The following is a 113526-nucleotide window of genomic DNA, read 5'->3' as shown; positions in this document are numbered from 1 at the left end:
GGGGCGACCTGGACCTGCTGTATGTGGCGCCGGAACGGCTGGTGACGCCGCGTTTCCTGGAACTGCTGGAACGCTCCCGCATCGCCCTGTTCGCCCTGGACGAGGCGCATTGCGTCAGCCAGTGGGGCCATGATTTCCGCCCGGAATATCTCCAGCTCTCCATCCTGCACGAGAAGTTTCCAGACGTGCCGCGTGTGGCGCTGACGGCCACGGCGGATGCGCAGACCCGGACGGATATCGCGGCGCGCCTGGGCCTGACCGATGCGCGGCTGTTCCTGGCCAGTTTCGACCGGCCCAACATCGCCTATCGCATCGTGCCCAAGGATCAGGAGCGCCGGCAGCTGGTGGATTTCCTGCGCCGCCGGCCGGAGGATGCGGGCGTGGTCTATTGCCTGTCTCGCGGCAAGGTCGATGCCATCGCCCAGCATCTGGCCGAACAGGGGATCGATGCGCTGCCCTATCATGCCGGGCTGGATGTAGCCACGCGTCAGGCCAACCAGGACCGGTTCATCAAGGGCGAAGGCGTGGTGATGGTGGCCACCGTCGCCTTCGGCATGGGCATCGACAAGCCCAATGTGCGCTTCGTGGTGCATATGGACCCGCCACGGTCCCTGGAAGCCTATTACCAGGAGACGGGGCGCGCGGGACGCGATGGGCTGCCGGCTGAGGCGCTGATGCTGTACGGCTTCGCCGATGTCGTGCAGATGCGGATGATGGTGGAGAATTCCGACAGTCCGGCGGCCTTCAAGCGCACCGAACGGCAGAAGTTGGAGGCGTTGCTGGGCTTCTGCGAGACGGCGCGCTGCCGCCGGCAGACCCTGCTGAATTATTTCGGGGAGGAATACCCCAAGCCGTGCGGCAAGTGCGACACCTGTTTCCAGCCGGTGGAAACCTATGACGGCACGGTGGTGGCGCAGAAGGCGCTGTCGGCCGTCTATCGCACGGGCCAGCGGTTCGGCGTCGGCCATCTGGTCGATGTGCTGCGCGGGGTGTCCACCGACAAGGTGACGGAGAAGGGCCACGACAAGCTGAAAACCTTCGGCTGCGGCACCGAACTGGGCAAGCAGGAATGGCACAGCGTGTTCCGCCAGCTGGTGGCTAACGGCTTTCTGTGTGCCGATCCGGAGGGCCATGGCGGCCTGATCCTCACCGAAACCGCGCCGCCTGTCCTGAAGGGGCAGGAGGTCGTGCGCCTGCGCCGCGATCCGGCGGCGGAAGCCAAGGGGCGGGGCAAGTCTTCGCCCGGATCGGGGGGTGGGGCGGCCAAGCCGCGCACCTCGACCGCCGACCTGTCGCCGGCCGACGATACGCTGTGGCACGCGCTGAAGGCGCTGCGCCTGGAACTGGCGCGCGAACAGGGCGTGCCGCCCTATGTCATCTTTCATGATGCGACGCTGATGGAGATGGTGAAGGAACGGCCCACCGACCTGGACGAGCTGGGCACCTTGCCGGGCGTGGGGTCACGCAAGCTGGAGCGCTACGGGGAATATTTCCTGGATGTGGTGCTGACACACTCGTAGACGAGGCACGGTACATCGCTGCGTCTCTTTCGCCGGGAAGGCGAGAGAGAACGGATGTGTAAGAAAGGCGGTATCACCCCGCCTTCTTCTGCGCCTCCAGCTCGTCCAGCAGCGCCTTGCGCGACAGTTTGCCGATCATGGTCTTGGGCAGTTCGTCGCGGAATTCGTACAGCTTGGGCTGTTCGATGGTCGACAGCTTGTCCTCCAGGAATTCCTTCATGTCCTGCTTGGTCAGCGCGCAGCCCTCGCGCGTCTTGATATAGGCCTTCACGGTCTGGCCGCGATAGGGGTCGGGCACGCCCAGGACGATGCATTCGGCGACGCCCGGATGCTGATAGATCGCCTCTTCCACATTGCGCGGATAGACATTGTAGCCGCCGGCCAGGATCATGTCCTTGATGCGATCGACGATGAAGATATAGCCGTCCGCGTCGAAATAGCCGACATCGCCGGTATGCAGCATGTCGCCGTCCAGCGTGTCGCGCGTCGCCTCTTCCTTGTTCCAATAGCCCTTCATCACCTGCGGTCCGATGATGCAGATCTCGCCCCGCTCGCCCTGCGGCATCTCGGTCTTGCGGTCCTCCAGGCTGATGATCTTGATGATCGTGCCGGGGACCGGCAGCCCGATGGAGCCGCCGCGGCTGGCGTGCGGCGGGTTGATGGTGGCGATGGGGGAGCTTTCCGACAGGCCGTAGCCTTCCACCAGCTTGCAGCCCGACAGTTTCTCGAACTGTGCCTTGACCTCCACCGGCAGCGGTGCGCCGCCGGAATTGCACAGCTTGATGGAGGACAGGTCGTACCTGGCCACGTCCTTGTGATTATTGATGGCGGTGTAGATGGTGGGGACGGCGGGGAACTGCGTCGGCTTCTTCTTGTCGATGACATCCATGACCTGGTCCAGCTCGAACCGGGGCAGCAGGATCATCTCCCCGCCCTTCATCAGGGTCAGGTTCATCACGCAGGTCATGGCGAAGACATGGAAGAAGGGCAGAACGCCCAGCATGCGCTCCTTCCCATCCTCCGCCTCGTAGAACCAGGCGGTGGCCTGGCGGGTGTTGGCGGTGATGTTGAAATGGGTCAGCATCGCGCCCTTGGGTACGCCGGTGGTGCCACCGGTGTACTGGAGCACGGCGATGTCGTTGGCGGCGTCGATGGCCACCGGTGCCGGCCGCCCGTCATTGGCGGTCAGCGTCTTGAACCGGACATGGCGGTCGTCATGGGGGATGTCGGCCACATCCTTGCGCTTGGCGATGGGGAACAGCCAGTTCTTGGGAAACGGCAGGATGTCGGCCATGGGCACGACCAGGATTTTCTTCAGCCGGGTCTGGCCGAACATCTTGGCCAGCTTGTCATAGGTGACCTTCAGATCGAGACTGACCATCCAGTCGGTCTCGCTGTCATTGATCATGTGGGCGATTTCACGTTCCGCATAGAGCGGATTGAAATTCACCACCGTGCCGCCGGCCTTCAAGATGCCGAAGAAGCAGATCACCGAATAGGGCGTGTTGGGCAGGAACAGGCCGACCTTCTGCCCCTTCTTCAGGCCCAGCTTCTGCAGGCCGGCCGCGAACCGGTCGACCAGCGATCCGACCTGGGCATAGCTGTATTTCTTGTCCAGGAAGTCAATGCACGGATTGTTGGGGAACCGGGCGATGGACGCGTCCAGCATGGCGGGCAAGGATTGCGCCGGCAGGTCGATGTCCCAGCTGACACCCGACGGGTAGCTCTTCTCCCAGATGAAGGGGTCGCGCGTGTTCGTCTTGATGGCGGCTTCGGCCATGTTCACCCTCCCGGTATGCTCTTGGACGCGCTCCAGCGTCGCGCCTTTGATTGACCTATATCGGGAGCCAAAACGCAACCTCAAGCGATTAATCCGGGTGACGTAACGGAAGGTCTGCGGATTTTTTGCGATGTGGAAGGCAAGGGGTGCGAAGATCCTCCTCAACCTGGATTGCGCAGCGCGTGCGTGGTCGCCAGTGAGGCCGTGATCCCCAGATTGCCCAGCCCGTGCACGGCGACAATGGCCATGGCGGTGCGCAGATGACCCAGGCGGGGCATCAACCAGACGAATAAGGCGGCCTGGGTTGCAAACCACGTGAAGTACCAGGCGATCATGACGGGCAGGCCGCGCCGGTGCAGCAACACCGCCCCCGCGCCGGTGAGCATGATGAAGGCGGCGTCGGCGACCCTTTGGGCCGGGATCGCCCGGGTCAATGCATAGGCCCCGCCGACCATCATCGTCTCAATGATGGGGCCGAACAGCAGGATCTTGGGCAGCCAGACAGCGATGCTGGGATCGGCCAGGGCGCGTTCCAGCGGATGGCCCTTGAAGCCCATCAGGAAATGCACCGACGATTGTCCCGCCCAGGGCAGCAGCAAGGACAGCACCTGGATAATCGCCAGCCGGGAGAAGGACAGGCGCCGTTCTGGCCAGAGCGTGCCCGTCCCGATCCTGAGCACCAGATATCCGCCATAGATGATGACCAGACCCAGAAGCAGGAGCAGGCTCGCGATCTGCATCAGTCCCTCAACCTCTCCCCCCGATCATCCTTCGTCCCCCGCAACTCGTCCCTGACCGTGCCGGACCAGAGCCTTTCGCGGCTGGCATGGATGGCGCGGCCGATCATGTGGGCGGATACCGGCGTGGTCAGAACCAGGAACAGGATGGCGGCCAGGACGCGGGCCAGCACATCCACCTGCGGGAAGAACAGGGCGACGGCGGCCAGGATCAGGCCGCAGCCCAGCGTGCCGGCCTTGCTGCTGGCATGCATGCGGGTCAGCGCGTCGGGCAGGCGGGCCACGCCGATGGCGGCGATGGTGCAGAACAGGGCGCCCAGGACCGCCAGGATGCCGACCAGGGCCTGCCAGGCTTCAGTCATGGCCGGTCTCCTTTCGTGCTGTTGCGGGCGGCCTTGTCCTCCACGAAGCGGGCATAGGCGACGGTGCCGAAGAAGGCGACCAGTGCCAGGGCGATGGCGGCATCCAGGTATACCGCCCGGTCCATCCAGATGGCGAACAAAGCGATCACCGCCACGGCCAGCACCCCGAACAGGTCGATGGCCACGATCCGGTCGCCGCGTGTCGGCCCGCGCAGCACCCGGAACACCGACAGGCCGAGCGACAGGACCAGCAAAGCCAGGGCGATGGTGATGCAGATGGTCAGGAAGGGCGTCATCGCAGCACCTCCAGGATGCGGCGTTCCATGGTTGCCTTGGTCTCCGCCCGCACGGCGTCGGGATCGGCGGCGAACATGGCGTGGATGTAAAGCGTCTTGCGGTCGGGAGCCACGTCCAGGGTCAGGGTGCCGGGCGTCAGGGTGATGGAGCAGGCGAACAGGGTGATCTCAAAATCCGTTCGCACGTCCAGGGGGATGGCGATGATGGCGGGCCGGATGGGCTCCCCCATCCCCAGCACCGCCTTGGCCACCTTCCAGGAGGAGACGAAAATCTCCTTCACCAGCCAAAGCGCGTAACCGGTGCCACCCCAGGTGCGGCGGAAAAAGCGCTGGCCGGGATAGAGCGGGCGGGCCAGCCACAGGATCACGTGGCCCAGGAGGCCGCCCACAATGAAGCCCGACAGGCTGAAATCGGCGTTGATGCCCATCCAGGCCAGGGCCAGCAGCAGATTGATGGCCAGCAGGATCATGGCGTGTCCTCCCCCTGTGGCGGCAATTCGCCCACCAGGGTCGGCGGGCCCTGTGTCGGCGCGCCGCCCAGCACGGCCTGGACATAGGCGCTGGGATCATAAAGGCTGTCGCCCACCCGGCCGGCGGCGGCCAGCAGCCGTTCCGGCTGCATCCCGATGCCGAGGGTGATCAGTGACAGCAAGATCAGGGGCAGGATCAGCGCATAGGAGCGGATGGTGGGGGGCAGGGGGGCTGGCGCCTCGGCCGGTGCCTTCCACACCATTTCCGCCCAGACGCGGCCCACCAGCCAGATGGTCAGCAGGCCGGTGACCAGCAAGGCGGCCACCATGAGGTAATGCTGCGTCTCCAGCCCGGCGCGGACCAGCAGCAGCTTGCCCCAGAAACCTGATAAAGGCGGGAACCCGGCCAGCGATCCCAGCGGTACGAACAGCAGGATGCACAGCCAGGGGGCCGCCTTGAACAGCCCGCCCAGCCGGGCATAGCCGGTGCCCGCCCCACCCGCCAGCCGCCGCACGATGCCGGCGCCTAAGAACAGGTTGGTCTTCACCACGATGTCATGCACCAGATAAAAGGCGGTGGCGGCCAGGGCCAGGGGTGTGCCGATGGCCAGACCCATGACCATGGACCCGATATGGGCCACCACCTGCCAGGACCAGGCACGGTTCAGGTCGCGCACCGCCAGCGATCCCAGCGCACCCAGGATCATGGTGATCCCGGCCAGCCAGAGCAGGATGGAATGGGTCCAGGCGGTATCGCCCACGAAGATCAGGGTGAAGACCCGCAGCAGGGCATAGATTCCGACCTTGGTCAAAAGCCCCGCGAAGATGGCCTGCACGGCGGCTGCCGGCGTGTGATAGGCGGCGGGCAGCCAGAAGAAGAAGGGGAACAGGGCCGCCTTCATCCCGAACGCGATGATGAACAGCACGGCGATAGCGCTGACCAGCCCCTGGTTGGCGACCTGCGGCAGGCGCTGCGACAGGTCGGCCATGTTCAGGGTGCCGGTGACGCCATAGAGCAGGGCCACGGCCAGCAGCAGGCAGGCGGTGGCCACCAGATTGATGGCGACATATTTCACCGCCCCGTCGATCTGCCGCCGCTCCCCGCCCAGTGACAGCAGGACGAAGCTGCTGATCAGCATCACTTCGAACCAGACATAGAGGTTGAACAGGTCGCCCGTGACGAAGGCGCCGCAGACGCCGGTCATCAGCACCTGGAACACGGGATGGAACCCGCCGCCCTCGCGCACCGGATCGATATCGCCCAGCGCATAGAGGGCGCAGCAGAAACCCATGATCGACGCCACCAGCACCATCATGGCGGCCAGCGGATCGGCCACCAGGGTGATGCCGAAGGGGGCGGCCCAGGCGCCCATCTGCGCCACCTGCACCCCGTCCTCCGTCACGGCGGACACCAGCAGGCCGGCCAGGACCATCAGGGCGAAGCTGCCGGCCAGCGACAGGGCGCGCTGGGCGACCGGGTGCTTCCACGCCAGCATGCACAGGGCGGCGGTGGCCAGCGGCGTCAGGATGGGGGCGGCTGTCAGCCAGGCGTTCACGACCCCTCCTCCGGCTCTGCCGCGCGCATGGCGCCGCTATCCAGGGTTCCCAACTCCTGATAGGCCCGCCAGCCCAGGGCCAGTGCGAAGGACAGCAGCCCGAAGCCGATGACGATGGCGGTCAGGATCAGGGCCTGGGGCAGAGGGTTGGACACGCCCGGGGCCAGCAATTCGGTCCCCGGCGCGATCAAGGGCGGCTGGCCCGGGGTCAGGCGGCCCACGGTCAGGATGGCGACATTGACGGCGTTGGACAGCAGCACGGTGCCGAACATCACGCGCAGGAACTGCCGCGACAAGAACAGATAGACGGCCCCCGCCACCATGCCGCCCACCGCCAGGGCCATCACCGTTTCCATCAGCCCGCCCCTTCTTCCATCAGGGCGCGGACCATGGCCAGGATGCCGCCCACCACCACCAGATAGACGCCGATATCGAACAGAACCGGCGTGCCCAGCGCGTCCAGCCATTGCGCGGTCATATAGGGCCCCCCCGTCCGTGCCCCGATGAAGCCGGAAACGACACCCAGCGCCAGGCCTGCCCCCAGGATGGAACGCGGGTCGGCGCGCAGCAATTTCACCATCGCATCCACGCCGAAGGCCAGCGCATGCAGGGCGAATCCGACGGCGCAGATCAGCCCGCCCACGAAACCGCCGCCGGGTTCATTATGCCCGCGCCACAGGATGAAGATGCTGAACAGCATCATCAGCGGCAGGAGAAAGCGCACGCCGGTGCGCAGGATCAGGCTGTCCATCAGGTCTGTCCCTTCCTGCTGCCCAGGCGCGCCTTCATCAGGGCGAAGACGCCCAGGCCCGCCGTGGCGACCACGGTGATTTCCCCCAGCGTGTCGAAGCCGCGGAAATCCACCAGGATGACATTGACCACGTTGCGGCCATGCGCCTCCAGCAGCGAGGTGTCGCCGAAGAAGCGCGTCAGATCGAGCGGCAGGGGCTGTTGCAGGATGGAGAGCAGGATCAGGCTGACCACCAGGCCCAGGCCGATGGCGATCACCGCATGCACTGTCCTGGTCATCGCCGGCCGGTCGCTGCCTGGCGGCAGCAGGGGCAGGCGGGCCAGGACCAGCACCAGGATGATGGCGGTCAGCGTCTCCACCATCAATTGGGTGATGCCGACATCGGGCGCGCCATAGAGCAAGAAGAACAGGGCCACCGACATGCCGTTGACCGACAGCGACAGGATGGCCGCCAGCCGCGAGCCGGCCCGGATGGCCCCCACGGTGCCGGCCAGCATCAGCAGGGCCAGCGCCACGCCCAGCGCGTCGCCATCGCCAAGACCGAAGGTTGGGCGGGGCAGGGTGCCGCGCCCGATCAGCGTGGCGCCCAGCAGCGCCAGCATGCCGGCGAAGATGATGGTGAGATAGCGCGACAACATGCCGTTCTGCAGCAGGCCGGTGACGGCGCGCGCCAGCCCGTCCAGCAGCGATAGCAGGCGGTCCCAGGCGCGGTCATGGTCGATCCGGCTCAAACGCTGTATCCAGGCCAGCAGCGCCTTGACTGGAGCCAGAGCCAGGAAGATGCCCCCGCCCAGCGCGATGGTCAGGCCAGACAGGCCCAGTGCGGGCGTGACCCCATGCCAGAGATGCAGGTCCAACCCCAGGGGGACGCCCTTCACGGCATCGGCCGTGGCCGCCAGCAGCCCCTGCGGCAGGCCGGCCCACAGGCCGAACAGCAGCGACAGCAAGGCGAGCACAGCGGGGCCGGCCAGCAGGCCGATACTGCCCTCATGCGCATGGGACGTGGCCTTGGTGGGGGCACCCAGGAAGGGCTTCACGAAGACCAGCCCGGCGGCCGCCACCATGGCGGCATTGGCCAGGACCAGCACGGCCACAATGCCGGCGCTGCCCATCACGCCATCATAGACCAGTTCCTTGGCGATGAAGCCCAGGAAAGGCGGCAGGCCCGCCATGGACAGGGCAGCCAGCGCCACGCACAGGCCGGTCACCGGCATTTTCGACCAGAGCCCGCCCAGGTCCCCGACCTCACGCGTGCCGGTGCCATGGTCCACGGACCCGGCGGCCATGAACAGCGCCCCCTTGTACAGCGCGTGGGCCAGCAGGAAGCCGGCAAAAGCCTTGATCGCCCCGTCCGTGCCGATGCCGATCAGCAGCACCAGCACGCCCAGCGCCATCAGGGTCGTATAGGCCAATATCTTCTTCAGGTCGGTGGAACGCAGGGCCATGGCGCTGCCCCACAGGGCGGTGACCCCGCCAGCGATGGTCAGCGCCCAGAACCAGCCCTCGGTTCCACCCAGCGTCGGGTTCAGGCGGGCCAGCAGATAGATGCCGGCCTTCACCATGGTGGCGGAATGCAGATAGGCACTCACCGGGGTGGGCGCGTCCATGGCGTTGGGCAGCCAGAAATGGAACGGCACCTGTGCCGACTTGGTGAAGGCAGCCAGCAGCAGCAGGACCAGCAAGGCGGGATAGAGCGCATGGGCGCGCAGATCGATGCCGGACTGGGCAATGCCCGACAGGGTCCAGTGCCCTGTGACCAGCCCCATCAGCACCAGCCCGGCCAGCAAGGCCATGCCGCCACCGCCGGTGACCATCAGCGCCTGCAGCGCCGACCGGCGCGAGCGCGCATCCTCATGGTTGAAGCCGATCAGCATGAAGCTGGTGATGCTGGTCAATTCCCAGAACACGAACAGGCTGATGATGTCATCGGCCGTGACCAGCCCCAGCATCGCCGCCATGAAGGCCAGGATGAACAGCAGGAAGCGTCCCTCACGCGGATGGCCGCGCAGGTAGGCGCCGGAATAAAGCGTGATGAAGGCGCCGATGCCGCAGATCAGCAGGGCGAACAGCAGCGACAGCCCGTCCAGCCGGAAGGACAGCGCCACGCCCAGCGACGGCGCCCAGTTGGTGGCCTCCGTCACGGCGTCCCCCGCCACCACGCCCGGCACCTGCGTCGCGAACCAGAGGGTCGCCGCCAGCGGCACCAACGCCAGCAGCCCGTGCGACAGGGCGGGAAGCAGGCGGTTCAGGGTGGGGGCGATGAGGGCCGCCAGCAGGATGGCGAGAATGGCCGTGAGGATCACGCGGTCTTCCGCCTTTCCATTCCAATAGACGGGGGCAGTATAGGGATTGAGGGGGTGGCTTCAACCATAACCGGTACCGGCCGGGACGGAATCGCCTCCGGCCCTCACAGCGCCAGCAGCTGTTCGCGCGTGATCCAGAACACCTCGCCGAAGGAATGCTCCGTCTCCAGCCACAGGAATTCAGCGTCCGGATAGGCTTCCTCCAGCGCCGGGCGGCCGGTACCCAGTTCCACCAGCAGGCCGCCGCCGGCATTCAGATATTTGGGCGCGTCCTTCAGGATACGATGGACGATGGCCATGCCGTCATCATCGCCGCCGACCAGGGCCATGCGCGGCTCCGCCTGATATTCGGGCGGCAGATTGTCCATCGCCTCGGCATCAACATAGGGCGGGTTGGAGATGATCAGGTCGTATTTGCGGCCTTTCAGCGGCTTGAACAGGTCGCCATGGAACAGTTGCACCCGCTCCTCCAGCCCATGGTCGGCGACATTGATCTTCGCCACCTCCAGCGCGTCGGGCGACAGATCGACCGCATCCACCTTGGCCAGCGGGAAGATGCCGGCGGCCAGGATGGCCAGGCACCCGGACCCCGTGCACAGGTCCAGCACGCTTTCCACCTCCGTCACGTCATCGACCAGGGTGAAATCCTGATCGCCGCCGAACAGCTCGCCAAACAGCAGCTCCCCGATGAAGGAGCGCGGCACGATGACCCGGTCATCGACATAGAAGGGTACACCCTGGATATAGGTGCGCTTGGTGAGGTAGGCGGCGGGTTTGCGGGTGGTGACCCGCTGGTGGATGATCTCCGCCAGCGCCAGCCGCTCGGCCGGCATCAGCTTGGCATCGAAATAGGGTTCCAGCTGGTCAACCGGCAGCTTCAGCGTTTCCAGCACGATGAACGCCGCCTCGTCATAGGCGGTGACGGCCCCATGTCCATGCACCAGCCCGGCGCGGGTGAAGCGGCTGACGGCATAGCGGATGAAATCGCGTACCGTGGACAATTCCGCCGCCACGGAACTGGTGGCGGGCAGGGACAGGTCGGACATGGGGGCAGTTGCTCCGGGCTGAAAACGGATCGGGCGCGCAGGATGGCAGGGTGGATCGGCGGGGGCAAGCGACGGTCAACCGCGACCGACGCATTGGTCGTCCCCTATCCCCGCAGCCACGTATCGATCAATTCCCGGGAAATGCTGTCAAAGGGCGGCAGGCGGAACGCGTCCGACCCCTGGTTCTGTCGCAGGAAATCCCGGCTGAACCAGCGCGCATCTTCCAGCTCCTCCTGGTCCGGCCGCACGTCGAATGTCGTGGCGCGGGCGAGGAAGCCCAGCATCAGGGAGGATGGGAAGGGCCAGGGCTGGCTGGAATGATAGCGCACGTCGGTGACGCGCACGCCCGCTTCCTCCATGCATTCGCGTATCACCGTTTCCTCCAGGCTTTCGCCCGGTTCGACGAATCCGGCCAGGGTGGAATACATGCCCGGCGGAAAGCGCGACTGCCGGCCCAGCAGGCACCGGTCGCCGCCATCATGGACCAGCATGATCACTGCCGGATCATGGCGGGGGAAATGCTGGGCATTGCATTGCGTGTTGGTGCAGCGCCGGCTGTGCCCGCCTTCGGCCACGGCGGTGGGCGATCCGCAGGTGCCACAGAACCGGTGCTTGCCATGCCAGAGCATCAGGGCGCGTGTATAGGCATAGAGCCCGCCCGCCCGCTGCCCGATGCGCGTGCCCAGTGAGCGCAGTTCCACGAACCGGCCCAGCTTTGCCACCTCGGCATGGGTATCGACATCCTCCAGCGCGGAGAGATCGACGGCGAAATAGGAATGGCCGCCGTCATCGCCCAGGAAGATGGGCGGCATGGCAAGATGCCAGCCCCACCAGTCGGCATCGGCCGGCAGGAAGGCCGGCAGGGGCGCGTCGTCGGACCCGGCGACCAGATGCCGGCCCCGCCACCAGGGAATGATGCGCGCGGCCTGCGGCTGGCGCAGCCGGTCGGCCAACCACGCCTCATCCTTGCGCCGGTGTGCCGCGCGGTCCAGGCCGCTGCCAGCATAGAAGTTCAGTCTCATCATGGTGTGCCGACGGTGACATGGGCCCGATCCGTCCGCCATTGCATTGGCGGCAGACCGGCCCCGGCTTATTTTCCCTTGTCTTTGCGGCGACGCTCGCCGATATAGGCGTCGGGAGGTTGGCAACGGGCGGGTCCCTCGCCAACCCGGTCAGGTCCGGAAGGAAGCAGCCGTAACGAGTTTCGGCTCGGGTCGTTCGTCCAGCCTCCCACCCTTCAATCAAATCCGGTCCTGTGCCTTCGCCGCTTGTCCGCAAGAGGTATCGCGAAATCCATGGCGTCATGGCACCCCCGCCACTAGACTGCCGCGTCCCCGCTTGAGCCCCGAGACGCCCGTGACCGACGAGACGAACAGCCAGCCCGCATCCGGTGCCGCCTATCGCGTGCTGGCGCGCAAGTACCGGCCGCAGAATTTCGATGAGCTGGTGGGGCAGGATGCGCTGGTCCGCACGCTGCGCAATGCCATCCAGTCGCGGCGCATCCATCAGGCCTATATGCTGACCGGTGTGCGCGGGGTGGGCAAGACGACGACGGCGCGGATCATTGCGCGTGCCCTGAACTGCATCGGGCCGGACGGGCAGGGCGGGCCGACCATCAGCCCGTGCGGCGTGTGCGAGATGTGCGTGTCGATCGCGGCCGACCGCAATGTCGATGTCATCGAGATGGACGCGGCCAGCAATACCGGTGTCGACAATGTGCGCGAGATCATCGAGGGGGTGCGCTATGCCCCGTCCTCGGCCCGTTACAAGCTCTATATCATCGACGAAGTGCACATGCTGTCGAAGAGCGCTTTCAACGCGCTGCTGAAGACGCTGGAGGAGCCGCCGCCGCATGTGAAATTCGTGTTCGCGACGACGGAGATTCGCAAGGTGCCGGTGACGGTGCTGTCGCGCTGCCAGCGATTCGACCTGCGCCGCGTCGATCACCAGACCCTGGTGGGCCATTTCACCCGCGTGGCGGGCAAGGAAGGCGTGGGCGTGGAGGCCGACGCCATCGCCCAGATCGCGCGCGCCGCCGACGGGTCGGTGCGTGACGGGCTGTCGCTGCTGGATCAGGCCATCGCGCTGGGCGGGGGCACCGTCACCCTGGCCCAGGTGCGCGACATGCTGGGTCTGGCCGACCGCACCCGCATCATCGACTTGTTCGAAGCGACCATGACGGGCAAGCCGGCCGATGCGCTGGATATCCTCACCGACCTGCATCGTTGCGGGGCCGATCCCATCGTCATCGCCCAGGATTTGCTGGACTTCACCCATTTCCTGACCCGGGCCCGCGTCATCGCCACCACGGCGGACGATGTGTCGATCCCGGAGGATGAGCGCACGCGCGGCGTGGCCCTGGCCCAGAAGCTGGGCATGCCGGCCCTGGCGCGGGCCTGGCAGATCCTGCTGAAGGGGCTTGGCGAGATCCAGCATGCGCCGGTGCCGATGCAGGCGCTGGAAATGGTGCTGATCCGCCTGTCCTATGCATCCGACCTGCCCAGCCCCGGCGACCTGATCCGCAAGATCAATGAGGCCGGTGGCGTGGAAGCGGCGGCGCGTGCCCTGCATGGTGGGTCCGGCGGGGGCGGTGGCTTTGCCGGTGCCGGGCCGGGGCCAATGGTGCATGCGGCACCCACACAGGGTGCGCCCATGGCCATGGTGGCGGGGGGACGGGCGTTTGCCGGTGCCCCGGCGCCGGCGCCGGTAGCAGTACCGGCACCCGTCGGCAAGATCGATACGGTTCCGGAACCAACCAGCTTCCGTGCCGTGGCCGATCTGTTCCTGGACAAGCGCGAGGGGGTGCTGGCCGGCACGCTGCGCGCCTCTGTCCATCTGGTTCGTTTTGAGTCCGGAATGATTGAGCTGCGGCTGCAGCCCTCCTGCCCGCAGAACCTGCCCGGGAAGGTCGGGCAATTCCTGACCGAATGGACGGGCAAGCGCTGGGTCGTGTCGGTTTCCGGTGCGGCGGGCGAGCCCACGCTTGCCGAGCAGGAGCGTGCGGCGGAGCTGCGCCAGCGGGCCGAAGCCGCCGAACATCCCCTGGTCAAGGCCGTGCTGGAGGCGTTCCCCGGAGCGAAGATCGACAAGATCATCGACCAGAGCCAGGTGGCCCTGGCTCCGCCGCCGCCGTCCGATCCCGACATTCCCGAGGCGATGGATGCTTTTGGGGGTGACGAGATGGCCGACAGCCCTTATTTCGATGCACCACCGCCCCTGGATGAGGGCGATTATGAAGGAGACTTCTGAGCCATGAAGAATATCGGCCAGATGATGAAGCAGGCCCAGCAGATGCAGTCCAAGATGGCTGAGATGCAGGCCAAGATGCAGGAACATGAGGCCACGGGCGTGTCCGGTGGCGGCATGGTCAAGCTGACCCTGAACGGCAAGGGCGACCTGCGCGGCCTGAAGATCGACAAGTCCATTGTCGATCCCGAGGATGTCGAGGTGCTGGAAGACCTGATCACCGCCGCCTATAACGACGCCAAGACCAAGATCGAGGCGTTCACGGCGGAGCAGACCAACGCCATGATGGGCGGGCTGAAGCTGCCGCCGGGCTTCAAGATGCCGTTTTGATTGTTCCCTCAGGCGCCGGGCGCCGCCATCCGGCGGCTTGGCTCACGCCGCATGGGCGGCGGGCCGGCGGTCGCCGGCCTCCAGCGGTCATGGATAATGACCGCTGGGTGAGGGACGCACGGCGCCCGGTTATCCCTGAAACAGCCGTGCATTCCGCCGCACCTCATCCGCGATGAATTCCGCCGTCACGCGGATGCGCGACAGGTGGCGGACGTCGGAATGGATGACCAGCCAGAAGCTGCGGATCAGCTTCACCTCGGCGGGGAGCAGCCGGACCAGGTCCCTTTCCCCCGCGGCCATGAAGCAGGGCAGGACGGCGATGCCGCTGCCGGCCTGCACGGCGCGGAACTGCGCCACCAGGCTGGCGCTTTTGAGGTAGGGGCGAATGTCGCGCGACACCAGCGGCACGTAATCCAGCTCCGGCGTATAGAGCAGGTCATCGATATAGGAGATGAACCGGTGCCGGGCCAGATCGCCCACGCCGGTAATGGGCTCCGCATTTTCCAGATAGGAGCAGGCAGCGTAGAGGCCCAGCTCGTAATCCGTCAGCTTTCGGGCGTGCAGGCGCCCGGCCTCCGGCTGGGCCAGGGTCACGGCGATGTCGGCCTCGCGCTTGGACAGGCTGAACAGGCGCGGCATGGCCACCAGCTGCACCTCCAGATCCGGATGCAGGGCCCCCAGCCGGCCGATGCGCGGCGCCAGGAAGAAGCTGCCGAACCCGTCGGGCGTGCCGATGCGCACGGCCCCCGACAGCCGGGCACCGGCGCCGGACAGTTCCTCCATGATGGTCAGGGCCATGCCTTCCATGGCCTCGGCATTCTGCAACAGCGTCTCGCCCGCCTGGGTCAGGCTGTAGCCGGTGGCGTGGCGTTCGAACAGCGTGGTGCCCAGCGCCTGCTCCAGCCCGGTCAGGCGACGGCCCAGGGTTGTATGGTCCACGCCCATGCGCTTGGCGGCCAGGGTCAGGCGACCTGACCGGGCGACGGCCAGAAAGGATTGCAGATCGTCCCAGTCGAAGCGGCTGGCCATCAAGGGACCCCATGGGAAAAAGCGCACAATAACAGCGACGAACTTCGCATGGATGTGCGCAGGCCCGCAATGGTACTGGTTGAGGTGCGGAATTCATCGCGATTGGCGCTATAGAAGGGGCGATAGTTCCCAGGCCATTGCGATCGAAAGGGAGGATGGGTTTTGAGCGAGGACGTGATCTGCACCGTGCGCGGTGCCATCGGCCATATCCTGTTGAACCGGCCCAAGGCGCTGAACGCGCTGACGCTGGGCATGGTGGAGGTGATCGCGCCGGCGCTGGATGCGTGGGCGGCCGATCCCGCCATCAAGGCCGTGGTGATCCGGGGGGCCGGTGACCGGGCCTTCTGCGCCGGGGGCGATGTCCGCGCTGTCTGGGATGCCGGCTTGCAGAAGAAGCGCGGGGAGGGCAGTGGTGCCCTGGCCAGTACCTTTTTCGCCGGCGAATACAGGCTGAACCGCCAGATCAAGCGCTTCCCCAAGCCCTATATCGCGCTGATGGATGGCATCACCATGGGCGGCGGCGTCGGCCTGTCGGTGCATGGCAGCCACCGGGTGGTGACGGAGAAGACCCTGATGGCCATGCCGGAGACGGGCATCGGCCTGTTCCCGGATGTCGGCGGCACCTGGTTTCTGCCACGCATGCCGGGCAAGCTGGGCCTGTATCTGGGCCTGACGGGGGCGCGGGTGCATGCGGCCGACCTGATCCATACGGGTATCGGTACGCACCATGTGCCCTCGGCGGCGCTGGACGCCATCGAGGCGGCACTGGCCGAGGGGCAGGATGTGGATGCGGTGCTGGCGGCCCATGCCGCACCGGTGGGCGAGGCGCCCTTGGCGGCACAGCGTGAGGCCATCGACACGGCGTTCGACGCGCCGGATGTCGAAGGGATCGTGGCGGGCCTGATCTCCCAAGGCACGGCCTGGGCCGACAAGGTGGCGGAGACGATCCTTGCCATGTCGCCCACCAGCCTGAAGGTGACGTTCGAGCAGCTGCGGCGCGGGGCGGAACTGGAGTTCGATGAGTGCATGCGGCTGGAATATCGCATGACCCAGGCGGTGATGGACGGCAACGACTTCTATGAAGGCATCCGCGCCGTGCTGGTTGACAAGGACAAGAGCCCGAAATGGAACCCGGCCAAGCTGGCGGATGTGTCGGCGCAAACGGTGGCGCCGTATTTTGCGGTGCCGGCGGGTGGCGATCTGACGTTTTAAGCAGGTCGACAATAACCAAGGAGGAAACGACCATGGCGACCATTGCGTTCATCGGGCTGGGCAATATGGGGCTGCCCATGGCCAAGAACCTTCTGAAGGGCGGGCATAGTGTGCTGGGCGTCGATCTGGCGCCGGCCAATATCGCGGCCGCCAATGAGGCGGGGATCGATACCTCGAAATCGGCGGGCGATGCCGCAGCCGAGGCGGATGTCGTCGTCTCCATGCTGCCCGCCGGGCCGCATGTCCGCGCCGTCTATGGCAATGAAGGCGGGGTGATCGAGCGGGCCAAGCCCGGCACCCTGTTCATCGATAGTTCCACCATCGACGTGGACAGTGCGCGCGCGGTGATCGCGCAGGCCGAAAAGGCCGGCCACCGGATGGTGGACGCGCCGGTTTCCGGCGGCACCGGCGGGGCGGCGGCGGGGACGCTGACCTTTATGGTCGGCGGGGCCGAGGCGGCGTTTACGGCGGCCAGGCCCTATCTGGAGCTGATGGGCAAGAACATCGTGCATGCCGGGGGCCCTGGCACGGGTCAGGCGGCCAAGATCTGCAACAATATGGTCCTGGGCATCTCCATGATCGCCGTGTCGGAGGCGTTTGCGCTGGCCGACAAGCTGGGGCTGGAGCGGCAGAAGCTGTTCGACATTGCCAGCACCGCGTCGGGCCAGTGCTGGTCGCTCACCTCCTACTGCCCGGTGCCGGGGCCGGTGCCGACCTCGCCCGCCAACCGCGACTATGCGCCGGGCTTCGCGGTGGACATGATGCTGAAGGATCTGAAGCTGGCGCAGCAGGCAGCATCCAGCAGCGGGGCCAGCACCCCCCTTGGCGCGCAGGCCGCGGCGCTGTATCAGCTATTCTCAGCGGCGGGGAATGGCGGTCTCGACTTCTCCGCCATCGTGAGGATGTTGCAGGGGAAGTGACATGGGCGGCTTGGAAAGCGGCAATCTCTATCATCTGTTCGAAAGCCGCTTTCCCGCCGACCGTGAGACGCGGTTCATCACCCTGATGGATGGGCCGCGCCAGGGCATCTGGTACAATTACGGTGACGTCGCCTCCATCTCCGCCCGCTTCGCCCATGCCATGGTGGCGCTGGGGGTTCGCCGTGGCGACCGCGTGGCCGTGCAGGTGGAGAAGAGTGCGGAGTGCCTGTTCCTCTATCTTGCCACCCTGCGTCTGGGCGCCGTCTATCTGCCGCTCAATACCGCCTATCAGAAGGGCGAGATCACGTATTTTCTGGAGGATGCCGCGCCCGCCCTGTTCGTCTGCCGTCCGGAGGATGAGGCGGGCATGACGGAACTGGCGGCGCGCTGCGGCGTGCCGGCGGTGGCGACGCTGGGTGTGGCGGCGGATGGCAGCCTGCCCGACATGGCCATTGATCTCAGTCACGAATTCAACACGGTGGCGCTGGGTGAGGATGAGCTGGCGGCCATCCTCTATACGTCTGGCACGACGGGCCGGTCGAAGGGGGCGATGACCAGCCATGGCAATCTCGCCAGCAACGCCCTGGCCCTGCATCAGCTCTGGGGCTTCGTGCCGGGTGACGTGCTGCTGCATGCCCTGCCGATCTTCCATGTGCATGGGCTGTTCGTGGCCACCAACACCACGTTGCTGAATGGCGGCCATATGCTGTTCCTGTCGAAATTCGATGCGGATCGGGTGGTGGAACTGCTGCCCCAGGCCAGTGTGCTGATGGGGGTGCCCACCTTCTATACCCGCCTGCTGGCCCATCCCGGCTTCACCCGCGATCTGGTGGCGCATATGCGGCTGTTCATCAGCGGGTCAGCGCCGCTGCTGGCCGATACGCATACGGAGTTCTCCGCCCGGACCGGTCACGCCATCCTGGAACGGTACGGCATGACCGAGGCCGGAATGATCACGTCCAACCCGTTGGTGGGTGATCGCGTGGCGGGCACGGTGGGCTTTCCCCTGCCGGGTGTGTCACTGCGCATCGCGGATGAGAAGGGTGCCCTGTTGGGCACCGATGAGATCGGGCAGATTGAGATCAAGGGGCCCAACCTGTTCAAGGGCTATTGGAACAAGCCGGAAAAGACCGCCGAGGATATGCGCGCCGACGGGTTCTTCATCACGGGGGACGTGGGGAAGATCGATGCGCGGGGATATGTCCATATCGTGGGGCGGGCCAAGGATCTGGTGATCTGCGGCGGGTTCAACGTCTATCCCAAGGAAATCGAGACGGTGCTGGATGCCATCGACGGGGTGGTCGAAAGTGCGGTTATCGGCCTGCCGCATCCCGATTTCGGGGAGGCGGTGGCGGCGGTGATCCAGAAGAAACCGGGCCGCGCGGATGTGACCGAGGCGTCGGTGATCGCCCATGTGAAGGGCGAGCTGGCCAATTTCAAGGTGCCCAAGCGGGTCTGGTTCGTGGATGAATTGCCCCGCAACCAGATGGGCAAGGTGCAGAAAGCAGCCCTGCGCGAACAGCACAAGGCGGCGTTCATGTCATAAGCCGCACAGGGAGCGGGGCTGATTGATAAGGTCCCGCCCCGTCGCCCCTTACTTCTTTTTCTTGTCTTCCTTCTTCTTGCGCGCCGGCTTGGACAGGTTGCCCAGCAGCTGCTCGAAGAAGTTCAGGTCATGGCCGACGGTGGGAGTGACGCGGGCCACGGGTTCGACATAGGCGGCGTCGGCCATGCCGTCCAGTTCCTTGATCTCCTGCACCGTCCCGCCTTCATCGAAGCGGACGCGGATGATGCGCTGGGCCGTCACCTCCGGATCCAGGAAGGCTGTCTGTTCGGTACGGCGGCCGATATAGTACCAGGTGGACCCGTCGATCACGCCGGTGGAGGTGGGCGTGCCCAGCACGTATTGCACCTGTTCGCGCGTGGTCTGGCCGGCCTGGATCTGCGTCAGCCTTGTGTCTTCCACCAGATTGCCACGCTGGGCGATGATGGGGCTGCAGCCGGTCAGACCGAAACCCAGAAGGCCGAAGGTCAGCAGGGCGGTTGCATGGGTCTTGCGCATCAACGTGACGTCTCTCAAACCTTGGATGTGACCAACGGCATGGTGCCGGATAGAGCACCCGGACAATGCACGGGGCAGCCCCCCATACACCATCGGCGGTTCGCCGTCATGCCCCCGTTGGCCCGTGCGGGTACCAACCATGGCTTGACGGCGGGGCTGCCGCCCCCTATCTGGCCGGTGACATTGGCACCGGCCTTGGCGCAATGTCAATGTCCGCAGCCTGCCAATCAGAGGGAGAAGGCCTTGTTCAGCCGCCTGTTCCAGCGCCACCGGCGTGAACGCACCATCGCCGCCCTCTATGGCGCCATTGTGGCCCAGTCGCGCCTGCCGGTGTTTTTCACCGATCTGGGCGTGCCCGACACGCTGGAGGGGCGGTTCGAGATGGTGTCCCTGCATGCCTGGCTGGTCATGCGCCGGCTGGCCATGGGCGGCAAGGACGTGGCGGCGTTCAACCAGGCCCTGTTCGACTTCATGTTCGCCGACCTGGATTTCAACCTGCGTGAAATGGGGGCCGGCGACATGAAGGTGGGTGACAGGGTCAAGGATCTGGCCAGCCATTATTATGGCCGCGTCGGCGCCTATGATGCCGGCATCGCCGCGAAGGACGATCCCGGCGTGCTGGAATCGGCCATCGACCGTAATCTCTACGGTTCCACCCTGCCCGACCCGGCGCATGTGCAGGCCATGGCCGACTATCTGCGCCGGCAACTGGCGCATATGGAGGCCTTTCCGATTGAGCACCTGCTGGCCGGTACCGTGGAATTCGCCGCTTAATATATAAGGATGCCATCCATGAGCCCCTCGACCCCTGAACTGTCCCGCATCGTTATCGCCGACAAGGTGACCACCGGCGGCGGGTTCGAGATCGTGACGGCCACAGAGGCGGAATGCGCTGCCCTGGCGGAACGATTCGACCTGGTCTCCCTCTCCGGCCTGAAGGCCAAGCTGCGCCTGCGCCGCGTCCGGTCTGAATTCATCAAGGTGACCGCCGAGCTGGAGGCCGACGTGGTGCAGCGCTGCGTGGTGACGCTGGAGCCCGTGCCCGCCCATGTGAAGGAGGAGTTCAGCGCCCTCTATGCGCCTGATCACCTGATCCCCAAGGAGGATGAGAGCGAGGCCGAGAGCGACCATTTCCAGTTCCTGGGCAATGACGACTTCCCCGAGCCTATGCCGGCTGGGCGTATCGACATCGGGGAACTGGTCGCCCAAAATCTGTCACTGGCGCTGGACCCGTATCCGCGCAAGGATGGGGTGGAATTCACCCCGATTCTAGAGGATGTGGGGCCCGATACGCTGAGTCTGACGGAGGACATGGCCCCCGAGCCGCCCCGCCAGAACCCTTTTGCGGCCCTGTCCCGCTTAAAGAAGCAACCTTGACCGGGTTTCGCTCTTGCCCTGCCGGACCATATCCAGTATTCAAGCGCCTCTGTCCGGGCGGCCCTTGCGGTCGCCTTAAAACATTGTGAGTTACGATCATGGCCGTTCCTAAGAAGAAGACCTCCAAGTCGAAGCGCAACATGCGCCGTTCGCACGATGGCTTGACCGCCGCCGCCTATAACGAGTGCGGCAATTGCGGCGAGCTGAAGCGCCCGCACCATGTCTGCGGTTCCTGCGGTCATTATGACAGCCGCGAAGTGACCGCGACCGCCCCGGCCGCTGCCTGATAGCGCCGGTACCGGTCCAGGTTTTCGCGGGTTATAGGGACGTCGAGCGGAAGTGACAACGCGCCTGCGCATCGCCTTGGACGCCATGGGTGGCGACCATGCTCCTGACATGGTCGTCGCTGGCGCCGACCTTGCCCGTGAGCGTTGCCCCAATGCCGACTTCCTCTTCGTCGGTGACGAAGCGCGCATCAACGCCCTGCTAGAGCGCCATCCGGCCTTGAAGCCCATTTCCACGGTCAAGCATACGCCTGACTTCGTGGCCATGGACGCCAAGCCGTCGGTGGCGCTTCGTGCTGGGCGCAATTCCAGCATGCGGCTGGCCATCGACGCCGTCGCGGCGGGCGATGCGGCCTGCGTGGTCTCCGCCGGGAACACCGGCGCGCTGATGGCCATCGCCAAGTTCGTGCTGAAGACCCTGCCCGGCATCGACCGCCCGGCTATCGCCTCCATCCTGCCCACCCAACGCGGTGAGCTGGTGATGCTGGATCTGGGTGCCAACCTGGAATGCGATGCCGACAATCTGGTGCAATTCGCTGTGATGGGCACGGTGTTCAGCCGCACCGTGCTAGGCCTGCTGAACCCCACCATCGGCCTGTTGAATGTCGGGTCGGAGGAGCAGAAGGGGCATGAGCAGATCCGCGAGGCGGCCGCCGCCTTGCGTAAGACGCCGCTCGCCCCCTATTTTCATGGCTTCATCGAAGGCAATGATCTGGGGCTGGGCACGGTGGACGTGGTGGTCACTGACGGCTTCACGGGCAATGTCGCGCTGAAGACGGCCGAAGGCACGGCGAAGCTTTATGCGGAATTCCTGAAGCGGACGTTCCGCTCTTCGCTTCTGGCCAAGCTGGGCTATGTCCTGGCGTCAGGCGCGTTCAACAAGCTGCGTCAGCGCATGGACCCGCGCCGGTATAATGCCGGGATGTTTCTGGGCCTGCGTGGCATCTGCGTGAAAAGCCATGGCGGCACCGATGCCGTCGGCTTCTCCAACGCCATCGCCGTGGCCGCCAACATGGCCAATCATGGTTTCAACGAAAAGATCCGTGACCAACTGGCGGTGTTGCAGGCGGCATTGACCGCTGCCGCCGACAAGGCCAGGGACGAGAGCGCAACGGGCAGCGAAACGGCGGTGCAGTAATGGCCATCCGGTCGGTGATTGTGGGCTGCGGGTCCTACCTGCCGGCCAAGGTGATGACGAATGCCGATCTGGCCCAGATCGTCGAAACCTCCGATGACTGGATCACGGAACGCACGGGCATCAAATCGCGCCATATCGCGGCCGACGGTGAACTGACCTCCGATCTGGCCTATCATGCCGCCGTCGCTGCCCTGGCCCATGCCGGCATTACGGCAGCGGACCTGGATTTGATCGTCCTGGCCACCGCCACGCCCGACAATACCTTTCCCGCCACCGCCGTGAAGGTGCAGGCCCGCCTGGGCATGACCCGCGGTGCCGCCTTCGACGTGCAGGCCGTCTGCTCCGGCTTCATCTATGCCCTGTCGGTGGCCGATAATTTTATCAAGGCCGGCCAGGCCAGGACCGTGCTGGTCATCGGGGCGGAAACCTTCTCCCGCATCCTGGACTGGACCGACCGTACCACCTGCGTGCTGTTCGGCGATGGGGCCGGGGCCGTGGTGCTGCGCGCCCAGGATGGTGCGGGCACGTCGGAGGACCAGGGCATCCTGTCCACGCATCTGCATTCCGACGGCAACCATCACGACCTGCTCTATGTCGATGGCGGCCCGTCCAGCACCCAGACCGTGGGCCATGTCCGCATGCGCGGGCAGGAAGTGTTCAAGCACGCCGTGGTCAACCTGGCCGATGTGGTCAAGGAGGCGATGGCCGCCAATGGCCTGACGCCTGATGCCATCGACTGGCTGGTCCCCCATCAGGCCAACCGCCGCATCATCGAAGGTACCGGCCGCAAGCTGAAGCTGGCCGCCGAGCGGGTGGTGGTCACCGTTGATCATCACGGCAACACGTCCGCCGCCAGCATCCCGCTGGCCCTGGCCGAGGCCGTGCATGACGGTCGCATCAAGCGCGGCGACCTGCTGCTGCTGGAAGCGATGGGCGGTGGCTTCACCTGGGGCGGGGCGCTGGTCCGGTTCTGACCCCCCACCCCGGCGTTTCTGCCGGATGGGGTCAGCATTACCTGCCAACCATCTGAATTGACGGATTTCTCCGGCCAAAGTACCGTCATCCCCAGATAAATCGGGGAGGACGAACATGACCGAAACAGTCACCCGCGCGCAGTTGAGCGAGGCCGTCTACCAGGAGGTGGGCCTGTCCCGCAATGAATCCGCCGATCTGGTGGAAAGCGTGCTGGACGAGATCGCCGATGCGCTGGCCAATGGCGACATGGTCAAAATCTCCTCCTTCGGCAGCTTCGCCGTCCGCTCGAAGGGAGAGCGCGTTGGCCGCAATCCCAAGACGGGGGAGGAAGTGCCGATTCTGCCGCGCAAGGTGCTGGTCTTCCGCGCCTCCCACGTGCTGAAAAGCCGCATCAATGAGCGGTTCGACGCCGCTGAAGCCGCGAAAGGCTGACCTTGTCGATGATCGAGGAAACCAGCGACGGGGCGCGAGCGAAGGCAGGGGCGTCCAAATCCGCCTCCGCCTTCCGCACCATCAGCGAGGTTTCCGTCGATCTGGAGGTCCCCCAGCATGTGCTGCGCTTCTGGGAAACCAAATTCCCCCAGATCAAGCCGCTGAAGCGCGGCGGTGGCCGGCGTTACTACCGCCCCGACGATGTCGAACTGCTGCGCCGCATCCAGGCCCTGCTTTATCAGGACGGCTACACGATCAAGGGCGTGCAGAAGCTGCTGCGCGAGTCGCGGGGTCTGGCCGGCCTGCCCATGCCCGGCACCCGCATGCCCAGCCTGTTCGACGAGGATGAGGGCGCCGAGGAGACATCCGCCGAGGAACTGGCTCTGCTGGCCGCGGAAGGGGAAGAGGTGGATGAGCCCCCCCCTGAACCACCTGCGCCCAAGCGTCGCAAGCAGCCCTTGTCACCGGAGGTGCGGGAGGTGCTGTCGGAGGTGCTGCTGGAACTGACGGCGCTGCGACGGCTGCTGGATTGAAATTCTACGCCCGCCGCCACACCCGCCAGCCCAGCAGCGCCGCCACGATCCCCAGATAGACCAGCGGCTCCGGCGGCCAGCTTTTCACCAGCATCACATAATGCACCGCACCGGCCAGCACCGCCGCATAGACCAGCCTGTGCAGCCGGTTCCAGGTCCGCCCGCCCAGCCAGCGGATGGCGGCGTTGAAGCTGGTGGCGGCCAGCGGCAGCAGCAGCAGGAAGCCCGCCATGCCGATGGTGATATAGGGCCGCTTGATGATGTCGGCCCAGATGGCGCGCCAGTCCAGCCCCTGGTCCAGCCAGACGTACACAGCCAGATGCAGCACGACATAGAGGAACGCCGTCAGCCCGATGGCCCGGCGGTATTTCAGCAGGCCGATGCCGAATTCCCGCCGCAGCGGGGTGATGGCCAGGCCCAGGATCAGGAACCGCAGGGCCCATTCCCCCATCGCATGTTCCAGCACCTTCAGCGGATCGGCGCCCAGATCGCCATAGATCGCCTGATACAGGTACCAGAGCGCCGGCAACAGCCCCGCCAGATAGACGGGCCAGGTGGGAAAACGCGGCTGGATGCGCAGGTTGGCCAGCGCCATCAATAGAACTTCCGCAGGTCCATGCCGGCATAGAGCCCGGCCACCTGTTCCCCATAGCCGTTGAAGGGCAGGGTGGGGCGGCGCTTGGCGAACAGGCCGCCGCCATCGCCGATGCGCCGTTCCGTCGCCTGGCTCCAGCGCGGATGATCGACCTCAGGGTTCACATTGGAATAGAAGCCATATTCCTGCGGCGCCTGGATGTTCCAGCTGGTGGCCGGCTGCTTGTCGGTGAGCGTGATGCGCACGATCGACTTGATGCCCTTGAACCCGTATTTCCACGGCACCACCAGCCGCAGCGGCGCGCCGTTCTGGTTGGGCAGGTTCTGGCCATAAAGGCCCGTGGCCAGCAGGGTCAGGGGGTTCATCGCCTCATCCAGGCGCAGCCCCTCCACATAGGGCCAGTCCAGGATCTTGAAGAACCCGCCCTGGCCTGACATTTCCGACGGGCGTACCAGCGTTTCGAAGGCCACGAACTTCGCACCCGCCTGCGGCTCCACCCGGTTCAGCAGGGTGGCCAGGGGAAAGCCCGTCCAGGGGATGACCATGGACCAGCCCTCCACACAGCGCATGCGGTAGATGCGTTCCTCCAGCGTCACCGGCTTCAGGATATCGTCCAGGTCGTAATCCCCCGGCTTGCCCACCATGCCGTCGATCTTCACCTTCCATGGCTTCACGGTCAGGCGGCCGGCATTGCGGGCCGGGTCGGATTTGTCGGTGCCGAATTCGTAGAAATTATTGTAGCTGGTGATGTCCTTCAGGCTGGTCGGCGCCTCGTCCGTGGAAAACGGGCTTTTCACCGCGGCCCGCGCCGCGCCGGCGCCCGCCAGCATCAGCCCGCCGAACCCGGCCAGCAGGCGGCGGCGATCCAGATACAGGCCGTGCGGCGTCACATCGCGTTCGTTCAAATCCGGGGCATGGCGCAGCAGCATGGGGACGCTTCCTTGTCGGTACAGGACCTGCACGGAAAGATAAGCCGATTAACCATGCCGGAACAGTATCCCACGTCACAGGGGGTGTCGATTTGGCGTTTCACCGCAAAATTCCGGATCGGTGTCGGTTCGACCCTGGCTTTGCGCCAAGTGAGTAAGGTGATGGCTCAGGTCGGGCATGCCAGTGCCGCCAGTTTGCCCAAGGTGGTCCAGTTGCGCGACGTGCCGGTGACGCCGGCCGCCTTCAGCACCTTCACCGGATCGATGGCTTTCTGCAGGATAGCCCCGGCGAAATCCAGATAGAGTACGTCGCCGGCCGCGTGCAGCCGCGCCGGCCCGTCCCCGATCAGCGCTTTCAGCCGGGCCAGCGCCCCCGCATCGGGCACGCCCGACAGGAAGAATACCAGCAGATGGTTGGGCGCGGTCTCCGCCGCATCCGGGAAGGGATTGCCGGCGATGGCCGCCTCCAGCGCCCCCGCATCGCGCAGCACATGGTCGGCGGAAAAGCCGAATCGTGCCGCGAACGCCGCCGGCAGCCGCTCCGCCAGGCCCTCGCCGCTCTGGGCATCGAAGACGATGTTCCCGGATTGCAGCAGGGTGCGGACGCGGGTGAAGCCCATCTCCTCATAAAGCTGCTTCCACAGCGCCATCTTCACGATCTTGTTGCCGCCGACATTGATGCCGCGCAGCAGGCAGACATGGGTTGGCATCGACATCTCCCCCTTAGGCCAGCCGCAGCGTGGCGATGCCCGCCAGCACAAGCAAGGCCGAACCCGTGCGCCAGCGACCCACGGGTTCCCGCAGCCACAATTTCGCGATCAGCAGGGCGAAGATCACACTGGTCTCCCGCAGGGCGGCGACCAGGGCGATGGGCGCATGGGTCATGGCCCAGATGGCGATGCCATAGCCGGTCAGCGCCATGGCCCCGCCCACCAGATCGCGCCGCCATCCGGCCAGCATGGCTTGCCAAAGGCCCTTCCCGCCACGGCGAGCCCAGGCCAGTGCCACCATGGGCGGGGCGTTCAGGATGAACAGCCAGGCGGTGTAGGAAACGCTATCGCCGCCGACCCGCGCACCCAGCCCGTCCAGGGTCGTATATCCGGCGATGAAGGACGCGGTGGCCAGGGCCATCAGCACGGGCCGGGGATCGGTCCGCAATCCCGCCCCGCCGCGCAGGGCCAATGCTGCGATGCCCGCGGCGATCAGCAGCACGGCCAACCCTTCCCCCGGCCGCAAGGGGTCGGTGCCCAGCACCAGCCCGGTCAGCGCCACCAGCGGCGGTGCTGACCCGCGTGCGATGGGATAGACCTGGGACAGGTCGCCCAGCCGATAGGTGCGCACCAGGAAGACCTGATAGGCGGTATGGAAGGCCAGCGAGGCCGCCAGATAGGGCCAGGCCGCCAGAGGCAGCGGCCCTGTGAAGGGCAGCAGGAACAGCCCCGCCACGGCACACCAGACATTCAGCATGGTGATCCCCACCAGCCGGTCGCCCCCGCCCTTCAGCAGGCTGTTCCAGCCCGCATGCATCAACGCCGCCAGCAACACCAGCGGCACCACCCAATCGTCCATCGCCCGTTCCAACCGGTTCGTCACCGGAACAATACCAGCAGCCATTGAAAATTGCTGCTGGAGGCCGGCGACCGCCGGCCCGCGCCACATGGCGCGCTAGCCAAGGGCGCGGATGCGCCCGCCCGGCGCCTGACGGAGCAGTATGACCGCATTGGTGCCATGCGGGGGCCTGACGATGATAATCGGCTGATGGGGTGAAAATCACTGTTGCCAAGCCGGGAGCCCTTGGCTATAACCCCGCCCACTTCACCGCGGCGCCCCGATAGCTCAGCGGTAGAGCAACCGCTTCGTAAGCGGTAGGCCGTTGGTTCAAATCCGACTCGGGGCACCATCCTCCACCCTTTTCTTCTTGGGTGGCTGCTTGATGAAGCCGGTGACAACTCTGCATCCTTTGCTGAAGCATTTGGCGACCCCCCGGTTTCGACCAGCTTGGTTTTGCCCCTCCTTAAAATAACGCCGCACCTTTGCAACCGCCCGCGTGGCGCGGCTGCATTGCCCGTCTGTCGATTGCTGTTGGCGACATATTAGTATTACTAATTATCGCACACATCCTCCAGGTTCCCTTGCCCAGGGAACGGCTTGTCATGGCGGGTTCGTTAGCGGTAACAATACCGCCGACCGGCCCCGGGCGAACCGGCGGCCAGGAGGAAACATGTCAAGCGGGAGTGTACGATGTCTCTGCATGGGAAACTGCTGATCGGCCGTAGCCGCATCGCCACTGAATCCGGGTTCAAGGCTGTCGATCCGGCCGCCGATGCGCAGATCGAACCCGCCTTCGCCCAGGCCAATCCGGCCCATGTCGATCAGGCCTGCGCCCTGGCCTGGGCCGCCTTCGACGGGTTCCGCGAGACGGCACCGGAGGATCGTGCCCGTTTCCTAGAAAAGATCGCCGACAATATCGTGGCTATCGGCGACGAACTGCTGGAGCGTGCGGGCGCCGAAACCGGCCTGCCCCGCGCCCGGCTGGAAGGCGAGCGCGGCCGTACCGTCGGCCAGCTGCGCCTGTTCGCGTCCGTGCTGCGCAATGGCGACTGGCTGGGGGCCCGCATCGATGGCGCCCTGCCGGAGCGCAAGCCGCTGCCACGTGCCGACCTGCGCCTGCGCAACATTGCCGTGGGCCCGGTGGCGGTGTTCGGCGCATCGAACTTTCCGCTGGCCTTCTCCGTCGCGGGTGGCGACACGGCGTCGGCGCTGGCCGCGGGCTGCCCCGTGGTGGTGAAGGTGCATTCCGCCCATCCCGGCACGTCGGAACTGGTGGGCGAGGCCATTGCTGCGGCCGTGGCGGAGCTGGGCCTGCATGAGGGCGTGTTCTCCCTGCTGTCGGGCACGCAGCGCGAGTTCGGTCAGGCCCTGGTGGCCGACCCGCGCATCAAGGCCGTGGGTTTCACCGGTTCGCGCGGCGGCGGTCAGGCCCTGATCCGCATCGCCCAGTCGCGCCCCGAACCCATCCCCGTCTATGCGGAGATGAGCAGCATCAACCCCGTCATCCTGCTGCCCGCTGCCCTGTCGGCCAGGGCCGAGGCGCTGGGGACGGCGTTTGTCGGCTCCCTGACCATGGGTGCGGGCCAGTTCTGCACCAATCCCGGCCTGATCCTGGCTGTGGATGGTCCGGACCTGGAGCGGTTCACGGCCGCGGCCGCTGCCGCACTCGCCAATGTCGCCCCCATCACCATGCTGACGCCCGGCATCTGCCAGGCCTATCGCACGGGCGTGGCGGCGCTGGCCGGGCATGACAAGGTCACTACCGTGGCCCGCGTGGCCGAAGCCGGCGGCAACAAGGGTGCGGGTGCCCTGTTCAGTGTGACGGCGGCCGACTTCCTGTCCGACCATGCGCTGGGGGCGGAAGTGTTCGGGTCGTCGTCGGTCATCATCCGCTGCGCCGATGTCGGTGTGCTGAAGGATGTGCTGGAGCATCTGGAAGGCCAGCTGACGGCGACGCTGCATCTGGACGAGGGCGACCATGAGGCGGCGGCCGGTTTGCTGCCGACGCTGGAGCGCCGTGCCGGCCGCATCCTGGCCAATGGCTGGCCCACGGGTGTGGAGGTCTGCCACGCCATGGTGCATGGCGGCCCGTTCCCGGCCACCAGCGACAGCCGCGCCACCTCGGTCGGTACGCTGGCCATCGACCGTTTCCTGCGTCCCGTCTGCTATCAGGACATTCCCGATGCCCTGTTGCCGGTGGCCCTGAAGCGTGCCAACCCGCTGGGCCTGAACCGCCGTATCGACGGCGTGGTGCAGAAGGCTTAACGACGGCGATTGTCAGAGCGTGTTTCCGATGACCGGAAACACGCTCTAGGTTTTCGTTTTCTTCAAGCGCCGGCGCCGCATCCGCGGCTTGGCTTACGCGCCACGAGGCGCGCGGCGGCGGTCGCCGCCGGAGCGGTTTCCAGGCGCAATCAAAACCGCTCTCGCACGGGGATCGGCACCAGGCGGGCCCCGTGTCCGCCGCCGGACCCTGCCGCATCATCGGTTCCCTGCAGCATCACGGCGAAGCCGATCTGCAGGGAACCGATGGTCAGTCCTGTCAGGAAGCAGAAGACGCCCAGCCCCAGCCAGCCCATCTGGGTGGCCATGGCCAGGCTGCGCAGATGCAGCGCGTCAGTGGCGACGATGATGGCGGCCACGGCCACGCCCAGGCCGAAGCCCAGGGCGGCGTGACGCAGCATGAAGCGGATCAGGGGCGGCATGGCGAGGCCCTCCGGCAGGAAATGGGTGATCTCAGCTTGTCACTCCTTCCACCGGCGGCCAAGCGGCGGACTGCCGCATGGGGATGGTTACCCCTGCTTTTCCAGTGCCGCCACGCCGGGCAGTTCCTTGCCTTCCAGCCATTCCAGGAACGCCCCGCCGGCCGTGGAGACATAGGAGAAGCGGTCGGCCACGCCGGCATGTTCCAGCGCCGCCACCGTGTCGCCACCACCGGCCACCGACAGCAGCTTGCCTTGCGCCGTCAGGTTGGCGGCGATGGCGGCCACGGCGTTGGTGGCGCTGTCAAACGGCACCAGCTCGAACGCGCCGAACGGGCCGTTCCAGACCAGGGTCTTGGCGCCTTCCAGCTTCCTGCCCACCAGTTCCACGGTGGCGGGACCGGCATCCAGCATCATCTCGCCATCCCGGATATCGGTGACGGCGGTGACGCGATGGTCGGCATTGGCCTTGAACTCTCTGGACATCAGGCCATCGACCGGCAGCACGATTTCGCATCCGCCGGCCGCCGCCTTCTCCATGATGGCGCGGGCCTGGTCGGCCATGTCGCGCTCGCACAGCGAGGAGCCCACCGACACGCCCTTGGCGAACAGGAAGGTGTTGGCCATGCCGCCGCCCAGGATCAGGATATCGACCTTGCTCACCATGTTCAGCAGCAGGTCCAGCTTGGTGGAGATCTTGGCCCCGCCGACCACGGCCGCCACCGGCCGCTCCGGTGCTGCCAGCGCCTTGCCCAATGCCTCCAGCTCCGCCTGCATCAGCCGGCCGGCGGCGCTGGGCAGCAGATGGGCGATGCCTTCGGTCGACGCATGGGCGCGGTGGGCGGACGAGAAGGCGTCATTGACATAGATGTCGCCCAGTGCCGCCAGCCCCTTGGCCAGCGCCGGATCGTTCTTTTCCTCACCGGCATGGAAGCGGGTGTTTTCCAGCAGCAGCGTGCCACCGGCCGGCAAGGCGGCAATGGCCGATGCTGCCGCCTCGCCCACGCAATCGGTGGCGAAGGCGACGGGTGCGCCCAGGGCCTTTTCCAGAGCCGGCACCACCTGGCGCAGGCTGTTCTTCTCGTCCGGACCGTTCTTGGGGCGGCCGAAATGCGACATGATGACGACCTTGGCGCCCTTGGAAGCGATTTCCTTCAAGGTCGGCACCAGCCGGTCGATGCGGGTGGTGTCGCTGACCTGCCCATCGGCGACGGGCACGTTCAAATCGGCGCGGACAAGCACGGTCTTGGCCGAAACGTCGATGGTGTCGAGGGTCTGGAAGCGCATGGAGAAGGTCCCCGTCAAAATATGTTTGGGCAGGCGATGGCCGGGCGGCAGCAAACACCATTGCGGGGGCGCTTTCAACCGCCACCCCTTGGCGGGTCGGTTGCAAAAAAATCGCCGCGCGCGATAGACAGCCCTTCACGAAATTGTCATCGTTGGATTGAAACGGCCGGAATCCGGGGCGAATCAGCCCGCCGGCCGTGCTTTGGCGTGTTTGTGGTGTGCTTATGTCCAGCCTGGAGATTGAACTGAAACTGGCGGTGGCGCCGGCCGACATGGATCGGCTGCGCGGGCTTGCCTGTCTTTCGGACACCATCGCCAAGCCCAAGGTCAAGTCGCTGGACAGCATCTATTTCGATACAGAGGACCGCCGCTTGGTGGCCGCCGGCCTTTCCCTGCGTGTGCGCCGCGTCGGCCGCAAGCTGATCCAGACCCTGAAATCGGCGCCCAAGCCCGGCGCCGGTGCCCTGGTGCGCGGGGAATGGGAAGTGGAGGTGGCCCAACCCCGCCCCGACCTGTCGCTGCTGCCCGATCCCACGGTGCTGGAAGGGCTGGGGGAGATCGGTAATGACGATCTGGTGCCCGTGTTCGAAACCCGCATCCGCCGCCAGGTCCGCCATCTCTGCCCGCGCCCCGGCCTGGTGGTGGAGGTGGCACTGGACCAGGGGGAGATCGTGGCCCCCGGCGGCCTGTCCCTGCCCGTGCATGAGGCGGAACTGGAACTGATCGAGGGCACGGACACGGCCGCCCTTTACGATCTGGCCCGCGTCATCCATGCCGAGGTGCCGGTGCGTCTGGAGATGGCGACCAAGTCGGCCCGCGGCTATGCCCTGTCGTCCGGCGCCACCCCGGTCAGCGCCAAGGCATCCAAGCTGGTGCTGGCCCCCGATGGCACGGTGGAGGAGGCGCTCTCATCCATCGTGCGCCATTGCCTGGCCCATCTGATGGCCAACGAGCCGGTGACGCGCCTGGGCCAGGATCCGGAAGGGGTGCATCAGATGCGTGTGGCGCTGCGCCGCCTGCGCTCGGCCCTGCAGATCTTCCGCCCCTTCATCCCGGCCGACCAGATGGACAGTCTGGGCCCGCGGGTGAAGGCGCTGGCCGATGCCCTGGGCCCGGCGCGGGAATGGGACGTGTTCCTGGGTGAGCTGCTGCCCCCCGTCACCGCCGCGCTGCCGGGCCATGATGGTTTGGCGTCGCTGGAAATGGCGGCGCGGGCGGCGCGGGACCGCGGTTATGCGCTGGTGCGCGCCACCCTGGCCGACCCGGCCCACACCGCCCTGCTGCTGGACCTGGCCGCCTGGGTTGATGGACGGGAATGGCGCAACCAGCCGGTCAGCGAGCAATCGACCCTGCTGCTGTCGCCGGTGATCGAGATGGCGGGCGCCCTGCTGGACAAGCGCCACCGCCAGGCCCGCAAACGCGGACGCGGCTTCGCCCGGCTGGCGCCGGCGCCCCGGCATGAACTGCGCATCTCCCTGAAGAAGCTGCGCTATGCCGCCGATTTCTTCCGGTCGCTGTATGAGGGCAAGGCGTTGCGCCGGTTCCTGGAGGATATGTCGGCCTTCCAGGACCGGCTGGGTCATCTGCAGGACGTGGCCACCGTGGACAAGCTGGTGGCGGAGCTGGAGAAGGCCGACGGTGCAGCGCTGCCCGCCGACTGGCGGCTGGGGGCCGGTCTGGTCGCCGGCTGGCACGCCCGTGGCCTGCACGACCTGGAAGAGGATACGGTGGCCGACTGGCATCGCTTCGCCGATGCCAAGCCCTTCTGGCAAGATGGCAAGGAAGACGGGGATGGGGAGCGCTGAGCCCCGCTGCCGCCCGCTCCCAGCATAAGGAACCCCCATGCGCACGATTCTGGTCAGCAATATCAAGGGCGGTGTCGGCAAGACGACCATCGCCACGCATCTGGCCGCCTATTTCGCGGGTCATGGGCACAAGACGGCACTGGCCGACCTGGACCGGCAGAAATCCTCCCTGGGCTGGTTGAAGACCCGGCCGGACACGGCGTCACCCATCCAGGGACTGGACTGGGTGAAGGAGATCGGCAAGCCGCCCGCCGGCACCGGCCGGCTGGTCATCGATGCGCCCGCCGCCATGCGCCCCAAGGATGTGGAGGAACTGATCCGCCTGTCCGATGTGGTGGTGCTGCCCGTTCTGCCCGGCGCGTTCGACGAAGCGGCGACGGCCCGCTTCCTGGACAAGCTGGAGGAGGTGAAGGCCATCGCCAAGGAGAAGGTGCCCGTGGCCATCGTCGGCAACCGCCTGCGTGCCCGCACCAAGGCCGCCGACCGGCTGGATGCCTTCCTGGCCGGTGCCGGCCATCAGGTGGTGGCACGCCTGCGCGACAGCCAGATGTATACCGACCTGGCCGCGGAAGGCCTGACCCTGTTCGACCAGAAGGCCAAGCGCGCGGCGGATTTGCGCGGCGATTGGGCGCCGTTGCTGACCTTCGTGGGATAGGGTCAGGCGGCAGCCTTCAGCCGCGCCCGCAGCGCCAACACGCGGTTGCCATAGTCGCGGCCGCGGGCCTGATCCATCCAGGTATGGTAGCGGCCGATCGCCAAAGCCGGGTCGCCCGGCAAACTGTCCAGCGCCTCGCGCAGGATGCCGGCACCGACGCGCAGATTGATGTCGGCATGCAGCAGGTGGCTGATGTCGGGCACGCGGTGGGCGTGCCAGCGCACATTCACCTGCATCCAGCCCAGATCGGCATCCTTGACGTCTTCCGCAGGCAACCGGTGGATCAGGTCCATCGCCGCCTCGAAATTCTCCGGATGGTAGGACAAGGCCGTGGTGCGCACGGCATAGGGCCAGGGTCCCGTGCGACCCCGTCGGTCGAACCGGCTTTCCACATAGGAGACGGCGTAGAGCAGATAGGGGTCCAGCTGCGCCAGCCGCCCTGTGCGTTCCCAGATCGTGCCGGACAGTGACAGGGCCCGTGCCGGGGCCGCCGACAGCGCCAGACCAGCCGCCGCCGTGGCCAGCAGGGCGCGGCGGGTGAGGGGCTGTTGCGGCGTCAGATCATCCATGGCCTTTCATAGCCCGGCGTCAGCGTCCCGTCCAGACGGGCGCAGGGCGGCATCCGGCTACGGGTCCGTGCCGCCGGCGCGCGGTCACCATCGGCGTTAACCACAAACGCCCCTTCCTTGCGCAGTGCCGTCGAAACGGGTAGCGTTCGCAGCGCAGCATTTTGGGGACAGGGGCGTTCAACCGTGGGACAATCGGCCAGTGCGGCGCATGATGCGCCGCGATCCTCGTTCGGCGCCTTGTTCCTGTCCGCCATCGGCGTGGTGTTCGGCGATATCGGCACCAGCCCGCTCTATGCCATGAAGGAAGCCTTCGCCGGGCCGCACCCGTTGCCGGTGGACCGCATGCATGTGCTGGGCGTGCTGTCGCTGGTGTTCTGGACCGTGATGCTGGTGGTGTCGATCAAGTATGTCGCCATCATCATGCGCGCCGACAATGAGGGGGAGGGCAGTTCCTTCGCCCTGCTGGCGCTGCTGCAGAAGGCGTTGGCCAACAATGCCAGGCTGACCACGCTGGCCGGTGCCGTGGGCGTGTTTGCGGCCGCTCTCTTTTATGGCGACAGCGCCATCACGCCCGCCATTTCAGTCTTGAGCGCGGTGGAGGGGTTGCAGGTTGCGGCCCCGGACTTGGCACCCTGGACCCTGCCCATCGCCATTGTCATCCTGGTCGGCCTGTTTGCGGTGCAGGCCAAGGGGTCGGCCGCGCTGGGCGGGGCGTTCGGCATGCTGATGCTGATCTGGTTCGTGGTGCTGGCCGTTCTGGGCGTCGTCAATCTGGGCAAGGCTCCGGGCGTGCTGGCGGCCCTGTCGCCGCACTATGCCGTGGCCTTCCTGGCGCATGATGGCTGGATCGGGTTCCTGGCGCTGGGCAGCGTCGTGCTGTCTGTGACGGGGGCAGAGGCGCTATACGCCGATATGGGGCATTTCGGGCGCGGGCCCATCCGGCTGGCCTGGTACATGCTGGTCTGGCCGGCCCTGATGCTGAATTATTTCGGCCAGGGCGCCCTGCTGCTGAGCAATCCGGAGTCGGCCGCCAATCCGTTCTTCTTCATGGGGCCGTCCTGGGCCGCCATGCCGCTGGTGGTGCTGGCCACATTGGCCACCATCATCGCCAGCCAGGCGGTGATATCCGGCGCCTTCTCCGTGACGCGTCAGGCCATCCAGCTGGGCTATCTGCCGCGCATGAACATCATCCATACGTCGGAAAAGGAGATGGGGCAGATCTATATGCCCTTCATCAACTGGTCGCTGATGATCGCGGTGGTAGGGCTGGTGCTGGGCTTCGGGTCATCGACCAATCTGGCGTCGGCCTATGGTGTGGCGGTGACGGGCACGATGATGATCACCACGACGCTGGTGGCGTTGCTGGCCTTCCATCACTGGGGATGGAACGGCAAGTTCGCCATGGGGTTCTTCATTCTGCTGCTGCTGGTCGATGCCGCCTATTTCCTGGCCACGGCAACCAAGATCACCCATGGCGGCTGGTTCCCGCTGGCGGCCGGCATCGTGGCCTTCATCCTGATGACCACCTGGAAGATGGGCCGCAAGCTGCTGCATGCCAAGCTGCGCGACAGCGCCATGCCTTTGCAGGAGTTCCTGAACACCCTGTCGCAGCGCGTCACGCGGGTGCCCGGCACCTCGATCTTCCTGACGTCGGACCCCGACGGCGTGCCGCTGGCCATGCTGCACAACCTGAAGCACAACCATGTCCTGCATGAGCGGGTGGTGGTGATGACGGTGAAGGTGACGGAGCGTCCGCGCGTGCCCATCGGGGAGCGCATCGTGTCGGAGAAAATGCGTGACGACGTGTTCCGCGTCACCATGTATTGCGGCTTCATGGACGATCCCGACGTGCCCAAGGCGTTGGCGAATGCCAAGCGCACTGACCTGGGATTTGATTACGAACCGTTGCGCATCTCATACTTCCTGACGCGGGAAACGGTGGTGCCGTCGGCCGAACCGGGCATGGCGCCATGGCGGGAGGAACTGTTCGCTTTTCTGATGCGCAGCGCCACCACCACCGCCGACTTCTTCCACCTGCCGCTGAACCGCGTGGTGGAACTGGGCGGTCACGTGGAGATTTGATCCCGCCGGTATCGGGCGGGCGTCGTGCCCGTCCATTGCCGGAAGGCGCGGTTGAAGGCGGCCGGTTCGGCAAACCCCAGCAGCACCGTGATATCGGCGATGGACAGGTCCGGCCGGGCCAGGGCATCCCGCGCCAACTCCAGCCGCAGCCGGTCCTTGATGGCCTGGAACGACGTGCCTTCCTGCCGCAGCATGCGGCGCAGGGTGGCGGGGGAGCAGCGCAGCGTCGTGGCGGCCGCGTCGGCATTCGGCCAGTCGGCAGGGGAGCGCCGGCGCAGCAGATTGGCCACGCGCCGGCCGAAGCCGTCGGGATTGCGGTACTTCACCAGGAAGCTCTCCGGCGCCTGGTTCAGGAAGCTTTGCGCCGTGCGTGTATCCTGGGTCACGGGCAGGGACAGGGTGGCGGCGTCGAACCACAGGCGGCAGACGGGCCGGTCGAAGCGCAGCTGGGTACTGAACAACACGAAATATTCCCCGGCGCGGGTGGGCTGCGGATAGGGGAATTCTGCCTCCTCGATCACGATGCGGCGGCGCGCCAGCCAGCAGGCGATGCCGTGGATATAGGTGAACAGCGTCTCGGCCGCGAAGGGAAACAAAGGCTGGCCGGGCCGGGTGGGCACGATCTCCAGCGCCGCGCGCCGACCGTCGCGGACCAGACCGACGCGCACATCGTCCAGAATGGTATTGTAGGACCTGCAGAGCAGGGTCAGCGCCCGTCCCAGATCTTCCCCGCTGAGCGCCAGCAGGCAGGACAGCGCGAAGGACCCGACCTTCATACGCCGGCTGTCCAGGCCGAAAAACTCGTCATCCAACAGCTGTGCCAGCAGCCGCAGCAGGGCGCCATAGGCCTGCACCGGCACCCGCGCATCGGGATTGGACAGCAGGGCCGGATCAATCCCCGCCTTGCGCAGGATGGGCGCGGCCTGCATCCCGCGCGCCACAGCCCCGGTCAGGGCGGCGGCGGCGAACTGGATGGAGATGCTGCCCTTTTCCGCCAAGGTCCCGACCCATTCGCGATTGACATAAATGATCAGGAAATTTGATCGCAACGGTTATGGCTGATCGGAAGCGACAAGTCTACGCTGGGTCCAACCATCCTAAGACCCCGAGGAATGCCATGAGCGCCGATCCCATCGTCATTGTCTCCGCCGCCCGCACCGCCATGGGGGGCATGATGGGCGATCTTTCCAGCCTGACCGCCGCCCAGCTGGGTGCCGTCGCCGTCAAGGCCGCCGTGGAGCGCGCCGGCATTTCTGCTGACAGCGTGGAAGAACTGCTGATGGGCAATGTGCTGCAGGCGGGCCAGGGCCAGGCGCCGGGCCGGCAGGCGGCCCTGGGTGCCGGGCTGCCTTTGTCGGTCACCTGCTCCACCCTGAACAAGATGTGCGGCAGCGGCATGAAGACCACCATGCTGGCCCATGACCTGATCCTGGCCGGCAGCGCCGACATTGTGGTGGCGGCGGGCATGGAGAGCATGTCGAACGCGCCCTATCTACTGGATCGCGCACGCGGCGGCTATCGTTACGGACACGCAACGATGTATGACCATATGGCGCTGGATGGTCTGGAAGATGCCTATGAGCGCGGGCGCGCCATGGGCACCTATGCCGAGGATACGGCGACCCATTTCGGCTTCACGCGCGAGGCGCAGGATGCCTATGCCCTGGAAAGCCTGCGCCGGGCCAAGGCCGCCGTCGATGATGGCACTTTTGACATTGAGGTGGCGCCCGTCACGGTGAGGGGCCGTGGGGGTGACGTGGTCGTGGCGAAGGATGAACAGCCGGGCAAGGGCCGTCCCGACAAGATCCCCACCCTGAAGCCGGCCTTCCGCAAGGATGGCACCGTGACGGCCGCCAACAGCAGCTCGATCAGCGACGGGGCCGCCGCCCTGGTGCTGATGCGCGCGTCGGAGGCGGAAAAGCGCGGCCTGTCGCCGCTGGCCCGCATCGTCGGCCATGCCAGCCACGCCCGCGCGCCGGCCTGGTTCACCACCGCCCCGGTGGGCGCCATGCAGGGCCTGTTCGCCAAGACCGGCTGGGGCGTCAAGGATGTCGACCTGTTCGAGATCAACGAGGCCTTCGCCGTGGTCGCCATGGCGGCGATGAAGGAACTGGGCCTGGACCATGCCAAGGTCAACGTGCATGGCGGTGCCTGTGCGCTGGGCCACCCGATCGGCGCGTCGGGTGCGCGCATCCTGGTGACCTTGCTGCACGCGCTGAAGAAGCATGGGCTGAAGCGGGGTGTCGGCAGCTTGTGCATCGGTGGCGGTGAGGCGACGGCGATGGCGGTGGAGCTGGTTTAATCGCCACTCCCACCCTTCTCCCATTTCTCCCATTCTCGCCTCCCCGGCGAAAGCCGGCCCCAGGATCACGGGCCCGACATTTGAACTGCTTTGATCCAAGCGGCCGAGAGGGTTGATCTTGAGGCCCCTGGGCCCCGGCTTTCGCCGGGGAGGCGAGAAGAAGCGCTTCGTCAAACCCGCGGAAGTGCCCCACGCGGGACACTCCCTCCAAAAGGACCACCCCCATGCTTCTCACCGAAGAACAGGTCATGATCCGCGACATGGCCCGGACATTCGCCCGCGAACGCCTGGCCCCCGGTGCCGCCGGGCGCGACCGGGAAAGCCGGTTTCCGGCAGATGAACTGCGGGAGATGGGGGATTTGGGCCTGCTGGGCATGGTGGTGCCCGAGGAATGGGGCGGGGCGGGGGCCGATGCGGTGTCCTACGCGCTGGCCATCGAGGAGATTGCCGCCGGGGACGGCGCCATCTCCACCATCATGAGCGTGCATAATTCCGTGGGCTGCGCGCCCATCCTGAAGTTCGGCAATGCGGAGCAGAAGGAGCGCTACCTACGCCCCATGGCGGCCGGCCGCCTGCTGGGCGCCTTCTGCCTGACGGAACCGCAGGCCGGGTCCGACGCGTCGGCCCTGAAGACCCGCGCCGTGCAGGATGGCGACCATTACGTGCTGAACGGCGCCAAGCAGTTCATCACCAATGGCCAGCATGCCGGCGTTGCCCTGGTCTTCGCCGTCACCGATCCCGCCGCTGGCAAGAAGGGCATTTCCGCCTTTCTCGTGCCCACCGACAATCCCGGCTACAAGGTGGCACGGCTGGAGCACAAGCTGGGCCAGCGCAGTTCGGATACCGCGCAGATCCTGCTGGAGGATGCGCGGGTCCCGGCGTCGGCCCTGCTGGGCAAGCCGGGTGAAGGTTACCGTATCGCGTTGGCCAACCTGGAAGGCGGGCGTATCGGCATCGCCTCGCAATCCGTGGGCATGGCGCAGGCGGCGTTCGAGGCGGCGCGCGATTACGCCCGCGACCGCACCTCGATGGGTGTGCCGATCATCGAGCATCAGGCCGTGTCCTTCCGCCTGGCCGACATGGCAACCCTGATCGAGGCGGCGCGGCAGCTGGTGCTGCATGCGGCGAGCCTGCGCGGTGCCGGCCAGCCCTGCCTGAAGGAGGCGTCGATGGCCAAGCTGTTCGCGTCGGAAATGGCCGAGCGCGTCTGCTCCGACGCCATCCAGACCTTTGGCGGCTATGGCTATGTCGAGGATTTCCCGGTGGAGCGCATCTATCGCGACGTGCGCGTCTGCCAGATCTATGAAGGCACCAGCGACATCCAGCGGCTGGTGATCGCGCGCAACCTGTAAGGGCGGGAGCGGCGCGGGCCGCCTCAGTCCGTCAGGTCTAAGTACAACCACTGCTTTATCCGCCTTCCCGGCGAAGGCCGGGACCCAGGGGCCAGGCGCCCGACCTGTCGGCAGCTTTGACAAACGCCGCGTCGAGGTTGATCCTGTGGCCCCTGGGTCCCGGCCTTCGCCGGGAAAGCGGGAAAGAAAATTTTATCTGAAGCAATAAACCCTCACGCCAGGATCGACCGGTCGATCTCCTTGATGGAGCGCACGCCGGTCAGCGCCATGGCGACCTTCATCTCCTTGGCGAACAGGTCCAGCAACTGGGTCACCCCGCCCTCGCCACGCGCCGCCAGGGCGTAGAGCCAGGCGCGGCCCAGCAGCACGCCCTGGGCCCCCAGCGCCAGCATGCGCACCACGTCCAGGCCGGAGCGGATGCCGCTGTCGGCCAGCACGCTCAGCTTGTCGCCCACCGCTTCGGCGATGGCGGGCAGGGCGCGGGCCGACGACAGCACGCCGTCAAGCTGACGGCCGCCATGGTTGGAAACGACGATGCCGTCGGCGCCGATATCGACGGCGGCCTTGGCATCTTCGGGGTCCAGGATGCCCTTGATGATCAGCGGGCCGTCCCAGCCCTGGCGGATCCAGTCCAGATCGGCCCAGGAGATGGAGGGATCGAAATTGGCGCCCAGCCAGCCCATGTAATCGTTCAGGCCGCTCTTGGCGCCCAGCACCGGGGTCAGGTTGCCCAGCTTGTGTGGGCGGCCGTTGATGCCCACGTCCCAGGCCCAGCCGGGCCGGCCCATGGCCTGCAGCACCCGTCGTAACGGTGCGTTGGGGCCGGACATGCCGGAATGATTGTCGCGATAGCGCGCACCGGGCACCGGCATGTCCACCGTGAAGACCAGGGCCTTGGCGCCCTGCTGCTTGGCGGTGGCCAGCAGGTCGCGCATGAAGGCGCGGTCGCGGATGACATACAGTTGGAACCACAGCGGCCCGTCGGTGCCGCCCGCCACCTCCGTCAGGGAGCAGATGGAGACGGTGGACAGGCAGAAGGGCAGGCCGGCCTTGTTGGCGGCGCGTGCGGCCTGCACCTCGCCGCGCCGGTGATACATGCCGGTGATGCCCACGGGCGCCAGGCCGATGGGCATGGCCATCTTCTGCCCGAACAGGGTGGTGGACAGGTCGACATCCGCCACATTCTTCAACACCCGCTGGCGCAAGGCGATGCCGGCCAGGTCCGACACGTTGCGGCGCAGCGTCTCCTCCGCATAGGCACCGCCATCGGCATAGTCGAACAGGAAGCGTGGAACCCGGCGCCGGGCGGCTTCCCGGAAATCATGGGTGGAGGAGATGATCATGGCGGGATGCGGCTCCGGCAGGCCGTGCGAGCGGCTGCACATTATGATTTGGAACGATATCTCACATATTAGTACCAGAAGCCGCCGACATCAATAGAAGCTGATGTCACGCCCCAGCCCCGCGAAGCGCAGGCCGGCATCGACATAGAGCGTCTGGCCCGTCGTCACCGCGCTTTGCAGCAGATAGAGGCAGGCGCGGGCAACATCATCGGCGCCGGGGCCGATACCCAGCGGGTTCTGGGCATGCAGCCGCTCGAATTCCGCCTGCGTCTGGCCGGGGGCGGGCAGGATATAGCCGGGGGCGATGGCGTTGACGCGCAGGCGCGGGGCGCCGGCCCTGGCCAGTGCCTCCCCCAGCCCCATCAGCGCATATTTGGACAGGGTGTAGGACAGGTGGTCGCCATGCGGGCTGGCCAGCTTCTGGTCCAGGATATTGACGATGGCGCCCGTCACCCCGCCCGGCAACTGGGCCAGCAGCGCCTGGGACAACAGGGCCGGGGCGACAGCGTTGGGCAGGTAGTGGGCCAGCATGCGTTCGGCCGTCAGGCTGGCGATATCGTCCCATTCGAAGATCGACGCGCTGTTGACCAGAGCGGTCAGCGGGCGACCCAGGGCGGCGGCGGCGGCCGGCACTAGGCCCGGCACCTGGGCGGGATCGGCCAGATCGGCGGCGACGGAAACGGCCTTTGCCCCGGTGGCGCGCAGGGCGGCCAGGGTTTCGTCCAGCTCAGGACCGGGCGTGCGGTAATGAAGGACGACATCCATGCCGGCCTGCGCACAGGCCAGCGCCATGGCGGCCCCCAGCCGGCGGGCGCCGCCGGTGACCAGGACGGCGTGGGGCTGGCTCATGAGGGACGCTCCAGGGCGATCTGGCCGGTGAAGCCGGGGTCGGCGGGGCTGTGGATCGCAATCTTCTGCGACAGGATGCGGGTGTCGAAATCGAAGATGAAGCGGCCCAGGGCCTGGGCCATGGCTTCCGCATCCACAAAGGGACCCTCGTTGCGGAAAGCGCCCAGGATATGGCGCACGATCTTCGAATAATCGACCGTCATGGTGATGTCGTCGGGATCGCCCGTGAAGGGACCGGTGACCGAGGTTCCCAGGCGCAGGTTGACACGGATATCCAGATCACCGGCCCGCCCCGCGACGGGCAGCGCCACCGCCACCTCGCGCACCAGGATCTGGAAATGGGGGGAGGGGATCATGCTTGTTCCGCCCGGCTCGACAAAAGTTCCAGCCGGGCTAATATCAGCCTGCGGCCGAAAGAGGAACAGCGGATGCGCGTCGTGTGGCGGAAGATCGGGAACCGGGCGTGAGCATTGATCTGTTGCGCCTGTCCGGCCTGTCCCTGACCTATCCCAACGGCACCCGTGCCCTGGACGGTATCGACCTTGGCGTGGCCGAGGGGGGGTTCCTGTCGCTGCTGGGCCCCAGCGGCTGCGGCAAAAGCAGCATCCTGCGGCTGGTGGCCGGATTGATGCCCCCCACGGGCGGGACTGTGGATTGGTCAAGGCCGCTGGCGCGGGGCGATATCGGCTTCGTGTTCCAGGAACCGACCCTGATGCCCTGGGCCCGTATCATCGAGAATGTGCGCCTGCCGCTGGATCTGGCCGGAGTGGCCAGGGCGGAGGCCCAGGAACGGGCGGCGGACGGGTTGCGACGGGTGGGGCTGGGCGATTTCCTGAGGGCTTTCCCGCGTGAATTGTCGGGCGGCATGAAGATGCGCGTGGCCCTGGCCCGTGCCCTGGTGACGCGGCCGCGCCTGCTGCTGCTGGACGAGCCGTTCGCCGCATTGGACGAGATCACGCGGCTGAAGCTCAACGATGATCTGCTGGCCTTATGGGGGCGGGAGCGGTTCACGGCGATCTTCGTCACCCATTCGGTGTTCGAAAGCGTCTATCTGTCCGGCCGCATCGCCATCATGGGACCGCGGCCGGGCCGGGTGGTGGCGGAGATGGATGTCGACCTGCCCTTTCCGCGCGACCTGTCGGTGCGCACAGGCCGGGACTATGGCGCCCTTTGCCGGGCGGTGTCGGAGCGGCTGCATCTGGCGATGGGGGAGCCGGCATGAGCGGGAACTGGGCCTATCGCCTGCTGCCGCCGCTGGTGGGGCTGCTGTTCCTGAGCCTCTGGGAGATCGCGGTGGCGGTGTGGGAGATCCCGCCCTTCGTGCTGCCGCCGCCCAGTGCGATTGTGCGGGCCCTGTGGAACGATGCGCCGCTGCTGTTGCAGTCCGGGTGGATCACCCTGATCATCACGGTGCAGGCCTTCCTGCTGGCCCTGATCAGTGGGGTGGGGCTGGCGGTGCTGTTCCGGCAGTCGCGCGCGCTGGAGGCCGCACTTTACCCCTATGCGGTGATCTTGCAGGTCACGCCCATCGTGGCCATCGCGCCGCTGGTCATCATCTGGGTCGGGTATGAGCGGGTGAACCTGTCGCTGCTGATCCTGGCCTGGATCGTGGCTTTCTTCCCCATTCTGTCGAACAGCACGGCCGGGCTGGCGTCGGTGGACCCCAATCTGCGTGACCTGTTCCGGCTTTACGGCGCCACGCGCTGGCAGATGCTGTGGCATTTGCAGCTTCCGTCCGCCCTGCCCTACATTGTCGCGGGTGCCAAAATCTCCGGCGGGCTGGCCCTGATCGGGGCGGTGGTGGCGGAATTCGTCGCCGGATCGGGCACCGCGTCCGGATTGGCCTGGCGCATCATCGAAGCCGGCAACCGCTTGAACATGCCTAGGCTTTTCGCGGCATTGACCCTGCTGTCCCTGCTGGGCATCGCCATCTTCGCCGCCCTGTCCTGGGTACAGCGTCTGCTGCTGCGGCGCTGGCATCCGGGCACGATGGGGTAGGGATGTGCCCGTCTTTCGCGGCACCCTGGCATCGGTAGCACGGGCCGGGTAACGCCAATGCCCCCGGCGCCCAAGCCCGTCTTTCAACGTTAAGCCGGCATGACCGCTTTGGGAGATATCCCGCACGGGCGGTCGCATGGCCGGCGATGGATCCTTGCGCCCGCAAGGCGCATGTCGATGCCCCGCACCCATCCCGGCCCGATCTTCGCCCCGCTGCGACGGGGCGGCCAAAACGTGACGAATGGGAGATATGACATGACCAGCTACAGCCACTTCAACGTCATCAACGGCACCGCTGCGGCCGAAGCCATCAATGGCGGCGCCGGGTTCGACCTGATCACGGGCGGTGCCGGCAATGATGTCGTGAATGGCGGCGGCGGCCTGAACGCTGCGGTTTTCGCCGGCAATTCCCGCGATTACGACATCGATGTCGACAATGGCATCGCCACCATCAGCGGTGCCGACGGCACCGACACCTTGCAGAATGTGCAGTTCGCGGTCTTTGCCGACAAGACGGTCGCCCTGTTCGAGGCGACGCCGCTGTTCGGTGGCTTTGACGAGGATTTCTATCTTCAGAGCAACCCCGACGTGCTGGCCGCCGTGCAGGCCGGTATCTATGAGAGTGGTGAAGAGCATTTCGAGAATTACGGCAAGTTCGAAAACCGCGTCTATCAGGCCACCGACGGCTTCGACGCGGCCTATTATGCCGAGGTCTATGGCGACGTGCAGGCCGCCGGCATCGCCGCCGTCACCCATTATGAAAATAATGGCCGGGCCGAGGGGCGCAGCACGCATCTGTATTTTGACGCCAATTATTACCTGGAGGCCAATCCCGATGTGGCCCTGGCCGGGGCTGACCCTTGGACCCACTATTCCACCTATGGCTGGAAGGAAGGCCGCAACCCGTCGCCCTTCTTCGATGTCGATGCCTATCTGACCGCCAATCCCGACGTGGCGGCCCAGGGCATCGACCCGCTCTACCATTACCTGAACTGGGGCCAGGAGGAGGGCCGTCAGGTGCAGATCGACACCAGCTTCTATGCCATCGCCTGACTTATGGCGGGTTCTTGTATGACCGACGCACAGTCGAGCATAGAACCTACCTGGTTTTAACCGACCGGATAGGCTGGGGGAGATAGTCTTCCCCAGCCATTCTGAGGTTCGATCTAGGGCTCGAATGGTAGTGCCAAAGACTTCCGCGACAAGTTCACCGCTCCCGACGTTCCAGGTTTGGGCAAGCAAGCCAGGGCCGAGAGGAGACATCCATGAGCAACCATACGCAATTCACCCGTCACGCCGGTACCGACGGCAATGACACGCTGGTCGGCGGCACCGGCTTCGATCTTCTGACCGGCGGGGCTGGCAATGACAGCCTGAATGGCGGCGGCGGGCTGAATGCCGCCGTCTACAGCGGCAATTCCAGTGCCTATGCCATTTCGGGTATCGATTCGCCAACGGTGGTGATTTCGGGTTTCGAGGGCACGGACACGCTGACCCATGTCCAGTTCGCCATTTTCGCCGACAAGGTAGTGCCGCTGTACAAGCCGACGCCCTTGTTCGACTTCGATGAGCAGTTCTACCTGAACAGCAATCCCGACGTGTTCGCCGCCGTTCAGGACGGCACCTATAGCAGCGGTCTGCAGCACTACAACCTGCATGGCCAGACCGAAGGAAGGTTGGGCGGTCCCAGCGGCGTGTTCGATGCCGGCTATTACATTGCCGTCTACGGCGATGTGGACGCGGCCAATGTCCCGGCCATCGACCATTACAATGCCTATGGCAAGAACGAGGGCCGCAGCGTCAACCTGCTGTTCGATGTCGATTACTACCTGCAGGGCAATCCCGACGTGGCCGCAGCCGGTGTCGATCCCTGGACACATTTCAGCTTCTATGGCTGGAAGGAAGGCCGCAACCCGTCGCCGTTCTTCGATGTCGATACCTATCTGACGAACAATCCCGACGTCGTCGCGAATGATGTGAACCCGCTTTACCATTATCTGAACTGGGGTCAGCAGGAAGGCCGCGATATCTATATCGACAGCTTCTTCCTGGTGGCGTAATCCGCCGTCGGGCAGGGGGGTGTTGACCCGCCCGGACGGTTAATGTCAATTGGCATGGTGCGCCGCCCCATCGATGCGGCGCACCAGGGCCAGGAACCGTGCAGACCGGAACAATCACCGCCGCGTGGGAAGAGAATCAGTTTGTTCTGGCCGCGGCCGGTCGCTGGGATATTGCGTCCGCCGAACGGCTGGGCCCGCAATTGCAGAATCGCAGTCCGGGGCGCAAGGGTGCGCCCGTCTGCCTGGACCTGTCGGGCCTGACCGCGCTGGATACGGCCGGCGCCCTGCTGCTGGACCGGTTGATCCGCCGTCTGCGCGGCCAGGGCCATGTCGTGGCCGTGGTCGGCGCGCGCGCTGATCTTTGCACCCTGCTGAAGGATGTGCAGCGGGCCGCCGCCGGCGTGGCCGTGCGCAGCCCAGTTCCCGCCCAGGAACGCCCAGCCTTTCCGTTGGCAGATCGTATCGGTCGCGCAACGATTAGCCTTTGGCATGACATCCTGTCGATGCTGGCCTTCCTGGGCCTGGTCACAGTGACGGCCCTGCGCCTGTTGCGCACGCCCTCCCGCATCCGGCTGAAGCCGCTGTTCTTCCATCTGGAGCAGGTGGGGTTGAATTCCCTGCCCATCGTCGGCCTGCTATCCTTCCTGATCGGCATCGTATTGGCCTATCAGGGTGCGGATCAGCTGCGTCGTTTCGGTGCCGAAATCTATGTCGTGAACCTGCTGGGCATTGGTGTCCTGCGGGAGATCGGCATTCTGATGACCTCCATCATCGTCGCCGGCCGCTCCGGTTCCGCCTTCACCGCCCAGATCGGAACGATGAAGGTCAACCAGGAGGTGGACGCCATGCGCACGCTGGGCCTGGACCCGGTGGAGATGCTGGTGCTGCCGCGCCTGTTCGCGCTGGTCATCGCCCTGCCGCTGGTGGGATTCTTCGCCAATGTGATGGCGCTGGTGGGCGGCGCCATCATGGCCTATGTCTATCTCGACATCAATTTCGGGCAGTTCGCCCGGCAATTGCAGATCGCGGTCAGCACCACGACCCTGTTCGTGGGCCTGTCGAAGGCACCGGTCTTCGCCGCCGTCATCGCCCTGGTCGGCTGTTACGAAGGCTTGCGCGTCAGCGGCAGTGCGGAGAGCGTTGGTCTGCTGACCACGCGGTCGGTGGTGATCTCCATCTTCCTGGTGATCCTGCTGGATGCCGCCTTCTCCATCCTCTTCTCCTATATCGGGATCTGACATGGCGGCGCCCGTCATCTCCGTCCGGGGTCTGAAGACGCGTTTCGGCGCGCAGATCGTGCATGACGGCGTCGATCTGGATGTGACCAAGGGGGAGGTCATCGGCCTGGTCGGCGGGTCGGGCACCGGCAAGTCCGTGCTGCTGCGCGAGATCGTGGGGCTGATGGACCCGTCGGCCGGCCGTATCCAGGTGCTGGGCCGCGACACCGCCACCCTGTCGGAGGCGGAAAGGCTGGCGCTGCAGGCCCGCTGGGGCATGCTGTTCCAGGACGGGGCGCTGTTTTCCTCCCTGACAGTGCTGGAAAACATCATGGTTCCGCTGAAGGAACATACAAGGCTGCCCCCCGACCTGATTGATGAGATCGCGCGGGTAAAGGTGGCGATGGTCGGCCTGGCGCCAGATGCGGGGGACAAATACCCCTCACAGCTGTCGGGCGGCATGCGCAAGCGCGCCGGTCTGGCCCGCGCCCTGGCGCTGGACCCGGAGATCCTGTTCCTGGACGAGCCGACGGCCGGCCTGGACCCGATCGGCGCCGCCGCCTTCGACGAACTGATCGGGTCTTTGCAGAAAAGCCTGGGTCTGACCGTTTTCATGGTGACCCATGATCTGGACAGCCTGTATGCCATCTGCGATCGCATTGCCGTGCTGGTGGACAAGAAGCTGGTCATCGGTACGATTGACGAACTGCTGCGCCAGGATCATCCCTGGATACATGATTATTTTCACGGGCCCCGCGGACGCGCGGCCAGTGCGGCGAAGGGGAACTAGGGCATGGAAACACGGGCCAATTACACGGCTGTCGGTGCCTTCGTCCTGGCGCTGGCCACTGCCGCCTTCATCTTCGTCATCTGGCTGGCCAAGGTGCAGTTCGACAAGGCCATCCAGCCCTATTACATCATGGTGACCGGCACCGTGACGGGGCTGGTGGAAGGCGGGCCGGTACGCTATCGGGGCGTCAATGTCGGCACCGTCACCGATATCCGCATCAATCCCGACAATGTCGAGGAGGTGCGGCTGACCATCGAGGTGCCGCAGGACACCCCCATCAAGACCGACGCCATCGCGTCGCTGGAGCCGGTGGGCGTGACCGGTGGCGTCTATGTCGAGATTGCGGGCGGCAGCCGGGAGGCGCCGCTGCTGCGCGAGAAGGTCAGCGGCATTCCGGTCATCCCGTCGCGCCCCAGTTCCATTGCCGCCGTGCTGTCCAAGGCGCCGGAGGTGCTGGAGAATCTGATGGAGATTTCCCAGCGGCTGACACTGCTGCTGAACGACGACAATCAGAAATCCATCGGCACGCTGCTGGCCAATCTGGCCCTGGCATCGGGCAATGCCAACGAGACGATGCGCAATTCCAACCTGCTGATCGCTGACTTGCGCGCCCAGGTGAATGTGCTGGGAAGGCAGGCGGAGGTGCTGATGATCACCACCAACGACACGGTGGGCAAGGTCGGCCGCGACGCCAGCGTGATCTCCGCCGAACTGGCGAAGACCACCAAGGAGATCAACAAGCTGTCGGCGTCGCTGGCCGGGATGATCGAGGAGAATCGCGAGCCCATCCGCGATTTCACCGCCACCGGCCTGTATGACCTGTCCCAGCTTTTGATCCACCTCCAGGACCTGACCAGCAATCTCAGCCGCGTGTCGCGCCGGCTGGAGCGCGACCCGACCGACCTGCTGTTCGGCGGCAATAGCGGAGTGAAAGCGGAATGACCTCGCCCAAGCCCCTGAACCGCCGCGCCCTGCTGGCGCTGGCCGCCGCCGCACCGCTGGCCGCATCCTGCACGCCGGCCCAGTTGCTGACCGGCGGTAAGGCGCAGAAGGTCTATGTGCTGACCCCGGCGCGGGAATTCACGGCCGGGCTGGCACGTGCGCCCTGGCAGTTGCTGGTGGAGACGCCACTGGCCAATTCTGCCGTCGATACGCCGCGCATCATGCTGGGCGAGACGTCCAACCGCATGACCTATTTCTCGGGCGCCAGCTGGGCCGATACCGGCCCCGACATGATGCAGACCCTGCTGGTGGAAAGCTTCGAGAACAGCCGCCGCATCGTGGCCGTCGGCGTTGAACGCTCAGGTTTGCGCGCCGACTTCATCCTGAAGACCGACCTGCGCGACTTCCATGCCAATTACAAAGGTCACGATCCGCGCGACACGGCACCGGAAGCCACCGTGCGCATCAATGCCAAGCTGGTGCGCCTGCCCCGGCGTAACATCGTCGCGGGAGATACGTTCGAGGCGACGGTGCGGGCCAGCAGCCCGGGTCTTGACGATATCATCCGGGCCTTCGACCAGGCCACTGGCGCCGTGCTGCGGCGTATCGTCGAATGGACCTTGCAGCAGGGGATGGCCAATACAGAGGCCTATCCGCTGGCCTGGATCGCCGAACCCGCCACCTTCCGTTGATCGGGGACTGAGCGCTTGACCCGTTTTTCGCTGATTTCCGCCTTGGCTCTGCTGCTGGCCGCCTTTCCGTCCGCCGCACAGGCCCCGGCCGCGGCGCCGTCGCCCAAGACCCTTGTGGTGGCCAGCGGTGTGGTCACCGGCCTTTATTACCCGGCAGCGGGTGCGATCTGCCGTCTGGTCAACCAGGAAAGGCCGCGCCATGGCTATCGCTGTCTGGTGGAGGCGACGGAGGGGCCGGTGCAGAACCTGACGGCGCTGCGCGCCGGTGACGTCGATCTGGCCCTGGTGCAGTCCGACTGGCAAGGGGCGGCGTTCCGAGGGGAGGGGCGTTTTGCCGGTTCCGGTGCCTTCAAGGATCTGCGTGCCGTGGCCACGCTGCATGCGGAGACGGTGACCCTGCTGGTCCGGCCCGACGCGCAAATCGACAATCTGGCGGCGCTGAAGGGCAAGCGCGTCAATCTGGGGCCGCGCGGATCGGCGCTGCGCAACCTGTCCGACATTGTGCTGGATGCGGCCGGCGTGCGCCTGAACGATGATGCCGATCTGGCGCCCGATGCCGCCCTGGCGGCCCTGTGTGCCGGGCAGCTGGATGCCGCCTTCTTCGCTGTCGGTCATCCCAATGCCAGCGTGCAGCAGGCCACCTCCACCTGTGGGGCCGTGCCCCTGGCCATCACGGGTGCCGGCATCGACAAGCTGCTGACCGGCCGCAAGGACCTGACCCGCGCCATCATTCCCGGCAATCTCTATCCCGGCGTGCAGGATGATGTGGCCACCATCGGCGTGGCCGCCACCCTGGTCACCCGCGCCGATGTGCCCGATGGCGCGATTGCGGAAGTGGTGCGCGTGCTGCTGGAACAGCGCCAGGACCTGGCGGGCCAGCATGCGGTCTTCAACACTGTGCCCGCCGACGGCATGGCCGACCGGGCCCGCACGGCACCCCTGCACCCGGCGGCGGCCAGCGCGTTCGCGGCGACCGGACCAAGGAAGCCCTGACCCAACGATTCGTTGAAACACCACATGCATGCGTATGCGGCACCCTGAACGGTGCAGCCCCGGAAAGGCGCCATCCTATCCTTCCGGATGGTGGTGTTGCGCTGCCTTGCGTGTCACGAGTGGATTGTTTCGGTTAGTTCTTGTTTTTGGCGTTCGCAATTGGCACCGCCTTGCACTAAATGTTAAAGAAACAGGAACGACGTTTAACGCCGGTTTTCTTGGCCGGCCCCATGTTCGTCCGGTCGTCCCAGGGAGGGTCTGTCCACCCCATGTCCGACAAGTTGACCCAGCAGGATGTTCAGCGTCTGCTGACCGATCCGTCGCCCAACACCCGCGCCGATATGGCGGGGAAGGTTGCGCAGCATTTCGCCGCGACCAACCTGTCGGCGTCGGAGCGGGTCCTGGCGGAGGACATCGTGCGCATTATGGCGCGCGACGTGGCCACCCGCGTGCGCGCCGCCTTGGCCGACAGCCTGAAGAGCAATGCCGGCATCCCCCGCGACATCGCCATGTCCATGGCCCGCGACGTGGAGGAAGTGTCCCTGCCCTTCATCGAGGTGTCGACCGTTCTGACCGATGATGATCTGGTGGAGATCATCCGCTCCGGATCGTCCGACAAGCAGACGGCCGTCGCTAAGCGCGCCAACGTCACCGAAAGCGTGGCCGACGCCCTGGTGGAGCGCGGCAGCGAAAAGGCCGTGGCCGCCCTGATGTCGAACGAGACGGCGGTGGTGGGCGAGAAGGCCCTGGTCAAGGCGCTGGACCGGTTCCCCGACAGTGAGGCGGTGGCCAGCCCCATGGTCAACCGTGCCAAGCTGCCGGTGACGGTGGCCGAACGTCTGGTGGCGCTGGTGTCCGAACAGCTGCGCGAGCGGCTGGTGGCCAAGCATGAGCTGCCCAACGATGTTGCCGCCGATATCGTGATCCAGAGCCGGGAGAAGGCCACCTACGGCCTGGTCGGCGGGGCCGGCGATGCCGACCTGGAGAAGCTGGTGGTGCAGTTGCGCCGCAGCCACCGCCTGACGCCGTCGCTGCTGCTGCGGGCCCTGTGCATGGGCGATGTGCCCTTCTTCGAGATGGCGCTGGCCCATCTGGGCCAGGTGCCGGTGACCAATGCCCGCCTGCTGATCCATGATGCTGGCCGGCTGGGCCTGAAATCGCTGTTCGACCGCACGGGCCTGCCGCCAAAGCTCTATCCCGCGCTGCGTATCGCGCTGGACGTGGCGAACGAGACGGATTTCGACGGGCTGGACCATGATCTGGAACGCCACCGCCGCCGCATGCTGGAGCGTATCCTGACCCAGTTCGAGGAACTGGCCAGCGACGATGTGGATTATCTGCTGACCAAGCTGAGCGATCTGACCGCGGCGGCTTGATTTAGCGTTCCCTCAGGCGCCGGGCGCCGCCATCCGGCGGCTTGGCTTACGCGCACACGAGTGCGCGGGCCGGCGGTCGCCGGCCTCCAGCGGTCATGGGAAATGACCGCTGGTTCGACGTAACCTTTCTGGTTCGTCTCCTCACCCCCGCAGATACCATTCCCATTCCAGCGGCGTGACGCGCTGGTTGAACTTGGCGCGTTCGGCCCGCTTGGTGATGGCGTAGGTGTCCACAAACGCCGTGCCCAGCCAATGGCGCAGCACCTCCGAACCCTGGAACAGATCCAGCGCCCGGCCCCATTCATCGGGCAGGCGCGGGGTGTCGGCCGCATCATATGCGTTGCCTTCCAGCGCCGGACCGGGATCGATCTTTCCATCCAGGCCATGCAGCAGCCCGGCCAGCATGCCGGCCAGCACCAGATAGGGGTTCGCGTCGGCACCGGCGATGCGATATTCCACCCGCCGGCTGTCGGGGCCGCCGGCGGGAATGCGCAAGGGGGCCGTGCGGTTGTTCACGCCCCAGGCGATGACGGTGGGCGCGTAGGACCCGGCCTGGAACCGGCGCCAGCTATTGGCGCCGGGGGCGGCCAGGGCCATGCAGGCGGGCATGATGGCCGCCATGCCGCCGATGGCGTAGCGCAGGGATTCCGAGCCTTCCGGCGCCTCGGCGGCGAAGATGTTGCGGCCGTCACTGTCCAGCACGCTCATATGGATATGCATGCCGCTGCTGGCCTGGTCGGTATAGGGTTTGGCCATGAAGCTGGCCTCGTACCCGTGGCGGTGGGCCACGCCGCGCACGGCGCGCTTGAACAGCACCGCGTCATCGGCGGCGCGCAGCGCGTCGGGACGGTGGGCCAGCGTGATCTCGTATTGGCCGGGCCCATATTCGGCGATGGCCGTGCCGGCGGGGATGCCCTGGGCCTGGGCGGCGGCCGTGATCTCGTCCAGCACCTCCTCGAACTCCTCCAGTTCCGTCAGGCCATAGACCTGGGTGCGGTTCTGGGGCAGGCCACTGTGCTTGGAGATGGGCGGAGAGGGCGGCGCATCGAAGGCGCGGTCACGGTCGAAGAGGTAGAATTCCAGCTCGATCGCTACCATCGGCGTCAGGCCACGCCGCGCCAGTTCCGCCACCAGAGTCTCGACCAGGGCCCGGGGGGCGTAGGGAAAGGGGGAGCCGTCGCCGTCGCGCATGGACAGCATCACCTGGCCCAGCGGCTTTGACGCCCAGGGAACGGGCGCCAGCGTGCCGGCGACGGGGCGGCAGATGCGGTCGGGCACACCCATCGCCACCGACATGCCCGTCTCCTCCACCGTGTCGCCGGTAATGTCGACGGCGAAGGTACAGCCGGGAAAGGCCACACCGTCCTTCCACACTTTCGACAGCTCATCGATGGGCACGCGTTTGCCCCGGAACACCCCGCACAGATCGGGCAGCAGCACATCCACGGCCGTCACGGCCGGGTGAAGTTGCCGGAAAATGTCGATCTCGCAAAGCGGGTCCTGGGTCATTCGGGGGCTTGTTCCCATGCGTGTCTGCCACGGCCGGCATGGCAACAGGGGGCGGGGGCACTGTCAAGCCGGCTGCCCGCTGGACTGATCTGAAACAATTGATTCCGTCCGGGCCGGCGGCACGACTTGCGACCTCCCGTCCTTGCGCGCATAGAATGTCGCTCGGCACAACTGGAGTGACGGCAGGGCATGTTCAGGACCATCCGCTTCAAGCTGGCGGCGGCCTTTGCGGTGGCGGTGCTGGCGGCTGTCACCATCGGGCTGGTGGCCGTGCTGGTGGTGCGTTCCACGGGCGACCTTGTCATCCGCATGTACGACCAGCCGCTGCAGGCCATCAATTATGCCCGGCTGGCCCAGACCAATTTCGTCATGCTGGACCTGATGGTCGATCGCGCCCTGAAAGCGCCGGGGGGCCTGCCGGAGAATTTCCGTGAGGATCTGGAAATCAATGACGAGGATTTCCTGGCCAGTCTGGCCGTGGCTGAAGAACGCGGCCTGAACCCGGAGATCCGCACCTACACCGCCCGCATCCGTGAGCAGAACGGGGCCTGGCTGTCGGCCGTGCGCCAGCTGACCGATATGTCGCAGCAGGCGCCCGACCATGGCGCGGCCATGACGGGGATGGAGACGCTGGCATCCGGCATCATCGCCAATCTGGAGATCGTGACCCAGATGGCGGCGGAGGATGGCTACCGCTTCCGCCTGTCGGCGGAAGCGACGATCCAGGAGACGGCCGATCGCACGACGATGCTGATCGCAGCCCTGTTCACGCTGGTCGTGGGCATCACCATTGCCCTGATCCGCCATATCGTGACGCCGCTGGACCGGCTGACCCGCGCCACGATCCAGCTGGCCGGCGGCGACATGGATGTGGCCGTGCCGCACACCGCGCGACGCGACGAGATCGGCCGCGTGGCCGGTGCCTTGGGCGTGTTCAAGGGTGCGATGGAGGAGGTGCGCGAGGCGCAGGAGAAGGCGGAGGCCGCCACCCGCGCCAAGTCAGAATTCCTGGCCATGATGAGCCATGAGATCCGCACGCCGATGAACGGCGTGCTGGGCCTGACGCGGCTGCTGCTGCGGTCCGGTCTGGACGAGGAGCAGGCCAAGCTGGCCACCACGGTCCTGCAATCGGGCCAGTCACTGCTGCGCATCCTGAACGACATCCTGGATTTCTCCAAGCTGGAGGCCAGCCGGGCGGAGATCGAGGTTCTGGATTTCGAGCTGGGATCGCTGGTCGCCGGTTCCACCATGCTGATGCGCAACCGGGCGGAGGAAAAGGGCCTGTGGCTGGCGGAGGAGGTGGACGAGACGCTGCCCTCCTATCTGAAGGGCGATCCCAACCGTCTGCGCCAGATCATGCTGAACCTGCTGGGCAATGCCATCAAGTTCACGGAAACCGGCGGCGTCACCCTGCGCGCCCGCGCACTGGGGGAACCTGCCCGCCTGCGGGTGGAGGTGGCGGATACCGGCATCGGCATATCCGACGCGGCCCGCGCCAAGCTGTTCGGCAGTTTCGTGCAGGCCGACAGTTCCATCACGCGGCGCTTTGGCGGCACCGGCCTGGGGCTGGCCATCTGCAAAAAGCTGGTGGAGGCCATGGGCGGGACCATCGGCGTGGACAGTGTTGTTGGCCAGGGCAGCACCTTCTGGTTCGAATTGCCATTGGTGGAAGGGTTGCCGGTCACGGGTGACATGGGTGGGGATTTCTCAGCGCACTCCGTGCGGCCACTGCGCGTGCTGGTGGCTGATGACAATGAAGTCAACCGCAAGGTCCTGGCCGGCGCCCTGGCCGAACATGGCCACACGGTGCTGTTTGCGCGGGATGGGGAGGAAGCGGTGGCGGTGGCGCGCGACACCGACCCGCCGCTGGACCTGATCCTGATGGATGTGCACATGCCGCGTATGGACGGGATGAGTGCGGCCCGCGCCATCCGCGCCCTGGCGGGGCCGGCATCCGGGGTGGTGATCATCGCCGCCACGGCCAGTGTGGGTGTCGACGGCATACAGCGCTGCCGTGAGGCCGGCATGGACGCGCATGTCGCCAAACCCATCGACCCGGCCAACCTGTACAAGGTGATCCAGCGCCAGTTCCCTGGTACAGGGGCGTTGCCAGCGGATGTGGAACTGGCGGAGGCCGGGGCCATTGCGGGATCGCTGCTGAACGGAACGCAACCGTTCGTGCCCGACATGCTGACCGACATGGCCGACAGCATGGGGCCGGATATGGCGCTCGACCTGATCGACACCTTCCTGTCCATCCTGCCGGAGGTGGAGCCCGACCTGTTCCCGGCCGACGGCGCCCCCGATCCGCATCAGGCGGGGGAGGTTGCACATTCCCTGAAATCCGCCGCGGGCAGCCTGGGGCTGGCCCAGGTCTATCGGACCGCGGCGGCGGTGGAGGCGGCGGGTCACGCGGGCGATGGCACCGCCCTGGCGGCCCTGCTGCCCGAGTTGCGCCGCGACCTGGATGAGGGCCTGATCTGGCTGCGCGAACAGCGGATGCGGTTCGACACCGTGGGCGAGGAGGCCGGCGCATGACCCCATTGCGTGATGGGGCGCGCATGCGGGTCCTGCTGGCCGAGGATAATGCCTTCGAGGCGCGGCTGGTGCAGGGCGTGTTGCGCCAGCTGGGCATCGGCACCATCGTCCATCATCGCGACGGCGCCGACGCCTTGGCGGCGGTGACGGCGGATGCGATGCCGTTCGATCTGGTGATCTCCGACTGGAACATGCCCAACAATACCGGCCTGGACCTGCTGCGCCATGTGCGGGGCGTATGGAGACATACGCCCTTTCTGATGCTGACGGCCCATGGCACCGTTGACTTTGTCAGGGCGGCGAAGGCCAATGCTGTGGACGCCTATCTGGTCAAACCCTTCTCCCCGCGCGATCTGGCGGGCCGAGTCGTGCAACTTGTCGGCACCTGAAAAGACCACCATGTTAACCAGAGACCATATTCCCGGATTTGAGAAGCTGAACGTGCTGCTGGTGGAGGACAACGCCTTCGCCCAGCGTCTGGCGCGGCAAGTGCTGGTGCAGCTCGGTGTCCAGAACATCCATATCGTTCCGGACGGAAAGGCAGCGATCGAGGCGCTGGAGGAGGCCGAGCTGCGCTATGACCTGATCATTTCCGACTGGAACATGCCCAATGTCACAGGGCTGGAACTGCTTCAGCATGTGCGCAAGACGTGGGAGAATATGCCGTTTTTGATGCTGACCGGCAACCAGACGGTGGATTTCGTGCAGGCTGCCAGGGCGAACAAGGTCGATGCCTACATCATCAAGCCCTTCGCGCCACAGCAGCTACGCCAGAAGATTTGTGCCATCTTCAACATAAAGGGATAGCCGGCGCCGCTTCACCGGCGCGGAGCGGGGAGGAAGAAATGCGAAAGATCATTGCCATGGGTTCGATGCTTGCCGCCGTCGCCGGTCTGGCCCTGCCCGCCGGGGCATTGGAGATCGCCGGACTGAACCAGCGCAACGAGTTGCTGCTGTTCTCCGACACTGCACCGGGTACGGTCAGGACCGTTCCGGTCACGGGTGTGAAAGGCAAGCTGCTGGGTCTGGATGTGCGACCGGCCAATGGCAAGCTCTATGGCCTGGCCACGGACAACAATCTCTATACCATCGATACCGGCACCGGTGTGGCCACGGCCGGCGCCAAGCTGTCGGTGGTGCTGACCGCCATTGATCATGTGGTGGTGGATTTCAATCCCCAGGCCGACCGGCTGCGCGTCATGGGATCGGACGGGCAGAACCTGCGGGTCAATGTCGATACGGGGCAGGTCGCCGTGGACAAGCCCCTGGCCTATCACGCCAATGACAAGGTGAATGCCGGCCGGAAGCCCGCTATCTATGCCGGCGCCTATATCAATTCCTATGCCGGGGCGACGCAGACGCAGCTGTTTGACGTGGATAGCGGTGTCGGCGCCTATATTTCCCAAGACCCGCCCAATGATGGGGTGTTGCGGACCATCGGCCCGCTGGGCGTGCCGGCGAATACCATCGTCGAAGGAATCGACATCTTTACCGATAAAGATGACGACTATCACGGCCGCGCCGTGGCCGGCGGCGTGCTCTATGACCTGGATGTGCAGCGCGGCGCGCTGAAGAAGAAGGGCCGCATCGGCACCGGCGAGCCGGTCATCGACATCGCCATCCTGGACAAGCGCTGAACCGGCGGAAAGGGAAAGTCGATGTTGCGTCATATCTGCGGGCGCGCGGCGGCCCTGGGGCCCGTGGCCATCCTCCTGCTGGTGGCCGGGTCGGCCGGTGCGGTCGATCCGCCCAGCATCACCCAGCAGGGCATCGCCTTCACCCCCCGTGCCGTCACCATCAAGGTCGGCCAGCAGGTGCTGTTCCGCAATGAGGACCCGTTCGGCCACAATGTCTATTCGCCGAACATGGAGAGCATCTTTGATATCGGCCTGCAGGAACCCGGCACGCAAACACCCGTGACCTTCAGCGTGCCCGGCGAATTCACGATTCAGTGCCGCATCCATCCCAAGATGCGGGCCAAGGTGACGGTGGTGCCTTAAGGTTTCATTTTCCTCAGGCGCCGGCGCCGCATCCGCGACTTGGCTTCACGCCGCACGAGCGGCGCGGCGGCAGTCGCCGCCGGAGTGGCTTCCGGTTACCCGAAAACCACTCTACACGACCGCCGCCCGTGGTTTGCGCGCCGGCAGGATGGTGATGACGATGCCGGCGAACAGCAGCGCCATGCCGGCCAGTCGCAGCGGCCCGAACGTCTCCCCGAAGGCCAGGTGTGCCGCGACCGTGCCGGTGACGGGCACCAGCAGCGAAAACGGTGCCACCAGGCTGGCCTTGTATTCGCGCAGCAGCATGCCCCAGATGCCGAAGGCCACCAGGGTGGACAGGCAGACGATGTAGAGCAGCGACAGGCCGGCGGTCCAGGAGAAGCCGGTCAGCGCCGCCCCCACCCGTTCCGGCCCCTCCACTATCAAGGACAGGGCGAAGGCCGGCAGTGGCGGGATGGTGGACAGCCAGACCATCAGCGGGAAGGTGGGCGTGGGCGGCAGACGGCGGGTCAGGACATTGCCCGTGGCCCAGCTTGCCGCTGCCAGCAAGGTCAGGATGAAGCCGGTCCAGGTGACGTCCAGCCCCACCGTGCTGCCCGTCACCACGAGACCCAGGGCCGCCACCCCAGCGCCGGCCAACTGCTGCGCCTTGGGCCGCTCACCCAGCATCAAGGCGGCGATCAGCATGGTCAGGAAGGCCTGGCATTGCAGGACGATGGAGGCCAGGCCCGGCGCCATGCCCTGATCCAGCCCCATGAACAGGAAGATGTAATGGCCGGTGAACAGGAAGGTGGACACCAGGGCCAGCTGCCTGAACCCGATGCCCTTGGGCCGGGGCACGAACAGTACCGGCAAGGCCGCCAGGGTGAAGCGCAGGGCGGTCAGCAGAATGGGCGGAAAGCCGGTCAGGGCCATCTTGATGACGACGAAATTGGCCCCCCAGATTACGGCGACGAGAAAGGCGAGGGCGATATGAACGGGGCGCATGGGGAAATGTCCGAGAAGCGAAGGGCTTGATCGGAACATGGCAACAATGCTGACGCAATTGCCAACATGTGCTCATGACAATGCGCCGCTGCTTGGGGGTTGCCGCCGCCCGTGCCGCCGGGCACTCTGACACCCGACAGGCGGGCAGGCCCGCCGCAACGGGAGACACCGAGAATGGACGCCATCGCCGCCACGAACTGGCAGGACCGCGCCGCCCGGCTGCAATTCCGCACCCAGGCCTTCATCGACGGTGCCTATGTGCCCGCGGCCAGCGGCAAGACATTCGACAATATCAGCCCGCGCGACGGCAAGGTCCTGACCCGCATCGCCGAATGCGATGTGGAGGATGTGAACCGCGCGGTGGCCGCTGCGCGCCGCACCTTCGAGTCCGGCGTGTGGCGCGACACCCATCCGCGCCGGCGCAAATCGGTGCTGCTGAAACTGGCAGCGTTGATCGAGCAGCATGCGGATGAGCTGGCGCTGCTGGAGACGCTGGACATGGGCAAGCCCATCCGCGACAGCCGTTCCATCGACGTGCCGCTGTCCGCCCGCTGCGTCCAGTATTATGCCGAGGCCATCGACAAGCTGTACGATCAGGTCGGCCCCAGCGGGCCGGACGCGATGTCGCTGATCCTGCGCGAGCCGCTGGGCGTCATCGGCGTGGTGGTGCCCTGGAACTTCCCGCTGATGATGGCGGTGTGGAAGGTGGCGCCGGCCCTGGCCACCGGTAATTCCGTCGTCTTGAAGCCGGCGGAACAGTCGCCGCTGACCGCCGTCCGCCTGGCGGAACTGGCGGTGGAAGCCGGTGTGCCGCCGGGCGTGCTGAATGTCGTGCCCGGTTTCGGGGAAACGGCGGGACAGGCCATCGGCCGCCACATGGATGTGGACATGCTGGCCTTCACCGGCTCCACCGAGGTCGGCAAGTATTTCATGCGCTATTCGGGCGAGAGCAACCTGAAGCGCGTGTCGCTGGAATGCGGCGGCAAGACCCCGCATATCATCATGCCCGACGCCGCCGACCTGGAGAAGGCGGCCGCCAATGCCGCCGGCGGCATCTTCTTCAATCAGGGGGAGGTGTGCAACGCCGGCTCCCGCCTGCTGGTGCATGAGAGCATCAAGGATGAATTCCTGGAGCGGGTCATGCATCATGCCAAGGGCTGGATGCCGGGCGACCCGCTGGACCCCGCCACCACCATGGGCGCCATGGTCGATGCCAGGCAGCATGAGCGGGTGCTGTCCTATATCGAGAAGGGCAAGGCGGAGGGGGCGAGCCTGCGCCTGGGCGGCGGGGCGGCGCGGACGGAGACGGGCGGGTACTATATCGAGCCCACCCTGTTCGACGGCGTGGACAGTTCCATGACCATCGCGCGGGAGGAGATTTTCGGCCCCGTCCTGTCGACCATCACCTTCAAGACCACTGAAGAGGCGTTCAAGATCGCCAATGACACGATCTATGGCCTCGCCTCGGCCATCTGGACCCGCGACATCTCCGTCGCCATGAAGGCGGCGCGTGCCATCAAGGCGGGATCGGTCTGGATCAACTGTTTCGATGCCGGCGACATCACCACCCCCTTCGGCGGTTTCAAGCAGTCCGGCTTCGGCCGGGACAAGAGCCTGCATGCCCTGGAGAAGTACACGGACTTGAAAAGCGTGTGGATCGACCTTTCTTAAGGGGGGAGGGACCCAATGTGGGTTGAACCGCCGCCCATTTCCCGCTAGGTCAGAGAATGCAGAATATCCTAACCAGGAGTGCCGCCTTGCTCGTCAACCCGATCCGTCTTGAGGACGAAAAGCCGGAGTCCGATGCCCAGGAGGATAAGGCCAAGACCCCGCCCTCCATCGCGCAGAACCTGTTCAAGGCCCGCACCATCCTGCTGTTCGGCGAGATCAACCAGAAGGTGGCGCAGGCCGTGACGGCCCAGCTGCTGGGTCTGGCCGCCGAGAATGACGAGCCGATCAAGATCGTCATCAACTCGCCGGGCGGCCATGTCGAATCCGGCGATACGATCCATGACATGATCCGCTTCGTGAAGCCGCGCGTGCTGATCCTGGGCACGGGCTGGGTGGCGTCGGCCGGCGCGCATATCTTCCTGGGCGCTGCCAAGGAAGACCGCTACTGCCTGCCCAATACCCGTTTCATGATCCACCAGCCCGCGGGCGGCGTCGGCGGTCCCGCCACCGACATCGCCATCGAGGCCAAGGAGATCATCAAGATGCGCAAGCGCATCAACGAGGAGATCGCGCGCGAGACCGGCCAGCCGGTGGAACGCGTGGCCGTGGACACTGACCGGAATTTCTGGATGTCGGCGGAAGAAGCCAAGGCCTACGGCATCGTCAGCCACATCATCGACAGCGCCGAAGCGTTCACGTAAGCGCTTTGCGTGCGGGTCGAGTTGGAGGGGCCGGTTCGTCGTGACCGGCCCTTTTTACAGGCGGGCTTGGGCAACGCGGTCAGTCACACTCGCCCACCTTCTTCTCCAGCTCGTCCAGGCGGCGCGCCATGGTGCGGATATTGTCGATCAGCAGCTGCACCAGCTGGCGCAGCAGCGGGTCGGCACCGTACAGCCCCTCGCGCAACACGCTGGCCGGCATGCGCATCAGCACCGATTCCGCCTCCGCACTGGCGTGTGCCATGCGCGGCTTGCGGTCGAAGATGGCCATTTCGCCGAAAATGCCCGAGGTTTCGACCCGGCCGATGATGGTGGGATGGTCAGGATCGCCGCGCCAGATGCGCACGCGGCCACTTTCCACCACATAAAGGCTGTCGCCGGGATCACCCTCCTTGAAGATCTGCTCGCCCGGTGCGAAAGTTCGGCGTTCGAAAGCGGCGGACATGGCGGCGGTGACCCTCAGCTCTGGCGGCACCCGCGATCAGCGCAGGCCAGCCAAGCTTTACGCCGATTGCTTTGCTTTTGCCACGGGCTTGACAATAGTACGACCGTTCGTATTATTTGGACCCTATGAGCAAGGGCGAACGCACACGCGCCGCAATCCTGGACCAGGCGCTGGCCATGACCAGCACGGACGGATTGACCGGCCTGACCATCGGAACGCTGGCCGACCGGCTGGGCATGTCGAAATCCGGGCTTTTCGCCCATTTCGGCAGCAAGGAACTGCTGCAGGCGGCGGTCCTGGAACGGGCGGCGGAACTTTTCGCCGACACGGTGGTGCGCCCGGCCCTGGCCGGACCGCGCGGCCTGCCGCGGGTCCTGGCTTTGTTCGAGAACTGGATCACCTGGACGATGTCCCCGGTGTTGCCCGGAGGCTGTCCCATCCAGGCGGCCTCCATCGAATTCGATGATCGCCCCGGTCCCATCCAGGACCTGATCGTCAAGCAGCAGGAAGATATGCGCCGCGTCGTCATGGGGGCGGCCCGCCGCGCCATCGAAGAAGGGCATTTGCGGGCCGATCTGGACGTGGAGCAGTTCGCGTTTGAAGGTATCTCGCTCTGTTACGGTTTCACCCAGTCCTACCGGCTTTTGAAGAATCCGAGGTCGGTGGTCTGGGCCCGCACCGCGGTTCATGGTCTGATCGATCGGGCGCGGGCGTAGGGTAAGGTTTCGGTTGCGGCATCATCGTGGCGCCCGTCCGGATGGATGGACGCCCCCATCGGGGGGAGAGTTCACATGTCTGTTTTTTTGTCGGAAAAAAGCACGATCGTTCGTAATAATCGGGGGGCTGGCAGCTGGCTGGACGGGCTGGCGGGCCTGTTCCATCCCTGGTCGCACCCGCGCCACCTTCTGGCCGAAGGGCGGCGCATGTATCTGACACCGGAACGTGCCGTGTCGCCGCCGGCCCTGCCGGAACCGGCGGGTGGTTTGGTGCTGGCGGTACCCGGCTTCAATCCGCATCTGGCCGCCCGTATCTGGGGGGCGGAGCGGGGGGAAGCGGCGCCGCTGGTCCTGCTGGTCCATGGTTGGGAAGGGCAGATCCATGACATGCTGGGCTTTGTGCAGCCGCTGCTGGATGCCGGTGCCCGTGTCGTCGCCTTCGACGCCCCGGCCCATGGCCGCAGCACCGGGGATGAGACTAACCTGCTGGAGATGGCGCGCGCCATTCGTGCGGTCGCCAGCGCCGGCGGCGGCAAACCGGCCGGCGTGATCGCCCATGGCGTGGGGGCGGCCGCCCTGACGCTGGCCATCCAGGATGGATTCGCCGCCGGCCGCGCCGTGCTGCTGGCGCCGCTGGTCGATTTGTCCCTGCCGCTGCGCCAGATCGCGCATGTGCTGCGTCTGGATCTGGAGGGTGAATATGCCCTGACCCAGATGGTGGACCGGGCGCTGGGCCGGCCGCTGGCGATCTTGCACCTGCAGGGGGATGCGGCCACACCGGCCTTGGTGCTGCATTCGGCCGATGACCGGATCATGCCGGTGGCCGACGCGCTGCAACTGGCGGCGGTGTGGCCGGGGGCGAAGGTTCGGCTGATGCAGGGGTTGGGTCATCGCCGGCTGCTGTCGGATGCCGGCATCGTCGAACATTCCGTGGCCTTCGCATTGCGGGGGGAATGATCCCTCCGCTATGGTCGGGTGATCAAACAACAAGGGTCGGGGGAGGAGAGATGAATATGGTTGTCGCGCCGATTTATGCGGGGCTGTTGGGCGTGCTGCTGCTGGTCTTGAGCTACCGCGTGTCCATGTACCGGCGACACCATGGCGTGTCGCTGGGCGATGGCGGGCACAAGGGGCTGCACACGGCCATCCGGGTACAGGGCAATTTCGTGGAATATGTGCCCACGGCCCTGATCCTGCTGATCCTGCTGGAACTGTCGGGGCGCCAGCCCTGGATCGTGCACGGGCTGGGGGCTGCCCTGTTTCTGGGCCGCGTCCTGCATGCCCAGGGCCTGACCGCCAATCCGGCGGGCAAGAGCTTTGGCCGCCTGACGGGCATCCTGCTGACCTGGTTGATGCTGCTGGTCTCTTCCGTTCTGCTGGTGCTGGGCGCCGTCGCCGGCATCTGACCCTATCCGCCGACCATCGCCGCGCAGGCCCCTGACCGGGGTTTGCGCGGCTTTTGGCGTTGGCGGATGTTCGGTCGGTTAAAAGTTCTAAAAGTCGGACTTCGGGGGAAGCCAAGCGGGGAATCGGGGTCTAGTATCGGTGAAGAACGACAACGACCGTTCGGCATCCATCCTCCGCTTACCTCCCCAGATCAGGCCGGCGCGGTCCTGACAATGACCAGACGCGCCCTGGCAGAAGGAACAGAGCCCATGTCCATCGTCGCGACCCCGACCCCCGGCCCGCTGCTGCTGACGCCCATCGACCACACGCTGATCATGATCGACTTCCAGTCGCAGATGGCGTTTGCCACCAAGAGCATCGACGCGGTGCAACTGCGCAACAATGCAGCATTGGTGGCCCATGCCGCCAAGGGCTTCGGCGTCTCCACGATCCTGACCACCGTGGCGGAGAAGAGCTTCTCCGGCCCGATGTTCAGCGAGATCACCGAGGCGTTCCCCGGCCAGCCCTTGCTGGACCGCACCTCCATGAATACCTGGGAGGATGCCGGTGTGATCAAGGAAGTGAACGCCATCGGCAAGGACCGGCTGGTGTTCTGCGGCCTGTGGACATCGGTCTGCATCGTCGGCCCCACCCTGTCGGCCCTGGCCCAGGGTTATGAGGTCTATATCATCACCGACGCTTGTGGCGACGTCTCGGACGAGGCGCATGAGCGGGCCGTGGAGCGCATGGTTCAGGCCGGTGTGCGCCCGATGACCGCGCTGCAATACATGCTGGAATTGCAGCGCGACTGGGCGCGGGGCGAAACCTACGACCTGACCACCGGCATCGCCAAGAAGTTCGGCGGCGCCTATGGCCTGGGCATCATCTATGCCAAGACCATGTTCGGCGCGTCTGAAGGGCATTGAGCATCCGACGGGGGTGCGCCAGCCGGTGCACCCCCTCCTGCCCGTTGCATCTCCGGAGGATCCGCCCATGAAGCCCTATCTCCTGTCGCTGGGCGTCGGCCTGCTGGTCGGCGTTATCTACAGCCTGCTGAATGTGCGCTCCCCGGCCCCGCCGACCATCGCCCTGATCGGGTTGCTGGGCATCCTGCTGGGCGAACAGATCGTGCCGCTGGCCAAGCGGCTTTATGCCGGAGAGCCGGTGACCGCTTACCTGCGGGAGGATTGCGCCAAGCATGTCATGGGCCGCCTGCCGGGTGGCGAGGGGCGGGATGCATGAAGGACCTGACCCGCCGTGGGACGCTGGCTGGTGCCGCGTCACTGTTCATGACACCCTTTCTGGCCGATCCGGGGAAAGCCGCCATGCCGACGACCGATCTGATCCTGACCAACGCCAAGGTCACCACCCTGGACCGCGCCAATCCGCAGGCCCAGGCGGTCGCCATCCGCGACGGCCGCATCCTGGCCGTGGGTGCTGAGGCCGAGGTGCGGGCCGCGGCCGGCGCTGACGCCAGGATCATCGATGCCAAGGGACGGCGCGTCGTTCCCGGCCTGATCGACAGCCATATGCACATCATCCGCGGCGGCCTGAATTACAACATGGAGCTGCGCTGGGACGGGGTGCCGTCGCTGGCCGACGCCATGGCCATGCTGAAACGCCAAGCCCAGGTGACACCGCCGCCGCAATGGGTGCGCGTCGTCGGTGGCTTCACCGAACATCAGTTCGCCGAAAAGCGCCTGCCGACCCTGGACGAGCTGAACGCGGCCGCACCGGATACGCCGGTCTTCATCCTGCATCTCTATGACCGCGCCCTGCTGAACCGGGCGGCGCTGCAGGCGGTAGGTTACACGCGCGACACGCCCAACCCGCCGGGGGGCGAGATCCAGCGTGACGCCAATGGCGAGCCGACGGGCCTGCTGCTGGCCAAGCCCAACGCCACCATCCTTTATTCGACCCTGGCCAAGGGGCCGAAACTGGCACCTGAATATCAGGTGAACTCCACCCGGCATTTCATGGCCGAGATGAACCGGCTGGGCGTGACCGGGGTCATCGATGCCGGCGGCGGCTTTCAGAACTATCCCGAGGATTACCAGATCATCGAGAAGCTGCACGCCGACGGCGAACTGACGCTGCGCATTTCCTACAACCTGTTCACGCAGAAGCCCAAGCAGGAGCTGGCGGATTTTGCCGGTTGGGCCAAGCAGGTTAAGCCCGGCCAGGGCGACGATACCTATCGCCATAATGGCGCCGGCGAGATGCTGGTCTATTCCGCCGCCGATTTCGAGGATTTCCGGGTCGAACGGCCGGAGATGCCGCCCAATATGGAGGGTGACCTGGAGCCGGTGGTGCGCCTGCTGGTGGAGAACCGCTGGCCCTGGCGCCTGCACGCCACCTATAACGAGACCATCACCCGCGCCCTGGACGTGTTCGAGAAGGTGAACCGCGATGTGCCGTTCAACGGACTGCACTGGTTCTTCGACCATGCGGAGACCATCGACCAGCGCAATATCGACCGGATCGCCGCATTGGGCGGCGGTATCGCCGTCCAGCATCGCATGACCTATCAGGGCGAGTATTTCGTCGAGCGCTATGGTGCCAAGGCCGCGGAGATGACGCCGCCGATTTCGAAGATGTTGGCGGCGGGCCTTCCGGTGGGTGCGGGGACCGATGCCACCCGCGTGGCCAGCTACAATCCCTGGGTCTCGCTGTCCTGGCTGGTCAGCGGCAAGAGTGTTGGCGGCACCAGCCTGTATCCGCCCGCCAACCGGCTGGACCGGGAAAGCGCCCTGCGCCTGTGGACGGAGGCCAATACCTGGTTCTCCAACGAGCAGGGCAAGAAGGGGCAAGTGAAGGCGGGACAACTGGCCGACCTGATCATGCTGTCCGATGATTATTTCAGTGTCCCGGAAAGCGACATCCCGCACATCACGTCCGTCCTGACCCTGCTGGGCGGCAAGGTGGTGCATGGGTCGGGCGATTACGCGCCGCTGGCGCCGGCCCTGCCCAAGCCCATGCCCGACTGGTCGCCGGTGCGCACCTTTGGCGGCTATTGGCAGCCGGCGCGCGACAAGGACGGCAAGCTGCTGAAGATGGGGTCGCTGTGCGGCTGCGCGTCGTCCTGCGCCGTGCATGGGCATGACCATGCCGCGGCCTATGCCAGCCCGGCGCCGGCGTCGGACGAGGCCGGATTCTGGGGTGCGTTCGGCTGCGGCTGCTGGGCGGTGTGATTCATTCTCTCCCCGTCATCCCGGCGACAAGCCGGGACCCAGGGGCCAAGCGCCCGACCTTTTCGCTGCGTTGCGATGCTGCCGATAGTTTTGTTCCTGTGGCCCCTGGGTCCCGGCTTGTCGCCGGGATGACGGAAGAGGGGGCGATTGAAATAGCGAAAGCCCGCCCATGCGCGATACACCCGCCGCCATCGCTGCCCTGCTGGATGCGCCCGCAATCAATCTGGCGGGCCGCACCCTGCTCACCCTGCCCTTCTGGACCAGCGGCATCGCCAAGCTGCTGGACCTGGATGCAGCCTTGGGCGAGGCGGCGCATTTCGGGCTGGAGCCGGCCTGGCTGACGGTTGTCGCCACGCTGGCCGTGCAGTTGAGCGGGTCGGCGGCGATCATCGTGGGGCGCTTCGCCTGGTTGGGGGCCGGCGCGCTGGGCGTGTTCACGGCCATCGCCACCCTGATCGCGCATCCGTTCTGGACCGTCGCCGATCCCATGGCGCGGTTCCATGAGCGCAATACCTTCCTGGAACATGCAGGCCTGATCGGCGGGCTGGTGCTAGCCGCCATCCTGGCCCATCGGCGGGAGCGGCGCTGATGGCCGAGGTAACGAGCAACAGTCCCTTGAGACTGCCCCTGTTCCGGGCACTGTGGATCGCCACCATCGTGTCGAATGTCGGCACCTGGATGCATGATGCCGGAGCCGGCTGGCTGATGACCAGCCTGTCGGAGGAACCGATCATGGTGGCGCTGGTCCAGGCGGCCACCACCCTGCCCATGTTCCTGTTCGCCCTGCCGGGCGGGGCGCTGGCCGATATCGTGGACCGGCGGCGCCTGCTGCTGCTGGCACAGCTCTGGGCCCTGGTCTGCGCCGGGCTGCTGGCGCTGGCCACGTTCCAGGGGCTGACGGGTCCAGGGTTGCTGCTGGCGCTGACCTTCGCCCTGGCGGTGGGGGCGGCCTTGTCGGCGCCGGCCTTCCAGGCCATCGTGCCGGAACTGGTGCCCCGGCAGAGCCTGCCCGATGCGGTGGCGCTGAACAGCCTGGGCATCAATATCTCCCGCGCCATCGGGCCGGCGCTGGGCGGCTTCATCATCGCCGCGGCCGGGCCGGCGGCGGTGTTCGCGCTGAATGCAGTATCGGTGCTGGGTGTGTGGATCGTGCTGTTCGCCTGGAAGCGGCAGGCGGCCCCCACCACCCTGCCGGCAGAACATTTCACGGGGGCGCTGCGGGCCGGGGCGCGCTATGTCCGCCATTCGCCGGCGCTGCGTACCGTCCTGATCCGGTCGGTCGGGTTCTTCATCTTCGCGTCCGCCCTGTGGGCCTTCATCCCCATCATCGCAAGGCGCGAGCTGGGGCTGGGGGCGGCGGAGTACGGGGCGCTGCTGGGCAGCATGGGGGCCGGCGCCATCGTGGGGGCCGTGCTGCTGCCCCATACCCGACGGCATCTGTCGGCCAACGCCCTGACGGTATTGGGCAGCCTCCTGTTCGCGCTGGTCTGCGTGGGCATGGCCTTTGCCCACACTTTCGTGCAGGCGGCATCGGCGATGGCGTTCGCCGGCATGGGCTGGATCACCATGCTGTCCAGCTTCAATGTGGCCGCCCAGATGGCCGCCCCTTCCTGGGTCAAAGCCCGCGCCCTGGCCATCAATCTGCTGGTCTTCCAGGGATCGATGGCGGCGGGAAGCGCCGGTTGGGGCTGGGCGGCGGGGCATCTGGGCATTGCGCAGACGCTGCTGCTGGCGGCTTGCGGCATGGTCCTGGCCCTGGGACTGGCATTGCGCTGGCCCATCAAGGGGGAGATGGCGGGCAATATCGCGCCCTCGTCCCACTGGCCGGCGCCCATCGTGGCGGTGGACAGCCCCACCGACCGCGGGCCGGTGATGATCACCGTCGAATACCGGGTCGATCCGGCCCGTGTGACGGAATTCACCCACGCCATCCAGGGCCTGCGCCGCACCCGGCACCGCGACGGGGCCATCGCCTGGGGTCTGTATGAGGATGCGGCCCAGCCGGGGCTGATGGTGGAAAGCTTCGTGCTGGAAAGCTGGCTGGAGCATCTGCGCCAGCATGAGCGCACCACCCATGCCGACCGCGAGAACCAGGAGGCGGTGCGCGCCTTCCATCTGGGGCCGGAACCACCGCTGGTCCGCCACCTGATCGCGCCGTGACATTATGGCGCCAGGGACAGCAGCCGGACGGGGTGGATGTCATAGACATTGTCCTGCCAGCCGCGCACCGACGGCGCCACCATGTGCAGGGAACTGCCATGGGCCAGCGGGATGACCAGCCGGCTTTCCAGGATCACCTTCTCCACCCCCCGCAATTCGGCCTGCTGGCCCGCCGGATCGGTGCTGGTCACCGTGAAGTCGGGCGGCAGGAAGGGCGCCAGGGCGTAGAAGGGCGAATAACTTATCCAGGTATTGTAGACAAAGCCCTTATAGTCGCCCTGGGCCAGCCTGGTGCTGACGATGCGGGCCTCCACGCCGACCAGATCGGTCTCCACGCCCAGCACCTGTTTCCACTGTGCGGCGATGGCCACCACACGGCGGCGCACGGCCTCCACGCCCGCGAACAGGATCTCCACGCGCGGCGGCGGCCGGTCGGGGCCAAAGCCGGCGCGGGCCAGGGCCGCGCGTGCCGCCTGCCGCCTTGCCTCGCCCGTGGGGGCGGTTGACGGCGGGGGGGGCGAAGACCAGAGGCCGGGTGGCACCAGACCATAGGCCGGCACGGCACGACCCTGGGAGGTGGCGGTCAGCTGCTCGCGGTCCAGCGCCAGTTCCAAGGCCTGCAGGAAGGCCGGATTGTCATGCCAGGCGGACCCATCAGGGTTGGCGATCATGGCCGACAGGGCGGTCCAAGGATGGATGCGCAGCGCATCGGGCCGGTTTTCCCGCGCCCAGTCGACCAGGGGGGGCGGCACCGCACTGGTCACGTCCAGGCCGCCGGTGCGGAACAGGTTCATCTCCAGTTCCGCTTGCTCCGCCACCCGCATCTCCACCCGCGCCAGGGCGACGCTCGCCCGGCCATGGTACGTGTCGGCGCGTTCCAGAACGTAGCGTTCCTGCAGCCGGTGGTCGACCAGCCGGAAGGCGCCGTTGCACATCAGGTTGCCGGCATTTGCAACGTCCGCCCCCTTGGCGTCCAGCGTCGGGCCATGCACGGGCAGGGTGATGCGGTGGGCCAGGATCATATCCAGGTCTGGCACGGGCCGTGCCAAGCGCACCACCAGCGTGTGGAGGCCCGCCGCCTGTATCCCCAGCCGGTCGGGCGCCAACAGGCCGCGCCGGATGGCGGCGGCATTCTCCACCCCGTCCAGCAGGTCGGCAATGCCCGAACGGGTGGCGGGATCGACGGCCCGGCGCCAGCCACGCACGAAATCGGCGGCGGTCACCGCATCGCCGTTCCACCAGCGGGCCTGCCTGCGCAGATGGAAGACCCAGGTCAGTCCGTCGGCCGACCGGTCCCAGCGTTCGGCCACGCCCGGCACGGTGCGGCCGGCCGCGTCGCGGGTCATCAGCCCCTCGCACAGATCCAGCAGCAGGCGGGCGGCGCCGATGGCCAGCCCGCGATGCGGGTCCAGCGTTTCCGGTTCCGGTCCGATGCCGATGCGCAAGGTATCGGCGGCCAGGACGGACGGGGTGGTGAGCAGTAGGGCCAGCAGGGCAAGTGCGCGCATCAGGTGCCCGTGGGCAGGGTCAGGGCGCAGGCGCGGACCAGGGGATTGAGGCTGAAACTGTCACCCTCGCGGTCCAGCACCGATTTGCCCCAAAGACCGGACAGGCCGCCGCGCGGGCGCTGTGTTCCGGCTTCCTCCAGCGCGCAGGCCGCCTGATCGACCGTGAACTCGCCGGGCAGGGAGGCCAGCACCTTCAGCGCGCCGCGCTCCGTTTGTGACAACAGGCCCAGGGCCCAGCCCATGGCGGCATCCAGAGCGCGGTGGCGGGCGGGGCCGGGGCGTCGCATGCCGGGCAGGGCCCGCATCGGGTCGCGGCTCGCTTCCGCCGTGGCGCGCAGGCCCAGAAGGCTGGCGGCCCGCGCCCCGATCTCCACCCCCAGCGGCACGCCGCCCAGATGGTGGCAGATGCTGACGATGGCGGGATCGGTATCGGCCGTGATCTCCAGCCCGGCGGCGTTGGCGGCCTCCAGGAACAGGTTGGTGGCGGGGCTGGCGGTGCCGTCGCCGGCCAAGGCCAGGGGCGACAGGCGCACGCACCAGGGCCGCAGCCTCCGGTGGGCCAGGTGGGAAGTGACCAGCAGCCCCAACCCCGCATGCTCCTCCATCAGCCGGCGCACCAGATCCTGGGCCGCCTCGCCCAGCAGTTCGGCCCCGTCCAGCAGCAGCAGGCAGTGCCGGCCCTGCAAGGCGGTGGCGAGGGCTGCGGGGTTCTCCAGCCCCAGGACGGTGGCGATGCGGGTGGCCAGGGTGCCGGCATCGGGCAGGCTGCTGCCGGTCAAGGGGACCAGCCATTGTCCGTCGGGAAAGTCGCCCGACAAGGCCTGGGCGGCGGCGCAGGCCAGCCGCGACTTGCCTGTACCCGACAGGCCGGTGATCACCAGCAGCCGGTCGCGGCGCATCAGCTTCACGACATTGGCCAGTTCCACCGCCCGGCCCGACAGGCCGGTCAGGGTGTGCGGGATATTGCCGATGACGGGTGCGGCGGGCATGGCCAGGCGATAGCCGCGGCCATGGACGGTCTGGATCACCGATCCGTCCGTGTCGCCGATGGCGGTACGCAGGCCGGATATCTGTACCGCGACATTGGCGGGATCGACGATCTGGCCGGGCCATACCCGGTCCAGCAGTTGGGCCGCCGACACCTCGTGCCCCGCCCGTTCCGCCAGCGCCATCAGCAGCGCTGCGGCCCGGCGGCCCAACGGCACGGGCACGCCGCCCCGGCTGGTCAGCCGGCCGCTGCCCCGGTTGAACCGGTAGGCGCCCACCGCCAGTTCCAGCGGTGTGGCGCCGTGTCCGAGATGAAAGGCATCCGACGGCATGCTTGGGGCTCAACCTGTGACGGGCCGGTCTTGCCGCATTGCGGCAAGACCGGATATTAACCGCGATTTCCGCCGCAATGACAGGGGCTTTTGGATGCGACTTTGGTGCGGGTCGGTGCACCTACTGCCGTGCGAATGCCAGCAGGTCGGCGTTCAGCCTTTCCTTGTGCGTGTCGGTGACGCCGTGCGGTCCGCCTTCATACACTTTCAGTTCCGCATGCGGCACCAGACGGGCCACGGCGCGGCCGGCGGCATCGATGGGCACGATCTGATCGGCATCGCCATGGATGACCAGGGTGCGCAAGCCTTCGAACGATTTCAGGTCTGCGGTGAAGTCGGTTTCGGAGAAGGCCTTGATACAGTCATAGGTGGCCTTGTGGCTGGCCATCATGCCCTGCATCCAGAAACTGTCGATCATGCCCTGCGACGGCTTGGCACCGGGCAAGTTGAAGCCGAAGAACGGGCCGGACGCGATGTCCCGGTACAGCTGCGACCGGTCGGCCAGGCTGCCGGCGCGGATGCCGTCAAAAACCTCCATCGGCAGGCCGCCGGGATTGGCCTCTGTCTTCAGCATCTGCGGCGGCACCGCACCCACCAGCACGATGCCCCCGACCCGCGCCGTGCCATGGCGGGCGACATAGCGCGTGACCTCGCCCCCGCCGGTGGAGAAGCCGACCAGGATCGCGTCCTTCAGGTCCAGCGCCTCCATCAACTGCGCCAGATCGTCGGCATAGGTGTCCATGTCATGGCCATGCCAGGGCTGGCTGGACCGGCCATGGCCGCGGCGGTCATGGGCGATGGCGCGCAGGCCGTTGCTGGCCAGATGCAGCATCTGGTTTTCCCAGCTGTCGGCATTCAAGGGCCAGCCATGGCTGAACAAAACGGGCCGCCCCGCGCCCCAATCCTTGTAATAGATCTGCGTGCCGTCATCGGTGATGATCGTGCCCATGGGATATCTCCGGATCTGTGCTGGATGCTGTGCCGTTCCTGTGCCCGGGATCGGACGGGTCGGCTGGCAAAGTATTCCCCTGGAAACCGGTCTTGGGGTGTTAAAAGACCTAAAATCCTTTCAAGCGTGCGCCCCGGCCAGCACATCATGCGGCCAGGGAGCGGTCGCGCTGGTGATTTGACTTTTCGCCGTCTGCTATAACGGGTCGGATACCAGCGGCGACATCGATTGGACCATGCGCGTGCCTTCCCCGGTTACATTCACCCTTGATCTGCTTCACCGCCGCCTGCTGCTGGGGGATGCTCCGGTCGCATTGGGCGACCGCGCCTTCGACCTGCTGGCCGTGCTGGCCGAGGCGGGGGGCGAGGCGGTGACAGCGCAGACGCTGATTGCGCGTGTCTGGCCGGGCGTCACGGTCAGCCCCGGTAATCTGCGCGTCCAGGTGCGCGCCCTGCGCCGCGCGCTGGGTGACGGGGCGGTAGAGAATGTGCCGGGGGTGGGGTACCGCCTGCTTCTGTCCCTGGCGGGCCAGGGACCGGCGATGGCCGGGCTGGCTGCCGATACGCTGCTGGGCCGCACGGAGGAGTTGGACCGGCTGGTGTCGATGTTGTCACGCGCACGGCTGATCACCATCCTGGGGCCGGGCGGGGTGGGCAAGACCAGCCTGGCGCTGGTCGGGGCCGCCCGGATGCAGGCAATGGGCGGTGTGCATGTGGAACTGGCGCCCGTGACGCAGGGCCACCTGCTGCCCGTCGTCACGGCGGCTGCCCTGTCGCTGCGTCTTGTGGGGACGGATGTGAAGGGCGCCCTTCTGCGGACCCTGGCCGAACGACCCACCTTGCTGCTGCTGGACAATGCCGAACATCTGCTGGACGAGGTGGCGGCCTTTGCCGAGGAGTTGCTGGGTCACTGCCCCGACCTGCACATCCTGGTGACCAGCCGGGAGCCGTTGGGGCTGGCGGGGGAGCAGTTGCTGCATCTCTGCCCCTTGGAATGCCCGCCGGAGGGGGAGATGGCGGCCGATGCCATCCGCGCCTATCCGGCGGTGCGTCTGGTCCTGCGCGAACATGCCAGGGCAGGGTGGCCCGCCCCCACGGATGACCAGATGCCGGCCCTGGCGCGGCTGTGCCGACACCTTGACGGGCTGCCGCTGGCCCTGCTGCTGCTGGCGGCCTGGATGCGGGACTGTCCGGTGACGGAGGTGGAGCGGGTGCTGTCCGGTCGTTTCCAGGACCTGCCCTTGCCGGCGGAGGCGGGATCGCGGCATGACAACCTGCACCATATGCTGCGCTGGAGCGTTGAGGCGCTGAGCCCGGATGAACGGCTGTTGCTGGGCCGGCTGGCTGTCTTTGCGGGGTCCTGGCCGGTGGAGGCAGCGGTGGCGGTCTGCGGGGCCCCGCCGCTGGAGCCGGCTTCGGTACCGGGGCTGGTGGCGGGGCTGGTGGCGCGGTCGCTGATCGCCGGACCCATCCAGACGCGGCAGCAAGGCTTGCGCCTGCTGGAAACCATCCGCCATCATGTCATCGCCGTTGATCCAGGCCTGGTAGAGCGAGAGGGCCTGCGGCACCGGCTGTGCGCGTGGCTGTCGGCGCATCTGCGTCAGCAGATGCATGAGCGGGGGCAAAGCGGCTTCCAGGCGCCGGGGATGCTGGCCGATATTGCCGATATCCGCGCCATGCTGAACTGGGCGCTGGACGGTGGCGATGTGGTGGCGGGGCAGATCCTGGCGCTGGACAGCTATCGCCATTGGAACCAGTCCGGTCCCTTTGTGGAGATTGCCGATTTCCTGACGCGGGCCTGGGCCCTGTGCGGGCCGGGGACGCCGGCCGTGATCCGCGCCCTGCTGGGGCTGTTGCTGCATGGTGAGGGGTTGACGGTGCGGCTGCCCCTGCATGCCGACCGCCCCCGCTACGCGCAAGAGGAGCTTGAAGCCGCCGTTGCGACCCTGCGTGACACGGATGTGCCACCGGTCTGGGCCATTGACGGCCTGATGTCCGCCGGGTTCATCCGTCGTTACATGGGGGACCAGCGGGCATGTCTGGCGCTGTGGGAAGAGGCCGTGGCCATCGCTGATCGGCATGAGGTGCCGGCCGACATGGTGCGGCATCGCTCCCTGTTGGGCTGGATGCGGGCGGAACTGGGGGAGATGGAGCAGGCGCGGGTGGAATTCGCCCGCGCCCTTGCTGCGGGCGAACGGCACGGTTTGCCCCGCAATCTGACGCTGATGCGGCTGGCTGATGCCGAATTCAATGATGGCCAGATCGACCGCGCCATTGCGGTGACGGAACAGGCGCTGGCGTCCGGAGAGTCCATGACGCCACCCCTGCACCAGACAATGCGGGCCAACCTGGCCTCCTATCTGCTGCTGCAGGGGCGGGTCATGGAAGCCGTGTCCCAGGCTTTGCAGGCCCTGAACATCATGATCAAGATCGACTACAACCACGCCCAGCCCTGGGCCCTGGAGCGCGGGGCACTGGTGGCGCTGCGATTGGGGCGGCCGGAACTGGCGCTGTCGCTGGCTTGGGTGGCGCAACGGCTGCTGGATGCGGGGCAGATTCGCCGGGCGGCAGCGGAACGGGAAATCCATGCCCAGCTGTCCATCGGTCTGGCCGGCACGAACCAGCCCGAACAGCAAATGGAACTGACCGACGCCCTGCTGAACCTGCGTGCCTTCTATGAAGAGGTGCTGGCCGCAGAGGCCACCCGCCGATAACGCCGCCCTGCCATGGCCGTTCCGGGTGGCCCCCGTTCTTGCATTGGCGGGGCGTCGGCATTAGCTTCCGGCCGCATCGGGGAGCCGTCCCGGTGACGGCTGCTCGCCCCCATCCAACAACAGGAACGGGTTCGCGGGATGAAGTCCGCCGTCATCGTCTTCCCCGGTTCCAACTGCGACCGCGATATCGCGGTGGCCTTGGAACAGGCTTCCGGCAAGAAGCCCCACATGGCATTCCACAAGGACACGGAGCTGCCGGACGTCGACGTCATCGCCGTCCCCGGCGGCTTCTCCTATGGCGACTATCTGCGCTGTGGCGCCATGGCCGCCCATTCGCCGATCATGAAGGTCGTCAAGGAACGTGCCGCCAAGGGCGTGCGCGTCGTCGGCATCTGCAACGGCTTCCAGATCATCACGGAAGCGGGCCTGCTGCCGGGTGCTTTGATCCGCAACAAGACGCTGAAATATGTCTGCCGCACCGTCGGCCTGCGCGTCGAAACGACGGACAGCGACTTTACGGCCAAATATGCCCAGGGCCAGGTTATCGGCATTCCGGTCGGCCATGGCGAGGGCAATTACGTCGCCGACGACGAGACGCTGAAGCGTCTGGAAGGCGAAGGGCTGGTGGCCTTCCGCTACACCGCTCTGGCCGGGCAGAGCGCCGATCAGGCGAACCCCAACGGCGCCACCAACGACATTGCCGGCATCTTCAATGCACAGCGCAATGTGTTGGGCATGATGCCGCATCCGGAGCGCGCCTTCGATCCGCTGCACGGCAACACCGATGGCCGTGCCTTCTTCGATAGTCTGGTGGAGACCCTGTCGTGAGCGCCCGCAAGGAACCCGTTGTCAACGAGCAGCTTGCCGCCGAACATGGCATCAAGGCCGACGAATATGTCCGCCTGCTGGAGATCGTGGGCCGCAAGCCGACCTTTACCGAGCTGGGCATCTATTCCGTGATGTGGTCGGAGCATTGCTCCTACAAATCGTCGCGTGTCTGGCTGAAGAAGTTCCCGACCACGGCCCCCTGGGTCATCTGTGGTCCGGGCGAGAATGCCGGTGTCATCGATATCGGTGACAATCAGGCCGCCATCTTCAAGATGGAAAGCCATAACCACCCATCCTATATCGAGCCCTTCCAGGGTGCGGCGACGGGCGTGGGCGGCATCCTGCGCGACGTGTTCACCATGGGTGCGCGTCCCATCGCCAACCTGAATGCGCTCCGCTTTGGCGAGCCGGGCCACCCCAAGACTCGTCAGCTTGTCGCGGGCGTGGTGTCGGGTATCGGCCATTACGGCAATTGCGTCGGCGTGCCCACGGTGGGCGGTGAGACCAATTTCCACAAGGCCTATAACGGCAATTGCCTGGTCAATGCCATGACCGTCGGCATCGCCGATCAGGACAAGATTTTCTATTCCAAGGCGGCGGGCATCGGTAACCCTGTGGTCTATGTCGGGTCCAAGACGGGCCGCGACGGCATCCATGGCGCCACCATGTCGTCGGCGGAGTTTACCGAGGATAGCGAGGCCAAGCGCCCCACGGTGCAGGTCGGCGATCCGTTCACGGAAAAGCTGCTGATCGAGGCCTGCCTGGAGCTGATGAACACCGACGCCATCCAGTCCATTCAGGACATGGGTGCCGCCGGCCTGACCTCCTCCTCCGTCGAGATGGCCGGCAAGGGCGGTCTGGGCATCGAGCTGCATCTGGAAAAGGTGCCGCAGCGTGAGACGGGCATGACGCCCTATGAGATCATGCTGTCGGAAAGCCAGGAACGCATGCTGATGATCCTGAAGCCCGGTTCCGAAGACGTGGCGCGCGCCATCTTCGAGAAGTGGGAACTGGATTTCGCGGTGATCGGCCATCTGACCGATACGGGCCATTTCGTCCTGAAGATGAATGGCGAGACCTATTGCGATCTGGAACTGGCCCCGCTGTTCGACGCGGCCCCGCTGTACCATCGCCCAACCGAAGAGACGCCGGCCCAGCCGCCGCTCGACTTGGACGAGGAAGAACTGTGGCCGGAAGATCTGTCGCTGGGCGACATCCTGACCAAGCTGGTCTCCTGCCCCGATCTGGCGTCCAAGCGCTGGATCTGGCAGCAGTACGATAGCCAGGTGGGGGCGGATACCCGCTTCCTGTCGGGTCAGGCCGATGCGGCGGTGGTGCGCGTGCATGGCACCAACAAGGCGCTGGCCATGTCGTCCGACGTGACCCCGCGCTATTGCTTCGCCGACCCGGTACAGGGGGGCCGTCAGGCGGTGGCCGAAAGCTATCGCAACGTGTCGGCTGTCGGTGCCCTGCCGCTGGCCATCACCGACAACATGAATTTCGGCAATCCCGAAAAGCCCCGGATCATGGGGCAGTTCGCCGGCTGCGTCGAAGGCATGGCCGAGGCCTGCCGCGTGCTGGATTACCCGGTCGTGTCGGGCAATGTCTCGCTCTATAACGAGACCAACGGCGTGGGTATCCTGCCGACCCCGACAGTGGGCGGCGTGGGCCTGCTGGCCGATGGTCACAAGGCGGTCGGCCTGGGCTTCAAGGGCGACGGCGACGTCATCCTGCTGGTGGGGGAGACCGAAGGTCACCTGGGCCAGAGCCTGTATCTGCGCGAGATTCTGGGACTGGAGGAAGGTCCGGCCCCTTCGGTCGATCTGGAAACGGAGAAGCGCCACGGCACATTTGTGCGCAGCCTGATCCAGGCCGGGCTGGTCACGGCGTCGCATGACGTCTCGGACGGCGGCTTGCAGGTGGCTTTGGCCGAAATGGCCATGGCCGGCAACAAGGGTGCGGACCTGTCCGGCCTGGATGGCTGGCATGTGTCGGAGCTGTTCGGCGAGGATCAGGGCCGGTACGTCCTGACGGTCAAGGCAGGCGATGCTGAGACCGTCGAGGCCAAGGCGAACGAGGCCGGTGTGCCCCTGACCCGCATCGGCACCGTGGGTGGCGACGCCCTGGTGGGTGCCGGTGGCGTTGTGATCACGGTCGCGGCCCTGGTGGAAGCGAACGAGGCTTGGCTGCCGGCCTATATGAATGGCAAGGTGGGGTAAGGTTTATCCACCGAACTGCTTCCCCCTTGATGAGCGGGGGTCCAGGGGCCGCTTGAACCACGCTTCGGCGCTGATGGCCCCTGGACCCCCGCTCATCAAGGGGAAGGCATGGGATGTTTTAATGATACGCCGTCGCCATCAAGCGGCGGCGTTGATGTATGAGGACCCGACCCATGGCGATGCACGCATCCGAGATTGAGGCCCTGCTGCGCGAGGCGTTCCCCGACGCTGTCGTCCGCATCGACGATTTGCGCGGCGATGGCGACCATTACGCGGCCTATGTCGAAAGCCCGTCCTTCAAGGGTAAGTCCCGCGTGGCCCAGCATCAGGCCGTCTATGCCGCCCTGAAGGGGCGCATGGGCAACGAACTGCATGCCCTGATGCTGAACACTGCGGCACCCAAGGATGCATGATTGCCCTGCCGAACGATCCCCCTGTTAAGAGGAACGCTTCGGCGCTATATGTCGGAATATTTACCGCGGCACCGCTGGGGTGGGCGCGCGGTCTTGGCATCAAGGAAGTGTGACAGATGGACCAGACGGTTGCCGAGCGCATCAAGCGTGACATCAGCGACAATGACGTCGTTCTTTATATGAAGGGGACGCCCGTGTTCCCGCAATGCGGCTTCTCCGCCGCCGTGGTGCAGGTGTTGAGCCACCTGGGCGTCAAGTTCAAGGGCATCGACATCCTGGTCGATCCCGCCCTGCGCCAGGGCATCAAGGAATTCACCAACTGGCCGACCATCCCCCAGCTCTATGTGAAGGGCGAGTTCGTGGGCGGCTGTGACATCATCCGCGAGATGTATGAGGCGGGTGAGCTGCAGGACCTGCTGCGCGACAAGGGCGTGGCCTTCGCCGACGCCGCCTGATCTGCGGGCTGTGCTGAAAGAGTTGAAGAAGGGCCTTCCCGTTGGGGAGGCCCTTTTTGTTTGCCGACATCTATTCATTTCAGAATTGCAAATAGTTGTATAAACAATAGTCGTTGCAATCTATTTTCTATACAGCGTGATCCGCCTGGATAATATCTCCGCATGGGGCAAGTATTTGTCGGAGTGGGATATGCGAAATATTGGAATGATGGCGATCATGGCCTTGCTGGCCGTGTCGGGTGCCGGGGCGCAGGAGGTTGAGAAGCCCGTGTCCGAACCCATCGTACAGACGGCACCGGCGGAGAATGATGGCGGCCGCCTGATCTGCAAGACGGCCAAGGAAACCGGGTCGCGCGTGAAGCGCAACAAGGTCTGCAAGACCAAGCAGGAATGGGACGACATGCGGCTGAACACCAACAAGCAGCTGGATGACTACGCCAAGCAGGCGCCGCCCAACCCGCTGCCATCGAGCTGACAGGACAAAGGGCCGCCCCGGATGGAGCGGCCCTTTTGATGTTGGCGTGATGGGTATCAGGCGCGGTTGGCCAGGACATTGTCCACGGCGACGGCACCGGCGCCATGGGCGGCCAGGACCAGGAAGCCGCCGGCCATGGCCAGGTTCTTCCAGAACATGATGGACTGGATATAGGCCATCTGCGCGTCGGCCAGCGCCCAGTAATTATGGAACAGGATGGCGGAGATCACGGAGAAGCCGGCCAGGGCCAAGGCGGCGGCACGGGTCTGGAAGCCGGCGACGATGAAGGCACCGCCCACCAGTTCCGTCAGGATGGCGGCGACCAGCAGCAGCTCTGACGGCAGGGGCAGGCCGGCGGAGCCGACATAGGCCAGGCTGCCGTCCCAGCCCGTGACCTTCGACAGGCCCGACGAGATGAAAATGGCGGCCAGCAGGACGCGGCCGACAACGGGCAGATATTTGGAATTGGCGGCGATCAGGTTGTTCATGATGAGGTTCCTTTGGCTTTTCGAGTGAGGGGCGCCGGCATCGGGCGCCGTCGTCTTGAAGCCAAAAGTACGCCCGGTGAACCTTCGCGACAATGCCCGTTCATCACGATTAATTGTCGCGAAAAATGGGACAATCCAACCACAAAAAAGGCCGCATCCTGAAGGACGCGGCCTGATCTGCTGTCGCCCGAAGGCGCCGGACCTTAGCGCGAATAGAATTCGACGACCAGATTCGGTTCCATCTGGGTCGGGTACGGGACGTCGGCCAGGTTCGGGGCGCGCAGGTAGGTGCCCTTGAAGTTGCCGGTGTCGACGGTCACGTAATCCGGGAAGTCGCGCTCGTTCGACTGGATGGATTCCATGATCAGCGCGAAATTCTTGGCTTTGGCGCGAACCTCGACCACGTCATTGTCCTTGACCTGGTAGGAGGGGATGTTGACGCGCTTGCCGTTCACGGTGATGTGGCCATGATTGATGATCTGGCGCGACGAGAACGGGGTCGGGGCGAACTTCATGCGATAGACGACGGCGTCCAGGCGGCGCTCCAGCAGCTGGATCAGGTTCTCGCCCGAGTCACCCTTGCGGCGCACGGCTTCCTGGTACAGCTTGCGGAACTGCTTCTCGCCGATATTGCCGTAATAGCCCTTCAGCTTCTGCTTGGCCATCAGCTGCAGACCGAAGTCCGACGGCTTCTTGCGGCGCTGGCCATGCTGGCCGGGGCCATATTCGCGCTTGTTGATCGGGGACTTGGAACGGCCCCACAGGTTGACGCCGAGGCGGCGGTCAATCTTGTACTTGGCTTCCTGACGCTTGCTCATAACGAACTCCGTTTTCGCCGCCCGTATCGGACGGTCCTGTTGTCCCGGTAGTTCCCTGCCCTTTGCCCGTTTGGGGTCCAAAAAGGCAAAAACAGGGACGGGGCGCCAAAGTGACCGGCGCCCGCCTTCCCAGGAATGGGGGGTGTATAGGGGATGGCGCGGAGCCTGTCAAACCCGTTGGCAGGGCGCCCGCGCAACCCAGGTCAGCACCTCAGAGGCACGCGGCCAGCGCCTTGGCGAACTGTCCGGCCGTCTCCACCGACAGGCCGGCGACATTGATGCGGCCGGACCCGGCCATGTAGACGGCATGCTCCTCGCGCAGGCGCTTCACCACATCCGGCGACAGCGGCAGCAGCGAGAACATGCCCCGCTGCTGATCCACGCGGCCCAGCACGCCGCCATGGGCGGCCAGGGCGGCGCGGATACCCAGCAGCCGGTCGCGCATATTGTCCAGTTCCAGCGTCCAGTCGGCGGCCAGCGCCGCATCGTCCATCAGCGTGGCGATGACGGCGCCGCCATGGTCGGGCGGCATCGACCAGTTGGCGCGGGCAAGGGCCAGCATGTTGGAGGAAATGCGGTCGGTGTCGGCGGCCGTTGCCGTCTGAACGAACAGGGCACCGACGCGGTCGCGATACACGCCGAAATTCTTGTCGCAGGAATAGGCCAGCACCGCCTCCGGGCAGGCATCCATGACCAGACGCACGCCGGCGGCGTCCTGCTCCATGCCCAGGCCCAGACCCTGATAGGCCAGGTCCAGGAAGGGGACGATGCCGCGGGCCGACAGGACGGCGGCGATGGCCTTCCACTGGTCCAGGTCGAAATCGGCGCCGGTCGGGTTGTGGCAGCAGCCATGCAGCAGGGCGACATCGCCGGCCTGCGCCTTGTTCAGCGCGTCCATGACGGCATCGAAGGTGATGGCCTGGGCGGCGGCGTCGAAATGCTTGTAGGTCTGGGCCTTCAGGCCGGCCGACGCCAGGACGGGCGGATGGTTGGGCCAGGTCGGCGTGCCGACCCAGACGGTGGCGCCGGGCTTGGTGGCGCCGATCAGCTCGGCACCCAGGCGCAGCGCACCGGTGCCGCCCGGCGTCTGCACGCCCGTCAGCCGGCCGGACATTTCGACATCGCCCAGCGCCAGGCGCGCCATGTGGCGGGCGAAGGCGACATTGCCTTCCGGCCCCAGATAGGACTTGCTGTCCTGGGTTTCCCACAGCTTCTTCTCGGCCGTCTTGACGGACCGCATGACGGGCGTGTGGCCGGCATCGTCGCGGAACACGCCCACGCCCAGGTCGATCTTGCCCGGACGGGGATCGTTGCGGAACATGCCGATCAGGGCCAGAAGGGCGTCGGCGGGCTGTTGGGCCAGCGGCTGGAAGAAGGACATGGAAGCCTCTGTTGAGGGGGCGGAAGACAGGGACGCACAGGATAGGCCTTCGCCTGCGCAATTACTGTGCGAAGTGGGGCGCCGGAAGCGCCGATCTGCCTTGCGCGGATGGCGCCGGGGGCGAATTATTGCGCCGGGCGACGGGTGGCCAGCCAGATGCCCGGCAGGACCAGGGCGATGCCCAGCAGGTGATAGGGCTCCAGCCGCTCCCCCAGCAGCAGGGCCGCCAGAGCTGCATTATAGAGCGGGGTCAGGTACAGCACCATCCCCGCCCGGCCGGCGCCGAACACGCTGACCAGCCTTCCATAGACCAGGTAGGAGGCCAGGCCGGGGATGATGGCCAGGAAGACCAGGGTGGCGACGGTGCGCACCGACCCGTCCGCCACCTGTCCCGCCGCCATTTCCAGTCCATAGAAGGGCAGCATGGACACCACGCCGCCGACGCAAATGCCGCAGAAGCGGGCGAACGGCGTCAGGCCCGACGCGCGGTGGCGCAGCAGCAGTGAATAGAAGGCCCAGCCATTGGCGGCCAGCACAATCCACAGATCGCCGGCCGTGAAATGCAGGTGCAGCAGCGCCGTCGGATCACCCTTGGCGATGACGGCGACGACCCCCGACAGGCTGATGGCCACGCCCAGCGCCTGCACCGCGCTGACCCTCTCCCGCCAGAACAGGCGGCCATAGAGCACGATCAGCACAGGCGCGGCGGCATAGATCAGGCTGATATTGGTGGCCGTCGTCGTCTGCCCGGCCACATAGACCGGCGCCCCGCAGATGCCCATGCCCAGCGCCCCCAGCAGCAGGAACCCGCGCCAATCGCGCCGCAATTCCGGCCAGCCGGCCACCAACTCGTTCCAGATGAAGGGTGCCAGGAACAGCAAGGCCAGCGCCCAGCGCCAGAACGCCATGGCCACGGCCGGCACCTCCCCCGCCACGAAGCGGGCCGCCAGGATGTTCGATCCGAACAGCATGGGCGACGCTGCCAGCAGCAGGAACCAGGAGAAGAGCGAGGGGCGGTGGGACATGGACGCTCGATAGGCCGGGCGGCATGGGCTTGCCAAGTGCGGGTTCAAGGCATCAGGGATACGGGATTGGTGCGCGGCCGATACCGCCGTCATTTGTCGTCCGGACAGCACTGGAAATTCAGCGGACGGTTTCCGTTAAATCATCCAGCAGTCGACCTACCCGCTGCTTTGCCGCGTCATTTCCATTCTGCCAAGCGCCCCTGAATTTCCAGACCTCCCCGGAGGCGATGCCACAAAGCCGGAATTCCAGGATTATTCCCGTCGGCTTGCCATCTTCCTCACTTGGCAATGTTACCCCGATACAGTTGGGTCGGCCTGATTCCGGTTCGACAAGGGGGCTGTCAACCTTGTCCAGTTCCCCCCGGTCGAAGAATTTCTTCGCGTAGTCGACGAAGCTGCCTTCGCGGAACGCACGGATCATGAGGACCTGGCCGCGGGGCTCGGAAGACTGGAACCAATAGTCGGTTGCACCTCCGTCGCGGGGTCTCGCCTCCATGACCCAACCGGGGTCAAGCATGACCTTCACCCCGGTAACGGGGTTCAGCCAACTGTCCAGCGGTGTGGCGACGTGTGCGCTGGCGGCGGCTTGCGGTGCGGGTTCACTTGCGAACCTGCGTTCCAGGAACTGATAGGCCTGGGTGCCATATTGCATCAGCAGATAGAGGATGAAGGCGATGAAGGGTCGGAAGAAGCCCGGATTGCGTTCCAGCACCACATAGCCATATTCCTCGTCCCACGTAGTCAGCTTGCCCTCGCGAAGCCGGGACCGGCTGGCAAAGAAAGCCAGGAGGTTGAGGAAGGGAATGCCAAAGGCCCATCCCGCCCCCCAAAGCCGGAACTGTCGGCGGAGCAGCCTGCGCATGTCCAGCGGGCTTGCATCATGCCGGAAGACATGCACGCCCAGCAGCGCCTTGCCCGGCGTCGTCCCGAACCATGCGAGCAGCGGTGCCTGTCCGAGCAGGGCGATGGGCGTGACCAGGACGGCGAAGATCAGCCGTCCCCAGACCGTGTCCGCGTTGGCGATGATGCCGGTGGCGCCGGCAAAGCCCAGCGCCAAGCCCACCACGACGCCGACGGCCAAACTGAACAGGGTGACGTCGATGCCCTGGGCCAGCACGCGTGCGATGGGCCGGGCGGGCGGCGATGTCATCGGGTCGGGCAGTGGCAGGGCAGGTGCGGGCTGGGGATCGGGGGTGGGCGCTACGCCGCGGCGTGCGGCCAGCAGCTCTTCGACATCCCCGATGCGGGTCCAGGCGGGCATGCCTTGCGTCCATACCCAATGCTGGTTGCCAAGGGAGCCGTTGAACAGCAGGACATACATCACGTTGTCGTCAACCGGTCCACAGGACCGGCCATCCTGCACGTACCACCATTTCTTGGACATGGGCACACTCCCGATCAACCCCTGGTGATGGTGTCGGGTCCGATCATATTCGTCAATGGGTTGCAGGCATCGACGCCACCTCGCGCAGCGACAGCAGCCTTTCAGCGCAGGGTCGATTCCAGCCCGTCCAACAGGCTTTCGACGCGAACCTGCTCCGGCTCGTCCCCCTGCGGCCACCAGCCCTGGATGTGCCAGACCTCTCCGGAGGCGAAACCGCACAGGCGCTGTATTTCCACCTCTGCCACGCCGTCCTCTTCCGGTTCGGTTGTGATGGGAACGCCCTGGATGCAGACGGGCCGGTCGCCGACGGGCGTGGGAAGGGGAGTGTCGGGGACAGGGATGTCCTGCAACTGATCCGCGGCATAGTCCGGAAACGGCCTGTCGATGAAATCGCGACGGATCACGGCCCGACCATCGCGGTCCTGATTCCAGAACCAATGGGCGGTGCCGCCATCTGCCAACTGTTCCGCCTTGATGGTCCAGCCCGTCGCCAGCCGGCCGACCTTTCCCGTGACGGGATTGCGCCAGTGATCGCTGAGCGCTGTCGGCTGCGTCTATAATCTCCCTTCCTCATCCGGTATCAGGGCGTGGAACGGGCTGGGCAGGTTCAATGCCACGCTCAGCAGGGCTGAATAGGCTAGGAAAGCCAGCGGATGGCGCATGCGGCGGTCGTCATGCTGCAACACGATCAGGGCCAAGGCGGCGTCCCAGCGGGTGGGTTGTCCACGCGCAATGCGCCGGTGGCTGAAGAAGGCGGTGAACGGGGCGGAAAGGTGGAGGCCCAGGCCAAGCCCCTCCACCCAAAGCCGGGCCTGACGCTTCAGCAGGGTCGGGAAATCCGGCCGGCGGCCATCAAGGCGCGTCAGGCGAAGGCCGAGCAGGGCTTTGCCTGGAGTGGTGCCAGTCAGGGACACCATCGCCGCCTGGAGCAGCAGGGCCAGCAGGATGAGGACCCAGACCGCGATGAACTGCTCCATATTGCCTTCAAAGCGGTCGAAGCCAAAACCGATAGCCAGGAGGGCATAGGGCGGCGTCAGGATCATGATACCGACCATAAGGTCCACCCCCTGGGCCAGAAGGCGCGGCAGCGGTTGGGCCGACCTAGGGCCGTCAGGGTCGGGCAGGGGGAGAACGGGTTCCGGCGGGTCGCCGGGCCGGTCGGTGGGGCGCAGGTGGCGCTGCAGTGTCGCGACCTCGCGCAGCCGGGTCCAGCCCGTCAGGGACGGATTCCACGCCCAATGTCCCGGCCCCAGCGTGCGGTCGCGCAGCATCGCGGTCAGGTGCATCTCCAGGGTCGGCCCCAGCACGGCACCGTCGCGCACATACCACCATCGTTCGGACATCGCCGCGCCATCCCCCCTGATCGTGGGCGATAGTGTCGGCTGCAAGTCAGTTCGTCAACGGGTTGCAGGTTCTGTCGTGATATCGCGTGCCAGCAGCATGCGGTCGAGGCGGGGTTCCAGGCGGATACCAGCGCGTACCAGCCACAGGCCCCTGGCATGCATCACCGGAACCCAGGCCACATCCTCATGCAACGTCCGGGCAACCTCCTGCAGCATCTGCATCCGGCGGGGTGGATCGGTTTCCGCCAGTGCCGCCAGCAGTTTCGTGTCGATTTCAGGATTGCAATAGCCGCCGTAATTGTAGACCCCGCGCCCCGTGCCGTCCACGCCGCGGCCGAACAGGGCCATCAGCGAATCCGGCATGTTGGCGGGGTTGAAGACCCAGCCACCGTAGAACAGCCCGTAATCGCCTTTGCGCAACCGCTCGATATAGGTATCCATCGGTTCCACCTGGACCTGGGCGCGCACATTCGCCATGGCCAGGAAATGGGCGATGGCCTCCCCCACCTTGGCATGCATGGGGGTGACCAGCAGGGTCGTGTCGAACCCGTCGGCCAGGCCCGCCTCCGCCAGAAGCCGGCGGGCTTCGGTCAGGTCGTGCTCGTCGCTGGGGATGTCGGGTGCATAGGCATCCATGCCCGGCATGGCCATCTGACCGGCGGCCGTGCCGAAGCCCGGTACGATGCGTTCTGCCAGCAGACGGGCGGGAATGGACAGCAGCAGCGCCCGCCGCACCCGCCGGTCGCGGAAAGGGTTGGGTCCGGCTGTTCCGTTGGCGGCGCGCTGGTTGGATTGCAGATAGGTGACGCCGGTCGATGGCCCCTCTACCAGTGTCAAACCGGGCCGGCGGGTGAAGAAGGGCAGGGATTCCAGGGAGGGGCTGTCCAGGATGTCGATCCGCCCCTCCATGATGGCCGTTGCCCGTTCCTTCTCCTGCAACCGGATCAGGCGCACATGGTCCCAGCCGGGCGGGCTGCCCCAGTAATCCGGGTTGCGGTCCATCACCATTTCATCGGTGTCGAAACGGGACAGACGGAAAGGGCCGGTGCCGGCACCCATCGCCGGATCGGCGTAATGTCCGCTGTCGCCCCAGTTGTCTCCGGCGCAGCCGCTGGGGGCGAAGGTGACCGTCAGGTCGGGTGGAGCCGCGACGATGGGCAGGCCGGCCACGTCGGTGGGAAACAAGGCGATGCGCGCCTCATGGCGGATCAGGATGGTGTACGGATCCGGCGCCTCCACCGCCCTTACACCGGCCAGCCGTGCCGCCAGCGACCGTGGCTCCGGCCCCACCCGGCCCACGCGGCAGAGGCTGTACAACACATCGCGCGCCGTGAAATCCTGGCCGTTCTGGAACCGCACGCCACGGCGCAGATGGAACAGCCACGCGCCATCCGCCGTCTGTTCCCACCGCAGGGCCAGTCGCGGGACAGGGCGGAAGCCGGCATCGACACCCGCCAACCCCTCATATATCTGTTCGTGAAGCTGGTAATCGGCGCGGCTGGCACCCAGATGCGGGTCGGCATAGTGGGCCATGTTCATCAGGCCGATGCGCAGATCCGCCGCCCAGGCATCGGCCATGCCAAGCAACGCGAAGGCCGCCAGCAGCACCAACCCCACCCAATGCCTGAAACGCGGCGCCAGCAAACCCCAACTCCACCCGCAAGGCGCCCCGCACGATGGGGGCAGCGCACTATGCGGGCGCCTCCCCCACCAAAGCAATAGGCCGAACGGGGTGGGATTGTCACATCCCTTCGAATTGGATCACCCAGGGCTCGGCCGCCGCGTCGCGCAGCCAGTCCTGCATGGCGGGTAGGGCATAGATCGCGTCGATATAGGTGGCGGACACGGGGTCCAGCGACACATTCCAGGTGCGCAGGCGCGTGGCCACAGGCGCGAACATGGCATCCGCGATGCTGAACGCGCCGAACAGGAAGGGGCCACCGGCGCCGAATCGGGCGCGACAATCGGTCCAGATGGCCAGGACGCGGTCGATATCCGCCTGGGCGGCCGCCACACGGTCGGGCCGGTCATGGCGGTTGCGGACATCCATGAACAGGTTCTTGCGCAGGTCGGGGAAGCCTGAATGCATTTCCGCCGATACCGACCGGGCCACGGCGCGCACGGCCGGGTCGGCGGGCCAGAGCTTGGCGGTGGGAAACAGCTCATTCACATATTCGCAGATGGACAGGCTGTCCCAGATCACCAAGTCGCCATGGCGCAGCGACGGCGCCTTGCCGCTGGGCGCATGGCGCAGCAGCGTCGCCTTGGTGTCGGGCTGGCGCAGCGGCACCACCAATTCCGAAAAGGCGGCACCGGCATGGCGCAGAGCCAGCCAGGGGCGCAAGGACCAGGAGGAATAGGCCTTGTTGCCCATCACCAGGGTCAGGGGGGTGGGGGAGATGTCGGACATGGGGCGGGCTCTGCTTCACCGTTGCGGAGTGGAGGACGTGAGAGTAGGGCTGTTGGCGAACGACCGCAAAGCCCCAACTTGGCCTCGGGACAATCGCGGCATCCAAGCACAGCAATGCCAGAAGGACGAGATTTCGTGACTGCCAATCTCCTGACCGCACCCGTCGCCGATACTGTCTGTCTCACCCTGCTGAAAAAGGACGGCCTGGCCGCCTGGCTGGCCGCAGCATCACCCGCGGAAGCCGCCTGGGTGACGCGCCTGGGTTTCAAGGCCGGGGCCGGTGCCACGGCCTTAGTGCCGGGGGCCGACGGGTCGCTGGCCCGCGTGCTGGTGGGCGTGGCCGATCGCATCGATATCTGGTCGCTGGCGGGATTGCCGGGCAGCCTGCCGGCCGGGTCCTACGCGATCGACACCGACCTGGATGCCGACACCGCCACGGTGGTGGCCACGGGCTGGGCGCTGGCGACCTATCAGTTCACCCGCTACAAGAAGTCGACAAAGGAGTTCGCCAGCCTGGTCCTGCCAACCAAGGCGGACCGGGCCGCGGTTGAGCGCTTCGCCAAGTCGGCCTTCCTGGTGCGCGATCTGGTGAATACGCCGTGCGAGGATATGGGGCCGCCGGAACTGGCCACGGCGGCGGAAAACCTGGCGGCGGAGTTCGGGGCGACGTTCAATGTCATTGTCGGCGACGATCTGCTGACCCAGAATTATCCCATGATCCATGCCGTGGGCCGGGCGGCCGCCCGGGCGCCACGGCTGATCGAGCTGCGCTGGGGCGATGCGTCCCATCCGCTGGTGACGTTGGTCGGCAAGGGTGTCTGTTTCGACACCGGCGGGCTGGATATCAAACCGGCGTCCGGCATGCTGATGATGAAGAAAGATATGGGCGGTGGGGCGCATGCGTTGGGGCTGGCGCGGCTGATCATGGATGCGCGCCTGCCGGTGCGGCTGCGCGTTCTGGTCCCGGCGGTGGAGAATTCCATTGCCGGCAACGCCTTCCGTCCCATGGACATCATCCCCACCCGCAAGGGCCTGACGGTGGAGATCGGCAATACCGATGCCGAAGGCCGCCTGATCCTGTGCGACGCATTAACAGAGGCGGATGCCGAGAAGCCGGCCCTGCTGCTGGATTTCGCCACCCTGACGGGCGCGGCGCGGGTGGCACTGGGCCCGGACCTGCCGGCACTGTTCTCCAACAATGACGAACTGGCCAATGACATTCTGGCGGCGGGAACGGCCCAGGACGATCCGCTGTGGCGCCTACCGCTGTGGCAGGGCTATCGCGGCCAGCTGGACAGCAAGATCGCCGACCTGAACAATGCGCCCAGCGGCGGCATGGCCGGCGCCATCACGGCCGCTCTCTACCTGGAACAGTTCGTGTCCAAGGATACGGTCTGGGCGCATGTCGATCTGTTCGCCTGGAACCAGTCGACCCGCCCGGGCCGCCCGGAGGGGGGCGAGGCGATGACGCTGCGTGCCTTCTTCGACGTCATCGCCAGGCGTTTTGGTTCGAAACAGTAACAATCCTTGCCAGTCCAGCCTTGCCGACAGGGTTAATCTTCGGCACACTCCCTTCCCATGCCCGGCTGCTTTTTCGCGGATCGCCGGGCATGGACGCGGGTTCGGGGGGCGGGGCATGTCACGTAACCTAGAGGCGCTGCAATTGTGGCGACGGGCCTTGGTAGCCAGCGTGCGCAAGGACGGGCCTGACCTGTCGGCGCGGCAGCTGGCACTGTTGCTCACCGTGTTCCTGACGCCGCCGCCGCATACGGTGCGCGGTCTGGCCGCGACGTTGAACGTATCGAAGCCCGCCATCACCCGCGCGCTGGACCGGCTGGGCCGGCTGGGTTACATCAAGCGCAAGCGCGATCAGGATGATCGCCGTAACGTGCTGGTTCAGCGGACCGTGAAAGGGTCCGTGTTTCTGACCGAATTCGGCCAGATGGTGATCGACGCGGAAAAGGCGCCCCCGGTCGGCGACGAAGGCGGGGCCGTTGCGGAGCCCGTCCTGGATGTCAGCGGCGTCGTGTCCCCCGTCATGGTGGATGGCGCCCGAACGGAAGCCCTGGCCACATCGGCATGACCGACACCGACAAGCTCGACCCCCGCGTCCATCCCTATCGGGAGGACCTTGCCGCCGCCTATCTGCGTGGCCGCGTCACCGCCGCCCGCTTCATCGAGGGCGTGCCCTGTCAGATCCGCAGCGGTTTTGTGGCCCTGAAGGTGGAACCTTCCTTCGAGGCACGCCAATCGACCGAACTGCTGTTCGGGGAGGGCTTCACCGTTCTGGAAGAACATGATGGCTGGGCCTGGGGCCAGAACGAGACGGACGGCTATGTCGGCTGGCTGCGGGTCGAGGCGCTGGAAGCCGACCTGACCGAAGCCACGCACAAGGTCATTTCGTTGCGCAGCTTCCTGCAGCCCGAGCCCGACCTGAAACAGCCCTTCCTGGACGTGCTGTCCATGGGGGCCAGTGTCGTGGTGACCGGCGAGCAGGGCGACTGGCGGCAGGTGGAGGGGGGCGGCTGGCTGCATGCCCGTCATCTGGCGCCGGTGGAAGAAAATGCAGCCGATTTCGTTGCCGTGGCGGAGCGGTTCATGGGCACCCCCTATCTCTGGGGTGGGCGCACCAGCATCGGCATCGACTGTTCGGGTCTGGTGCAGGTGGCGTTGTGGGCGGCCGGGGTGGAATGCCCGCGCGACAGCGACCAGCAGGCGGCGGCGGTGGGCGACCTGATTTCGGCCGATGGGGTGGGCGTGGAATATCGCCGCGGCGACCTGGTGTTCTTCCCCGGCCATGTCGGCATCATGACCGACGCCACCACCCTGCTGCATGCCAACGCCTTCCACATGGCCGTGGTGGCCGAACCGCTGGCCGACGTGTTGGCGCGGGCGGGGGCCAAGGGGATCAATGCGGTGAAGCGGCTGGCGTAGAGCGCTACGCCAGTGCCTGGGTCACAGCATCCTGCTGCTCCGTCGTCATCGCGGCCAGTTGTGCGCTGCTGAAGGCGCGCAGCTGCGCCTCCGTCATGGAATGGAACTGATAGGGCACCAGTCCGGCGATCTGGGTGTCGGTCAGTGCCGCCACCTGCGCCACCGTCACACCCGTCAGCTGCTGCGCGCTCAACTGCCCGACCTGTGCGGGCGTCAGATTGGCAAATTGTGTGGTGCTGAGGGCACCGACCTGCGTGGCGGACAGCTGTGCGAACTGCGTGGTGGTCAGCGCCTGCAGCTGCGTGCCGGCCAGATTGGCGATCTGGGTGGTGGACATGCCGCCCACCTGCGCCGGCGACAGGGCGGCGATCTGCTGGCTGCTGAGCGAGCGCAGCTGCACCCTCAGCAGGGCCGACAGCTGGGTACCCGACATGCCGGCGACAGCCGTGGTCGTCAGGTCCTGGATCTGGGTCGTGGTCAGCGACTGGAGCTGGGTCGTGGACAGGCTGTTCACCTGGGTGGCCGACAGGGCGTTGATATGTCCCGTGCCCAAGCCCGACAACGCGGTTGCCGGTACCGCCCCCAGCCCCTCGGCCGTGACCGCCTGAAGCTGTGATGGCAGCAGCGCCGCCATCTGGGTGGCGTTAAGATGGCTCATGAAGGTGGCGTTCAGACCGCCCAGCTGGGTGGTGGACAGGCTGGAGAACTGGATGGCGGATAGGGCGGTCCCCTGCGTGGCGCTGAATCCATTGAGGCGCGTCGTGCTCAGCTGACCCAGCTGCGTCGTGGACAGGGCGGCGATCTGCGTTGTCGACAAGGCGGCGAACTGGGTGCCGGACAGGGATGTCAGCTGCGTGCCGGAGAGCCCTTCCACCTGCTGCCCGGTCAACCCGGCGACGAAGCCCGCCGACAGGCCCTGGATCTGCGTGGCCGACAGGGCTGCCAGCTGGCCCGCCGACAGGTAGCCCGCCTGCGTGGCCGTCAAGCCCGACAGCTGCGTGCTGGCCAGCGTGGCCAGATCGGTGGTGGTCAGCGCCTGCAACTGCGCCGCGGACAGGGTCGCCATCTGGTCCGCGCTGAAGGAGGTGAGGCGGGAGCCGGCCACGACCTCGAACTTGGCGGCACTCAGGGCCCCCATCTGGGTGGGCGTCAGTGCCGCGATCTGCTGCTGGGTCAATGCTGAAATCTGCGTGTCGCTGAGCCCGTTCAGCAGGCCAGATGACAGGCTGGAGACGACCGACGGCTGGATGGCGGCGATCTGGCCGGTGGATAGATTGCCGATCTGCTCGCTGTTGAAGGCGTTGATCTGCGCCGCCGTCAGCCCGGTCACCTGGGTCTCGGTGAAATAGGCCATGCGGTTGGCATGCAGGGCCGACAGCTGAGAGGGCGGAACATTCTTCAACTGCGCCGCCGACAGGGAATGGAACTGCGACTCCGTGATGCCGGACAGCTGTCCGGAGCGCAGGCCGGCTGCGGCAGCCGTGCTGATGGCGGCGATCTGGGCATTGCTCAGACGCTCGAACTGGGCGTCGGTCAGCCCGCCGATATGGTCATCAGACAAGGCGGCGATCTGGGCAGTGGAGATCACGGGCAGCTGGCTCTCGTTCAGCATGGGGATGCTGACCGGGTCCAGCGCGCCAAACTGGGCCGGCGACAGGGCCTGGATCTGGGCATTGGTCAGGGCCGCCACCTGATCGGGCCGCAACGCCCCCATCTGGGCGGTGCTGAAGCCGGCGATCTGGGCCAATGTCAGGCCGGACACCTGTTCCTCCGCCAGGGCGCTGACCTGGTTTTCCGACAGGCCGGACAGTGATGCGGCCGGGATGGCGGCGAGATGGGCTTGTGACAGGGCACCCAGCTGCTGCGGGCTCAGCATGGAGACCTGATCCCTGGTCAGGCCGGCCACCTGGGTCAGAGTCAGGCTGCCCACCCGTTCCGGGGTCAGGAAATTCAGGTGGTCAGCGGTGAGGCTGGCCACCTGCGCCGCCGTCATGCCGGCCAGCAGTTCCGATGGCAGGTTGTAGATCTGGTCCGGGGTCATGCCGGCCACGGCCGCGGGCGACAGTTCGGTGAACTGGGCGACGGTCAGGTTGTTGATGGCGCCATCGGGCAGCACGCCCACCTGGTCGGGTTTCAGGCCCCGCAACTGGGCCACCGACAGGCTGGCGAACTGGTCCCCGTTCAGTTTGGCAATGCGGTTCAGGCTGAGGCCGCCGATCTGTGTCGCCGTCATGCCGGACAGCTGGCTGGGCGTGATCTCGGCAAAGCGCTCATCGCTCAGCGAATTCAACTGTTCCACCGTCAATCCGGCGATCTGCGCCGGGGTCAGGCTGGCGAATTGCTCGCCTGACAGTTCCGCGAAGAAGGTGGTGGTGGCGCCGGCCATGTGGGCGGGCGTCAGGGCCGCCAGCTGGTCCGGTGTCAGGGCGCGGATCTGCTCCTCCGCCAGACTGTTCAACTGTGCCAGGGTCATGTTCTTGACCTGGGCAGTGGACAGGTTGGCGATCTGGTCGGGCGTCAACTGGGTGATGCTGTCACCCGACAGGCCGGCCATCTGGGTCGTGGACAGGGCCGCCAGCTGTTCGGACGACAAGGCGGCCAGCTGCTCACCATTCAGCGCATTCAGCTGGGTGGTGGACAAGGCGGCCAGTTGCGCGCCCGTCAAGCCGGACACCTGTTCCCCCGACAGCAGCGAGATCTGGTCCGTGCTCAGGCCCTTCACCTGGGTGGGAGCCAGCTGGGCCATCTGTTCCGGGGTCAGGGCGGTAATTTCTTCCGCCTGCAGAACCGCGATCTGGGTCGCGGTCATGCCCTTCAGCTGGGAGGCGGACAGGCTGGCGATCTGTTCGCCGGTCAGGGCGCTGATCTGGGTGATGGACATGGCGGCGATGCCGGTGGCGGCCAGGCCGCCGACCTGCGTCACGCTGAGCGCCCCGATCTGCCCTTCCGTCAGTCCCTTCACCTGGGTGGTGGAGAAACTGGCGATCTGGTCGGGGGCCAGCGAGGCCAGCTGGTCCGGCGTCAGGGCGGAGAGGGCAGCAGGCGTCAGGTTCTGCACCTGCGCATTGGTCAAGGCCGCGATATGTTCGGGCGCCAGACCGGAAATCTGCCCGTCATTCAGCGCCGCCATCTGAGTGGCCGTCAGGCCCACCAGCTGTTCGCCCGTCAACCAGGAAAGCTGGGCGTTGCTGAGCCCGCCAAGGGCCGCGGGTGACAGGCTGGCCACCTGGGTCCGGCTCAAGGCGGCGATCTGCGTTTCGTTCAGGGCCGCCATCTGGGTGGCATTCATCCCCTTCACCTGCGCCGCCGACAGACCGGCCAGCACCGTGGTGTCCAGGGTGGAAACCTGCTCGGACGTCAGGGCGCCGATCTGGCTGGAGGTGAGGTTGCGCAACTGCGTCTGGGTCAGGCCGGCCAGCTGTTCAGGGCTCAGGGCGCCGATCTGCCCGCTCGACAGCCCCGCCATTTGCGCCGTGGTCAGCGCCTCCAGCTGCGTTGTGGACAGATCGTTGAGACGCTCGGCCGACAGACCCTTCACCTGGGCGGGGCTCAGTGCTGCGATCTGCTTGGCCGACAGGGCGGACATCTGTTCGCCGACCATGCCGTTGATCTGTGTCGTCGACAGCGCGCGCAGCTGTTCCGGCGTCAAGGCGGCGATCAGGCCCGCATCCAGGCCCGTGACCTGTTCGGGCGTCAGTGCTCCGATCTGACCCGCCGACAGGGCGGCCATCTGGGTGGTGCTCAGGCTGGCCAGCCGCCCGTCGGGCAGTGCCTTGATCTGGGTGGCGGTCAGCGCCACCAGCTGGGTCTTGCCCAGACCGGTGAACTGATCCTCCGTCAAGAGCGACATCTGGGTGACGGTCAGTGCCTTGATCTGGACGGAGGTCAGACCGTTCAGCTGGGTGGTGCTGAGAGATGCCAGCTTCTCCTCGGTCAGGGTGGCGACCTTGCCGGCCGACAGGGTGGCCAGCTGGGCCTTGGTCAGGGCCGCGACCTGATCGGCGTTGAGACCGGCGAACTGCTCGTTGGTCAATGCCCCGATCTGGGTCCCGTTCAGGCCCGCGATCTGGTCCGGGGTCAGGGTCGACAGCTTATCGGCGGAAAACCATTTCATCTGCGAGGCGGTGAAGCCCGCCAGCTGTGACGCGGACAGCGAGACCAGCTGGGCATCCGTCATCGCCCCGATCTGGGTCTGGGTCATGCCCTTGACCTGGGTCGTGGACAGTTCCCCCATCTGTTCGCCCGACAGGCTGGCGAACTGTTCCAGTGTCAGGGCGCCGACCTGGGCCGCCGTCAACCCCTTCAACTGGCTGGACAGCAGGCCGGCGATGGCGTCGGGATGGATACCCTTGATCTGTGCCGGCGTCAGGGCGCCGATCTGCGAAGCGGTGAAGCCCGCCCATTGCACGGGGGTCAGCGCGTTCAGCTGGCTGGGCGTGAAGCTTTTCACCTGGTTGGCGGTCAGCGCGGAGATCTGGCTGGAAGAGAAACGGGCCAGCGCGTCGTTGTCGAGTGCCTTCAGCTGGGCCGGGGTCAGGCTTTTCAGTTTGGTATTGGAAATGGCGCCCAGCTGTTCCTCGCTGAGGCTGTTGAGCTGGTTGCCGGTCAGCACGGCCACCTGGCCTGCCGTCAGGGCGCCGATCTGGTCGGTGCTGAAATATCCCATCTGCTCAGTGCTGAGCGCCTTCAGCTGCGGTGCCGTGAAGGCTGCGACCTGGGCGGTGGACAGGGCGGCAATTTTTTCCGCGGAAAGAAGCGACACCTCACGCGGGCTCATGCCCCGGATCTGGCTGAGCGACATGGCGGAAAAATCCTCCGCCTCCAACGCGTTGAACTGGTCGTCGTTCAGCGCCGCCAGCTGTGCCGCCGTGAAGCCGATCTGGCTGGAGGACAGGGCGCCGATCTGGCTGCTGCTCAGACCGTGGATCTGTTTCACCGAAATGGCGCCCACCTGCGCCTTCGACAATTCGCCGATCTCGCCCAGGGAGAAGGAGCTGATCTGTTCGGCCGTCAGCGATGCCATCGCCCGCAAGGGGATTTCGCTGATGGAGTTGTAGGAACTGATCGCAACCATGTTCTGGCTCTTTCGCTCATTGGGTTTCCAGCCGTGAAACCCTATAAGCAAGAGCCAGGCCAACTTTCGGGGCCATCAGGGGGAAAATTCTGCCGGATATGAAAACACCCCGCCGGCCGAGATGGCGGGCGGGGTGTTGGACGACGGGAGATAAGCAGGTATCAGCCGGCGCGGACGCGCTGAAGGAACCCGTCCACTTCCTTGCGCAGGCGTGAGGCGCCGTTGGTCAGGCCGGTTGCCGCGTCGCGCATGCCGCGGGCGGCATCGCCGGTTCCGGCGGCCACCTGGGCCAGGGACTGCACCTCGGTCGCCGCTTCACGGCTGGCTGTGGAGGCGGACTGCACCGATCGTGCGATCTCCTGCGTCGCCATGCGCTGCTGCTCCACGGCGGCGGCCACGGTCGTGCTGATGCTGGACACGTCGCCGATGCGGCTGGTGATTTCCCCCAGGGCGCCGACGACGGCGTCGGCGGCATGACGGACGGCGCTGATGCGGCGTTCGATCTCCTCGGTGGCCTTGGCGGTCTGGCCGGCCAGCTGCTTGACCTCCGACGCCACCACCGCGAAGCCCTTGCCGGCCTCCCCGGCGCGCGCCGCTTCGATCGTGGCGTTCAGGGCCAGCAGATTGGTCTGGCTGGCGATCGCGGAAATCAGGTCCACGACATTCTTGATACCCTCGGCCTCACTGTTGAGGGTGCGGACCAGCCCGTCGGAGCGTTCCACGGCGGCCGTGGCCTGGCGGGTGCTGCCGGTGACGCCTTCCACCTGGCGGGCCACATCATTGAAGCTGACGGCCAGTTCCTCAGCCGCGCTGGCCACCGACTGCACGCCCTGGTCAGAGCTTTCGGCGGCGCGCGACACATGGTCGGCGGCAGAGCGGCCATCCTCGGCCACCAGGCCCAGGCGTTCCGCCTCGCTCAGCACACGTTCCGCCGTTTCGCCCACCGTGCGGACGGAACCCAGCACCGTGGCCTCGAAACTGTCGGCCAGGGCCAGCAGGGCCTGGCGGGCGCGGGTATCGGCCTCCACCCTTTCCGCCGTCAGGCGGGCGGCGTCCAGCAAGGCGGACTTGAAGCTGAACAGGCCGTCGACCAGGCTGTTCAACTCGTCGGCGCGGACCAGATCGGCCGGATCGACCGAGAGATCGTTGTTGGCCAGCTTGCCCATGGCGCGGGCGATATTGTCGATGCCATCGCGCACCAGACGGGTGATGACGAAGACCAGCAGCGACACGATGGCCAACGCCACCAGCAGGCCTACACCCAGCAGCCACGAGGCGGTCACCGCACTCTGCGCCTGGCGTTCCACGCTGGCGCGGGCGTCGGCCTGGATCTGCGCCGTGGCCTTGTCCAGGGCCGCCACGATGGTCTGCACCTTCTCATTGAAGGGCAGCACGGCGCCGGCGGCGGTGGCCAGATCGACCTCCAGCATGGTGGAGACGACGTCGACGGCACCGCTGAACCCGTCCAGTTCGGCCGCGGAATTCTTCACCGCCGCCTGAAGGGCCGGATCGGCGATGCTGCCGGAAATGGCGTCAAGCCGCTTCGCCTCCTTGGCGATGGCGATCTTGACCGATTCCAGTTCCTTGATGGCGCCGGCCGCCGGATTGCCGCCGGCCACGGACAGCACCGCGAAATAGGCATTGCCCAGGCTGCCCTTCAATTCGGTCACCAGCGTCTGCATCTCGGTGGCCCGAGCCAGCTTCTCATCCACCAGGATGCGGGTGTCCGATGCCTGCGAGCGCAGCTCGACAATGGAAAGACCGCCCAGGACCAGCATGGCCAGGGCGGCGATGACGGGACCGGCCATCAGCTTGGCCAGCAATGACAACCGGTCCAGGCGGGTGAGAAGTGTTTGATACATTTGAAATTTCCTTATGCGTCCGCCCGGACGGCGGGGTGGATCACGGGTCCGGTTGGGGTCGGGCTTTCGGGGGAATACCCGACCCACCGCGTTGGATCAGAACGACTGAGACAGGCTCAGATAGACCCGGCGCTCCGTTTCAAGCACCGAGGTCGCCGGGGTGCTGGCGCGGAGGAAGTCCGATGCCGTCGCCCGCACCTCGGTGCCGGTGGAGAAGGTGTAGGCAACCGACGCCGTGCCGCTCACATAGGAATCGATCTTGGTCGGGATCAGGAAGCCGGCCTGTGCGCCACTGCCCGGCCGCAGTTGGTAGCGGCTGGACTGCCAGGTCATGCCCAGGTCGGCTGACAGGGCACCGTTGGTCCAACCGACATTGCCTTGCAGCTTGTGCGTCGGGCTGGCCTTTTCATAATAGACCGGACGGGTCGGCAGGGGACCCTTGTTGATGGTCAGGTCGTCGTCGATATTGACCCAAGTGTAAGACGCCCCATAGGAGAAGCCGCCCGCCATGGATCCCTTGATATCCGCTTCCATACCCCAGGAGGAGGATTCACCGGCATTGATGAAGGTCTGGGTCAGCGTGCCATTGATCAGGACACGGTCCGCCACGCCGCCGGTGGTCGCTTTGACATCCTTGGTCTGCTGGCGATAGGCGGTGATGCCGAAGCTGCCGTTGATCACCGGCAGGGCATGATCATACCCCAGTTCGAAACTGCTGATGCTGGCGGGTTTCAGGTTCGGATTACCGACTGAACCTGCGCCATAGAAGCCGCCGAGTTCAAACATGGCGGGCAATTGATTGGCCAGACCATAGGTAAAGCGCAGCGTATCTTCTGGTGTGGGCTTGTAGACCACACCACTGTTGAAGCTGAACTTCGTCAAGTCGGTGTTGAATTCCGATATCCTGCGCGGGGTCGGCACTGCACCTTCGTAGCCCAAGTTAAAGTTATCGACCCGCACGGCGTTGGTGAAGGAGACATTCTCCGAGACTTTCCAGTCCCACATCAGCGACCCGGCAAAGATATCGGCGCTGATCCGGCCGCCTGGCGACGGCCAGCGACCCATTTCGGACTTGCGGTATTCACCGGTGATTTTCACTGTGTGCTCTGGGTTCAGCTGAATTAGATCGGAGATCTGCGCCACTGTGAGACGCGCATCGGACGCACCGGTTCCCAGGTAATCAAAGTCCAGCCAGTTGCGATAGGCAGAGAAGTTTATCAGGCCCACATTGCCAGCATCGATGTCGACATCCAGCTTCGCGGTTCGTGCGACGTACTCGATGGCAAAGTAGGTATTGGTCGTAGTGTAATTGTCCTGCAGTGAATAGCTGCGGGCCAGTTCAAGGCCCACCTGGATATTGTCGGTCACCTGCGCCAGACCGGCGGCGGAAACATGGTTGGCCTCCATATCCCTCAGACGGTTACGCTCAGTGGTGGTGAGCCTGCCACGCTGGAACTCATCGGCTTCCTTGTAACCGGCCGAGAGCTTCAGACCCAGGCTGTCACCGATCTTAAGCGTCTTGACCATGTTGGCCTCACGCTTGTCATTGTTGCCGGCGCGCAGCGTGGCGGTACCCGCCTCGTCATACAGCGGGTTCACCGTAATGATATTGATCACGCCGGCCACGGCATTGAAGCCATAGATGGCGCCAACCGGACCCTTGACGATCTCAATCTGCTTGATTTCAGACAGGGCCACCGGGAGTGTGTTCCACACCACCATGGCATAATGGTCGTTGAATACTTGGCGGCCGTTCACCCGAACCAGCAGGCGTCCATAATGGCCGTGGTTGTAGCCGCGGATGGCCACATCGGCAGCGCCGGCGCCCCAACGCAACACATCCAGGCCGCTATAGCGGTTCAGAATGTCGGGCAGGTTGTCCAGGCCGCTGGCCTTGATGTCGGCGGCGCTGATGATGCGCAACGATGCCGGGGCGTCGGACGCCACCTGCGGCTTACCCGTGACGCCAGTGGTCACCGGCTGGCCGAACGCGTCCTGGAGAGCGGTGTAATTGATCGTCTGGGCATGGGCGCCGACGGCGAACAGGGCGGTGGCGCCCAGCAGGATGGACTTCTTCATATACGGGGACTCCTGGTGGTGACGCCGGCTTAGTGGGCGGTCACGAGCATCTGGAAATTCTTGTCAAAGCTGACGCCGGCCTTGGCCAGGGCGCCGGTGTTGACATGGTACTTGGCTGCACCCGACGCCTGGCGCTCAACCGCCAGGGCACACTTGCCAGCTTCCATGCAGGCCATGTCGCCGATGACCAGCTGACCGGCGGCGGCTTTACCCGACACATCGGCAGCGCCGGCGACAATGACCGCGACCGCACCCGCCAGATCGCCGCTTGAACCATCGATCACCTTGGCGACGACATCGGCGCCCAAGGCGCCCTTCAACTGTTCGGCCGCCGCAGCCTGACCATTGTCGGCGACGATCGTCACGGCTGTCGGCTTCGCCGGCTTGGGCTGCAGGAAGTTCAAGGCTTTGACGGCAACGATGGCCGTTGGGCCGTCGATGCTTGCCCAGGCGGGGCTGGTGCAGGTCAGGATCGGCAACAGCATCCCGACGGTGAGTCCGTGGATGGCCTTTGGTCGCATCTCGCGCATTGTGTCTCCAGTGTCGTATTTTTGTGGTTAAAACGCTACAATAACTTAATACATACAATCAAATTCAGTGTAACTAGCAATATTACTCTCCTGAAGGTTAGGTTTCCAAAAGAAACGAGACCGGAAATGCCCTTTATCTGTATTTGGCGTCACCAACGATTTGCTATATGCAAGAATATTATTTAAAAACCCAACTGATGTAATTGTTAAGAATGGACAAGCCATGTGGCTTGCCTTGTTGATTCAGGACATTGAATGATGGGCCCCAGAAGGGGCGCACCCCCGCCCGAAAGGCGGGGGTGTATGCTTGTGCCATCAGAATTTCTGCGACAGGCTGGCATAGACCCGGCGTTCGGTCCGCAGGCCAGGAAGCGTCGCCGTGTCTGCGCGCAGCATGTCGGTCCCGGTCAGGCGAATTTCCGTTCCGGTTTCAAACAGATAGGCAAGTGTGCCTCCTGCCGACCAGTAGCCATCGATATGAACCCGCGACAGCGGGGAGAACGCTGCCGGTGCCCGCAGCAGCGTGCGCGCCGACTGGTAGGAGAGATTGGCCTGCGCCGACAGGGCGCCCACCGTATATCCCAACGTCCCCTGCAGCTTGTGCTTGGGCGACGCCCCTTCAAACAGGACAGGGCGTGTGGGGACGGTGCCCTTGTTGACGGTCAGGTCGTCATTGATGTCCGTCCAGGTGTAGGAAAGGGCATAGCTGACGCCGCCGGCAGTGGCACCTGCCACCTCAATTTCCGTGCCCCAGCTCTTGCTGTCGCCGGCATTGATCGGGGACAGGACGAACACACCATTGACCCTGGTGGCATCGCTGCCGATGAAGGACTTCAGATCCTGCGTCTTCTGCCGGAAGACATTGACGTTGGCGTGCCCGTTGATCGCGGCGATGGCGCGGGAATAGCCAAGTTCAATGCTGTTGACCTTGCTTGGCTTGATCGTCGGATTGCCAGCAAGGTATGAGACGGCGCTGGTCTGTCGATAGAGACCGCCAAGTTCGATCAGCGACGGCAGCTGGTTGGCGATGCCATAGGTGGCGCGCAACGTGTCAACTTCCGTGGGCTTGTAGACCAGTCCACTATTCAGGCTGACCTCGGTCATGCTGCGATCGAAATCGTCCGCCGTGTACGGGGCGATCTTCAGCCCGTCATTCTGCAGACTGAAAAAGTCTATGCGCGCGGCATTGGTGAAGGTCACTTGGTCGGTGATCTTCCAATCCCACATTGCCGAACCGGCCCAGACATCGTAACCGATCTTGCCAGACCCAGCGATCACCTGGTCCATTTCATTGTGCCGGTACTCCCCCGTCAGCTTCACGGTGTTATCGGCATTGATCTGGATCAGGTCGGAGAGCTGGACGACAGTAGTCACCACATCGGAAACGACACTGCCACGGCTGTAATCGAGATCAAGCCAGTTCCGGTAGGCCGTGAAATTGATAAGGCCGAGAGCACCCGCATCCGCCGAAACGTCGGCCTTGGCCGATGTCGTCTTGAACTGGTTGTAGCCATAGGTCAGCGACGATGTCAGTTCAAACTGCTTTACATCGGAATGTGTGACCTCAATGCCGACCTGTACGGCATCGCTGACCTGGGCCATGATTGAGGCATTGACGTTCTTGGACTCCGGGTCGTCCTTGTTCGTGCGTTCCGTCGCCGTCAAAGCGCCGGTGCCGAATTCGTCCGCTTCCTTGTAGCCGGCGGACAGGCGGGCGCCGACCTTGTCTGACAGCTTCAGTGCCTTGGACAGGCCGATTTCACGCTGGCCATGGTTGCCAAAGCGAACCGTGGCCGCGCCGGCATTATCGTAGAGGGGATTGTAGGTGATGATATTGACAACACCCGCCACGGCGTTGAAGCCGTAGATGGCACCGACCGGTCCCTTCACCACTTCGATCTGACGGATTTCCGAAAGCTGTACGGGGATGGAGGACCAGTTGACCAGGGCGTAATGGTCGGCATAGACCTGCCGGCCGTTCAGCAGCACCAGCAACCGCGGATTGGATGACTGATTATAGCCGCGGACGGCAACGTCTGCCGATGCCGAACCCCAGCGCAACACATCGACACCGGTCACGCGGCCCAGGATCTCTTGCAGGGAGCTCAAACCGGTGGCGTTGATTTCGGCGGCGGTAATGATGCGCATGGCCGCCGGGGCGTCGGACTGCACCTGCGGCTTGCCGGTGGCGCCCGTGGTGACGGCCTGACCGAACGCGTCTTGCAGCATGCCATAATCGATGGTTTGCGCCTGGGCGCTGGTGACCGACAGCAGGGTGACGGCAGCCGTGGCGGCCAGCAGGAAATGCTTATTGTTCATTGGGGAAACTCCTATGTCCTTAGCTCAGTGCGCAGTCACGAGCATCTGGAAATTCTTGTCAAAGCTGATGCCGGCCTTGGCCAGGGCGCCTGTGTTGACATGGTATTTGGCCGCACCCGACGCCTGGCGCTCGACGGCCAGCGCGCATTTGCCGGCTTCCATGCAGGCCATGTCCCCGATCACCAGCTGACCCGCGGCGGCTTTGGCCGACACGTCCGCACCGCCAATAACGATCACTGCCACAGCGCCGGACAGATCGCCGCCCGCACCTTCCACCACCTTCGCAGTGACGTCGGCGCCCATGGCGGACTTCACGGCGTCACCCGCGGCGGCACCATCGGCAACGATGGTCACCGGGGTCGGCTTGGCCGGCTTCGGTTGCAGGAAGTTCAGGGCCTTGACCGCAACCGCGGCCGTCGGACCATCAACCGCCGCCATGACCGGGGCGGTAAAGGTCAGCATCGGCACCACAAGACCGGCCCACAGGCCGAGCCGTGCCGGAGAACGCAACGTGCGCATTGTATCTCCATTGAGGCAGGAGGAGGGAATGCTCCTGGGTCAATGGGTACCCCCGAAGTTCAGATCGCGTCACCGCCTACGATATAATCCCTTTGGTTAGGTTCTAGTGGTAAACCATCGACAGTTTCGCGTTGTGCTATTTAGGCAACATATCATCGTAGTCAGCAATAATGCATTAAACATAGATTAATGCCGGTTGAAGGTATTAAAGTTTCCAAGCTGAATGATTTTATTTCAGAACATTCTATCCAAGCTGTTGGAAATCATAAGATTTCAGCAACTTTGAATAAAAAACCCGCCGGCCTTTGCGAAGCCGGCGGGTTTCTCACATCGAGAGCTGATGTCATTTGCTTCCTGCCGGCCCTTCGCGGACCGGCAGGAAGCCTATTCATCAGAACTGGAACTGCATGCGAACGGCAGTCAGGTCCAGTTCGATTTCCTGGCCATTGGCGCGCTCGGTTTCGCTCATGACATGGTTGAGCATGATGCGCAGGGCCGGATTGATGTACCAGTTCACGCCCAGGGTGATGTTGGTTTCCTTGCCGGCGGTACCGGTGGAGATGCCGGCGGCGCGGTCAACCAGATCGACCTGGCTGTAGCGGGCGGCCACTTCCCAGGCACCGAAGCCGTTCTGACCGACGGGCCAGGCGGGGCTCACGGTCTTCCACTCGCCGACATTGTACGCGCGGCGTTCGCCGGTCAGGATGTAGCCAGCGGAAACGTAATAGCCGCTGAACTCCGGATCGGCCAAGGTCTGCACGGCGCCGGTCGCCGTGCGGTCAGCATATTCCGCGCCGAAATTATAATACTCGGCGGCGGCCCACAGGCTCTTGAAATTGAAGCCCAGGTCAGCGCCATAGGCATAGGCACTGTCGATCTGGTTCACGGTGACGTTGGTCAGACGGTAGGAGGTATCGGTGCCGCCGATGCGCAGGCCCGGACGATCACCGAAGCCGATGGAGGTGGTGGCGGTGCCGGCGGCCACCGGGCGGGCCGTGGCCTGCGGGGTGGCCTGATAGACGCCCGACACGCCAATGCCGGCCGAACCTTCGGCACCCGACCAGAAGCTGTAGGCGGCGCGGCCCAGCAGGTTGACCTGATCGTCGAAGCTGCCGGTGGAGCCGGTGCTGTTGCCCGTCACGTAGGCGGCGATGATATGGCTGCTGCCCTTGTTGATGGCGCCGATGGCGGTGCGGCTGTCGGAACCGCCGATGCCGACGACGATGTTGCCGATCGGAGCGCGCTCCATGAAGGCGATGTCGTTGGAGGACGTGCTGTCATCCAACGTGAATTTCGGCTGCATGACGCCGGCGACCAGCGTCCAGTCCTTGATGCCGGTATAGCCGATATTCGCGGCCTGGATGCCGACGGCACCACCGCGGCTGCCGGCGAAGTTGGCGGTGAATTCGTAGGTCCAGTCGGTGTAGACCTTGCCGGCCACGCCCAGGAAGGCGCGGCGGATGCCGAAGCCATCGGTGCCGTCGGCGGTGAAGTTCTTGCCACCATTGCCGAAGCCGTAATCCATGTGGATGCGGGCGCGGATGGCGGCATCGAACTTCTTGTCGGCCGTGACCACGCGGATGCGGCCACCGTCGGCGGTGACCTTCGGCATGGCGTCCATTGCCTTCTTGGTGGCGGCGCTTTCCTTGGCGACCGAATCCTTCAGCGAGGTCAGCTGGCCCTGCAGGGCCTGGATCTGCGCGGCCAGGGCATCGATCTGCGTCTGGGACGGGGCGGTCTGGGCCATGGCCGGGCTGGCAGCCAGGATGGTGGCGGCGGCACCGACCAGCAGGGTGGACTTGAGGCTCATTGTTGTTCTCCGGTGGGATCTCACGGTCGACAAAGCCTGTCAGCGCGCCGATCCCCATTCCGGGGGATGTATCAGCGGCACCTCAGGCCCCGGGGGGAGGGCTAACAGAGGCGCATTGCCGATTTGATGCGGTTTTATTACGACTTCATGACATGGATGGCCTGTTGCATTATAGGCACTGCCTTATCGGTCGGATTTCCATTGGGCAGTGTCATGTAATTGTCATGAACAGGGGCTGATCGGGTGCGTCTGTCCGGCATGGGTTGGGTCGCGAACGGGGTTGCAACCTACCTCGTTCGGGTAGAGGATGTGCGCCCAGCCCACCGGAGCGCCCTCCAGGCGATGCAGGACCCGCACCCACCACAGGCCCAGTTGCCAGCCATGCGCGCGCGGACGTCGCCGCCCCTGGCGACGGTGCCCGTCCTGTTGCTGCTGACCTTCGCGGTGCTGGCCATCGCCGCCATCCTATTCAGCACCGCCCGGCAATTCGATGCCGGCGAGGCCGCGCGCACGCGCCATCGCGTGGAACGCATGGTAACCGGGGCCGGCACGACGCTGGGTACCGTACTGCGCGACTATGCCGGCTGGGATGCCGCCGTCAACAATGTGGTGGATAAGCTGGACACCGTCTGGGCCGATGAGAATATCGGCATCTACCTGTCCGGTGGCTACCGCATGTCCATTTCCCTGGTCATCGATCGCCAGGGCCGCGTCATCTATGGTGTGGAAGATGGTAAGCGGCTGAGCGATGCGCGATTGCGCGATTTCCATGTGACCGACGTGATGCACCGCATGATTAACCGCACCGTGTCGGCCCTTCCCGGTACGACGGAGGCGGCAACCGGCATCGTCCGCCTGGGTGACGCGCTTTATATGACGGGTATCGCCGATATAAGGCCGGGCCTGGGCGGGCCGGCGCGTGCCGACGGGGCGGTGCTGGTCTTCATGCAGAAGCTGGACCGCGTCGCCGTGGCCCGCATGCTGGACCCGCTGATGCTGGACAATGTCGATGTCGGGGTGCAGGCCGCTACCGACATGGAGGGCAGCCGCTTGGCCCTGCGCGAGTTCGGTGCCACGGACGCGGAGCCGCCCGTGGGCTGGATCGCCTGGCGCACGCCGCGCCCGGCCCAGGATTTCCTGTCTGGGGTTTATTGGGTGCTGGCCGTCGTGCTGCTGATCCTGTTCGCGCTGACGGCCCAGGTGTTGATGCGCGTGCAACGGGCCGCCCAGCGTGAAACGGGGGTCAGCGAGGCGCTGCGCCAGTTGACCGGCCGTTATCGCGGGCTGATCGACGCGCTGCCCGACATGGTCTGCCTGTTGGGGGAGGGGCGCGTATCGCTGATCAACGCTGCCGGCCTGTCCATGCTGGGCCTGGATGTGCGCGATGCGGGAAAGGTCGTGGGCCGGCCGTTCCTGGACCTGGTGGTGGAGACCGATCGTCTGGTCTTCCACCGTGCCATGCAGGCGCGCGGCCGCGCGGGGACGGAATGGGTGACGTTGAGCCTGACCGCGTCCGATGGCCGGGCCGTCCCCATCGAACTGGCCATGCTGCCCGTGTCGGAGGGGCCGCTGGGCGAGATGACGCTGGTGGCCCGCGACCGGCGCCCGGAACTGGCGCGGCGGGAGACGCTGCGCGCCGCGGAGACCCGCGCCGCCGTGGCCGACCGTGCCAAGGGACAGTTCCTGGCCAATATCAGCCATGAACTGCGCACGCCTCTGAATGCCATCATCGGCTTTTCCGAGATATTGCGTGACGAGTTGCTGGGCGGGCTTGGCGCACCGCAATATCGGGAATATGCCATCGACATCCATGAGGGTGGGCTGCACCTGCTGCGGCTGGTCAACGACCTGCTGGATATCGCCCGCATGGATGCCGGCACGTTTGAACTGCGCGAAAGCTGGGTGGAGGTGGCGCCGCTGATGGACCGCTGTGAGCGCCTTCTGCGTCAGAAGGCGGCGGAACGCGGCGTGCCCGTGCGCATGGATGTCTCTCCCCCCAGCCTGCGCGTGCTGGCGGATGAGGTGCGGCTGAAGCAGATCCTGGTCAACCTGCTGGGCAATGCTATCCGCTTTTCAGAGGCGGGGCAGGGTGTGGTGGTCACCGTCCGGCTGGAGGCGCTGACGGGCGACGTGCTGATCGAAGTGGCCGACCATGGTATCGGTATGAATGTCGATGCCATGCGCATCGCGCTGGAGCCCTTTGCCCAGGTCGAGGGCGGGCATAACCGCCGCCAGCCGGGTGCCGGTCTGGGCCTGCCGCTGGCGCGGGGCTATGCCGAAGCGCATGGCGGCAGCCTGACCATGCAGAGCACGCCTGCCGTCGGCACCACCGTCACCGTGCGTCTGCCCGCGTCACGCGTCGCCGGCGTGCCGGTGGAGGCTTGAGGATTATCGCCGTTCCTTGAACATGCCCAGCACATGGGCATGCAGGGCCGGGTCGCCGGCCGCGACCACGTTGCCGTCGCAGCCCAGGCGCAGGGGCTGTCCGTTCCAGTCGGTGATCACGCCGCCTGCCCCTTCGATCACCGCGACCAGGGCGGCCCAGTCATAGGGCTGCAGTCCCGCCTCCACCATCAGGTCGATGAAGCCGGCGGCCAGCAGGCCGAACGCATAGGCGTCCCCGCCCCAGACCATGTAGCGGCTGGACGCCTGGGTGACGGCGAATTCCACCTGATGGAAGGGCATGGTGGCGGCCTGGGTGGCCATGGCGATGTCGGGGCAGGCCCGCGTCTTTACCGCCGCGCCGTTCAAGGTCGTCGCCCGGCCCGTCACGCCCAGCCAGCGGTCGCCCACGATCGGCTGGTCGATGATGCCCAACACCGGCACGCCCCGGTGCAGCAGGCCGATCAGGGTGGTGAACAGCGGCCGGCCGGTGATGAAGGATTTGGTGCCGTCGATCGGGTCGATGACCCAGACATATTCGGCATTCAGGTCCTGGCTGCCATGTTCCTCCCCCAGCACGCCGTCACCGGGACGTTCGGCCGTCAGGATGGCGCGGATGGCGCTTTCCACCTCGCGGTCGGCGATGGTGACGGGCGAGGTGTCGGCCTTCACATCCACGGCAACGGGCGTGCGGTAATGGCGCCGCGCCACCGCACCGGCGGCATCGGCGCAGCGCAGGGCCAGATCGATCAGGGAATCGGGAACGGCGGACATGTCGGAACGACTCCAGGATGCGGACAGGCCCCGCCAGGGGGGCAAACAAAAGGGGCGGCATCGCTGCCGCCCCCTTCATAGCATGTTCCCGTGTGGCTTGCCGATTACGGCAGGGCCACCGGGCTGTCGGACAGCGTGCGCAGGTACGCGATCAGCGCGGCGCGATCCTCGACCTTCTTCAGGCCGGCGAAGTTCATCTTCGTGCCCGGAACGGCGGCCTTGGGGTTGGCCAGGAACTTGTTCAGATGCTCGAAGTCCCAGTTGCCTTCCTGCGTCTTCATCGCGTCGGAATAGCTGAAGCCTTCCATGTGGGCATGCTTGTTACCGACCACGTTCCACAGATTCGGGCCGACCTTGTTGGCACCGCCCTTTTCAAAGCTGTGGCACGCGGCGCAGGCCTTGACCAGCTTCTGGCCGGCCGCGGGGTCGGCAGCGGCCAGGAGTGGGGTGACCGGATCGGGCTCCGCGGGGGCGGCGGGCGCGTCGGCAGCGGCGGTCGCGGATTCCGGCACTTCCACCTTATAGGCCCGTTCGGCCGGGAAGTTCGGGTGTACCAGCTTCTTGGAGACGAAACCCGCCAGGAGCGCAATCAGCGTCGCCGTCAGGATCGCCATGAAAATCTTATTGAAGGTGCTGCTCGCCATCAGTCCTAATCCCTTGGGTTCGCCAAGCGCGGGCACAATAACGCCAAGTTGCAGGCACGTCCATGCCCGCCTTGCCGCAATCCGCGCGGGATACTTAGCGGAAGGATGCGCGGACGCACATGGCTTTCCGCCTTGACCCGGCGGACCAAATGTCGCACGGGAAAACCATGACCGATCCGAACCGTCCCCTGACCGCCGCCTCGCTGGCCCGCCCGCTGGTGGTGATCCCCGCCCGCCTCGGCTCCACCCGCCTGCCGGATAAGCCCCTGGCCGACATCCATGGTGTGCCGATGATCGTGCATGTCTGGCGCCGCGCCATGGAGGCCGGGATCGGCCCTGTGGTCGTGGCGGCAGCCGAGCAATCCATCGCCGATGCCGTGATTGCGGCCGGCGGCGTGGCCGTGCTGACCGACCCTGACCACCCGTCCGGTTCCGACCGGGTGTGGGAGGCGGTGCGGAAGATCGATCCGGATGGAAACCACGACGCCATCGTCAATGTGCAGGGCGACCTGCCCACCATCGACCCGGCCGCCATCCGCGCCGTTTTCGATCCCCTGTCCGATCCGGTTGTGGACATCGCCACCCTGGGTGCCGTGATCACCGAGGCGGCGGAGCGGACCAACCCCAATGTAGTGAAGGCGGTGGTGGAGATGGCGCCGGGTGCGCATATCGGCCGCGCCCTTTATTTCACGCGCGCGACGGCACCTTGGGGCGACGGGCCGCTGTTCCACCATATCGGGCTCTATGCCTATCGCCGCGCGGCACTGGAACGGTTCGTATCGCTGGCGCCGGCGCAGCTGGAACAGCGGGAGAAGCTGGAACAGCTGCGCGCGCTCGCCAACGGCATGACCATCGCGCTGGCGCGGGTGGACATCGTGCCGCTGGGCGTGGATACCATCGAAGACCTTGACCGCGCCCGCCAGATGCTGGCCCCATCGCCCGCGCTGTAACAACGGCGTCCCTTGACAACACCCATCCTGGACAGAGTGACCCCATGCCCGCCTCCACCATCGCCTATCAGGGCGCACCCGGTGCAAATTCCGATCTGGCCTGCCGCAGCGTGTTTCCCGACATGGTGACGCTGCCCTGTGCCTCGTTCGAGGATGCTTTCGCGGCGGTGCATGAGGGGCGGGCCCGGTTGGCCATGATCCCGGTGGAGAATTCGGTGGCCGGCCGCGTGGCCGACATCCACCATCTGCTGCCGCGCGGCGGGCTTCACATCATTGGCGAACATTACCAGCGTGTCGTGCATTGCCTGGTGGCGCCGAAGGGCGCGACCATCGAAGGGCTGACGGAGGTGCATAGCCACATCCAGGCCTTGTCCCAGTGCCGCAACTATCTGCGCGAACGGGGCCTGAAGCCGGTGAACAACGCCGATACGGCCGGCGCCGCCGCCGACGTGGCGCAATGGAACGACCCGACCAAGGGCGCCATCGCGTCCGACCTGGCCGCCGAGACTTACGGCTTGCAGGTGCTGGCCAAGGGCATCGAAGATGCGGCCCACAACACCACCCGCTTCCTGATCCTGGCGCGCGAGCCCAGCGTGCCGGAGCGGGGCACCGACAGCGTCACCACCTTCGTCTTCCGCGTCCGTTCGCGCCCGGCGGCGCTTTACAAGGCGCTGGGTGGATTCGCCACCAACGGGGTGAATATCACCAAGCTGGAAAGCTATCTCGTCGATGGCCGCTTCACGGCCGCACAATTCTATATCGATGTGGAGGGCCATCCGGAGGAACGTTCCCTGCGGCTGGCGATGGAGGAACTGGGCTTCTTCGCCAGCGAGGTGAAGTTCCTGGGCGTCTATCCCGCCCACCCGTTCCGCCGCGACCAGCAGCAGCAGGGGGGCATCTGAGCGGATATCGCTGAAACGCTTTTGTTCCGTCCAAATTCCGCCATCGGTGGCACGCCTAATGGAGAGGCCGGCGGATGTCGTCGGTCACCGCCTTCCGAGGCCAATAATCATGCGAACCCGCCTGCTCTCCCTCTCCCTTGCCTCCGTGCTGTTGCTGGGACTAGGCGCCTGCGCCGCCGATCCGGCCATCCAGCAGGGGGAGTTGCGCAACCGTCAGATCGCCGCCGGGTCCTGGCGCCTGTCGGAATTGCGGCTGATCTGCATGGGCAATCCCGACGGCGGGCTGCCCGGCCGTCCCCTGACGGTGGATGAGGCGAACGAGCAGCGCCGGCTGGTGCTGGAACTGTCGTCCCTGGCGCCCGATGTCTGGCCCAACGTGCCGCTGTCCAGCCCGCGGGTGGAGGAATTCCGCCGCATCTGTGCCGGCGATCCGGCCAGTGGCACGCCTGCGCGGGCCCTGACGGTGCAGGAGCGCCAGGAATTGTTGTCGCTGATGGCCACCGCTCCGGTGACCCTGCCGTCGGTGGCGGGCAGTGGCGGCAGCAGCGGGTCGGCCGGTGCGGTGATCTGGAGTGATACCGGCTATTCCCAAGGCGGCGGCTATGACGACGATTTCCGGGATCCGGACTATGACCGGATGCTGTGGGAGCTGGAGCGTGACCGGGCGCGTTGGGAGCGCCATCTCTGGGAACAGCGTCGACGGGAGATCTATTGGGAGCATGAGCGTCGGCGTCGGGAGTGGGAGCGTGACCGTTCCCGCTGGGAGCGTGAGCGGCGCGAACATGAACGTGATACGGCAGAGGATCGCCGCCGCGCCGAGGAAGCTCGCCGCCGGGTGGAAGAGGATCGCCGCCGGGCGGAGGAGGAGCGCCGACGCTATGACCGCCCACCCGTCTATCAGCCGCCGCCACAGCGCCCCTCCGATGATGAGGCGCGTCGCCGCCAGGCGGAGGAGCAGGCCCGCCGTCTTCAGGAGCAGCGCCGTCGTGCCGAGGATGAGGTCCGTGGCCGTGCGGATGACGACCGTCGCCGTGCCACCGATGATGCCGCCCGGCAGGCGGATCAACAGCGCCGCCGCGACGCGGAGGAAACCGCGCGACAGATGCAGGAGCAGCGCCGTCGTGCCGAGGAAGAGGTCCGTGGCCGGGCGGATGACGAGCGCCGCCGTGCCGCCGATGATGCCGCCCGGCAGGCGGATCAACAGCGCCGCCGCGACGCGGAGGAAACCGCGCGACAGATGCAGGAGCAG

The 113526-nt window shown here is 65.9% G+C and carries 105 protein-coding genes, 1 tRNA gene and 1 other RNA gene (1 of these 107 only partly in view); 59 read left to right on the top strand and 48 right to left on the bottom strand.

Annotated features, from left to right (window positions below):
- A protein-coding gene (gene recQ / locus AC1Q7F_RS11480) for a DNA helicase RecQ (protein WP_492506829.1) crosses the window boundary here: on the top strand, positions 1-1520 show its 3' portion. 349 nt of this gene lie to the left of the window's left edge; only the last 1520 of its 1869 coding nucleotides appear in the window; its start codon lies beyond the left edge, outside the window; its stop codon occupies positions 1518-1520.
- A gap of 73 nt (positions 1521-1593) precedes the next feature.
- Here recQ and AC1Q7F_RS11475 read toward each other — a convergent pair whose 3' ends face one another.
- From AC1Q7F_RS11475 to nudC, 11 genes are all read right to left on the bottom strand, one after another.
- The gene (locus AC1Q7F_RS11475; RefSeq protein WP_492506827.1) at positions 1594-3300 is read right to left on the bottom strand and encodes a long-chain-fatty-acid--CoA ligase; all 1707 of its coding nucleotides are present in this window, start codon (positions 3298-3300) and stop codon (positions 1594-1596) included.
- A 161-nt stretch (positions 3301-3461) separates the two neighbouring features.
- Positions 3462-4040 (bottom strand): hypothetical protein, encoded by a 579-nt coding sequence (locus AC1Q7F_RS11470; protein ID WP_492506825.1) that lies wholly within the window; start codon positions 4038-4040, stop codon positions 3462-3464.
- Positions 4040-4399 (bottom strand): monovalent cation/H(+) antiporter subunit G, encoded by a 360-nt coding sequence (mnhG, locus tag AC1Q7F_RS11465; RefSeq protein WP_492506823.1) that lies wholly within the window; start codon positions 4397-4399, stop codon positions 4040-4042. Before mnhG ends, AC1Q7F_RS11470 begins: the two co-directional genes overlap by 1 nt.
- Complete coding sequence (locus AC1Q7F_RS11460) at positions 4396-4695, bottom strand: MrpF/PhaF family protein (protein ID WP_492506821.1); 300 nt, start codon at positions 4693-4695, stop codon at positions 4396-4398. The genes mnhG and AC1Q7F_RS11460 overlap by 4 nt, the downstream gene beginning before the upstream one ends.
- Positions 4692-5165: a Na+/H+ antiporter subunit E gene (locus tag AC1Q7F_RS11455; protein ID WP_492506819.1), complete on the bottom strand. Its 474-nt coding sequence runs from the start codon at positions 5163-5165 to the stop codon at positions 4692-4694. The genes AC1Q7F_RS11460 and AC1Q7F_RS11455 overlap by 4 nt, the downstream gene beginning before the upstream one ends.
- Positions 5162-6721 (bottom strand): proton-conducting transporter transmembrane domain-containing protein, encoded by a 1560-nt coding sequence (locus AC1Q7F_RS11450; RefSeq protein ID WP_492506817.1) that lies wholly within the window; start codon positions 6719-6721, stop codon positions 5162-5164. Before AC1Q7F_RS11450 ends, AC1Q7F_RS11455 begins: the two co-directional genes overlap by 4 nt.
- Positions 6718-7077 carry a Na+/H+ antiporter subunit C gene (locus AC1Q7F_RS11445; RefSeq protein WP_492506815.1) on the bottom strand — a complete coding sequence of 120 codons (360 nt, stop codon included), beginning with the start codon at positions 7075-7077 and terminating at the stop codon, positions 6718-6720. The genes AC1Q7F_RS11450 and AC1Q7F_RS11445 overlap by 4 nt, the downstream gene beginning before the upstream one ends.
- Complete coding sequence (locus tag AC1Q7F_RS11440) at positions 7077-7472, bottom strand: Na+/H+ antiporter subunit B (protein ID WP_492506813.1); 396 nt, start codon at positions 7470-7472, stop codon at positions 7077-7079. Before AC1Q7F_RS11440 ends, AC1Q7F_RS11445 begins: the two co-directional genes overlap by 1 nt.
- Positions 7472-9775 carry a putative monovalent cation/H+ antiporter subunit A gene (locus AC1Q7F_RS11435; protein ID WP_492506811.1) on the bottom strand — a complete coding sequence of 768 codons (2304 nt, stop codon included), beginning with the start codon at positions 9773-9775 and terminating at the stop codon, positions 7472-7474. The genes AC1Q7F_RS11440 and AC1Q7F_RS11435 overlap by 1 nt, the downstream gene beginning before the upstream one ends.
- A gap of 104 nt (positions 9776-9879) precedes the next feature.
- The gene (gene prmB / locus AC1Q7F_RS11430) at positions 9880-10821 is read right to left on the bottom strand and encodes a 50S ribosomal protein L3 N(5)-glutamine methyltransferase (protein ID WP_492506809.1); all 942 of its coding nucleotides are present in this window, start codon (positions 10819-10821) and stop codon (positions 9880-9882) included.
- Positions 10822-10925: 104 nt separating this feature from the next.
- Entirely contained in the window at positions 10926-11843 is a 918-nt protein-coding gene (nudC, locus tag AC1Q7F_RS11425; protein ID WP_492506807.1) for an NAD(+) diphosphatase, read from the bottom strand.
- A gap of 114 nt (positions 11844-11957) precedes the next feature.
- Between nudC and ffs the strand changes: the two genes are divergently transcribed.
- The 3 genes from ffs (at position 11958) to AC1Q7F_RS11410 (ending at position 14397) form a co-directional block, all read left to right on the top strand.
- An RNA gene (gene ffs, locus AC1Q7F_RS11420) (signal recognition particle sRNA small type) lies at positions 11958-12055 on the top strand.
- A 122-nt stretch (positions 12056-12177) separates the two neighbouring features.
- Positions 12178-14070 (top strand): DNA polymerase III subunit gamma/tau, encoded by a 1893-nt coding sequence (locus AC1Q7F_RS11415; protein ID WP_492506805.1) that lies wholly within the window; start codon positions 12178-12180, stop codon positions 14068-14070.
- A gap of 3 nt (positions 14071-14073) precedes the next feature.
- Positions 14074-14397 (top strand): YbaB/EbfC family nucleoid-associated protein, encoded by a 324-nt coding sequence (locus tag AC1Q7F_RS11410; RefSeq protein ID WP_416575448.1) that lies wholly within the window; start codon positions 14074-14076, stop codon positions 14395-14397.
- Between the two features lie 129 nt (positions 14398-14526).
- Here AC1Q7F_RS11410 and AC1Q7F_RS11405 read toward each other — a convergent pair whose 3' ends face one another.
- Positions 14527-15426 (bottom strand): LysR family transcriptional regulator, encoded by a 900-nt coding sequence (locus AC1Q7F_RS11405; RefSeq protein WP_492506802.1) that lies wholly within the window; start codon positions 15424-15426, stop codon positions 14527-14529.
- Positions 15427-15588: 162 nt separating this feature from the next.
- Here AC1Q7F_RS11405 and AC1Q7F_RS11400 point away from each other — a divergent pair, with 162 nt between their 5' ends.
- The 3 genes from AC1Q7F_RS11400 to AC1Q7F_RS11390 are packed head-to-tail and all read left to right on the top strand — an operon-like array spanning position 15589 to position 19104.
- The gene (locus tag AC1Q7F_RS11400) at positions 15589-16638 is read left to right on the top strand and encodes an enoyl-CoA hydratase/isomerase family protein (protein WP_492506800.1); all 1050 of its coding nucleotides are present in this window, start codon (positions 15589-15591) and stop codon (positions 16636-16638) included.
- A gap of 32 nt (positions 16639-16670) precedes the next feature.
- On the top strand, positions 16671-17558 hold the full coding sequence (mmsB, locus tag AC1Q7F_RS11395) for a 3-hydroxyisobutyrate dehydrogenase (protein ID WP_492506798.1): 888 nt from the start codon (positions 16671-16673) through the stop codon (positions 17556-17558).
- Position 17559: 1 nt separating this feature from the next.
- Positions 17560-19104: a malonate--CoA ligase gene (locus AC1Q7F_RS11390; RefSeq protein WP_492506796.1), complete on the top strand. Its 1545-nt coding sequence runs from the start codon at positions 17560-17562 to the stop codon at positions 19102-19104.
- A 48-nt stretch (positions 19105-19152) separates the two neighbouring features.
- Here the strand turns inward: AC1Q7F_RS11390 and AC1Q7F_RS11385 are convergent, their stop codons facing one another.
- A complete protein-coding gene (locus tag AC1Q7F_RS11385) occupies positions 19153-19620 on the bottom strand; it encodes an outer membrane protein assembly factor BamE (RefSeq protein ID WP_492506794.1) in 468 nt (155 codons plus the stop codon).
- Positions 19621-19863: 243 nt separating this feature from the next.
- Here AC1Q7F_RS11385 and AC1Q7F_RS11380 point away from each other — a divergent pair, with 243 nt between their 5' ends.
- From AC1Q7F_RS11380 to AC1Q7F_RS11350, 7 genes are all read left to right on the top strand, one after another.
- Positions 19864-20394: a ubiquinol-cytochrome C chaperone family protein gene (locus AC1Q7F_RS11380; protein ID WP_492506792.1), complete on the top strand. Its 531-nt coding sequence runs from the start codon at positions 19864-19866 to the stop codon at positions 20392-20394.
- A gap of 18 nt (positions 20395-20412) precedes the next feature.
- A complete protein-coding gene (locus tag AC1Q7F_RS11375) occupies positions 20413-20997 on the top strand; it encodes a YceD family protein (protein WP_492506790.1) in 585 nt (194 codons plus the stop codon).
- Positions 20998-21095: 98 nt separating this feature from the next.
- The gene (rpmF, locus tag AC1Q7F_RS11370; protein WP_054166525.1) at positions 21096-21284 is read left to right on the top strand and encodes a 50S ribosomal protein L32; all 189 of its coding nucleotides are present in this window, start codon (positions 21096-21098) and stop codon (positions 21282-21284) included.
- Between the two features lie 52 nt (positions 21285-21336).
- Positions 21337-22419 (top strand): phosphate acyltransferase PlsX, encoded by a 1083-nt coding sequence (gene plsX, locus AC1Q7F_RS11365; RefSeq protein WP_492506788.1) that lies wholly within the window; start codon positions 21337-21339, stop codon positions 22417-22419.
- Positions 22419-23393, top strand: coding sequence for a beta-ketoacyl-ACP synthase III (locus tag AC1Q7F_RS11360; protein ID WP_492506786.1), 975 nt, complete (start codon positions 22419-22421; stop codon positions 23391-23393). The genes plsX and AC1Q7F_RS11360 overlap by 1 nt, the downstream gene beginning before the upstream one ends.
- 115 nt (positions 23394-23508) lie before the next feature.
- Positions 23509-23826 carry an integration host factor subunit alpha gene (locus AC1Q7F_RS11355; protein WP_492506785.1) on the top strand — a complete coding sequence of 106 codons (318 nt, stop codon included), beginning with the start codon at positions 23509-23511 and terminating at the stop codon, positions 23824-23826.
- Positions 23827-23834: 8 nt separating this feature from the next.
- Positions 23835-24359, top strand: a complete 525-nt coding sequence (locus AC1Q7F_RS11350; RefSeq protein ID WP_492507187.1) for a MerR family transcriptional regulator — start codon at positions 23835-23837, stop codon at positions 24357-24359.
- Between the two features lie 4 nt (positions 24360-24363).
- Here the strand turns inward: AC1Q7F_RS11350 and msrQ are convergent, their stop codons facing one another.
- From msrQ to AC1Q7F_RS11330, 4 genes are all read right to left on the bottom strand, one after another.
- Positions 24364-24954 carry a protein-methionine-sulfoxide reductase heme-binding subunit MsrQ gene (gene msrQ, locus AC1Q7F_RS11345; protein ID WP_492506783.1) on the bottom strand — a complete coding sequence of 197 codons (591 nt, stop codon included), beginning with the start codon at positions 24952-24954 and terminating at the stop codon, positions 24364-24366.
- The gene (msrP, locus tag AC1Q7F_RS11340) at positions 24954-25883 is read right to left on the bottom strand and encodes a protein-methionine-sulfoxide reductase catalytic subunit MsrP (protein ID WP_492506781.1); all 930 of its coding nucleotides are present in this window, start codon (positions 25881-25883) and stop codon (positions 24954-24956) included. The genes msrQ and msrP overlap by 1 nt, the downstream gene beginning before the upstream one ends.
- Before the next feature lie 167 nt (positions 25884-26050).
- The gene (locus AC1Q7F_RS11335) at positions 26051-26593 is read right to left on the bottom strand and encodes a DUF1697 domain-containing protein (RefSeq protein ID WP_492506779.1); all 543 of its coding nucleotides are present in this window, start codon (positions 26591-26593) and stop codon (positions 26051-26053) included.
- Between the two features lie 13 nt (positions 26594-26606).
- Complete coding sequence (locus AC1Q7F_RS11330) at positions 26607-27497, bottom strand: EamA family transporter (RefSeq protein WP_492506777.1); 891 nt, start codon at positions 27495-27497, stop codon at positions 26607-26609.
- A 211-nt stretch (positions 27498-27708) separates the two neighbouring features.
- On the opposite strand from AC1Q7F_RS11330, the gene AC1Q7F_RS11325 reads away from it, so the two are divergent.
- Together AC1Q7F_RS11325 and AC1Q7F_RS11320 are read left to right on the top strand one after the other, a co-directional pair.
- Positions 27709-27783: transfer RNA gene (locus tag AC1Q7F_RS11325), tRNA-Thr, on the top strand.
- A gap of 341 nt (positions 27784-28124) precedes the next feature.
- Complete coding sequence (locus AC1Q7F_RS11320) at positions 28125-29699, top strand: aldehyde dehydrogenase (NADP(+)) (protein ID WP_492506775.1); 1575 nt, start codon at positions 28125-28127, stop codon at positions 29697-29699.
- 149 nt (positions 29700-29848) lie between these two features.
- Here AC1Q7F_RS11320 and AC1Q7F_RS11315 read toward each other — a convergent pair whose 3' ends face one another.
- Together AC1Q7F_RS11315 and AC1Q7F_RS11310 are read right to left on the bottom strand one after the other, a co-directional pair.
- Positions 29849-30139, bottom strand: coding sequence for a hypothetical protein (locus AC1Q7F_RS11315; RefSeq protein ID WP_492506773.1), 291 nt, complete (start codon positions 30137-30139; stop codon positions 29849-29851).
- Between the two features lie 87 nt (positions 30140-30226).
- Positions 30227-31423, bottom strand: a complete 1197-nt coding sequence (locus tag AC1Q7F_RS11310) for a phosphoglycerate kinase (protein WP_492506771.1) — start codon at positions 31421-31423, stop codon at positions 30227-30229.
- A 224-nt stretch (positions 31424-31647) separates the two neighbouring features.
- Here AC1Q7F_RS11310 and AC1Q7F_RS11305 point away from each other — a divergent pair, with 224 nt between their 5' ends.
- Complete coding sequence (locus AC1Q7F_RS11305; RefSeq protein ID WP_492506769.1) at positions 31648-33228, top strand: CYTH and CHAD domain-containing protein; 1581 nt, start codon at positions 31648-31650, stop codon at positions 33226-33228.
- Positions 33229-33265: 37 nt separating this feature from the next.
- Positions 33266-33883: a ParA family protein gene (locus AC1Q7F_RS11300; RefSeq protein ID WP_492506766.1), complete on the top strand. Its 618-nt coding sequence runs from the start codon at positions 33266-33268 to the stop codon at positions 33881-33883.
- A 2-nt stretch (positions 33884-33885) separates the two neighbouring features.
- On the opposite strand, the gene AC1Q7F_RS11295 is transcribed toward AC1Q7F_RS11300, so the two are convergent.
- A complete protein-coding gene (locus AC1Q7F_RS11295) occupies positions 33886-34452 on the bottom strand; it encodes a lysozyme family protein (protein ID WP_492506764.1) in 567 nt (188 codons plus the stop codon).
- A gap of 183 nt (positions 34453-34635) precedes the next feature.
- On the opposite strand from AC1Q7F_RS11295, the gene AC1Q7F_RS11290 reads away from it, so the two are divergent.
- Positions 34636-36534, top strand: a complete 1899-nt coding sequence (locus AC1Q7F_RS11290) for a potassium transporter Kup (RefSeq protein ID WP_492506762.1) — start codon at positions 34636-34638, stop codon at positions 36532-36534.
- On the opposite strand, the gene AC1Q7F_RS11285 is transcribed toward AC1Q7F_RS11290, so the two are convergent.
- The gene (locus tag AC1Q7F_RS11285; RefSeq protein WP_492506760.1) at positions 36519-37532 is read right to left on the bottom strand and encodes an AraC family transcriptional regulator; all 1014 of its coding nucleotides are present in this window, start codon (positions 37530-37532) and stop codon (positions 36519-36521) included. The two genes, AC1Q7F_RS11290 and AC1Q7F_RS11285, sit on opposite strands and share 16 nt — an antisense overlap.
- A 119-nt stretch (positions 37533-37651) precedes the next feature.
- Here AC1Q7F_RS11285 and AC1Q7F_RS11280 point away from each other — a divergent pair, with 119 nt between their 5' ends.
- Together AC1Q7F_RS11280 and AC1Q7F_RS11275 are read left to right on the top strand one after the other, a co-directional pair.
- On the top strand, positions 37652-38836 hold the full coding sequence (locus AC1Q7F_RS11280; protein WP_492506758.1) for an acetyl-CoA C-acyltransferase: 1185 nt from the start codon (positions 37652-37654) through the stop codon (positions 38834-38836).
- A gap of 224 nt (positions 38837-39060) precedes the next feature.
- The gene (locus AC1Q7F_RS11275) at positions 39061-40188 is read left to right on the top strand and encodes an acyl-CoA dehydrogenase family protein (RefSeq protein ID WP_492506756.1); all 1128 of its coding nucleotides are present in this window, start codon (positions 39061-39063) and stop codon (positions 40186-40188) included.
- Positions 40189-40400: 212 nt separating this feature from the next.
- Here AC1Q7F_RS11275 and lldD read toward each other — a convergent pair whose 3' ends face one another.
- From lldD to AC1Q7F_RS11260, 3 genes are all read right to left on the bottom strand, one after another.
- Positions 40401-41531: an FMN-dependent L-lactate dehydrogenase LldD gene (lldD, locus tag AC1Q7F_RS11270; protein ID WP_492506754.1), complete on the bottom strand. Its 1131-nt coding sequence runs from the start codon at positions 41529-41531 to the stop codon at positions 40401-40403.
- Positions 41532-41621: 90 nt separating this feature from the next.
- Positions 41622-42380, bottom strand: a complete 759-nt coding sequence (locus AC1Q7F_RS11265) for an SDR family oxidoreductase (RefSeq protein WP_492506752.1) — start codon at positions 42378-42380, stop codon at positions 41622-41624.
- Positions 42377-42736: a hypothetical protein gene (locus AC1Q7F_RS11260; protein ID WP_492506750.1), complete on the bottom strand. Its 360-nt coding sequence runs from the start codon at positions 42734-42736 to the stop codon at positions 42377-42379. Before AC1Q7F_RS11260 ends, AC1Q7F_RS11265 begins: the two co-directional genes overlap by 4 nt.
- Before the next feature lie 107 nt (positions 42737-42843).
- Between AC1Q7F_RS11260 and AC1Q7F_RS11255 the strand changes: the two genes are divergently transcribed.
- The 10 genes from AC1Q7F_RS11255 (at position 42844) to spbR (ending at position 52448) form a co-directional block, all read left to right on the top strand.
- Complete coding sequence (locus AC1Q7F_RS11255) at positions 42844-43602, top strand: ABC transporter ATP-binding protein (protein WP_492506748.1); 759 nt, start codon at positions 42844-42846, stop codon at positions 43600-43602.
- A complete protein-coding gene (locus tag AC1Q7F_RS11250; protein ID WP_492506746.1) occupies positions 43599-44378 on the top strand; it encodes an ABC transporter permease in 780 nt (259 codons plus the stop codon). Before AC1Q7F_RS11255 ends, AC1Q7F_RS11250 begins: the two co-directional genes overlap by 4 nt.
- 255 nt (positions 44379-44633) lie before the next feature.
- Positions 44634-45431, top strand: coding sequence for a hypothetical protein (locus AC1Q7F_RS11245; RefSeq protein ID WP_492506744.1), 798 nt, complete (start codon positions 44634-44636; stop codon positions 45429-45431).
- A gap of 212 nt (positions 45432-45643) precedes the next feature.
- Positions 45644-46438, top strand: coding sequence for a hypothetical protein (locus tag AC1Q7F_RS11240; RefSeq protein ID WP_492506742.1), 795 nt, complete (start codon positions 45644-45646; stop codon positions 46436-46438).
- Between the two features lie 98 nt (positions 46439-46536).
- Entirely contained in the window at positions 46537-47676 is a 1140-nt protein-coding gene (locus AC1Q7F_RS11235; RefSeq protein WP_492506740.1) for an ABC transporter permease, read from the top strand.
- Between the two features lies 1 nt (position 47677).
- On the top strand, positions 47678-48445 hold the full coding sequence (locus AC1Q7F_RS11230; RefSeq protein WP_492506738.1) for an ABC transporter ATP-binding protein: 768 nt from the start codon (positions 47678-47680) through the stop codon (positions 48443-48445).
- A gap of 3 nt (positions 48446-48448) precedes the next feature.
- Complete coding sequence (locus AC1Q7F_RS11225) at positions 48449-49387, top strand: MlaD family protein (protein WP_492506736.1); 939 nt, start codon at positions 48449-48451, stop codon at positions 49385-49387.
- Complete coding sequence (locus AC1Q7F_RS11220; RefSeq protein WP_492506734.1) at positions 49384-50079, top strand: ABC-type transport auxiliary lipoprotein family protein; 696 nt, start codon at positions 49384-49386, stop codon at positions 50077-50079. Before AC1Q7F_RS11225 ends, AC1Q7F_RS11220 begins: the two co-directional genes overlap by 4 nt.
- A 15-nt stretch (positions 50080-50094) precedes the next feature.
- Entirely contained in the window at positions 50095-51072 is a 978-nt protein-coding gene (locus AC1Q7F_RS11215; protein ID WP_492506732.1) for a TAXI family TRAP transporter solute-binding subunit, read from the top strand.
- Positions 51073-51341: 269 nt separating this feature from the next.
- Entirely contained in the window at positions 51342-52448 is a 1107-nt protein-coding gene (spbR, locus tag AC1Q7F_RS11210) for a SpbR family protein (RefSeq protein WP_492506730.1), read from the top strand.
- A gap of 141 nt (positions 52449-52589) precedes the next feature.
- Here spbR and AC1Q7F_RS11205 read toward each other — a convergent pair whose 3' ends face one another.
- Entirely contained in the window at positions 52590-53957 is a 1368-nt protein-coding gene (locus AC1Q7F_RS11205; RefSeq protein WP_492506728.1) for a glutamine synthetase family protein, read from the bottom strand.
- Positions 53958-54146: 189 nt separating this feature from the next.
- Here AC1Q7F_RS11205 and AC1Q7F_RS11200 point away from each other — a divergent pair, with 189 nt between their 5' ends.
- The 5 genes from AC1Q7F_RS11200 to AC1Q7F_RS11180 are packed head-to-tail and all read left to right on the top strand — an operon-like array spanning position 54147 to position 58495.
- A complete protein-coding gene (locus AC1Q7F_RS11200; RefSeq protein WP_492506726.1) occupies positions 54147-56495 on the top strand; it encodes an ATP-binding protein in 2349 nt (782 codons plus the stop codon).
- Positions 56492-56884 (top strand): response regulator, encoded by a 393-nt coding sequence (locus AC1Q7F_RS11195; RefSeq protein WP_492506724.1) that lies wholly within the window; start codon positions 56492-56494, stop codon positions 56882-56884. The genes AC1Q7F_RS11200 and AC1Q7F_RS11195 overlap by 4 nt, the downstream gene beginning before the upstream one ends.
- 10 nt (positions 56885-56894) lie before the next feature.
- On the top strand, positions 56895-57302 hold the full coding sequence (locus AC1Q7F_RS11190; RefSeq protein ID WP_492506722.1) for a response regulator: 408 nt from the start codon (positions 56895-56897) through the stop codon (positions 57300-57302).
- A gap of 38 nt (positions 57303-57340) precedes the next feature.
- Positions 57341-58132 (top strand): DUF4394 domain-containing protein, encoded by a 792-nt coding sequence (locus AC1Q7F_RS11185; RefSeq protein WP_492506720.1) that lies wholly within the window; start codon positions 57341-57343, stop codon positions 58130-58132.
- Positions 58133-58153: 21 nt separating this feature from the next.
- On the top strand, positions 58154-58495 hold the full coding sequence (locus tag AC1Q7F_RS11180; RefSeq protein ID WP_492506718.1) for a cupredoxin domain-containing protein: 342 nt from the start codon (positions 58154-58156) through the stop codon (positions 58493-58495).
- Positions 58496-58606: 111 nt separating this feature from the next.
- On the opposite strand, the gene AC1Q7F_RS11175 is transcribed toward AC1Q7F_RS11180, so the two are convergent.
- On the bottom strand, positions 58607-59482 hold the full coding sequence (locus AC1Q7F_RS11175; protein ID WP_492506716.1) for an EamA family transporter: 876 nt from the start codon (positions 59480-59482) through the stop codon (positions 58607-58609).
- A 174-nt stretch (positions 59483-59656) separates the two neighbouring features.
- Here AC1Q7F_RS11175 and AC1Q7F_RS11170 point away from each other — a divergent pair, with 174 nt between their 5' ends.
- A complete protein-coding gene (locus AC1Q7F_RS11170) occupies positions 59657-61153 on the top strand; it encodes an aldehyde dehydrogenase (protein ID WP_492506714.1) in 1497 nt (498 codons plus the stop codon).
- A 56-nt stretch (positions 61154-61209) separates the two neighbouring features.
- Complete coding sequence (locus AC1Q7F_RS11165; protein ID WP_492506712.1) at positions 61210-61854, top strand: ATP-dependent Clp protease proteolytic subunit; 645 nt, start codon at positions 61210-61212, stop codon at positions 61852-61854.
- 79 nt (positions 61855-61933) lie between these two features.
- Here AC1Q7F_RS11165 and AC1Q7F_RS11160 read toward each other — a convergent pair whose 3' ends face one another.
- On the bottom strand, positions 61934-62317 hold the full coding sequence (locus AC1Q7F_RS11160) for a Crp/Fnr family transcriptional regulator (protein ID WP_492506710.1): 384 nt from the start codon (positions 62315-62317) through the stop codon (positions 61934-61936).
- Positions 62318-62442: 125 nt separating this feature from the next.
- Here AC1Q7F_RS11160 and AC1Q7F_RS11155 point away from each other — a divergent pair, with 125 nt between their 5' ends.
- The 8 genes from AC1Q7F_RS11155 to AC1Q7F_RS11120 all read left to right on the top strand — a co-directional run bounded on the left by AC1Q7F_RS11155 (position 62443) and on the right by AC1Q7F_RS11120 (position 69770).
- A complete protein-coding gene (locus AC1Q7F_RS11155; RefSeq protein ID WP_492506708.1) occupies positions 62443-63033 on the top strand; it encodes a TetR/AcrR family transcriptional regulator in 591 nt (196 codons plus the stop codon).
- A gap of 75 nt (positions 63034-63108) precedes the next feature.
- A complete protein-coding gene (locus AC1Q7F_RS11150) occupies positions 63109-63990 on the top strand; it encodes an alpha/beta fold hydrolase (RefSeq protein ID WP_492506706.1) in 882 nt (293 codons plus the stop codon).
- A 50-nt stretch (positions 63991-64040) separates the two neighbouring features.
- On the top strand, positions 64041-64439 hold the full coding sequence (locus AC1Q7F_RS11145) for an MAPEG family protein (RefSeq protein ID WP_492506704.1): 399 nt from the start codon (positions 64041-64043) through the stop codon (positions 64437-64439).
- A 249-nt stretch (positions 64440-64688) separates the two neighbouring features.
- Positions 64689-65345, top strand: a complete 657-nt coding sequence (locus AC1Q7F_RS11140; protein ID WP_492506702.1) for a hydrolase — start codon at positions 64689-64691, stop codon at positions 65343-65345.
- Positions 65346-65412: 67 nt separating this feature from the next.
- A complete protein-coding gene (locus AC1Q7F_RS11135; RefSeq protein WP_492506700.1) occupies positions 65413-65661 on the top strand; it encodes a DUF1427 family protein in 249 nt (82 codons plus the stop codon).
- Entirely contained in the window at positions 65658-67610 is a 1953-nt protein-coding gene (locus AC1Q7F_RS11130; RefSeq protein WP_492506698.1) for an amidohydrolase, read from the top strand. Before AC1Q7F_RS11135 ends, AC1Q7F_RS11130 begins: the two co-directional genes overlap by 4 nt.
- A 169-nt stretch (positions 67611-67779) precedes the next feature.
- Positions 67780-68199: a DoxX family protein gene (locus AC1Q7F_RS11125; protein ID WP_492506696.1), complete on the top strand. Its 420-nt coding sequence runs from the start codon at positions 67780-67782 to the stop codon at positions 68197-68199.
- Positions 68199-69770, top strand: coding sequence for an MFS transporter (locus AC1Q7F_RS11120; RefSeq protein WP_492506694.1), 1572 nt, complete (start codon positions 68199-68201; stop codon positions 69768-69770). Before AC1Q7F_RS11125 ends, AC1Q7F_RS11120 begins: the two co-directional genes overlap by 1 nt.
- 2 nt (positions 69771-69772) lie before the next feature.
- Here AC1Q7F_RS11120 and AC1Q7F_RS11115 read toward each other — a convergent pair whose 3' ends face one another.
- From AC1Q7F_RS11115 to AC1Q7F_RS11105, 3 genes are all read right to left on the bottom strand, one after another.
- On the bottom strand, positions 69773-71278 hold the full coding sequence (locus AC1Q7F_RS11115; RefSeq protein ID WP_492506693.1) for a peptide ABC transporter substrate-binding protein: 1506 nt from the start codon (positions 71276-71278) through the stop codon (positions 69773-69775).
- Positions 71278-72597 (bottom strand): winged helix-turn-helix domain-containing protein, encoded by a 1320-nt coding sequence (locus AC1Q7F_RS11110; protein ID WP_492506691.1) that lies wholly within the window; start codon positions 72595-72597, stop codon positions 71278-71280. Before AC1Q7F_RS11110 ends, AC1Q7F_RS11115 begins: the two co-directional genes overlap by 1 nt.
- A gap of 121 nt (positions 72598-72718) precedes the next feature.
- On the bottom strand, positions 72719-73546 hold the full coding sequence (locus AC1Q7F_RS11105; RefSeq protein WP_492506689.1) for an alpha/beta fold hydrolase: 828 nt from the start codon (positions 73544-73546) through the stop codon (positions 72719-72721).
- A 235-nt stretch (positions 73547-73781) separates the two neighbouring features.
- Between AC1Q7F_RS11105 and AC1Q7F_RS11100 the strand changes: the two genes are divergently transcribed.
- The 6 genes from AC1Q7F_RS11100 to AC1Q7F_RS11075 all read left to right on the top strand — a co-directional run bounded on the left by AC1Q7F_RS11100 (position 73782) and on the right by AC1Q7F_RS11075 (position 80649).
- Positions 73782-76259 carry an ATP-binding protein gene (locus AC1Q7F_RS11100; protein ID WP_492506687.1) on the top strand — a complete coding sequence of 826 codons (2478 nt, stop codon included), beginning with the start codon at positions 73782-73784 and terminating at the stop codon, positions 76257-76259.
- A gap of 138 nt (positions 76260-76397) precedes the next feature.
- Positions 76398-77087 carry a phosphoribosylformylglycinamidine synthase subunit PurQ gene (gene purQ, locus AC1Q7F_RS11095; protein ID WP_492506685.1) on the top strand — a complete coding sequence of 230 codons (690 nt, stop codon included), beginning with the start codon at positions 76398-76400 and terminating at the stop codon, positions 77085-77087.
- Entirely contained in the window at positions 77084-79306 is a 2223-nt protein-coding gene (purL, locus tag AC1Q7F_RS11090; protein WP_492506683.1) for a phosphoribosylformylglycinamidine synthase subunit PurL, read from the top strand. The genes purQ and purL overlap by 4 nt, the downstream gene beginning before the upstream one ends.
- Before the next feature lie 173 nt (positions 79307-79479).
- Positions 79480-79719, top strand: a complete 240-nt coding sequence (locus tag AC1Q7F_RS11085; RefSeq protein ID WP_492506681.1) for a BolA/IbaG family iron-sulfur metabolism protein — start codon at positions 79480-79482, stop codon at positions 79717-79719.
- Between the two features lie 116 nt (positions 79720-79835).
- Positions 79836-80174: a Grx4 family monothiol glutaredoxin gene (grxD, locus tag AC1Q7F_RS11080; RefSeq protein WP_416574257.1), complete on the top strand. Its 339-nt coding sequence runs from the start codon at positions 79836-79838 to the stop codon at positions 80172-80174.
- Between the two features lie 190 nt (positions 80175-80364).
- On the top strand, positions 80365-80649 hold the full coding sequence (locus AC1Q7F_RS11075) for a hypothetical protein (protein WP_492506679.1): 285 nt from the start codon (positions 80365-80367) through the stop codon (positions 80647-80649).
- A gap of 56 nt (positions 80650-80705) precedes the next feature.
- Here AC1Q7F_RS11075 and AC1Q7F_RS11070 read toward each other — a convergent pair whose 3' ends face one another.
- From AC1Q7F_RS11070 to AC1Q7F_RS11030, 9 genes are all read right to left on the bottom strand, one after another.
- Positions 80706-81137 carry a DoxX family protein gene (locus tag AC1Q7F_RS11070; RefSeq protein WP_492506677.1) on the bottom strand — a complete coding sequence of 144 codons (432 nt, stop codon included), beginning with the start codon at positions 81135-81137 and terminating at the stop codon, positions 80706-80708.
- A gap of 203 nt (positions 81138-81340) precedes the next feature.
- Complete coding sequence (gene rpsD, locus AC1Q7F_RS11065) at positions 81341-81955, bottom strand: 30S ribosomal protein S4 (protein ID WP_492506675.1); 615 nt, start codon at positions 81953-81955, stop codon at positions 81341-81343.
- Positions 81956-82166: 211 nt separating this feature from the next.
- Positions 82167-83336, bottom strand: coding sequence for an amino acid aminotransferase (locus tag AC1Q7F_RS11060; protein ID WP_492506673.1), 1170 nt, complete (start codon positions 83334-83336; stop codon positions 82167-82169).
- 125 nt (positions 83337-83461) lie between these two features.
- The gene (locus AC1Q7F_RS11055; RefSeq protein WP_492506671.1) at positions 83462-84361 is read right to left on the bottom strand and encodes a DMT family transporter; all 900 of its coding nucleotides are present in this window, start codon (positions 84359-84361) and stop codon (positions 83462-83464) included.
- A 118-nt stretch (positions 84362-84479) separates the two neighbouring features.
- The gene (locus AC1Q7F_RS11050) at positions 84480-85745 is read right to left on the bottom strand and encodes an RDD family protein (RefSeq protein WP_492506669.1); all 1266 of its coding nucleotides are present in this window, start codon (positions 85743-85745) and stop codon (positions 84480-84482) included.
- Between the two features lie 101 nt (positions 85746-85846).
- Positions 85847-86149 carry a hypothetical protein gene (locus AC1Q7F_RS11045; RefSeq protein WP_492506667.1) on the bottom strand — a complete coding sequence of 101 codons (303 nt, stop codon included), beginning with the start codon at positions 86147-86149 and terminating at the stop codon, positions 85847-85849.
- Positions 86150-86299: 150 nt separating this feature from the next.
- Positions 86300-87088, bottom strand: coding sequence for an RDD family protein (locus AC1Q7F_RS11040; RefSeq protein WP_492506666.1), 789 nt, complete (start codon positions 87086-87088; stop codon positions 86300-86302).
- A gap of 54 nt (positions 87089-87142) precedes the next feature.
- The gene (locus AC1Q7F_RS11035) at positions 87143-88732 is read right to left on the bottom strand and encodes an ABC transporter substrate-binding protein (protein ID WP_492506664.1); all 1590 of its coding nucleotides are present in this window, start codon (positions 88730-88732) and stop codon (positions 87143-87145) included.
- Between the two features lie 97 nt (positions 88733-88829).
- Entirely contained in the window at positions 88830-89498 is a 669-nt protein-coding gene (locus tag AC1Q7F_RS11030; protein ID WP_492506663.1) for a glutathione S-transferase family protein, read from the bottom strand.
- Positions 89499-89633: 135 nt separating this feature from the next.
- Here AC1Q7F_RS11030 and AC1Q7F_RS11025 point away from each other — a divergent pair, with 135 nt between their 5' ends.
- The 3 genes from AC1Q7F_RS11025 to AC1Q7F_RS11015 all read left to right on the top strand — a co-directional run bounded on the left by AC1Q7F_RS11025 (position 89634) and on the right by AC1Q7F_RS11015 (position 92432).
- Positions 89634-91019, top strand: a complete 1386-nt coding sequence (locus tag AC1Q7F_RS11025) for a leucyl aminopeptidase family protein (protein ID WP_492506661.1) — start codon at positions 89634-89636, stop codon at positions 91017-91019.
- A gap of 115 nt (positions 91020-91134) precedes the next feature.
- The gene (locus AC1Q7F_RS11020; protein ID WP_492506659.1) at positions 91135-91581 is read left to right on the top strand and encodes a MarR family transcriptional regulator; all 447 of its coding nucleotides are present in this window, start codon (positions 91135-91137) and stop codon (positions 91579-91581) included.
- Complete coding sequence (locus AC1Q7F_RS11015; RefSeq protein WP_492506657.1) at positions 91578-92432, top strand: C40 family peptidase; 855 nt, start codon at positions 91578-91580, stop codon at positions 92430-92432. The genes AC1Q7F_RS11020 and AC1Q7F_RS11015 overlap by 4 nt, the downstream gene beginning before the upstream one ends.
- Positions 92433-92436: 4 nt before the next feature.
- Here AC1Q7F_RS11015 and AC1Q7F_RS11010 read toward each other — a convergent pair whose 3' ends face one another.
- The 7 genes from AC1Q7F_RS11010 to AC1Q7F_RS10980 form a co-directional block, all read right to left on the bottom strand.
- Positions 92437-97506, bottom strand: a complete 5070-nt coding sequence (locus tag AC1Q7F_RS11010; protein ID WP_492506655.1) for a hypothetical protein — start codon at positions 97504-97506, stop codon at positions 92437-92439.
- Positions 97507-97667: 161 nt separating this feature from the next.
- Complete coding sequence (locus AC1Q7F_RS11005; RefSeq protein ID WP_492506653.1) at positions 97668-99368, bottom strand: methyl-accepting chemotaxis protein; 1701 nt, start codon at positions 99366-99368, stop codon at positions 97668-97670.
- A gap of 96 nt (positions 99369-99464) precedes the next feature.
- The gene (locus AC1Q7F_RS11000) at positions 99465-101447 is read right to left on the bottom strand and encodes a TonB-dependent receptor plug domain-containing protein (protein ID WP_492506651.1); all 1983 of its coding nucleotides are present in this window, start codon (positions 101445-101447) and stop codon (positions 99465-99467) included.
- A 29-nt stretch (positions 101448-101476) separates the two neighbouring features.
- Positions 101477-101977 carry a hypothetical protein gene (locus tag AC1Q7F_RS10995; RefSeq protein WP_492506649.1) on the bottom strand — a complete coding sequence of 167 codons (501 nt, stop codon included), beginning with the start codon at positions 101975-101977 and terminating at the stop codon, positions 101477-101479.
- 315 nt (positions 101978-102292) lie between these two features.
- Entirely contained in the window at positions 102293-104296 is a 2004-nt protein-coding gene (locus tag AC1Q7F_RS10990; RefSeq protein WP_492506648.1) for a TonB-dependent receptor plug domain-containing protein, read from the bottom strand.
- Between the two features lie 24 nt (positions 104297-104320).
- Positions 104321-104815, bottom strand: coding sequence for a hypothetical protein (locus AC1Q7F_RS10985; protein WP_492506646.1), 495 nt, complete (start codon positions 104813-104815; stop codon positions 104321-104323).
- Between the two features lie 391 nt (positions 104816-105206).
- The gene (locus tag AC1Q7F_RS10980; RefSeq protein ID WP_492506644.1) at positions 105207-106625 is read right to left on the bottom strand and encodes a porin; all 1419 of its coding nucleotides are present in this window, start codon (positions 106623-106625) and stop codon (positions 105207-105209) included.
- Between the two features lie 342 nt (positions 106626-106967).
- Here AC1Q7F_RS10980 and AC1Q7F_RS10975 point away from each other — a divergent pair, with 342 nt between their 5' ends.
- On the top strand, positions 106968-109010 hold the full coding sequence (locus AC1Q7F_RS10975) for a sensor histidine kinase (RefSeq protein ID WP_492506642.1): 2043 nt from the start codon (positions 106968-106970) through the stop codon (positions 109008-109010).
- A gap of 3 nt (positions 109011-109013) precedes the next feature.
- Here the strand turns inward: AC1Q7F_RS10975 and AC1Q7F_RS10970 are convergent, their stop codons facing one another.
- Together AC1Q7F_RS10970 and AC1Q7F_RS10965 are read right to left on the bottom strand one after the other, a co-directional pair.
- Positions 109014-109781 carry an inositol monophosphatase family protein gene (locus AC1Q7F_RS10970; protein WP_492506640.1) on the bottom strand — a complete coding sequence of 256 codons (768 nt, stop codon included), beginning with the start codon at positions 109779-109781 and terminating at the stop codon, positions 109014-109016.
- A 104-nt stretch (positions 109782-109885) separates the two neighbouring features.
- Positions 109886-110425 (bottom strand): c-type cytochrome, encoded by a 540-nt coding sequence (locus AC1Q7F_RS10965; RefSeq protein ID WP_492506638.1) that lies wholly within the window; start codon positions 110423-110425, stop codon positions 109886-109888.
- Positions 110426-110592: 167 nt separating this feature from the next.
- On the opposite strand from AC1Q7F_RS10965, the gene AC1Q7F_RS10960 reads away from it, so the two are divergent.
- From AC1Q7F_RS10960 to AC1Q7F_RS10950, 3 genes are all read left to right on the top strand, one after another.
- Positions 110593-111375, top strand: a complete 783-nt coding sequence (locus AC1Q7F_RS10960) for a 3-deoxy-manno-octulosonate cytidylyltransferase (protein WP_492506636.1) — start codon at positions 110593-110595, stop codon at positions 111373-111375.
- Between the two features lie 44 nt (positions 111376-111419).
- Positions 111420-112277: a prephenate dehydratase gene (locus tag AC1Q7F_RS10955; RefSeq protein ID WP_492506635.1), complete on the top strand. Its 858-nt coding sequence runs from the start codon at positions 111420-111422 to the stop codon at positions 112275-112277.
- 109 nt (positions 112278-112386) lie between these two features.
- Positions 112387-113526, top strand: a 1140-nt coding sequence (locus AC1Q7F_RS10950) for a hypothetical protein (RefSeq protein ID WP_492506633.1), incomplete at its 3' end; no start/stop codon positions are given.

It is taken from the genome of Niveispirillum sp. GW835-FHT14G11, from assembly GCF_058793615.1.
The sequence above is the reverse complement of the archived record's forward strand: the minus strand, read 5'-3'. Positions and strand labels throughout refer to the sequence as shown.

Coding starts and splice junctions, on each gene's coding strand:
- AC1Q7F_RS11475 (WP_492506827.1), bottom strand. CDS start 3,300: ATGGCCGAAGCCGCCATCAAGACGAACACGCGCGACCCCTTCATCTGG.
- AC1Q7F_RS11470 (WP_492506825.1), bottom strand. CDS start 4,040: ATGCAGATCGCGAGCCTGCTCCTGCTTCTGGGTCTGGTCATCATCTAT.
- mnhG (WP_492506823.1), bottom strand. CDS start 4,399: ATGACTGAAGCCTGGCAGGCCCTGGTCGGCATCCTGGCGGTCCTGGGC.
- AC1Q7F_RS11460 (WP_492506821.1), bottom strand. CDS start 4,695: ATGACGCCCTTCCTGACCATCTGCATCACCATCGCCCTGGCTTTGCTG.
- AC1Q7F_RS11455 (WP_492506819.1), bottom strand. CDS start 5,165: ATGATCCTGCTGGCCATCAATCTGCTGCTGGCCCTGGCCTGGATGGGC.
- AC1Q7F_RS11445 (WP_492506815.1), bottom strand. CDS start 7,077: ATGGAAACGGTGATGGCCCTGGCGGTGGGCGGCATGGTGGCGGGGGCC.
- AC1Q7F_RS11440 (WP_492506813.1), bottom strand. CDS start 7,472: ATGGACAGCCTGATCCTGCGCACCGGCGTGCGCTTTCTCCTGCCGCTG.
- prmB (WP_492506809.1), bottom strand. CDS start 10,821: ATGTCCGACCTGTCCCTGCCCGCCACCAGTTCCGTGGCGGCGGAATTG.
- nudC (WP_492506807.1), bottom strand. CDS start 11,843: ATGAGACTGAACTTCTATGCTGGCAGCGGCCTGGACCGCGCGGCACAC.
- AC1Q7F_RS11410 (WP_416575448.1), top strand. CDS start 14,074: ATGAAGAATATCGGCCAGATGATGAAGCAGGCCCAGCAGATGCAGTCC.
- AC1Q7F_RS11405 (WP_492506802.1), bottom strand. CDS start 15,426: ATGGCCAGCCGCTTCGACTGGGACGATCTGCAATCCTTTCTGGCCGTC.
- mmsB (WP_492506798.1), top strand. CDS start 16,671: ATGGCGACCATTGCGTTCATCGGGCTGGGCAATATGGGGCTGCCCATG.
- AC1Q7F_RS11390 (WP_492506796.1), top strand. CDS start 17,560: ATGGGCGGCTTGGAAAGCGGCAATCTCTATCATCTGTTCGAAAGCCGC.
- AC1Q7F_RS11385 (WP_492506794.1), bottom strand. CDS start 19,620: ATGCGCAAGACCCATGCAACCGCCCTGCTGACCTTCGGCCTTCTGGGT.
- AC1Q7F_RS11375 (WP_492506790.1), top strand. CDS start 20,413: ATGAGCCCCTCGACCCCTGAACTGTCCCGCATCGTTATCGCCGACAAG.
- rpmF (WP_054166525.1), top strand. CDS start 21,096: ATGGCCGTTCCTAAGAAGAAGACCTCCAAGTCGAAGCGCAACATGCGC.
- AC1Q7F_RS11360 (WP_492506786.1), top strand. CDS start 22,419: ATGGCCATCCGGTCGGTGATTGTGGGCTGCGGGTCCTACCTGCCGGCC.
- AC1Q7F_RS11355 (WP_492506785.1), top strand. CDS start 23,509: ATGACCGAAACAGTCACCCGCGCGCAGTTGAGCGAGGCCGTCTACCAG.
- AC1Q7F_RS11350 (WP_492507187.1), top strand. CDS start 23,835: ATGATCGAGGAAACCAGCGACGGGGCGCGAGCGAAGGCAGGGGCGTCC.
- msrQ (WP_492506783.1), bottom strand. CDS start 24,954: ATGGCGCTGGCCAACCTGCGCATCCAGCCGCGTTTTCCCACCTGGCCC.
- msrP (WP_492506781.1), bottom strand. CDS start 25,883: ATGCTGCTGCGCCATGCCCCGGATTTGAACGAACGCGATGTGACGCCG.
- AC1Q7F_RS11335 (WP_492506779.1), bottom strand. CDS start 26,593: ATGCCAACCCATGTCTGCCTGCTGCGCGGCATCAATGTCGGCGGCAAC.
- AC1Q7F_RS11330 (WP_492506777.1), bottom strand. CDS start 27,497: ATGGCTGCTGGTATTGTTCCGGTGACGAACCGGTTGGAACGGGCGATG.
- AC1Q7F_RS11320 (WP_492506775.1), top strand. CDS start 28,125: ATGTCTCTGCATGGGAAACTGCTGATCGGCCGTAGCCGCATCGCCACT.
- AC1Q7F_RS11315 (WP_492506773.1), bottom strand. CDS start 30,139: ATGCCGCCCCTGATCCGCTTCATGCTGCGTCACGCCGCCCTGGGCTTC.
- AC1Q7F_RS11310 (WP_492506771.1), bottom strand. CDS start 31,423: ATGCGCTTCCAGACCCTCGACACCATCGACGTTTCGGCCAAGACCGTG.
- AC1Q7F_RS11305 (WP_492506769.1), top strand. CDS start 31,648: ATGTCCAGCCTGGAGATTGAACTGAAACTGGCGGTGGCGCCGGCCGAC.
- AC1Q7F_RS11300 (WP_492506766.1), top strand. CDS start 33,266: ATGCGCACGATTCTGGTCAGCAATATCAAGGGCGGTGTCGGCAAGACG.
- AC1Q7F_RS11295 (WP_492506764.1), bottom strand. CDS start 34,452: ATGGATGATCTGACGCCGCAACAGCCCCTCACCCGCCGCGCCCTGCTG.
- AC1Q7F_RS11280 (WP_492506758.1), top strand. CDS start 37,652: ATGAGCGCCGATCCCATCGTCATTGTCTCCGCCGCCCGCACCGCCATG.
- AC1Q7F_RS11275 (WP_492506756.1), top strand. CDS start 39,061: ATGCTTCTCACCGAAGAACAGGTCATGATCCGCGACATGGCCCGGACA.
- lldD (WP_492506754.1), bottom strand. CDS start 41,531: ATGATCATCTCCTCCACCCATGATTTCCGGGAAGCCGCCCGGCGCCGG.
- AC1Q7F_RS11265 (WP_492506752.1), bottom strand. CDS start 42,380: ATGAGCCAGCCCCACGCCGTCCTGGTCACCGGCGGCGCCCGCCGGCTG.
- AC1Q7F_RS11260 (WP_492506750.1), bottom strand. CDS start 42,736: ATGATCCCCTCCCCCCATTTCCAGATCCTGGTGCGCGAGGTGGCGGTG.
- AC1Q7F_RS11250 (WP_492506746.1), top strand. CDS start 43,599: ATGAGCGGGAACTGGGCCTATCGCCTGCTGCCGCCGCTGGTGGGGCTG.
- AC1Q7F_RS11245 (WP_492506744.1), top strand. CDS start 44,634: ATGACCAGCTACAGCCACTTCAACGTCATCAACGGCACCGCTGCGGCC.
- AC1Q7F_RS11240 (WP_492506742.1), top strand. CDS start 45,644: ATGAGCAACCATACGCAATTCACCCGTCACGCCGGTACCGACGGCAAT.
- AC1Q7F_RS11230 (WP_492506738.1), top strand. CDS start 47,678: ATGGCGGCGCCCGTCATCTCCGTCCGGGGTCTGAAGACGCGTTTCGGC.
- AC1Q7F_RS11225 (WP_492506736.1), top strand. CDS start 48,449: ATGGAAACACGGGCCAATTACACGGCTGTCGGTGCCTTCGTCCTGGCG.
- AC1Q7F_RS11220 (WP_492506734.1), top strand. CDS start 49,384: ATGACCTCGCCCAAGCCCCTGAACCGCCGCGCCCTGCTGGCGCTGGCC.
- spbR (WP_492506730.1), top strand. CDS start 51,342: ATGTCCGACAAGTTGACCCAGCAGGATGTTCAGCGTCTGCTGACCGAT.
- AC1Q7F_RS11205 (WP_492506728.1), bottom strand. CDS start 53,957: ATGACCCAGGACCCGCTTTGCGAGATCGACATTTTCCGGCAACTTCAC.
- AC1Q7F_RS11200 (WP_492506726.1), top strand. CDS start 54,147: ATGTTCAGGACCATCCGCTTCAAGCTGGCGGCGGCCTTTGCGGTGGCG.
- AC1Q7F_RS11195 (WP_492506724.1), top strand. CDS start 56,492: ATGACCCCATTGCGTGATGGGGCGCGCATGCGGGTCCTGCTGGCCGAG.
- AC1Q7F_RS11190 (WP_492506722.1), top strand. CDS start 56,895: ATGTTAACCAGAGACCATATTCCCGGATTTGAGAAGCTGAACGTGCTG.
- AC1Q7F_RS11185 (WP_492506720.1), top strand. CDS start 57,341: ATGCGAAAGATCATTGCCATGGGTTCGATGCTTGCCGCCGTCGCCGGT.
- AC1Q7F_RS11180 (WP_492506718.1), top strand. CDS start 58,154: ATGTTGCGTCATATCTGCGGGCGCGCGGCGGCCCTGGGGCCCGTGGCC.
- AC1Q7F_RS11175 (WP_492506716.1), bottom strand. CDS start 59,482: ATGCGCCCCGTTCATATCGCCCTCGCCTTTCTCGTCGCCGTAATCTGG.
- AC1Q7F_RS11170 (WP_492506714.1), top strand. CDS start 59,657: ATGGACGCCATCGCCGCCACGAACTGGCAGGACCGCGCCGCCCGGCTG.
- AC1Q7F_RS11165 (WP_492506712.1), top strand. CDS start 61,210: ATGCAGAATATCCTAACCAGGAGTGCCGCCTTGCTCGTCAACCCGATC.
- AC1Q7F_RS11160 (WP_492506710.1), bottom strand. CDS start 62,317: ATGTCCGCCGCTTTCGAACGCCGAACTTTCGCACCGGGCGAGCAGATC.
- AC1Q7F_RS11155 (WP_492506708.1), top strand. CDS start 62,443: ATGAGCAAGGGCGAACGCACACGCGCCGCAATCCTGGACCAGGCGCTG.
- AC1Q7F_RS11150 (WP_492506706.1), top strand. CDS start 63,109: ATGTCTGTTTTTTTGTCGGAAAAAAGCACGATCGTTCGTAATAATCGG.
- AC1Q7F_RS11145 (WP_492506704.1), top strand. CDS start 64,041: ATGAATATGGTTGTCGCGCCGATTTATGCGGGGCTGTTGGGCGTGCTG.
- AC1Q7F_RS11140 (WP_492506702.1), top strand. CDS start 64,689: ATGTCCATCGTCGCGACCCCGACCCCCGGCCCGCTGCTGCTGACGCCC.
- AC1Q7F_RS11135 (WP_492506700.1), top strand. CDS start 65,413: ATGAAGCCCTATCTCCTGTCGCTGGGCGTCGGCCTGCTGGTCGGCGTT.
- AC1Q7F_RS11130 (WP_492506698.1), top strand. CDS start 65,658: ATGAAGGACCTGACCCGCCGTGGGACGCTGGCTGGTGCCGCGTCACTG.
- AC1Q7F_RS11125 (WP_492506696.1), top strand. CDS start 67,780: ATGCGCGATACACCCGCCGCCATCGCTGCCCTGCTGGATGCGCCCGCA.
- AC1Q7F_RS11120 (WP_492506694.1), top strand. CDS start 68,199: ATGGCCGAGGTAACGAGCAACAGTCCCTTGAGACTGCCCCTGTTCCGG.
- AC1Q7F_RS11115 (WP_492506693.1), bottom strand. CDS start 71,278: ATGCGCGCACTTGCCCTGCTGGCCCTACTGCTCACCACCCCGTCCGTC.
- AC1Q7F_RS11110 (WP_492506691.1), bottom strand. CDS start 72,597: ATGCCGTCGGATGCCTTTCATCTCGGACACGGCGCCACACCGCTGGAA.
- AC1Q7F_RS11105 (WP_492506689.1), bottom strand. CDS start 73,546: ATGGGCACGATCATCACCGATGACGGCACGCAGATCTATTACAAGGAT.
- AC1Q7F_RS11100 (WP_492506687.1), top strand. CDS start 73,782: ATGCGCGTGCCTTCCCCGGTTACATTCACCCTTGATCTGCTTCACCGC.
- purQ (WP_492506685.1), top strand. CDS start 76,398: ATGAAGTCCGCCGTCATCGTCTTCCCCGGTTCCAACTGCGACCGCGAT.
- AC1Q7F_RS11085 (WP_492506681.1), top strand. CDS start 79,480: ATGGCGATGCACGCATCCGAGATTGAGGCCCTGCTGCGCGAGGCGTTC.
- grxD (WP_416574257.1), top strand. CDS start 79,836: ATGGACCAGACGGTTGCCGAGCGCATCAAGCGTGACATCAGCGACAAT.
- AC1Q7F_RS11075 (WP_492506679.1), top strand. CDS start 80,365: ATGCGAAATATTGGAATGATGGCGATCATGGCCTTGCTGGCCGTGTCG.
- AC1Q7F_RS11070 (WP_492506677.1), bottom strand. CDS start 81,137: ATGAACAACCTGATCGCCGCCAATTCCAAATATCTGCCCGTTGTCGGC.
- rpsD (WP_492506675.1), bottom strand. CDS start 81,955: ATGAGCAAGCGTCAGGAAGCCAAGTACAAGATTGACCGCCGCCTCGGC.
- AC1Q7F_RS11060 (WP_492506673.1), bottom strand. CDS start 83,336: ATGTCCTTCTTCCAGCCGCTGGCCCAACAGCCCGCCGACGCCCTTCTG.
- AC1Q7F_RS11055 (WP_492506671.1), bottom strand. CDS start 84,361: ATGTCCCACCGCCCCTCGCTCTTCTCCTGGTTCCTGCTGCTGGCAGCG.
- AC1Q7F_RS11050 (WP_492506669.1), bottom strand. CDS start 85,745: ATGTCCAAGAAATGGTGGTACGTGCAGGATGGCCGGTCCTGTGGACCG.
- AC1Q7F_RS11040 (WP_492506666.1), bottom strand. CDS start 87,088: ATGTCCGAACGATGGTGGTATGTGCGCGACGGTGCCGTGCTGGGGCCG.
- AC1Q7F_RS11030 (WP_492506663.1), bottom strand. CDS start 89,498: ATGTCCGACATCTCCCCCACCCCCCTGACCCTGGTGATGGGCAACAAG.
- AC1Q7F_RS11020 (WP_492506659.1), top strand. CDS start 91,135: ATGTCACGTAACCTAGAGGCGCTGCAATTGTGGCGACGGGCCTTGGTA.
- AC1Q7F_RS11015 (WP_492506657.1), top strand. CDS start 91,578: ATGACCGACACCGACAAGCTCGACCCCCGCGTCCATCCCTATCGGGAG.
- AC1Q7F_RS11010 (WP_492506655.1), bottom strand. CDS start 97,506: ATGGTTGCGATCAGTTCCTACAACTCCATCAGCGAAATCCCCTTGCGG.
- AC1Q7F_RS11005 (WP_492506653.1), bottom strand. CDS start 99,368: ATGTATCAAACACTTCTCACCCGCCTGGACCGGTTGTCATTGCTGGCC.
- AC1Q7F_RS11000 (WP_492506651.1), bottom strand. CDS start 101,447: ATGAAGAAGTCCATCCTGCTGGGCGCCACCGCCCTGTTCGCCGTCGGC.
- AC1Q7F_RS10995 (WP_492506649.1), bottom strand. CDS start 101,977: ATGCGCGAGATGCGACCAAAGGCCATCCACGGACTCACCGTCGGGATG.
- AC1Q7F_RS10990 (WP_492506648.1), bottom strand. CDS start 104,296: ATGAACAATAAGCATTTCCTGCTGGCCGCCACGGCTGCCGTCACCCTG.
- AC1Q7F_RS10985 (WP_492506646.1), bottom strand. CDS start 104,815: ATGCGCACGTTGCGTTCTCCGGCACGGCTCGGCCTGTGGGCCGGTCTT.
- AC1Q7F_RS10980 (WP_492506644.1), bottom strand. CDS start 106,625: ATGAGCCTCAAGTCCACCCTGCTGGTCGGTGCCGCCGCCACCATCCTG.
- AC1Q7F_RS10975 (WP_492506642.1), top strand. CDS start 106,968: ATGCAGGACCCGCACCCACCACAGGCCCAGTTGCCAGCCATGCGCGCG.
- AC1Q7F_RS10970 (WP_492506640.1), bottom strand. CDS start 109,781: ATGTCCGCCGTTCCCGATTCCCTGATCGATCTGGCCCTGCGCTGCGCC.
- AC1Q7F_RS10965 (WP_492506638.1), bottom strand. CDS start 110,425: ATGGCGAGCAGCACCTTCAATAAGATTTTCATGGCGATCCTGACGGCG.
- AC1Q7F_RS10960 (WP_492506636.1), top strand. CDS start 110,593: ATGACCGATCCGAACCGTCCCCTGACCGCCGCCTCGCTGGCCCGCCCG.
- AC1Q7F_RS10955 (WP_492506635.1), top strand. CDS start 111,420: ATGCCCGCCTCCACCATCGCCTATCAGGGCGCACCCGGTGCAAATTCC.